This is a genomic window from Streptomyces sp. NPDC018964 (assembly GCF_044390325.1).
In the GTDB taxonomy this organism is placed as follows: domain Bacteria; phylum Actinomycetota; class Actinomycetes; order Streptomycetales; family Streptomycetaceae; genus Streptomyces.
Genome location: NZ_JBIRYZ010000019.1, coordinates 60,776 through 143,266 on the forward strand (window position 1 = coordinate 60,776; position 82,491 = coordinate 143,266).

The 82,491-nt window shown below is 73.4% G+C and carries 53 protein-coding genes and 1 pseudogene; 23 read left to right on the top strand and 31 right to left on the bottom strand.

The features are described 5' to 3' along the window. Window positions 1-161: 161 nt before the first annotated feature. The gene (locus tag ACH5AO_RS26820; RefSeq protein ID WP_398928926.1) at window positions 162-2,522 is read left to right on the top strand and encodes an AbfB domain-containing protein; all 2,361 of its coding nucleotides are present in this window, start codon (window positions 162-164) and stop codon (window positions 2,520-2,522) included. 87 nt (window positions 2,523-2,609) lie between these two features. Next, a complete protein-coding gene (locus ACH5AO_RS26825; protein WP_398928928.1) occupies window positions 2,610-4,112 on the top strand; it encodes a glycoside hydrolase family 43 protein in 1,503 nt (500 codons plus the stop codon). Between the two features lie 61 nt (window positions 4,113-4,173). Here ACH5AO_RS26825 and ACH5AO_RS26830 read toward each other — a convergent pair whose 3' ends face one another. Next, window positions 4,174-7,449: a LamG-like jellyroll fold domain-containing protein gene (locus ACH5AO_RS26830; protein WP_398928930.1), complete on the bottom strand. Its 3,276-nt coding sequence runs from the start codon at window positions 7,447-7,449 to the stop codon at window positions 4,174-4,176. Between the two features lie 304 nt (window positions 7,450-7,753). On the opposite strand from ACH5AO_RS26830, the gene ACH5AO_RS26835 reads away from it, so the two are divergent. Continuing rightward, a complete protein-coding gene (locus tag ACH5AO_RS26835; protein ID WP_398928932.1) occupies window positions 7,754-8,848 on the top strand; it encodes a glycoside hydrolase family 43 protein in 1,095 nt (364 codons plus the stop codon). A gap of 1 nt (window position 8,849) precedes the next feature. Here the strand turns inward: ACH5AO_RS26835 and ACH5AO_RS26840 are convergent, their stop codons facing one another. Together ACH5AO_RS26840 and ACH5AO_RS26845 are read right to left on the bottom strand one after the other, a co-directional pair. Next, complete coding sequence (locus ACH5AO_RS26840; protein WP_398928934.1) at window positions 8,850-10,040, bottom strand: GDSL-type esterase/lipase family protein; 1,191 nt, start codon at window positions 10,038-10,040, stop codon at window positions 8,850-8,852. A gap of 59 nt (window positions 10,041-10,099) precedes the next feature. Beyond that, the gene (locus tag ACH5AO_RS26845; protein ID WP_398928936.1) at window positions 10,100-10,672 is read right to left on the bottom strand and encodes a TetR/AcrR family transcriptional regulator; all 573 of its coding nucleotides are present in this window, start codon (window positions 10,670-10,672) and stop codon (window positions 10,100-10,102) included. A gap of 117 nt (window positions 10,673-10,789) precedes the next feature. Between ACH5AO_RS26845 and ligA the strand changes: the two genes are divergently transcribed. Beyond that, window positions 10,790-12,862: an NAD-dependent DNA ligase LigA gene (gene ligA / locus ACH5AO_RS26850; RefSeq protein ID WP_398928938.1), complete on the top strand. Its 2,073-nt coding sequence runs from the start codon at window positions 10,790-10,792 to the stop codon at window positions 12,860-12,862. Window positions 12,863-12,888: 26 nt separating this feature from the next. Here the strand turns inward: ligA and ACH5AO_RS26855 are convergent, their stop codons facing one another. Next, on the bottom strand, window positions 12,889-13,332 hold the full coding sequence (locus ACH5AO_RS26855; protein WP_398928940.1) for a nuclear transport factor 2 family protein: 444 nt from the start codon (window positions 13,330-13,332) through the stop codon (window positions 12,889-12,891). Window positions 13,333-13,636: 304 nt separating this feature from the next. Here ACH5AO_RS26855 and ACH5AO_RS26860 point away from each other — a divergent pair, with 304 nt between their 5' ends. Beyond that, window positions 13,637-14,545 carry an SMP-30/gluconolactonase/LRE family protein gene (locus ACH5AO_RS26860; RefSeq protein ID WP_398928941.1) on the top strand — a complete coding sequence of 303 codons (909 nt, stop codon included), beginning with the start codon at window positions 13,637-13,639 and terminating at the stop codon, window positions 14,543-14,545. Window positions 14,546-14,779: 234 nt separating this feature from the next. Continuing rightward, window positions 14,780-16,654 (top strand): ATP-binding cassette domain-containing protein, encoded by a 1,875-nt coding sequence (locus tag ACH5AO_RS26865; protein WP_398928943.1) that lies wholly within the window; start codon window positions 14,780-14,782, stop codon window positions 16,652-16,654. A 15-nt stretch (window positions 16,655-16,669) separates the two neighbouring features. On the opposite strand, the gene ACH5AO_RS26870 is transcribed toward ACH5AO_RS26865, so the two are convergent. Continuing rightward, the gene (locus ACH5AO_RS26870) at window positions 16,670-17,095 is read right to left on the bottom strand and encodes a VOC family protein (protein WP_398928945.1); all 426 of its coding nucleotides are present in this window, start codon (window positions 17,093-17,095) and stop codon (window positions 16,670-16,672) included. A gap of 139 nt (window positions 17,096-17,234) precedes the next feature. Here ACH5AO_RS26870 and ACH5AO_RS26875 point away from each other — a divergent pair, with 139 nt between their 5' ends. Continuing rightward, on the top strand, window positions 17,235-17,888 hold the full coding sequence (locus ACH5AO_RS26875) for a phosphoribosyltransferase (RefSeq protein ID WP_398928947.1): 654 nt from the start codon (window positions 17,235-17,237) through the stop codon (window positions 17,886-17,888). Here the strand turns inward: ACH5AO_RS26875 and ACH5AO_RS26880 are convergent. Both ACH5AO_RS26880 and ACH5AO_RS26885 read right to left on the bottom strand, forming a co-directional pair. Further along, on the bottom strand, window positions 17,885-18,118 hold the full coding sequence (locus ACH5AO_RS26880; protein ID WP_398928949.1) for a hypothetical protein: 234 nt from the start codon (window positions 18,116-18,118) through the stop codon (window positions 17,885-17,887). The genes ACH5AO_RS26875 and ACH5AO_RS26880 overlap by 4 nt on opposite strands. A gap of 70 nt (window positions 18,119-18,188) precedes the next feature. Next, window positions 18,189-18,461 (bottom strand): annotated as a pseudogene (locus ACH5AO_RS26885) (LysR substrate-binding domain-containing protein); the annotation flags it as partial. A 27-nt stretch (window positions 18,462-18,488) separates the two neighbouring features. Between ACH5AO_RS26885 and ACH5AO_RS26890 the strand changes: the two are divergent. Next, window positions 18,489-18,878: a RidA family protein gene (locus ACH5AO_RS26890; protein WP_398928951.1), complete on the top strand. Its 390-nt coding sequence runs from the start codon at window positions 18,489-18,491 to the stop codon at window positions 18,876-18,878. A 24-nt stretch (window positions 18,879-18,902) separates the two neighbouring features. Here the strand turns inward: ACH5AO_RS26890 and ACH5AO_RS26895 are convergent, their stop codons facing one another. The 8 genes from ACH5AO_RS26895 to ACH5AO_RS26930 all read right to left on the bottom strand — a co-directional run bounded on the left by ACH5AO_RS26895 (window position 18,903) and on the right by ACH5AO_RS26930 (window position 30,381). Then, entirely contained in the window at window positions 18,903-19,700 is a 798-nt protein-coding gene (locus tag ACH5AO_RS26895) for a VOC family protein (RefSeq protein ID WP_398928953.1), read from the bottom strand. 356 nt (window positions 19,701-20,056) lie between these two features. Further along, window positions 20,057-20,239, bottom strand: coding sequence for a hypothetical protein (locus ACH5AO_RS26900; protein WP_398928955.1), 183 nt, complete (start codon window positions 20,237-20,239; stop codon window positions 20,057-20,059). Window positions 20,240-20,346: 107 nt separating this feature from the next. Continuing rightward, window positions 20,347-23,358 (bottom strand): family 16 glycoside hydrolase, encoded by a 3,012-nt coding sequence (locus ACH5AO_RS26905; RefSeq protein WP_398928957.1) that lies wholly within the window; start codon window positions 23,356-23,358, stop codon window positions 20,347-20,349. Window positions 23,359-23,547: 189 nt separating this feature from the next. Further along, complete coding sequence (locus tag ACH5AO_RS26910; protein ID WP_398928959.1) at window positions 23,548-24,291, bottom strand: class I SAM-dependent methyltransferase; 744 nt, start codon at window positions 24,289-24,291, stop codon at window positions 23,548-23,550. 46 nt (window positions 24,292-24,337) lie between these two features. Continuing rightward, window positions 24,338-25,150 carry an SAM-dependent methyltransferase gene (locus ACH5AO_RS26915; protein WP_398928961.1) on the bottom strand — a complete coding sequence of 271 codons (813 nt, stop codon included), beginning with the start codon at window positions 25,148-25,150 and terminating at the stop codon, window positions 24,338-24,340. A 47-nt stretch (window positions 25,151-25,197) separates the two neighbouring features. Further along, complete coding sequence (locus ACH5AO_RS26920) at window positions 25,198-25,908, bottom strand: hypothetical protein (protein ID WP_398928963.1); 711 nt, start codon at window positions 25,906-25,908, stop codon at window positions 25,198-25,200. Window positions 25,909-25,977: 69 nt separating this feature from the next. Next, complete coding sequence (locus ACH5AO_RS26925; RefSeq protein ID WP_398928965.1) at window positions 25,978-29,352, bottom strand: pyruvate carboxylase; 3,375 nt, start codon at window positions 29,350-29,352, stop codon at window positions 25,978-25,980. Between the two features lie 183 nt (window positions 29,353-29,535). Next, window positions 29,536-30,381 carry an SDR family oxidoreductase gene (locus ACH5AO_RS26930; protein WP_398928967.1) on the bottom strand — a complete coding sequence of 282 codons (846 nt, stop codon included), beginning with the start codon at window positions 30,379-30,381 and terminating at the stop codon, window positions 29,536-29,538. 94 nt (window positions 30,382-30,475) lie between these two features. Here ACH5AO_RS26930 and ACH5AO_RS26935 point away from each other — a divergent pair, with 94 nt between their 5' ends. Then, complete coding sequence (locus ACH5AO_RS26935) at window positions 30,476-30,868, top strand: winged helix-turn-helix transcriptional regulator (RefSeq protein WP_398928969.1); 393 nt, start codon at window positions 30,476-30,478, stop codon at window positions 30,866-30,868. Window positions 30,869-30,878: 10 nt separating this feature from the next. Here the strand turns inward: ACH5AO_RS26935 and ACH5AO_RS26940 are convergent, their stop codons facing one another. Further along, window positions 30,879-31,205, bottom strand: coding sequence for a hypothetical protein (locus tag ACH5AO_RS26940; RefSeq protein ID WP_073934058.1), 327 nt, complete (start codon window positions 31,203-31,205; stop codon window positions 30,879-30,881). A gap of 127 nt (window positions 31,206-31,332) precedes the next feature. On the opposite strand from ACH5AO_RS26940, the gene ACH5AO_RS26945 reads away from it, so the two are divergent. After that, window positions 31,333-31,878, top strand: a complete 546-nt coding sequence (locus ACH5AO_RS26945) for a DoxX family protein (RefSeq protein WP_398928971.1) — start codon at window positions 31,333-31,335, stop codon at window positions 31,876-31,878. A gap of 18 nt (window positions 31,879-31,896) precedes the next feature. Here the strand turns inward: ACH5AO_RS26945 and ACH5AO_RS26950 are convergent, their stop codons facing one another. Continuing rightward, entirely contained in the window at window positions 31,897-32,268 is a 372-nt protein-coding gene (locus ACH5AO_RS26950; RefSeq protein WP_398928973.1) for a winged helix-turn-helix transcriptional regulator, read from the bottom strand. 131 nt (window positions 32,269-32,399) lie between these two features. Here ACH5AO_RS26950 and ACH5AO_RS26955 point away from each other — a divergent pair, with 131 nt between their 5' ends. Next, window positions 32,400-33,050 (top strand): FMN-dependent NADH-azoreductase, encoded by a 651-nt coding sequence (locus tag ACH5AO_RS26955; protein WP_398928975.1) that lies wholly within the window; start codon window positions 32,400-32,402, stop codon window positions 33,048-33,050. A 27-nt stretch (window positions 33,051-33,077) separates the two neighbouring features. Here the strand turns inward: ACH5AO_RS26955 and ACH5AO_RS26960 are convergent, their stop codons facing one another. From ACH5AO_RS26960 to ACH5AO_RS26975, 4 genes are all read right to left on the bottom strand, one after another. Beyond that, on the bottom strand, window positions 33,078-33,737 hold the full coding sequence (locus tag ACH5AO_RS26960) for a response regulator (RefSeq protein WP_398928977.1): 660 nt from the start codon (window positions 33,735-33,737) through the stop codon (window positions 33,078-33,080). Beyond that, window positions 33,725-34,981 (bottom strand): sensor histidine kinase, encoded by a 1,257-nt coding sequence (locus tag ACH5AO_RS26965; protein WP_398929032.1) that lies wholly within the window; start codon window positions 34,979-34,981, stop codon window positions 33,725-33,727. The genes ACH5AO_RS26960 and ACH5AO_RS26965 overlap by 13 nt, the downstream gene beginning before the upstream one ends. 146 nt (window positions 34,982-35,127) lie before the next feature. Next, on the bottom strand, window positions 35,128-37,647 hold the full coding sequence (locus tag ACH5AO_RS26970) for an FtsX-like permease family protein (RefSeq protein WP_398928979.1): 2,520 nt from the start codon (window positions 37,645-37,647) through the stop codon (window positions 35,128-35,130). 12 nt (window positions 37,648-37,659) lie between these two features. Then, window positions 37,660-38,424, bottom strand: coding sequence for an ABC transporter ATP-binding protein (locus ACH5AO_RS26975; RefSeq protein ID WP_398928981.1), 765 nt, complete (start codon window positions 38,422-38,424; stop codon window positions 37,660-37,662). Between the two features lie 334 nt (window positions 38,425-38,758). On the opposite strand from ACH5AO_RS26975, the gene ACH5AO_RS26980 reads away from it, so the two are divergent. Both ACH5AO_RS26980 and ACH5AO_RS26985 read left to right on the top strand, forming a co-directional pair. Continuing rightward, window positions 38,759-40,315, top strand: coding sequence for a von Willebrand factor type A domain-containing protein (locus ACH5AO_RS26980; RefSeq protein ID WP_398928983.1), 1,557 nt, complete (start codon window positions 38,759-38,761; stop codon window positions 40,313-40,315). Window positions 40,316-40,403: 88 nt separating this feature from the next. Continuing rightward, on the top strand, window positions 40,404-42,320 hold the full coding sequence (locus ACH5AO_RS26985) for an AMP-dependent synthetase/ligase (RefSeq protein WP_398928986.1): 1,917 nt from the start codon (window positions 40,404-40,406) through the stop codon (window positions 42,318-42,320). Here ACH5AO_RS26985 and ACH5AO_RS26990 read toward each other — a convergent pair. Genes ACH5AO_RS26990 through ACH5AO_RS27000 form a run of 3 tightly spaced genes read right to left on the bottom strand, consistent with a single transcriptional unit; the run spans window position 42,262 to window position 45,205 of the window. Further along, complete coding sequence (locus ACH5AO_RS26990; RefSeq protein WP_398928988.1) at window positions 42,262-42,861, bottom strand: DUF1990 family protein; 600 nt, start codon at window positions 42,859-42,861, stop codon at window positions 42,262-42,264. The two genes, ACH5AO_RS26985 and ACH5AO_RS26990, sit on opposite strands and share 59 nt — an antisense overlap. Then, window positions 42,848-44,071, bottom strand: coding sequence for a cysteine desulfurase-like protein (locus tag ACH5AO_RS26995; protein ID WP_398928990.1), 1,224 nt, complete (start codon window positions 44,069-44,071; stop codon window positions 42,848-42,850). Before ACH5AO_RS26995 ends, ACH5AO_RS26990 begins: the two co-directional genes overlap by 14 nt. 36 nt (window positions 44,072-44,107) lie before the next feature. Then, the gene (locus tag ACH5AO_RS27000; RefSeq protein WP_398928992.1) at window positions 44,108-45,205 is read right to left on the bottom strand and encodes an AI-2E family transporter; all 1,098 of its coding nucleotides are present in this window, start codon (window positions 45,203-45,205) and stop codon (window positions 44,108-44,110) included. Window positions 45,206-45,328: 123 nt separating this feature from the next. Here ACH5AO_RS27000 and ACH5AO_RS27005 point away from each other — a divergent pair, with 123 nt between their 5' ends. After that, window positions 45,329-47,953, top strand: coding sequence for a SpoIIE family protein phosphatase (locus ACH5AO_RS27005; RefSeq protein WP_398928994.1), 2,625 nt, complete (start codon window positions 45,329-45,331; stop codon window positions 47,951-47,953). 69 nt (window positions 47,954-48,022) lie between these two features. Here the strand turns inward: ACH5AO_RS27005 and ACH5AO_RS27010 are convergent, their stop codons facing one another. The 6 genes from ACH5AO_RS27010 to ACH5AO_RS27035 form a co-directional block, all read right to left on the bottom strand. Beyond that, window positions 48,023-49,228, bottom strand: coding sequence for a glycoside hydrolase family 64 protein (locus ACH5AO_RS27010; RefSeq protein ID WP_398928996.1), 1,206 nt, complete (start codon window positions 49,226-49,228; stop codon window positions 48,023-48,025). 124 nt (window positions 49,229-49,352) lie between these two features. Next, window positions 49,353-50,126: an aminotransferase class IV gene (locus ACH5AO_RS27015; RefSeq protein WP_398928999.1), complete on the bottom strand. Its 774-nt coding sequence runs from the start codon at window positions 50,124-50,126 to the stop codon at window positions 49,353-49,355. Window positions 50,127-50,212: 86 nt separating this feature from the next. Continuing rightward, entirely contained in the window at window positions 50,213-50,869 is a 657-nt protein-coding gene (locus tag ACH5AO_RS27020; protein ID WP_398929001.1) for a PAS domain-containing protein, read from the bottom strand. A 533-nt stretch (window positions 50,870-51,402) separates the two neighbouring features. Next, window positions 51,403-54,207 (bottom strand): ATP-binding protein, encoded by a 2,805-nt coding sequence (locus ACH5AO_RS27025; protein WP_398929003.1) that lies wholly within the window; start codon window positions 54,205-54,207, stop codon window positions 51,403-51,405. Window positions 54,208-54,211: 4 nt separating this feature from the next. Continuing rightward, complete coding sequence (locus ACH5AO_RS27030) at window positions 54,212-57,067, bottom strand: AAA family ATPase (RefSeq protein WP_398929005.1); 2,856 nt, start codon at window positions 57,065-57,067, stop codon at window positions 54,212-54,214. Between the two features lie 25 nt (window positions 57,068-57,092). Then, window positions 57,093-60,005: an ATP-binding protein gene (locus ACH5AO_RS27035; protein ID WP_398929007.1), complete on the bottom strand. Its 2,913-nt coding sequence runs from the start codon at window positions 60,003-60,005 to the stop codon at window positions 57,093-57,095. Window positions 60,006-60,349: 344 nt separating this feature from the next. On the opposite strand from ACH5AO_RS27035, the gene ACH5AO_RS27040 reads away from it, so the two are divergent. From ACH5AO_RS27040 to ACH5AO_RS27080, 9 genes are all read left to right on the top strand, one after another. Then, on the top strand, window positions 60,350-61,726 hold the full coding sequence (locus tag ACH5AO_RS27040) for a glycosyltransferase (RefSeq protein ID WP_398929009.1): 1,377 nt from the start codon (window positions 60,350-60,352) through the stop codon (window positions 61,724-61,726). 80 nt (window positions 61,727-61,806) lie between these two features. Beyond that, window positions 61,807-62,865 (top strand): DegT/DnrJ/EryC1/StrS family aminotransferase, encoded by a 1,059-nt coding sequence (locus tag ACH5AO_RS27045; protein WP_398929012.1) that lies wholly within the window; start codon window positions 61,807-61,809, stop codon window positions 62,863-62,865. A gap of 103 nt (window positions 62,866-62,968) precedes the next feature. After that, window positions 62,969-64,150, top strand: a complete 1,182-nt coding sequence (locus ACH5AO_RS27050; RefSeq protein WP_398929014.1) for a cytochrome P450 — start codon at window positions 62,969-62,971, stop codon at window positions 64,148-64,150. 89 nt (window positions 64,151-64,239) lie between these two features. After that, window positions 64,240-64,434: a ferredoxin gene (locus tag ACH5AO_RS27055; protein WP_398929016.1), complete on the top strand. Its 195-nt coding sequence runs from the start codon at window positions 64,240-64,242 to the stop codon at window positions 64,432-64,434. Window positions 64,435-64,796: 362 nt separating this feature from the next. Beyond that, on the top strand, window positions 64,797-65,567 hold the full coding sequence (locus tag ACH5AO_RS27060; RefSeq protein WP_398929018.1) for a thioesterase II family protein: 771 nt from the start codon (window positions 64,797-64,799) through the stop codon (window positions 65,565-65,567). A gap of 157 nt (window positions 65,568-65,724) precedes the next feature. Beyond that, window positions 65,725-68,013, top strand: a complete 2,289-nt coding sequence (gene pabB / locus ACH5AO_RS27065) for an aminodeoxychorismate synthase component I (RefSeq protein WP_398929020.1) — start codon at window positions 65,725-65,727, stop codon at window positions 68,011-68,013. 200 nt (window positions 68,014-68,213) lie between these two features. Beyond that, window positions 68,214-73,466, top strand: coding sequence for a beta-ketoacyl synthase N-terminal-like domain-containing protein (locus tag ACH5AO_RS27070; protein ID WP_398929022.1), 5,253 nt, complete (start codon window positions 68,214-68,216; stop codon window positions 73,464-73,466). A gap of 124 nt (window positions 73,467-73,590) precedes the next feature. After that, window positions 73,591-74,610, top strand: coding sequence for an ATP-binding cassette domain-containing protein (locus ACH5AO_RS27075; protein ID WP_398929024.1), 1,020 nt, complete (start codon window positions 73,591-73,593; stop codon window positions 74,608-74,610). Between the two features lie 31 nt (window positions 74,611-74,641). Beyond that, on the top strand, window positions 74,642-75,493 hold the full coding sequence (locus ACH5AO_RS27080) for an ABC transporter permease (protein WP_398929026.1): 852 nt from the start codon (window positions 74,642-74,644) through the stop codon (window positions 75,491-75,493). 660 nt (window positions 75,494-76,153) lie between these two features. On the opposite strand, the gene ACH5AO_RS27085 is transcribed toward ACH5AO_RS27080, so the two are convergent. Further along, window positions 76,154-82,414, bottom strand: coding sequence for an SDR family NAD(P)-dependent oxidoreductase (locus ACH5AO_RS27085; RefSeq protein WP_398929034.1), 6,261 nt, complete (start codon window positions 82,412-82,414; stop codon window positions 76,154-76,156). Window positions 82,415-82,491 lie beyond the last annotated feature (77 nt).

Genomic DNA, 82,491 nt, shown 5'->3' on the forward strand with positions numbered 1-82,491 from the left:
GGGCCCCCGCGTCTCTTTTCTTGCCCCCCCCGCCGGGGGGGGGGGGCCGCGTGGGGGCCCCCCCCCGGGGGCGGGCGCCGGGCGGCGGGACCCGCCCCCCCGCGCGCCCGCCCGCTTCCGCACGCGCACGTCCCCCACCCCCATCTTCCCGAGGAGTGACGATGCGTCGAACATCCGCACCACCGTTACCCGTCCCCCGGTCCGGACGGCGGGCGCGGTGGGTCACCACCGTCCTGGCCGTGCTGGCCCTCCTCGCCGGGACGGTCCTCACCGTCTCCGGCACCGCGGCGGCGGCGCCGCGGGCGTGGGCCCCGAAACCCGCGCCCATGACCACCCCGTGGACCGGTCAGGTCCCGGTCGACAGCCCGCTGCCCGAGTACCCCCGCCCGCAGCTCACCCGCCCCGACTGGGCGAACCTCAACGGCGTCTGGGACTTCGCCGTCACCTCGGCGGACGCCGGCCGGCCCGCCTCGTTCACCGAGCGGATCCGGGTGCCCTTCGTCGCCGAGTCCGCGCTCTCCGGCATCCAGCGCAGGATCACCCGGAACGACAAGCTCTGGTACAAGCGCACCTTCACCGTCCCCTCGAACTGGAACGGCCGCCGCGTCCAGCTCAACTTCGGCGCCAGTGACTGGCGTACGACCGTGTGGGTCAACGACCGGCAGGCCGGTGCCCCCCACAGCGGGGGTTACGACTCCTTCTCGTACGACATCACCGACCTGCTGAACGGGGGCACGAACACCGTCGTCGTCTCCGTGTGGGACCCCACCCAGACCGGTGGTCAGGCGGTCGGCAAACAGCGGCTCAACGAGGTGACACCCCATCCGGGTGGTGGCATCTTCTACACCGCCGCGTCCGGCATCTGGCAGACGGTGTGGCTGGAGCCCACGGCGGCAGCCCACATCACCCGCCTCGACATGGTGCCGGACCTCACCGGCAACCGTCTCGAGGTCACCGTGCGTGGCGTCGGAACCGGCGGCCACCAGGCCCGCGTCACCGTCTCCAGCGGCGGTGCCACGGTCGGCACCGCCACCGGTCCGGTGGGCGGTGAGTTCACCGTCCCGGTCCCGGACGCGCACCGGTGGACGCCGGACGACCCGTTCCTCTACGACGTGAAGGCGGAGCTGCTGTCCGGTGGCACGGCGGTCGACTCCGTCGGCAGCTACACCGGCATGCGCTCCATCGGCCTCGCCCGCGTCGACGGCCTCCTGCGCCCGGTCCTCAACGGCGAGTTCGTCTTCCAGACGGGCACCCTGGACCAGGGCTACTGGCCGGACGGCGTCTACACCGCCCCGACCGACGCCGCCCTCCGGTACGACCTGCAGAAGCACAAGGACCTCGGCTTCAACATGGTGCGCAAGCACATCAAGGTCGAGCCGCAGCGCTGGTTCTACTGGGCCGACCGGCTCGGTCTGCTGGTGTGGCAGGACATGCCGTCCATGGAGCGCACCCCCGACGCCGCGGCGCGCACCCAGTGGGAGGCCGAGTACCACCGGATCATCGACCAGCACCGCAGCTCACCGTCCCTGGTGATGTGGGTGAACCAGAACGAGGGCTGGGGCCAGTACGACCAGGCGCGCATCGCCGACGAGGTCAAGGCGTACGACCCGTCCCGGCTGGTGGACAACATGAGCGGGGTCAACTGCTGCGGGGCCGTGGACGGCGGCAACGGTGACGTGGTCGACCACCATGTGTACGTCGGCCCCGGCACCACGGTGCCCAGCGCCACCCGCGCCGCCGTTCTCGGCGAGTTCGGCGGGCTGGGCTTCAAGGTGGCCGGCCACGAGTGGTACCCCGGCGGCGGCTTCAGCTACGAGGACCAGCCCGACCTCGCGCACCTGAACAGCCGGTTCGTCGGCCTGCTGGACGGCATCCGTGAGGTCCGCATGCCCCGGGGGCTGTCCGCCTCGGTCTACACGGAGATCACCGACGTGGAGAACGAGGCCAACGGGCTGCTCACCTACGACCGTCAGGTGGTCAAGGTCGACGAGGCCCGGGTCCGGGCCGCCAACCGGGCCTTGATCGACGCCTCGCGCGCGTCGGCAGCACCCGTCACCCTGCCCACCGGCCCGTACAGGTCGCTGCGGGTGACGACCCCCGGCCACACCGACCGCTATGTGCGGCACCAGGACGGCGCCGCGTTCACCGCGGTCGTCACCGGCGGCAGTGACGCGCTGCTGAAGAACGACGCCACCTGGCGGATCGTGCCCGGTCTGGCCGACAGCGGCTGCTACTCGTTCGAGTCGCGGAACTACCCGGGCGAGTACCTGCGCCACCGCGCGTACCGCGTGTACAAGGAGGGCGGCAGCGGCGACCTGTTCCGCGCCGACGCCACCTTCTGCCCCGTCCGGGGCGCGAACGGCGGGGTGAGGCTGTCCGCCTACAACTTCCCCGGGCAGTACCTGCGCCACTACGACGCCGAGTTGTGGCTCGCCACACCGGGCGGAACGCACACCTGGGACAGCCCGGCCCTGTTCACGGAGGACACCACCTGGGCCGTGGAGGCCCCCTGGGCCCCGTGACCGCGGCGAAGCGGCACATGTGAGAAGCGGTGGCGGCCGTCCGGTCGCCACCGCCCCCGTCTCCTCCCCCACTGGAGTTCCCCAGCCATGACTGCCCGAACGACCGGACCCGCCGCCAGATTCTGCGCCTCCCTGCTCGCCGGCGGCCTCCTGACGGTGCTCTCGCCCTCCCCCGCCGTCGCCGTGCCCGTGTACACGACCGCCGAGGCGGGCAACCCCTTCGTGGACGGCTGGTACGCCGACCCGGACATCGCGTTGTACGAAGGCGCCTACTGGGTGTTCCCGACCACCTCCAGGCCCTACGACGAGCAGACGCACCTCGACGCCTTCTCCTCCACCGACCTGGTGCACTGGACCAAGCACAGCGACGTCCTGACCACGGCGGACGTCTCCTGGGCCGAGCGGGCCATGTGGGCGCCCGCGCCGATCGAACGCGACGGCAGGTACTACCTGTACTTCGCCGCCAACGACATCCAGAACGACTCCCAGCCCGGCGGGATCGGGGTGGCCGTCGCCGACCGGCCCGAGGGCCCGTACGAGGACGCCATCGGACAGCCGCTGATCCCGGCGTTCCACAACGGCGCCCAGCCCATCGACCAGGACGTCTTCATCGACGACGACGGTCAGGCGTACATGTACTACGGCGGCTGGGGCCACGCCAACGTCGTCAAGCTCAACCCGGACATGACCAGCCTCGGCACCTTCGCCGACGGATCGACGTACAAGGAGATCACCCCGGCGGGTTACGTCGAGGGGGCGCAGATGTTCAAACGGGACGGGAAGTACTACCTGATGTGGTCCGAGGGAGGCTGGACGGGACCCGACTACTCGGTGTCGTACGCCATCGCCGACTCGCCTACCGGTCCCTTCGTCAAGCTCGACAAGGTACTCGCCCAGGACCCGGCGGTCGCCAAGGGCTCCGGTCACAACTCGGTCGTCCGTGTGCCCGGCACCGACATCTGGTACATCTTCTACCACCGGCGCCCGCTCAGCGAGACGGACGGCAACCACCGCCAACTGGCTTATGACCGCATGCACTTCCGTGCCGACGGCACCATCGAGCGCATCGAGATGAAGGTGCGGGACAACTTCGCCGACGGCAACGCGCTGGGCTGGAAGACGTACGGCGGGTCCTGGACGGTGGCCGGCGGACGCTACCGGGCGGGCCGCTCACCCGGCGGCAAGGCACTGCTGGACACGGATTTCGCCGACTTCACCCAGGAGGCCGACGTCACGGTGGCCTCGCGCGGCGGTGACGCGGGGCTCGTCTTCCGGGTGACCCGGCCGACCGTCGGTACCGACGGCTACAGCGGCTACTACGCGGGCATCGGTCCGGACGGCAAGGTGGCGCTCGGGAGGGTGAACGACTCCTGGACCCCGCTGCGGACCGCCCGTCTGCGGATCACCCCCGGCTCGACGCACAAGCTGCGGGTCACTGCCGTCGGCTCCTCCCTCAAGGTGTACGTCGACGACATGACGAAACCCAGGATCTCGGTCACCGACGCCACCTACCCCAGCGGTGCGAACGGTGTGCGGGTCTTCGGCACCGCGGCCACGTTCGACGACGTGGCGGTGAGCCCCGCGCGGTGACCCGTCCCACGGCGAAGGGGGCGGACGCCGTCGGCGTCCGCCCCCTTCGCCGTCGTGGCGGTTACGGCTTCTCCGCCCCGTACAGCGCGCTCACCTCCTGTGCGGTGAGCGCCCTGTCGTAGGCGTGGACCTCGTCCACCGCTCCGTCCCAGAAGTCGGTGTTCTGGCCGTTCCACTGGGCGCGGCCCACCGTGAAGGGGCCGGAGGCGACGTAGTTCGGGCCGCCCTTGACGGTCGCCGCCCGCTCGCCGTCGACGTAGAGCGTGATCTCGCCCGTCGCGTCGTCACGCACACCGACCAGGTGGTACCAGCGGCCGGTCTCGGGCGTGGTCTCCAGGCGGGCGCGCTGTCCGTCGGGGGTGCTGAAGGCGAAGGCGCCCTGGCCGTACTGCAGGTAGAAGGGGCTCGTCTGGCGCGGCGCGTCCTGGCTGACGGCGGTGGCGTAGTTGCCCGGCAGCGAGTCGAGGCTGACCCACGCGGACACCGTGTAGCTGCCGGTGGTGTCGAGCACCGGGCCGTCGGTCCGGGCGTACTGTCCCTGGCCGTCGAACTTCAGCGCGCTGCCGCCGACTCCGGTGGTCCAGGTGGTGCCCTCGCTGAGGGTCAGCGGCTTGTCGTTCGGGCCGTCGTCCTTCGCGGTGGTGCCGGTGCCCTCGTCGAGGGACCAGGAGCCGCCGCCCTTGAGGGGCTCGCGGTCGCCGGCCGCGGCGCCGGCCGCGATCACCTTGCGGTTGATCTCGCGGACCCGGACCGGGTCGACCTTGAGCTCCCGGCGGTCGTAGGTGTACAGGCCGTTGAGTTCGTTCTCCAGGTCGGTGATCTGCGTGTACACCGAGCCGGAGAGCTCGGCGCCGGCCTGGTCGAGATAGAACTTCTCGGTGTTCTCGACGTACTTGCGGGTCAGCGCCTCCTTGTCGGCGACGCCGCTGTAGATCACGGTCGGCGTGCCCGGCCACATGTGGCCCGGGGTGCGCAGCGTGAAGCCGCCGTGCTCGCCGTCCATGGCCGCCCGGTGGTCCGGGAAGGGCGCGTCGTCGTTGTTGTAGTCGTGGTGGTCGATGATGTCGCCCTTGCCCGAGTCGCCCTTGGAGTTGCAGCAGTTGACACCGCTGTGGGCGTTGACGATCCGGGACGGGTCGGCGGCCTTCACCGACTCGGCGATGCGACCGCTCTCCTCGCGGTTCCACTCGCCCCAGCCCTCGTTGAAGACGATCCAGCCGATGACGGAGGGCGAGTTGTGGTGCTGGCGCATCATCTCGCGGCCCTGGTCGACGAAGGCCTTCTGTCCGGTCTCGTCGGTGAGGTTCCCGGAGACGAAGTCCTGCCAGACGAGCAGGCCGAGCTTGTCCGCGTGGTAGAACCAGCGCGGGGACTCCACCTTGATGTGCTTGCGGACGGCGTTGAAGCCGAGCTTCTTGTGCGCCTTCAGGTCGAAGGCGAGCGCGTCGTCGCTGGGCGCGGTGTAGAGGCCGTCGGGCCAGAAGCCCTGGTCGAGGGTGGCCAGGGAGAAGATCGGCTTGCCGTTGAGGACCAGCTTCCGGTAGCCGCCGACCTCCTCGATGCCGATCTCACGCATGCCGAAGTAGCTGCCGACCTTGTCGGTGGACCGGCCGTCCTTCAGCTTGACGTCGAGGTCGTAGAGGTAGGGGTCGTCCGGGCTCCACAGGTGCTGCTTGGCCACGCGCAGGTTCAGCTTGCTGTTGGCCGGTCCGCTGACCCGGCCGACGACCTTGCCGCGGGCGTCGCGGGCGACGGCCTCGACACGGGCGTGCTTCGAGGCGTCCTCGGACTCGACGGTCACGGCGAGGGTGCCGGTGTCGATGTCGGGCGTGGTGACGACGTCGTCGATCGCGGCGTCGGCGACGGGTTCCATCCAGACGGTCTGCCAGATGCCGGACGACTGGGTGTAGAAGATGCCGCCGGGGTTGGTGGACTGCTTGCCCATCGGCTGGTTGGCGCCGCCGGTGTCGGTGACCGCGACGACGATCTCCTGCTTGCCCCGGCCCTTGAGGGCGTCGGTGATGTCGGCGCTGAAGGCGTTGTAGCCGCCGGTGTGCTCGGCGACCTTCGTGCCGTTGACGTAGACGGTGGCCCGGTAGTCGACGGCGCCGAAGTTGAGCCTGAGCCGGTTGTCCTTGCCGCTCTTGCCGACCTTCCAGCTCTTCGGCACGTCCACGAGCTTGCGGTAGAACATGTGGTCCTCGTGCCGCTCGAGCCCGGAGAGCTGCGACTCGACCGGGAACGGCACGATGATCTTCTCGTCCAGGTCCTTGCCGAAGACCGGCTGCTCACCGGCCTTCGCGCCGCTGAACTGCCAGGGCCCGTTGAGGTTCTTCCACTTCGAGCGGACCTGCTGCGGGCGGGGGTACTCCGGCAGCGGGTTCTTCGTGTCGACCTTGTCGCCCCACGGGGTGGTGATGCGGTGGGTGGAGGTGTTCACGGCGTAGCGGACGATGCGGGGCACGGCCTTGCCGCCGGCCGTGAGGCCGCCCTCGCCGTCGTAGGTGAAACGGACCTGCTGGTTCTTCTGGATCGGCTCGGAGAGCGTGATCAGGAGGGAGTCGGGGTCGCCGGGGTCGGCCGCCACCGACTTGACCGGCATGGCGGTCGTGTCGGCCTCGATCTTGAGGTGGCCGGCCACCTCGGCGAGGTCGCCCACCGGGTCCTCGAACCGGGCGCGCAGTCCGCGGCCGTCCTCGGTGACGGTCGGCTCCACGGGGAAGACCTCGAAGCCGGCGGGCGGGGTGAACGCCGTCGTCGGCACGAGCTGCTTGGGCATCGTCGGTGTCGACCAGCGCAGGAACATGTTGGCGCCGCCGACGTCCTGGAACATCTCCATGCGGAAGTCGTGCTTCTCGCCCGCGGTCAGCTTGATCGCCGCGCTGGTCTGTTCCTTGTCCCAGTCGCCCACCCAGTGGTCGATGACGGGTTCGTCGTCGATGAACAGCCGGAAGCCGTTGTCGCCGATGGCGTGGAAGGTGTATTCACCGGTTTCCGGTGCTTCGATCTGCCCGGTCCAGCGGGCGGTCGTGTGCTCCGTCCGCCCGGTCAGCTCCTCGAAGGTGCCGGTCAGTCCGGAGAAGTTGATCTGCGGTTCCAGCAGGGTGCCGCCGAGTTCGGCGAAGTCCCGGGCGCCCGGCGCCGACATGCTGAAGTACTCGCCCTTCAGGCCGTGCACCACGACATCGGCGTCGGCGGCGGTCGCGCCGGCGGACACCGCGGCCATCGGCACGGCCACCGACGCGGCGGGCGCCAGGGCGCCCGTGGACAGGGCCAGGGCGGTCACGGTCAGCAGCGCCCACGATCTGGATCCCGGGCGGGTGAGTTGTCTTGTCATCGAACCTTTCCTCGCGCAGAGGGCATGGGGCCAGGACGAAACAGGGGTGGCCGTCGGCTCGGCCGACCTTTCATTCCAACGTTGGAAATCCGGTGTGCAGCGGAATGACAACACGCCGCCCGACGGCTGTCCAGGCTTCGCACACAGCTGATGTTCCGTCAGCGCTCCGACCTTCACGGCGCGATGGCGGTTCACCCGGCAGCAACCGGACCCGACGACTCTATTGACATGCTCGCCACTGGTCACCATCCTGTGGAAGCGGATTTCATCGATGTAAACCTCGGCGTGGAGGTGACGGGACACGATGGCCAGGCTTCCTCACGGGCCGAAGAGACTCTCCCGCCGTCTGGCCGGAGCCCTCGGCTTCGTCCTGTCCGGCGTCCTCGCCGCCGCCCTGACCCTGACGTCCGCCGAGCCCGCCCGGGCGGACCAGACCGGTCTGCGCGCCGCGGACCCCAGCGTGCTCCGGGTCGGTGGCACGTACATCTCCGTGCAGTCCACCGGAGGAGGCATCGCCGTACGGCAGGCCCCGTCGACGGACGCCCTGGACTCGGCGGCCCCGCGGCAGGTCTGGTCGGACACGCGCGGTCGCGGTGAGGTCTGGGCCCCGGAGATCGTGCGGGACGGCGGCCGCTACTACATCTACTTCACGGCCGGGCGCGGAGCGGCCCACCGGATGTACGTGATCAGCTCGGCGAGTCCCGACAGCGGCTACTCCGCCGAGACGAAGCTGGCCCTGCCGGACGACAAGTGGGCCATCGACGGAACCCTGTTCACCTTCAACGGGCAGCGCTGGTTCGTCTGGTCCGGCTGGGCCGGGGACACCGACGTCGAGCAGAACCTGTACATCGCCCGGATGAGCAGCCCGACCACGCCGACCGGTGCGCGGCACATCATCTCGCAGCCCCGGGAGAGCTGGGAGCGCGTGGTCGGCAACCCGTTCATCAACGAGGGCCCGGAGCCCATCAGGGACCCGAACGGGCAGCTGCACATCGTGTACTCCGCCAACGGCAGCTGGAGCGACCAGTACTGCCTGGCCGACCTGCGGCTGCGGGCCGGCGGCGACCCGACGTACGTGTGGGACTGGTACAAGTCCAACGGCTGCCTGTTCGGCTCCCACAGGGCCACGATGATGGCCGGCTGGGATCCGACGCTGCACGTCGACGGACCCGGCCACCACAGCTTCGTCCTGCTCGACGGCGACATCGGCACCAGCCCGCCCGCCGGGCCGAGGTTCCCGCTGATGTTCCACGCGGTGCCGAAGGGCACGCCGTACACCTGGGAGAACCGCTACTGGTACACGGGCACGTTCTGCTGGTGGGGGAACACCACCTACAGCCGCGCCAACGTCCCCGGGCCGAACACCGACACCGGCTGGAGTCTCAAGTTCTTCGAGTAGGTCACTCCCCGGCCCGCGTGAACGGGCCGCCGTCGGCCGCGAAGGCGTGGGCGGCGAAGCGCTCGCCGATGCGGCGGTGCGCGGCCGCGTCGGGGTGGAGCCGGTCGGGCAGCGGCAGTTCGGCGTGGTCAGCCTCGCCGTAGAGGTCACGGCCGTCGAGGTAGTGCACGTTCGGGTCCTCGGCCGCGCGTTGCGTCACGATGCGCTTCAGCTCGTCGCGGATGACGTTGAGCGTCAGCTTGCCCGCGGCCCGCTCCCCGGGATCACCCGTGGCGGTGAACAGGAGCCGGCCCTCACCGAGCCGGCTGAAGTCGTAGGCGGTGGGGCCGGGTGTGTCCTCGTGGATGGGGCACAGGATCGGCGAGACGACCAGCAGCGGTGTGGTGGGGTGGCCCTCGCGGACGGTGTCGAGGAAGCCGTGCACGGCGGGCGTGAAGGCGCGCAGCCGCATCAGGTCGGCGTTGACCAGGTTGATGCCGATCTTGACGCTGATCAGGTCGGCGGGCGTGTCGCGCAGGGTGCGGGCGACGAACGGGTCGAGCAGGGCGCTGCCGCCGAAGCCCAGGTTGACCAGTTCCACACCGCCCCGTGCGGCGGCGAGCGCGGGCCACGTGGTGGTGGGGCTCGCGGCGTCGGAGCCGTGGCTGATGGAACTGCCGTGGTGCAGCCAGGTGCGGCGTCCGCGGGCGGGCGCGGGCTCGACGGGGGCGTCGGTGCGCAGGGCGACGAGTTCGGTGGTCTCGTTGTGCGGCAGCCAGACCTCGACGGTCTTGTCGCGCCCGGGCAGGCCGGTGAAGCGGAGGGTGCCGGCGGGGCCGGTGCCGTGTTCGGCGATTCCGGTGCTCATGTCGATGGTCAGGGTGTCGCCGCCGGTCACGGTCGCCTGACCGGCCGGACGTCCGTCGACGAGCAGGTCGTAGCGGCCGTCCGGGCGGGGCGGGGCACCGGTGTAGACCCGTTTGGTGGGCAGGGTGTCGAGTTCGATCGCGGTCGCCCGGGTGCGGAAGACCAGGCGTACGCCGGAGGGCTGGGACTCGGCCATGGCGAGCTGTCCGTCGGTGTTCCGGGCGCGGGCCCAGGAGGGCAGGCGGTGGGGCAGCACCCCCCTCGGGGTGTGCTCCAGGTCGAGGGCGCCGCGCACGAGGTCCGCGGTGATGGGTGTGGTGGTCCAGGTGGGCGGGGTGGGGGGCATCGCTTCGTTCCGTCTGTCGGGGCGGGTGGATGAACGGGGGGACGGCGCCGGGGTCGCCGTCAGGGCGCGGGCCAGTTGCGCAGCAGGGCGTCCAGCGCGTCGAGGACGCGGGTCCACGTCTCCTGCGTGTCGGGGGCGCTGTGGCTGAACCCGCCGCCCATCTCCAGGCTGACGTAGCCGTGGAAGACGCTGCCCAGCAGGCGGACCGCGTGGGTCTGGTCCGGTTCCGTCAGGTCGTAGCCGCGCAGGAGGGCCCGGGTCATCCGCGCGTGCCGCACCCCCGCGCTGCCCGCGGCCTCCTGGGGGTCCAGCCGGAACTGGGCGGCCGCGTAACGGCCGGGGTGCTCCCGCGCGTAGTCGCGGTAGACGTTCGCCAGCGCGGTCAGGGCGTCCTTGCCGGCCCGCCCGGCCAGGGCCTCGGCGGCACGGTCGGCGAGCTCCTCCAGCGCGAGCAGGGCGATCCGCGTCCTGAGGTCGTGGGAGTTCTTCACGTGGGAGTACAGGCTCGCCACCTTGACGTCGAAGCGCCGGGCGAGCTCCGAGACGGTCACCCGGTCGAAGCCGACCTCGTCGGCGAGTTCGGCCCCCGCTCTGGTCAGGCGTTCCGCCGTCAGCCCTACGCGTGCTGCCATAGCCATCCTCTCCATAAACTAAATCAATTGTGCATCTACCTAATACCTTTAGGCAAACGGGCCGAGTGTGATGTCCGTCGGACCCCGTTGTCAGTGGGGGGAGGCAAGATGCGACGCATGACAACACCTGCAGCAGTGATCGTGGATGCCGCCGCCTACGCGCAGGCGGTCGAGGACGCCGTACGCGCGGCCGCCGCCTACTACGAGGGCGGCACCTCGGCGCTGGACGACGACACCTACGACCGGCTGGTACGAGGGATCGCCGACTGGGAGGCGGAGCATCCCGACGGGATACTCCCCGACTCCCCCACCGGGAAGGTCGCCGGCGGGGCGGTGGAGGGCGACGTGCCGCACACGGTGCCGATGCTCAGCCTCGACAACGTGTTCTCCGCGGAGGAGTTCACCGCCTGGACGGCCTCCCTGTCCCGCCGTACCGGACGTGAGGCGACGCGCTTCAGCGTGGGTCCGAAGCTGGACGGGCTCGCGATCGCCGCCCGCTACCGCGACGGCCGCCTCACCCGCCTGATCACCCGCGGGGACGGGACGGCCGGGGAGGACGTCTCGCACGCGATCGGCACCGTCGAGGGGCTGCCCGAGAAGCTGGACGAGCCGGTCACCGTGGAGGTGCGCGGCGAAGTCCTCATGACGACGGCCCAGTTCGAGTACGCCAACGAGGTGCGCACCTCGCACGGCGGACAGCCGTTCGCCAACCCGCGCAACGCGGCGGCGGGCACCCTGCGGGCGAAGGAGCGGCTCTACACGGTGCCGATGACGTTCTTCGGCTACGGACTGCTGCCACTGCCCGACACCGACTCCGTCCTCGCCGAGAAGCTGAACGAGCTCGCGCACAGCGAACTGATGGCGCTGGCGGGCGACCTCGGGGTGCACACCAGCGCCCGTACGGCGGTCCCGGACGTCGTCGCCGAGACGCCCGAGGAGGTCCTGGTCCGGGTGAAGGAGATCGCCGCGCTCCGCGCCGAGCTGCCGTTCGGCATCGACGGGATCGTCGTCAAGGCCGACCTCGCCGCCGACCGGCGGGCCGCCGGGAACGGCTCGCGCGCGCCCCGCTGGGCGATCGCCTACAAGCTGCCGGCCGTGGAGAAGATCACCCGGCTGCTGGAGGTGGAGTGGAACGTCGGCCGCACCGGGATCATCGCGCCGCGCGGTGTCCTCGAACCGGTCGTCATCGACGGCTCCACCATCACCTACGCCACCCTGCACAACCCGGCCGACATCACCCGCCGCGACCTGCGCCTGGGCGACCACGTCATGGTCCACCGCGCGGGTGACGTCATCCCGCGCATCGAGGCGCCGGTCGCCCACCTGCGCACGGGTGAGGAGCGGCCGATCGAGTTCCCGGCGCAGTGTCCGCGCTGCGGGTCGGACATCGACACCGGCGAGGAACGCTGGCGGTGCGCCCAGGGCCGCAACTGCCACCTCGTCGCGTCCCTCGCCTACGCCGCCGGCCGCGACCAGCTCGACATCGAGGGCCTCGGCGCCACCCGTGTGGTGCAGCTGGTCGAGGCGGGCCTGGTGGCCGATCTCGCCGATCTGTTCACCCTGCGGCGCGAGCAGTTGCTCGCCCTGGAGCGGATGGGCGAGACCAGCACCGACAATCTGCTCGCCGCGCTCGCCAAGGCCAAGGAGCAGCCGCTGTCACGGGTGCTGTGCGCGCTGGGCGTGCGGGGCACCGGAAGATCCATGTCACGGCGCATCGCCCGCCACTTCGCCACCATGGACCACATCCGCGCGGCCGACGCCGAGTCGATGCAGCGGGTCGAGGGCATCGGAGCGGAGAAGGCGCCCTCGATCGTCGTGGAGCTGGCCGAACTCGCGCCGCTCATCGACAAGCTCGTCGCCGTCGGCGTCAACATGACGGAGCCCGGGGCCACTCCGCCACCGCCCGCGGGTGCCGAGGCCGACGCCCCGGCCGAAGGCGGCCCGCTGGCCGGGATGACGGTGGTGGTCACCGGCGCGATGACCGGGAAGCTGGAGAAGCTCTCCCGCAACGAGATGAACGAACTCGTCGAACGGGCCGGCGGCCGTTCCTCCTCCAGCGTCTCCAAGAAGACCGCCCTCGTGGTCGCGGGCGAGGGCGCCGGTTCCAAGCGGGCGAAGGCCGAACAGCTCGGCGTCCGCATCGCCACCCCGGAGGAGTTCGCCGCCCTGGTCGCCGAACTCCTCGACTGAGCCGGGCGCCGGCCCGCGCCCGGCCGTCAGGGCGCGGCGCAGGCCTCGGCGATGGACAGGCTGTTCTCGTAGAGGTGGTGACGGGTGATCCGGCCGCCCTCCACGGTGAGGCGCAGGGCGAACGGGCCCTGGAAGGACCGTCCCGTCGCCCGCACCCTCCCCGACAGATGCCCCGTCAGGACCGCGTCCTTCCCGTCGACGAGGAAGGCGTCGACGCGGACACGCGCGTCCTCGGGCACGGTGTGCTCCATCAACTCCGTGAACTGGGCCGCGCATTCGACGGCGGTGGAGCGGGGGCGGATCCACGGGACGGCGGGGTTGTCGGCGAGCAGCCAGTCGACCTCGTCGGCGAAGAGCGCGACGAGCCGTCCGGTGTCCCCGGCCGACCGGGCGGCGAGGAACTCCCGCACGACGGTCCGGGTGGCCTCCGCGTCGGCCTGCGCGGTGGTGGCGGGGAAACGGGTGGGCATGACGCTCTCCTCGCGGCTGCGGCCGGATTCCGGCTCGGGGTCTCGGTGGATGTGCCTGATCCTGCCGGAGGGGGAAGGAGCGGGTCGATTACCTCGGACGTCATGCCCGGGCCGAGGCGGGGCGGGGCGGCCGGACGCGGCCGTCGCCGGTGAGGCGGCCTCCTCCGTGCCCGGCCCGTGCTCTGTGCGAGGCCGGGCCGCGCCCGCCGCCGTGGACGCGTCCGTGTGCTCCGCGGTGTCGACGACCGTGCGGCCGGCCGACGGTCGACAATTCAGTTCCGATCACTCCCAGCGAGGGGACGCCATGCCGAGCAGCAGCCTGTACGACATCCTGGACGACCGCTTCCGCACCGGACGCTGCGCGAACGGCGACAGCAGGCTGGAGGTCCTGTACGACGGCTGCCGCTGGGCGGAGGGGCCGCTGTATCTGCCCGCCTGGCGCCAGCTGGTCTGGAGCGACATCCCGAACGACCGCATCCTGCGCTGGGACGAGGCCACCGGCACCGTCGGCGTCTTCCGCACCCCGGCCGGTCACAGCAACGGCAACACCGTCGACCGGCAGGGCCGCCTGGTCACCTGCGAGCAGGGCAACCGCCGCGTCACCCGCACCGAACCGGACGGGACCGTGACCGTCCTCGCCGACCGGTACGCCGGCAAGCGGCTGAACAGCCCGAACGACTCCGTCGTGCGCTCCGACGGCACGATCTGGTTCTCCGACCCGGACTTCGGCATCACCAGCGACTACGAGGGCCATCGCGCCGAGTCGGAGATCGGCGCGTGCAACGTGTACCGGATCGACCCGCTGTCGGGGGAGGTCCACCTCGCCGCGGACGGGTTCGAGGGGCCCAACGGGGTCGTCCTGTCCCCCGACGAGAGCCGGCTGTACGTCTCCGACTCGCGGGCCGCCCGGATCCACGTGTACGGCATCCGCGAGGACGGCACCCTGTCCGACGGCGAGGTCTTCGCCGAGGGCCGGGGCGGTATCCGCTTCGACAACATCCGCTTCGACGACGAGGGCCGCCTGTGGGCCGCCGCCCTCGACGACGGCGTGCACTGCTACGACCCCGACGGCACCCTCCTCGGGAGGCTGCGCGTGCCCGAGCCCGTCTCCAACATCGCCTTCGGCGGCCCGAAGAACAACCGCCTGTTCCTCACGGCCACCACCTCCCTGTACTCCCTGGTGATGTCGGTGACCGGGGCGCCGCGCCTCTGAACGGGCCGCTCGGGAACCCCACCCGTCGCACGGGCATCGGCGGTCGGCGTTTCGGCCACGAGGGTCCGCACACGAACCCCCGCCGCTCAAGGGCCGGTGCTCCTCACGCCCCCGGACACCGCGCCCCACGCGGAATCCGCTTCGTCCGAAACACCTGTGTTCGATATCGCTCCCTGTCTCGTTGAGTCTCGTGCCGTCGTCTTCACGCCATCGACCAGGCAGGGAGAAGTGCCGTTGACCCCCAAGAACACCCGCGCCGTCCCGCCCCCGCCGCCCGCCGAGATCACGTACTCCGGCCACTACTCCGTCAACCCGCTCGGCCAGGTCGGCTTCCGCTCCCTGTGCTCCCAGCTCCCCTCCGTCCTGCGCCGGATCACCGCCATGGCGTGGCGGACCGACCGTCGGGCCGTAGTCCTGCTCCTCACCTGCCAGCTGGTCACCGGCGTGTCCGCGGCGGTGCTGCTGGCGGCCACGGCGAGGGCCATGGGCCCGATCCTCGGGGCGGGCACGGTCGCGGACCGTCTGCACCGGGCGCTCCCCGCGCTCGTCGTCGTCGCGGCGGCGAGCGCCGTCACCCGCGCGGCGGCGGCCCTGGCCATGTACGCCGAGCGGCGGATCACGCCCCGGCTGACGACGGAGACCGACTCGGCGCTGGTCGAGGCCGTCTGCCGGGTCGAGGCCGCGGCGTACGCCACGGACGGCTTCTCCGACCGCCAGGAGGCGGCCGAGATGGGCGTGATGCGCACGCACGTGATGGTCATGGACGCCCAGCGCTTCATGGCCGCGCTGATCAGGATGGTCACGGCCGGCGGTGTCCTGTCCGTGCTCAATCCCCTCATGCTGCCGCTGCTCCTGCTGGCCGTGGCCCCGGCCGGCGTGGGAGCCGTCCTCACCGCGCGCGTCGACTACGAGATCCACTACGCGAACGTCGCCGACCGCAACGTGCGCGGGATGACCCGCTGGTGGGCGACCACGCCGAAGTACGCGGACGAGGTCCGCGCCAACGGCATGACCGACTACCTCCTGTACTGGTACCGCGCCCTGTCGGAGCGGGTCGACCGGCGGTCCCTGGCCGCCGCTCCCCGGACCCTGCGCATCGCCTTGCTGTCCTCCGTCGCCGGTGGGGCGTTCCTGGCCGCCACCTGGGGGATGCTCGCCTGGCTGGCCGTCACCGGGCGGATCGCGCCGGCCGTCGCGGCCACGGCCGTCGTCGCGGTCCAGACGACCCTGGCGGCGCTGTCCCAGGTCGTCGTCAACGGAGCGGCGGTGTTCCACACCAGTCTGTACCTCAGCGACATGCAGGCGTTCTTCGACGACGCCGCCGCGCGGGCGCCCCAGCGGGGCCCGGAGGCCGTCCGGGCCCCGGTGGAGGAGATCCGGCTGGACGAGGTCACGTACCGGTACCCCGGCAAGGACAGGCCCGCCGTCGACGGTGTCTCGCTGACCCTGCGGCGGGGGGAGATCCTCGCCGTGGTCGGCGTGAACGGCTCCGGCAAGAGCACCTTGACCCGGCTGATCACCGGCATCTACCTCGCGGACAAGGGCCGGGTCACCTGGGACGGCGTCGACATCGCCCACGTCGATCCGGCCACGGTGTGGGAGTGCACCGGCCTGGTGCCGCAGATCTTCGCCCAGTGGCCGCTGCGGGTGCGGGAGAACGTGACGCTGGGGCAGCCGAGGAGCCTCGACGACGGGGAGGTGTGGGAGGCGGTCGACGCGGTCGGTATGCGCGACGCCGTCGAGGACCTGCCCGCCGGACTCGACACCCTCCTGGCCCGCGAGGTCTTCGGCGGTGCCGAACTCTCCGGCGGCCAGTGGCAGCGCCTGGCCTGCTCCAGGGCCCTGTACCGCCGCCCGCCCCTGCTGATCCTCGACGAGCCCACCTCGCAGATGGACCCGCGCGGCGAACACGGCATCTTCGAGAGGATCAAGGCGATCTCCGGCAACCGCATCACCATCGTCGTCACGCACCGCCTGGAGAACACCAGGATCGCCGATCACATCGTCGTCATGGAGAAGGGGCGGATCACCGAACACGGCACCTACGACGACCTCGTCCACGCCGCCGGCACCTTCGCCGACCTCCTGCGCCTGTCCCAGGACCGCTGAAGGCACCGGCGTTCCTCACACGACCGGCTCACCGACACCCAGCAGGTTGCCCTCGCTGTCGCGGAACCAGGCTCCGCGTTCGGCGCGGGCACCCTTGCTCGGGTAGTTGCCCTCGATGTCGGCGATGCCGTCGGTGGTGCGGAGCCCGGGCACGTCGACGTCCTCGAACACCACGCCGCGCCGTTCGAGTTCCGCCACCACGCCTTCGATGTCGTCGACCTCGAACGCCATCTGGGTGAAGGTCCCCGAGGAGGCTCCCGTCGACCGGAAGAGCACGAAATCCGCGCCCGCGCACCGGTGGAGGAGTCCGCCGGGCCGTTCGTCGACGGGTTCCAGGCCGAGCCGTTCGGCGTAGGAGCGCCGGGCCCGGTCGAGGTCCTGGGCCGGCAGCCTGGTCGCCACGCGGGCCCGGGCCAGGGTGTTCTCGTCGTGTGCGTTCACCTCTCCACTGTGCCGCGGGCGGCGGGCACGTTCCACGGCGCGCGGCGCAGCGGTACGCGGCTCGTCGCCGTGGCATCCCCAGGTGAGTGGGGGCCGATGCCGGTTACCCGGCATCCGTGGCCGAGGAAGGGAGCGAGCCGTGCGATTCCAGAGCCGTGCGCATGCCGGGCAGGAGCTGGCCGTCAGGATGCTGGAGTGGGCGAGCAGCGGCGATCTCGCGAATGTGACCGTGCTGGCGCTGCCGCGCGGTGGCGTCCCGGTCGGGGCGGAGATCGCCCGGGCGATGCAGGTTCCGCTGGATGTGCTCGTGGTCCGCAGGATCGGGGTTCCCGGGTCCCCCGAGGTGGGCATCGGGGCGATCGCCGGGGACGACCCCCCGGTGTTCGACCGTACGGGGATGCGGGCCATGGACCTCTCGGAGGACAAACTCGGCCCGGAGGTGGCCCGGGCACGGGTCGAGCTGCACCGGCGGGAGCGGGTCTACCGCGGCGGGCGCCCCGCACCGGAGGTCGGCGGTCACAGCATCGTGGTCGTGGACGACGGGCTGGCCACGGGCATCACCGCCCGCGCTGCCCTGCGGCACCTCCGGCGCGGCGATCCCCTGCGTCTGATCCTGGCGGTGCCGGTGTGCGGCCACGCCACCGCCGCGGCGCTGCGGGACGAGGCCGACGACGTGGTCTCCCTGTACCAGCCGCGGCAGGTGCGGTCGGTCGGCGAGTGGTACGACGACTTCCACCAGGTCACCGACCAGGAAGTGCTGGACGCGCTGAGGGAGCTGCACCCGGCCGGCTAGACGTCGCCCCGCGGCTCCCGGCCGACCGTGGCCAGGAGGTCGGCGACCAGGGGGCCGGGGCCGTCCGTCCGCCCGCCCGCCCGCCAGGCGACGGCGACCCGGGTGCGGGCGGTGCCGGGCGCCACGGCGCGGAAGGCGACGCCCTGGAGGCGGATGCGCCGGATGCTCGCCGGGGCCGGGGAGGCACCGAGGCCGGTTTCCACCAGGGCGCGGACGGTCTGCCATTCCACCGCGTGCTGGACGGTCCGGGGGGAAATCCTCCCGGACGCACCGGCCGGTGATCCGGTCGTGGAGCCGTGGACTCGCGGCGCGGGGCAGGGGCACGAACGGCGAGTCCGCCGGCCGGACCACGTCCACGGTCCGCCGGGCGGCGAGCGGGTGGGCCGCGGGCAGGACGGCCACGAACGGCTCGGTCAGGACGGTCTCGAAGCCGAGTCCGGTCTCGTCCGTGGGCGGCTCGCGCGGCAGGCCGATGTCGATCGCCTTCTCGTGCAGGGCGGTGATCCGCGGTGCGGTGGTCGTCTCGCGGATGTCCAGCTCCGCGTCGAGGTACCGCTGCCGTATTGGACGTATCGGGGCTGGTCACCTAGCGTGCGGCGCATGACGGAACGACGTACGGTCCTCAGCGGCTCGACGTTCGAGGAGCAGATCGGTTATGCCCGCGCCGTGGTCCACGGCGACGAGGTGCATGTGTCCGGGACGACCGGGTTCGACTACGCCACCATGACCATCTCCGACGACGTGGTGGAGCAGGCCGAGCAGTGCCTGCGCAACATCGGGGCCGCGCTGACCGAGGCGGGGTGCACCTTCGCCGATGTGGTGCGGGTGCGTTATCTGCTGCCCGACCGGGCCGACTTCGAGCCCTGCTGGCCGGTTCTGCGCCGCTGTTTCGGCGACGTCCGGCCGGCCGCCACCATGCTCGTGTGCGGTCTCGCCGACCCCCGGATGAAGATCGAGATCGAGGTGTACGCGCGGCGGCCGGCCCGGTGACGGCCGGCCCGGCGTCCCCGGCGTTCAGCTCTCGGCCGGGGTGAGCACCACGAAGTCCGCGTCGAAGGGGTCGAGGCAGACGGCCAGGCGGCCGACGCCCTCCGCGTCGACCGGCCCCGTCCGCACGCTTCCGCCGTTCGCGGTGACCTCGGCCACCGCGGCGTCGCAGTCGGTGACGTGGAAGACCGGGTGCCAGTACGGCCGTCCGCCCGCCAGGGCGAGATCCTCCTCGCCGACCTCCATGAGACCGCCGTGCATCCGTTCCTCGGGCAGTCCGGCCGGGGTGATCAGGGTGTAGGTGCCCTCGCCGCCCGGCATCTCCATGTCGCTGAACCGCCAGCCGAGGACACCGCCGTAGAACTCCTTCGCGGCCGCCGCGTCGCTCGTGTACAGCTCGGTCCAGGACAGCGAGCCCGGCTGGTCCACCAGGTCGACGCCCTTGCTCTCCCCCGGCTGCCAGACGGCGAACTGGCCGCCCAGGGGGTCGCTGTACTGTGCCATCCGGCCCCATTGCTCGAGGTCCATCGGCGCCACCCGCACGGTGCCGCCCGCGCGCTCCACCGCCTGGGTCGTGGCGTCCGCGTCGGCGACGGTGTAGTAGATCATCCAGGCCGGACGGGCGCCCTCCTCGGTGAGCCTGCCCAGCCCGGCGACCATCTTGCCGTCCTTGCGGAGCATCCCGCCTTCCATGTCCTCCCCGTCCCCCATGGGCTCGTAGTCCCAGCCGAGGACCGCGCCGTAGAAGGCCGCGGCGGCCCGGACGTCGGGGGAGCCGAGGTCGAGCATGCAGGGGGAGCCGGGGGCGAAGTCAGTGGTGATCACCGCGATGTCCTTTCGCAGATTCCCTTTGACCTCAGCGTGCCACCGGGCACTGACACTCGCCCTCCGGGCGTTCGGGGGCTGTTCCTCGTCCGCCGCTCCACGTGCGGTGCGGCGTGCACGGTGAGCCGACGGTCCTCGGCCCCTACCGGGCGGTCGACGGGGATACTCAGGGGGACGACGGTCTCCGGGGCGGGCCGCCCGACGGGGCACGGGGCATGCTCTCCTTCGCCCTCGGCGCATGCTTCCTCGCCGGGTGCGTCCCGACGGTGACCGGCTGTCCGCCGTTCTCCCGGACGGCCGTCACCGACCCAGGACCGGGCTCGTTCGCCGTCCCTCCCCCGCTGAACGCACCGGTTTCACCCCGGCCGCATCGGCTCGGTGACGGCCGGGGCGCTGGACAGCGTGCCCCGCGCCCTCGACTTCGCGCTCGGCCCCGTCGTCGGCGCGGTCACCCCCAGCGGCTCGGGGCCGGCGTTCACGGCGAGCCCGTCGGGTGCGGGCCTGACGCCCGGACGGGCGTACGCGGCGGGCGAGAGCACCCGGACGGGCGGGCCGGGCTCCGTGCCCGGCGCGCCTCGGCGGACGAGGCGTCCGGTGTCCTGCCGTCCGCGCCGGACGACAGGACACCGGACCCGGCCGCCGTGCGCTAACTCAGCGGTTCGATGCGGATGTTGCGGTAACGGACCTTGTTGCCGTGGTCCTGCAGCCGGACGGCTCCGGCCGCGGGACCCTCGGCGATCCCGCCGCCCGTCGGACTGTCGATGGTCACGTCGTCGTGGATCTTCTTGCCGTTCCACACCACGGTGACCCGCGCGTCCGACGTCTTGTTCCCCTCGGGGTCGTAGCGCGCCGCGTGGAAGACGATGTCGTACGACTGCCAGGTCTCGGGCGCTCTGGCGGCGTTCACGTCAGGGGCCTTCTTCAGATAGATCGCTCCCGCTTCGTTGGTGTCGAGCGTGGTGTCGCCGTAGGAGTCCAGGATCTGGAGTTCATAGCGGTCCTGGAGGTAGACCCCGCTGTTGGCGCGGTCCTGACCGGTCACGTCCGGGGGCAGTTGAGGCAGCCAGTACTCCACGTGCAGCTTGAAGTCGTCGTAGCTGTTCTTGGTGCGGATGTCCCCGCAGCAGACCTCCATGGCGCCGTCGGTGACCGGCCACTCGACCGGGCGTCCGTCGGTGTGCTGCCACCGGTCAAGGCCGTCACCGTCGAACAGGTCGACCGCCCTGCCGTGCCGGTCGACGCTGAGGAGATCGAGGTTGACGTGGCCGGTGTCGCCCTCGTCATAGCGGTAGGCGATGCTGTTGTGCCCGGCCTTCAGCCTCAGTTCCTCGGTCTGCGTCGACCAGGTGTCCCAGTCGCCGGTGCTGCGGAACTCGGTCTGCTTCACCTTCTTGCCGTTGACGTACAGGGAGAGGGACTTGGTGCCCCGGAAGGGGTCCGGGCCGTTGGAGTAGCGCAGCCCCACGTCATACGTCCCGCTCTTGCGCACCTCGACGTCGAAGGTCGTCGTGGCGCCCTGGGTGCCGTACCGGTCGACGAAGCCGCTGCCGGAGTAGCCCCGGTGGTCGGTGTTGATGCCGGCCGCGCCGGTGAGGGACGCCTCCTCGGCCTCGTACAGCGGGCCCTGTTCGGGCTGCTTGCCCGGCATGGCGTTGAGCGTGTACCAGGCTTCCGTGCTCCACAGGGTCTCGCCGGACGCCGAGCTGAACGGGCGCGGGGAGCGGAGGTGGACGACGCGGCCCGGCTTGAGCCCCTCGATGCCCAGGGTCACCTTCTTGCGGTCGCGCGACAGCTCGGCCGACGTCACCTTCAGGGTCTCCTCGGCGATCTTGGGACCGCCGTAGTCGCGCGTCGGGGTGTAGCGCCACTGCTGGGCCTCGTAGTGGCTGACAAGGTTGTCAGCGGTCTCCTCGGAGAGCGGCTGGGTGTACTCCAGCTCGAAGCCGCCCTTCTTCACCCGCATGGCCTGGATGTCGAAGGTGTTGCCGCCGTTCGGCGTCAGTTTCTGGAGGCCGTACCTGAGCTTGCCCTCCTGGCCCCAGTTGCCGTCCGCGCCCAGACCGCCGGCGTAGATCGCGCCGTCGGGGCCCATGGTGATCCGGTTGACGCCGGCTTCGAGGCCCTGGGTGAAGCGGAAGACCGCGCCCTGGTACTGGCCCTTGACCTTCTCCAGGTAGCCACGCTGGAGACCGCCGTAGGTGACGTCGCCGAACAGCATCTGCCCCTTGAACCTGCCCTTGGTCAGGTAGATCGGGTTGCTGGGCGAGTTGGCGATCTCGTTCTGCGGGAGCCAGAGCACCGGCTGGGTCACCGGCTCGGAGTCGAAGGGACCCGCGGGGTTGGTGTAGTGGTTGAAGAAGCGGTCCTGCTTGATGTGGACCAGCTTCGACGAGGGGAGCCAGCCGCCCTGGTTGTCGGTGGCGAAGATGCCGCCGCCGGGGCCCCAGCCGATGCCGTTCGGGGTGCGCAGGCCGCCGGCGATGTAACTCACCTTGCCGGTCTTCCTGTTGACCTTGATGGTCGCGCCGCGGCCCGGTGCGGGCTGCGGGTCCGTGGTGGCGCCGCCGTAGTTGATGGCGACGGACAGGTTCAGGTAGAAGTAGCCCTTGCTGTACAGCAGTCCGAAGGCGAACTCGTGGAAGTTGCCGCCGTAGGGCCAGGTGGCGATCGTCCTGGACTCGTCCATGAAGCCGTCGCCGTCGCTGTCGCCCAGCTCCGTCAACTCGTGCTTCTGGGAGACGAAGATGGTGCCGTCGACGACCTTGAGGCCCATCGGCTCCTTGAGGCCCTCGGCGATCTTCGTGGCCTTCACCTTGTCCGGGCCCGTGGTGCCGGTGACCTCGTCCATGACGTAGACCTCACCGGCGGTGTTGTCGGTGCCGCCCCAGGTGCTCACCACCAGACGGCCGTCGGGCAGCCAGTCCATGCCGGTGACCTGCGGCTGGAAGCCCTCGGGGCGCAGGTCGGTGAGGGTGTGGTCGGGGCGCACCGAGTTGAGCGGGAGGCCGTCGCCCGGCGAGTCCCGGAAGCCCTCGCACTCCTTGCGGCCCGGGGCGGTGACGCGGACCACGCCGGCGTCGGTGCTCAGCGCCGAGTTCGGCACCGTCGCGAATCCCTCGGCGCCCGGCGGCTGCCAGGCGAGGTTGAGCACCTGGTCGCCGCCGCGCTCGAAGTGGTCGATGCGCAACGAGTGCATACCCTCGGTGAGCTGGACCGTGCCGTCCTTGGGTTCGGCACCGTGCAGCCCGTCGTGGTCGATGACCAGCTGGTCGTCGATCAGCAGGCGTGAGCCGTCGTCGCTGGAGAGCCGGAAGGTGTACGAACCGTCGGCCGGCGCATGGACGTTGCCGGTGACCTGGGTGACGAAGTTGTCGTTGAACCCGCCGAAGTCGCCGGTCGTGCTCCAGTCGACGGTCGGCATCAACTTGTCGACGTTGGGGGTCTGTCCGGGCTTGAGCGTGCAGATCTTCTCGAGCGGGACCTGCACGTCGAAGACGCGCAGGGTGACGCCGGGCTCCTGGGGCGGCACGTCCGCCTGTGCCGCGGAGCCCGGCCGGGCCGTCGCCAGGGGGGCTCCCCAGAGTCCGCCCGCGACGAACGCGCCGACGACCAGTCCTGTCAGGGATCTTCGGGCGCGCCGGTACAGCCGTGCGTCCATGCTTCCTCCTGCTGTGTCGACCGGAGGGCCGGATGACTCCGGTGCCGAGTGGCGAAACGCCAGCGGTTGCGGCGACACGCTAGGAGACTTCTGCTCAACCCGTCCAGACTTTGTACTCGATGAGTTCAAAGTCCTTCCGGTGGGCAGTATTCATCGATGTAATGGGTGAGTTGGGGAACCGGTGCGCGGTTACGGGGAGGGCGGGAGGCGGTAGACGGACACGTGGGAGCGCGACTCGGCGGTGAACGCGGTGCCGTCCCAGTCCGCGTGCCTGGACTCCAGCTCGAAACCGGCCAGTTGTGCCATGAGGTCGAGCTCGGCCGGCCAGATGTAGCGGTGCGGGGTGCGGAACAGCTCGGCCTGCCTGGTGCCGTCGAAGTGGAAGTGATGGGACACGACGTGCTGGCGGAGGGTGTCGTAGGTGTCCAGGAGGATGTACCCGGGATCGGACCGGCAGACCACGGCCGGCTGACCCGGCGGCAGCTTGCGCAGCTCGGGAACCCAGAGTTCGACCACGAACCGTCCGCCGGGGCCGAGGTGACGGGCGGCGTTGCGGAAGCACGCGACCTGCTCGGCCTGGGTGAGCAGATTGGCGATGGTGTTGTAGACGAGGTAGACCAGGGTGTACTCCCCCGGCGCGGTGGTGGTCGCCATGTCGCCGATGATCACGGGGATGGTGTCCTCGTCGGCCTTGGTCCGCAGCCGCTCGGCCATCGACGGGGACAACTCGATCCCGGTGACGGGCACTCCCCGCCTGGCGAGCGGAACGGCCACCCGGCCCGTCCCGATGGCGAACTCGAGGGCCGCCCCGCCCTCGGCGAGCCGGGCGAGGCGGTCCACGGTCGGTCCCAGCACCTCGGGCGCGAACATTCCGGTACCGGGCGTGTCATAGCGCAGGGCGACGTCGGCGTCCCAGATGTCTCCTTGTTCCATTCCGTCAACGCTCGCCGTCGGAACCGGCGTTGTCCAGCGAATTACGTCAGGGCTTGCGGGCGAGACCGCCGTGCTCGCCGATGGGTTCCGGGGCGGGGGTGTCGCTGTCCGGGCGCCACAGCGGGACGGAGACGACACCGGGCTCGACGAGGTCGAGACCCTCGAAGTACGCCGTGATCTGGTCGACGGTGCGCAGGTTGTAGGGCACGGCGCCGCTCTCGTTGTAGGCGTCCTGGGCCCGCTCGAAGACGGGGTCGACGCCGCGCGAGCCGTCGTTGACGGAGAGGTAGCTCCCGGACGGCAGCGCGGCCATCAGCCGGGTGACGACGGAACGCGCCTGGTCGTAGTCGGCGATGTGGCCCAGGATGTTGCTGAGGATGAGGGCGGTGGGACGCTTGAGGTCCAGCGTCCGCGCGGCGGCCTCCAGGATGCGGTCGGGGTCCAGGACGTCGGCGTCCACGTACGCGGTCGCCCCCTGGGGGGTGGAGTAGAGCAGGGCGCGGGCGTGGGCCAGGACCATCGGGTCGTTGTCGACGTAGACGATCCGCGACTCGGGGGCGATCCGCTGGGCGACCTGATGGGTGTTGTCGGCCGTCGGCAGCCCGGTCCCGATGTCCAGGAACTGCCGGACGCCCACCTCGCCCGCCAGGTAGGTGATGGTGCGGCGCAGGAAGGCGCGGCTGCTGCGGGCGATGGTGACGATCCCGGGGAAGACGGCGGTGTAGGCGTCGCCGGCCTCCTCGTCGACGGGGTAGTTGTCCTTCCCGCCCAGCCAGTAGTTCCAGATCCGGGCCGAGTGCGGCACCGAGGTGTCGATCTTCTGCTGCGCTGATCCGGGCGCCGTCGCCGGGTCGGTCATGGGTACCGTCCGTCATCCGTCAGGGAATGCTTTGGCCAACGCACAATCTACGTGTCCCGCGCCGAGCGGGCAGCCGCTGCCGGAGAACGCCGGCCCGGTGGTCTCCAGCCGTGCCGTCGCACCGCCCGCGCCGGTCCGAGGAGGGCGATCGTCACGGCGGCCGGCACGCCCCAGGTCGTCGTCCCCCACCACGCGGGAACCAGGTCGTGGGTGACGCCGCTCGGACAGACGCACGTCGTCTGCGGAGGGAACACCGACCGCCGTACCTCGAAGGCGCGCTCGTGGACGCCCGTGGTGAGCGCCGAACAGACGGACAGCGGATCGCGGCCGGGCGGGGCCAGGACGGCCGGCACGACCACGCACAGGAGCGCCAGCACCGTCAGGCAGACGACGGTGAGAATCCCGAACCGGACCACGGCCCGCTCCTGGCGCAGCCCGGCGAACTCGCGGACCGGCGCCAGGACGGCGCAGGCCGCGGCGACCACGACGCACACCCACAGCACCCAGCCGAAGAAGTCACCCGCGGAGACCGTGGAGCCGTCGGCGAACACACAGCGGACCTCCGGCGGAAAGCTGCTCCGCTCCACCCGGAAGTCGCCCCCGGGGCCCACCGTTCCGTGGGCGCAGCGCTCGTCCGGCTCCGACACCCCGGCCGTCAGCCACCCGAGCAGCCAGGTGAACACCCCCGCGCACGCGGCCAGTGCGGAGGCGGCCCACAGCCCGTTCGCGGAGCCACGTGATTTCTGTGTTCCCGGCATGGAGCCGGACTCCATCCGCCGCGCCGCCGACGGGGCGGTCCGGGTCCGGCCCCACCGGCCCGCGCGGGCTCAGGCGAGTTCCACGATGAGGTCGCCGCCCTCCACCTGCTGAATGCGGTTGATGGCCAACCGGGTGACGGTGCCGGACCTCGGGGCGGTGATCGAAGCCTCCATCTTCATCGCCTCGATGGTGGCCACCGTGGCGCCGGCCGCCACCTCGTCGCCCTCGGTGACCGCGAGGGTCACCACACCGGCGAACGGGGCCGCGACATGGCCGGGGTCGGAGCGGTCGGCCTTCTCGGTGGCCGGGACGTCGGAGGCCGCCGACCGGTCGCGGACCTGGATCGGCCGCAACTGGCCGTTCAGGGTGGACATCACGGTGCGCATGCCCCGCTCGTCGGCGTCGCCCACCGCCTGCAGTTCGATGAGCAGCCGCACACCGGGGTCGAGGTCGACGCTGTACTCCGTGCCGGGGCGCAGCCCGTAGAAGAAGTCCTTGCTGTCCAGGACGCTGGTGTCGCCGAAGGTCTGGCGGTGCGTCTCGAACTCCCGGGTGGGGCCGGGGAAGAGGAGGCGGTTGAGGGTCGGCCGGCGGTCCTTCGCCAGGCCCGCGCGGTCGTCGGCGGTCAGCTCCCGGACGGGTTTGGGTTCGGCGCGGCCCCGCAGGGCCCTGCTGCGGAACGGCTCGGGCCAGCCGCCGGGCGGGGTGCCCAGCTCGCCGCGCAGGAAGCCGATGACGGAGTCCGGAATGTCGAACCGGTCCGGCTCCTCCTCGAAGTCCTCCGGGGAGACGCCCGCGCCCACCAGGTGCAGGGCCAGGTCACCGACCACCTTCGACGAGGGGGTGACCTTCACCAGGCGGCCGAGCATCCGGTCGGCGGCGGCGTACATCGCCTCGATGTCCTCGAAGCGGTCGCCGAGGCCCAGCGCGATCGCCTGGGTGCGCAGGTTGGAGAGCTGCCCGCCGGGGATCTCGTGGTGGTAGACGCGGCCGGTCGGCGAGGCGAGGCCCGCCTCGAAGGGGGCGTAGACCTTGCGGACGCTCTCCCAGTAGGGCTCCAGGTCGCCGACGGCCGTCAGGTCCAGTCCGGTGGGGCGCTCGGAGTGGTCGGTCGCGGCGACGATCGCCGACAGGGAGGGCTGGGAGGTGGTGCCCGCCATCGAGGCCACGGCTCCGTCGACCGCGTCCGCGCCGGCCTGGATCGCGGCGAGGTAGGTGGCGAGCTGGCCGCCGGCGGTGTCGTGGGTGTGCAGGTGGACCGGCAGGTCGAACTCCCGGCGCAGGGCCGACACGAGGGTCGCCGCGGCGGGGGCCCGCAGCAGTCCGGCCATGTCCTTGACGGCCAGGACGTGCGCGCCCGCCTCGACGATCCGCTCGGCCAGGCGCAGGTAGTAGTCGAGGGTGTAGAGCCGCTCGGACGGGTCGGACAGGTCGGCGGTGTAGCACAGGGCCACCTCGGCGACGGCCGTGCCGGTCTCGCGTACGGCGTCGATGGCGGGCCGCATCCGCGAGACGTCGTTGAGCGCGTCGAAGACGCGGAAGATGTCGATGCCGGTGGCCGCCGCCTCCTGCACGAAGGCGTCGGTCACCTCGGTCGGGTACGGGGTGTAGCCGACGGTGTTGCGGCCGCGCAGCAGCATCTGGAGGCAGATGTTGGGCACGGCCTCCCGCAGGGCGGCCAGCCGCTCCCAGGGGTCCTCGGCGAGGAAGCGCAGGGCGACGTCGTACGTGGCGCCGCCCCAGCACTCCAGGGAGAGCAGCTGGGGCAGGGTGTGCGCCACCACGGGGGCAACGGCGAGGAGGTCCTTGGTGCGAACCCGGGTGGCGAGCAGCGACTGGTGGGCGTCGCGGAACGTGGTGTCGGTGACGCCGATGGCCGGTGCGTCGCGCAGCCGGCGGGCGAAGCCGTCGGGGCCGAGTTCGGCGAGCCGCTGCCGGGAGCCGGCCGGCGGTTCGCCGGCGGGCAGCGGCGGCAGCTTGGTGAGCGGGTCGATCAGCCGGGGCCGTTCGCCGTGCGGCTTGTTCACCGTGACGTCGGCGAGGTAGGTGAGCAGTTTGGTGCCGCGGTCGGCGGAGTGGCGGGAGGTGAGCAGTTCCGGGCGCCGCTCGATGAAGGACGTGGTGACGTGTCCGGCCTGGAAGTCCGGATCGTCCAGGACCGCCTGGAGGAAGGGGATGTTGGTGGCGACGCCGCGGATGCGGAACTCGGCCACCGCGCGCCGGGCCCGGCCGACCGCGGCGCCGAAGTCCCGGCCCCGGCAGGTGAGCTTCACCAGCATCGAGTCGAAGTGGGCGCTGATCTCCGTACCGGCGTGGGTGGTTCCGCCGTCCAGGCGGATACCGGAGCCGCCGGGTGAGCGGTAGGCGCTGATGCGGCCGGTGTCGGGGCGGAAGCCGTTGGCGGGGTCCTCGGTGGTGATGCGGCACTGCAGCGCGGCGCCGCGCAGGGTGACGGTCTCCTGGGACAGGCCGAGGTCGGCGAGGGTCTCGCCGGTGGCGATACGCAACTGCGCCTGCACCAGGTCGACGTCGGTGACCTCCTCGGTGACCGTGTGTTCGACCTGGATGCGCGGGTTCATCTCGATGAAGACGTGGTTGCCGTCCCGGTCGAGGAGGAACTCCACCGTGCCGGCGTTGCGGTAGCCGATCCGGCGGGCGAAGTTCACCGCGTCGGCGCAGATGCGGTCGCGCAGCGCGGGGTCGAGGTTCGGGGCGGGTGCGAGTTCGATCACCTTCTGGTGGCGGCGCTGCACCGAGCAGTCCCGCTCGAACAGGTGGATGACGTCGCCCTGCCCGTCGGCGAGGATCTGCACCTCGATGTGACGGGGTTCGACGACGGCCTTCTCCAGGAACACCGTGGGGTCGCCGAACGCGGACGCCGCCTCCCGGGAGGCCGCCTCGACGGCCTCCCTGAGCCGGTCGGGGTCCTCGACGCGGCGCATGCCGCGTCCGCCGCCGCCGGCGACCGCCTTGACGAACACGGGGAAGCCGATGCCGTCGGCGGCGCGGACGAGTTCGTCGACGTCGGTGGAGGGCGCCGAGGAGCCGAGCACCGGTACGCCGGCCTCGCGGGCGGCGGCCACGGCGCGGGCCTTGTTGCCGGTCAGCTCCAGGGTGTCGGCGCCGGGTCCTACGAAGGTGATGCCGGCCTCTTCGCAGGCCCTGGCCAGTTCGGGGTTCTCGGACAGGAATCCGTAGCCCGGGTAGACGGCGTCGGCGTCCGCGCGGCGCGCGGCGCGGACGATCTCCTCGACGGAGAGGTAGGCCCGCACCGGATGTCCCGGCTCGCCGATCTCGTACGCCTCGTCGGCCTTCAGGCGGTGCAGCGAGTTGCGGTCCTCGTGCGGGAAGACGGCGACGGTTCGGGCGCCCAGTTCGTAGCCCGCGCGGAACGCCCGGATCGCGATCTCGCCGCGGTTGGCGACCAGCACCTTGCGGAACATGCTCGATCCCTTCGGCCTGCCGGTGACAAGGACCATCGTGTCGGTGGTGGGTCCGGTACGCCATGTGAACCAGGCCACTCGCTTCCGGACCGCCGGCGGTGTGGGGGACCCGGAGGGAACGTTTTCCCTCCGGGTCCCCCGTCACTCTCCGTGGCTCCTCACCGCGCGGGCGTCCGCCGGTTCCTACCGGAACAGCGCGGCGTGACGGCGCGCCCAGTCGGCGAAGGGGCGCGGCGGACGGCCGGTGACGTCCTCGACGCCGAGGCCGGCCCGGAGCTCCCCGGGGGTGGGGGCGCCCAGGATGTCGAGCGTGGTGTCGACCACCTCCTCGGGCATGAACTGCCGCATCTGCGCGCGGGCTTCGTCCCGGGTCTGCCCCACGAAGCGCACCGGTTCGCCGACCGCCTCGCCGATCGCCTCGGCCCGCTGCCGGGGCGTGGTGAGGGCGGGTCCGGTCAACTCGTAGGCGCGGCCGTGGTGTTCCGCCCCGCGCAGGGTCACCGCGGCCACGTCGGCGATGTCGGCCGGGTCGATCGTGGGCAGGCCCACGTCGCCGAACGGCGCGGCGACGGTCCGCCGGGTGCGCACCGCTTCGGCCCAGGCGAGGGCGTTGGAGTGGAAGCCGCCGGGGCGCAGGACCGTCCAGTCCAGGCCCGACTGCCGTACGGCGTCCTCGATGGCCCGCGCCACCCGGCCGTGCGAGGCCGACTCCGGCCGGGTGACGACTCCCTGCGAGGACAGCAGGACGACGCGTCCGATCCCGGCGGTCTTGGCGGCGTCGAGGATGCCGTGCGGGTCCAGCAGGCGCGCACTGGCTCCCCCGCTCTGCAGGAACAGCGCGTCGGCGCCGGCGAAGACCTCGCGCAGGCTGTCGGCGTCGGTGAGGTCCGCGCGCAGGTGTCGCACGCCCTCCGGTACGTCGGCGGCCGAGACCGCCCTGGAGGTGGCGGTCACCCGCTCGCCGTCCGCCGCGAGGGCGCGGACGAGTTCCCGGCCGACGTTTCCGGTTGCCCCGGTCACCACGAACATGAACAACTCCCCTGTTGTCTCGGTGTGGTGAGGACGCTAACAGCGTCGGTATAGTAGGTACCTAGGAGATAGTGACTACCCTGGAGGAGTGCGCATGGCGGGGAGCGCGATGCGGACGGCGGCAGCCGGGACCGACCCGGAACTCGCCTGTCCCGTCAGCCCGGTCGTGGACATCGTGTTCAGCCGGTGGACCACCCCGGTCCTGTGGACGCTGCACACGTACGGCCGACAGCGCTTCGTCGAGCTGCAACGGCGGATCGGCGGGGTCACCCCGAAGGTGCTGACGCAGCGGCTGCGGCAGTTGGAGCGCGACGGCCTGGTCGTGCGCACGTACCACCCGGAGGTTCCGCCCCGGGTCGAGTACGAGATCAGCGAGCTGGGCCTCAGCCTCGCGCCGCTCTTCGCGCACCTCTCCGAGTGGGCCTCGGCCCACCTGGGCGAGGTCGAGCGGGCCCGGCGGGCCTACGACGAGGACCCCGCCCGGTAGCCCCGGACGGTCAGGCCTGGCCGGTCTCGAAGCGGGAGATGCGGCCGTCGTCGTCGACGGTGAAGGACCACCGGGTGCGCATCTCGCCCCAGGTGTCGTTGCTGTAGCGGGCGAGGAGGCGGCGGCCGCCGCCGGACTCGTTGTCGACCTCTAGGTGCCCGTGGGAGGAGAAGATCTCCCGGTCGATCCACTCGGTGAGATCGCGCTCGGAGCCGTCGTCCGCCATGGTCGCACCGGGTGCCAGCAGGGACAGGAAACCGTCCCGGTCGTGGTTGTTGACGGCCGTGACGAAGGCGCGGACGGCGGGGTCGCTGAGACGGGTGCTCTGAATCGTCATGCCTGCCAGCGTCGTACCGGCCGCCGGAGCCCGCCACCCGCGTCACCCGAACGGCGACCGGTGGCGCGCCGGGCCGGCGGTGGGGGTGCGACGGTGGTCGGGCCGAGCCACTGCCCCGGGAGACGATGTGACCTGTTACGACCGACGTGATCTGGGCCTGCTGCTGCTCCGGCTGGGAACGGGCGGGGTGCTCGCGGCGCACGGCGCGCAGAAGCTGTTCGGCTGGTTCGGCGGGGGCGGCCTCGAGGGCACCGGTCAGTTCATGGAGTCCATCGGCTACGTGCCCGGCAGGGCGAGCGCCATGGCGGCGGGCCTCGCCGAGGCCGGCGGGGGCGTGCTGCTCGCGCTCGGTCTGGCCACCCCTGCGGCGGGCGCCGCGGCGGCCGGCGCGATGGCGGGCGCGTCCGCCGTGCACGCGCCCAACGGCTTCTTCAACCAGGAGGGCGGCTTCGAGTACGCCGCGTCCCTGGGGCTGACGGCCGCCGGCCTCGCCGTCACGGGTCCCGGCCGGCTCTCCCTGGACCACGCCCTCGGCCACGCGGTCAATCGGAGCTGGATGATCCCGGCGGCCTTCGCGGTGACCGCGGCGGCCACGACGATGACGGTGGGTGCGCGCGTCCGGCGGCTGCGGAAGGCCAAGGAGGGCGAGCAGGAGGCGCTGTTCGAGGAGTAGTCCGACGCGCCGGCGGTCTCAGCAGCCCGTCGGCTCCGTACAGGGCCCGCCCTCGGGCAGATGCGTCTCGGCCCACTTGCCGAGCTCCTTGAGCGCGGGTCCCAGCGCGGCGCCCGACTCCGTCAGACGGTAGGTGACCCGCAGCGGGGGCCCCTCGTCGACCTCACGGACCAGGAGTCCCGCGGCGCCCAGTTCGGTCAGCCGGTCGGAGAGCATGCGCTCGCTGATGCCGGGAATCGCCCGGCGCAGATCGGCGAAGTACGTCGGCTGTTCCACCAGCACGGCCACGATCGGGCCGGTCCAGCGCTTCCCGAGCAACTGGAAGACGCGAGTGATCCCGCCGTCCACCTTCTTGCACGCCTCTGGCTCATGCGCCTGCTCGACCGCCATGCCCCCAGGGTACTACCCCTCCGCAAGGGGATGAAAAAAAGTAAGTGACTGTGTTATTCATAGTCGAGTACGAATTCTCAGCGAGGGTGTTCCGGCGCCCCCGCCCCCTCACCCCTGGGAGAAACACCCCGATGGCCACCCTTCTGCACATCGACTCCTCCGTGCTCCCTGCGTCCGCCTCCGCGTCCCGTGCCGTGGCGGAGACCTTCCGCAGGACCTGGGAGGAGCAGCACCCCGAGGGCACCGTGATCTACCGCGACCTCGCCACGGACCCCGTTCCGCACCTCACCGCCGACGCCCACACGGCGGGCTTCGCGGACCCCGCCGCGCACACTCCCGGGCAGGCCGCCGCCTTCGCCGGGCGCCTGAAGCTGATCGAGGAGTTCGAGCGCGCGGACGCGCTGCTGATCGGCGCCCCGATGTACAACTTCACGATCCCCTCCACGCTCAAGGCGTGGCTGGACAACGTGATCCTGATGGGCCGCACCGCCGGTGAGAACCCCTCCGCCAAGGGCACCCCGGTCACCGTGATCGCCAGCCGCGGCGGCTCCTACGCGCCGGGCACCCCGCGCGAGGGCTACGAGTACGTGCAGAACTACCTGCGGGCGGTACTGGTCGACTTCCTCGGCCTCGACCTCGACTTCATCGTCCCGGAGCTGACCATGGCCGCGCAGAACCCGGCGATGGCCGAGCTGGTCCCGCTCTTCGAGAGTTCCCGGGAGCGCGCCCACGAGGACGCGGCCCTCAGGGCCAAGTCCCTCGCCGAGCGGCTGGCTGCCTGAGGCCGGTCACGGGTGCCGGGCGCCGGGTCAGCCCCGGCGCCTGGCGTCCTCCAGGTAGTGCAGCACGGCGGCGACCCGGCGGTCCGCGCGGTCGGTCGGCGCCAGGTCGAGCTTGGCGAAGATGCTGCGGATGTGCTTGTGGACGGCCCCGTCGGTGACGACGAGCCGCTCGGCGATGGCCGCGTTGCCGAGCCCTTCGGCCATCAGGGCCAGCACGTCGCGTTCGCGGGGACTGAGCCGCCGCAGCCGGGCGTCGGGCCGGGAGCGGCTGAGCAGCTGGGCGACGACCTCGGGATCGATGGCGGTGCCGCCCCCCGCCACCCGGTGCAGCGCGTCGAGGAACTCCTCGACCCGGCCGACCCGTTCCTTCAGCAGGTAGCCGAGCCGGGCACTGCCCTGGGCGAGCAGATCGGTGGCGAAGGCCTGCTCGACGTAGGCGGACAGGACGAGGACGGCGAGCCCGGGCCGGCGCCGCCGGGCCTCCACGGCCGCGGTGATCCCCTCGTCGGTGTGGGTGGGCGGCATCCGGACGTCGACGATGGCGACGTCCGGATGCTCCGCGTCCACGGCGGCCAGGAAGGCGTCGGGGTCCTCGGCCGTGGCCACCACGTCCAGTGACTCGGCGCGCAGCAGCAGCGCCAGCCCCTCGCGCAGCAGGGCGTCGTCCTCGGCGATCACGATCCGCATGGCAGGGTCACCTTCAGGGTGGTGGGGCCGCCGGGAGGGCTGGCCAGTTCCAGTGTTCCGTCGTGCGCCTCGGCGCGTCGGCGGATGCCGGTGAGCCCGGATCCGTTCCGCTCGTCCGCTCCGCCGCGGCCGTCGTCGTGGACCTCCACGTACAGCCGGTCGTCCAGGCGGCGCACGACGACACCGGCCTCGCGGGCGCCGCTGTGCTTGGCGATGTTGCTGAGGGCCTCGGCGACCACGAAGTACGCCGTCGCCTCGACGGACGCCGCGCACCGCCCCGCCACGTCGGCGTCGACGCGGCAGGGCACCGGACAGCCGGCCGCCAGGGCGGTGAGGGCGTCGGGCAGACTGCGGTCGGCCAGGACCGGCGGGAGGATGGAGCGGACGACCGCCCGCAGTTCGGCCAGCGCCTGTTCGGCGGCCTCCTGGGCCCGTTCGAGGACGGCGTCCGCCGCACCGGGGTCGCGGGTCAGGGCGCGGCGGGCCGCGCCGAGCAGCACGGTGACCGCGACGATCCGGTTCTGCGTGCCGTCGTGCAACGCCCGCTCCACGCGGCGCAGTTCGGTGGCGTGGGCGTCGAGTGCGGCGGCCCTGGTGGCGGTGAGTTCGGCGACCCGCAGGACGAGGTCGGTCCCGGGGTCCGGGCCGAGCAGCCGCCGTCCGGGCCAGGCCTGGAGCCGGGCGAGCACGGGGGTGCACAGCACGATGCCGGCGACGCCCAGTACGCCGAGGAGGGTGACGAAGAGGGCGCCGGGCCAGTCGCGCACGGTCCACCAGCCCAGGGCCGCGGTCGCCTCGCTCTCCGGCAGGAGGCGCCAGTACAGCGGGAAGGTGGTGTCGTGGGCCGCGTTCAGCGGCAGCGTCGCCCCGATCAGGCCGAGGAGCAGGCCGAGGGTCGCGTGCGTGCACACCCAGCGCACCTCACGGCGGACGGCACGGTCCGCGACCGCCGCCCGCAGCCCGGCCGGCGGCTCCGGCGGGCCGATGACCTCGGGGCCCCACCGGGACAGCCTGGCCCGTTCCCGGTCGGCGACGGCCCGCACCGCGTGCAGCGCGGACGGCAGCAGCACCAGGCCCACACCGATCAGGCAGGTCACCGCCGTCAGGAACAGCCACAGCATCGCGAGCAGCGCCAGCAGGCCGGTGCCCATGCCGCCGATGAGGTGTTCCAGGGCGTCCAGGGCGGCCCGGGCACGGGCCGGCACGGCCCGTGGACGCGTCGGCGTCGCCTCGTCGGTCACCAGTGTTCGCACCTCCCAGGCGCGGAGGATAGAACACCCGGTCCCCGGCCCGCCGGGCCATCCGACCGGTGGTACGCCGCCGGCGGCGCCGCGGGCCGCGTGCGGTACCCGGCCGGGCGCGCTCCGGGCCCGGGACCGGCGCGGCGTGCTCACTCGCGGACGCCGATGCCCTCGACCGGAGGGGTGCGCAGGAGCCGGCCGACGGGAAGCACCGTGGCGAGGAGCGCCAGGACGACGGTGCCGCCGACCACGGCGGCCCACCCGGCGGCCGGAACGTGGGGCACGCGCTGCCCGGCCACGGCGTCGAGGACCGACGTGAGGGTGACGGCCGCGATCGTGCCGCCGATGACGAGCGCCACGCCCAGCAGTCCGGCCTGTTCGGCGTGGACCATCCGCTTCACCTGACGGCGGGTGACGCCGGCCAGGCGCAGCAGGGCGAGTTCCCGGCTCCGGGCCAGGGCGGCCATGGCGAGCGTGTTGGCGGCGGCCAGGACCGCGTACCCGACCAGGACGGCGATGAGCAGCTTGTTCAGCCAGCCGCTGACGGCCAGGTCCCGGGCGGTCTCGCCGGTCAGCCGGTCGGTGTCCACCAGCGCGGCGGCCGGGTAACGGCGGGCGAGGCCGGCCAGGGCGGTCCCGGCGTCGGCGTCCGGCGCGGTACGGACGAGCACCTGGTCGTCGAGTCCGGTGACGGTGTGCCCGGCGAGGGTCCTCGTGTGGAGGGTGACGTCGCCGAAGCCCCAGCCGCGTTCGTACAGCGCGACGACGCGCAGCGTGACGGGCGTGCCGTCGCCGAGCCACAGTGCGGCCCTGTCCCCGAGGTGCCAGCCGGCGGCGTCCGCCTGTGCGGTGGACACGGCCACGGTCCCCGCGCGCAGCTCGGCGAGGCTGCCCGACCGGACCTCGAGGTCCATCGTCCGTTCCACTCCCTCGGGGTCGATGCCCTGGGCGGTCACGGTCTGTGCCTCGAGCCGGCCCGGTACGACGACCGAGGTGCGGCGCACGCCGGTCGCGGCGAGCACGCCGGGGATGCGGCGGGCCTCCGCCGCGGCGGAGGCGGGCAGACCGGCGGCACCGGTCAGGGCGTACTGGGCGAGGATGCCGTCGCGGCTCTGGACGGCCGTCTGCCGCCGGAGGTTGTCCTGCAGGAACCAGACGGTGCCGCCGAAGCCGACGGCGAGCACCAGCGCGGTGAGGACGGCGACGGTGCCCCGTGCGCCGGCCCGCAGGTTCGCCGCGGCGAGGTAGCCGCTGTCGCCCCACACGGCCCGCAGCACGGGCCCGAGGAGCCGGGCCGCGCCCTGGTTGATCCAGGGGGCCAGCACAGCGACCGCCGACACGAACGCGTAGAGCATGCCGGTGGCGGCGCCCAGCGCGGTCTGGCCGGAGGCGGCGCCGGTGAGTCCGGTCAGGGACACCGCCGCCGCGAGGAGCACCAGGCCGGTGACCGCCCGTGCCCTGCTGCCGGGGCCACGCTCGACGGCCGCCTCCCCGAGCGCCTCGGTGGGCTTGATCCGGGTGACGCGCAGCGCGGCGATCCAGGCGGCCAGGAGTGCCACGGCGGCGACGGCCACGGTCACGGCCACCGCGGACAGCGGTCCGCCCCGGACGGTGAGACCGTCGGGCACGAACTCCCGGGAGACCAGTTCGTCGTGGACGTACCGCGTGGCGAGCAGTCCGGCCGGGACGCCCACGACGGCGGCGGCCGAAGCGAGCAGGCCCACCTCCGCGAGGAGCATCCGCCGCACCTGGCCCGGGGTCGCCGCGACGGCGCGCAGCAGGGCGAGGTCGCGGCGCCGGTGCCGTACCGACAGGCCGACGGTCCCGGCGACGGTGAAGACGACGATCATCGCGGCGTACCCGCCGAACGCGCCGCCGGCCTGGAGGACGAAGGCCCGTGCGGCCGCGGCCTCGGGCTCCGCGGCCAGTCCGCGCCCGTCACCGGTGTACGTCGTCGCGCCGGCGCCGTCCGCCACCCGGCGCACCGCGGCGAGCACGGCCGGGCGGTCGGCGCCCGGTTCGGTGAGGACGCCGATGGCGTCGAAGCGGTCCGGGTGCGGATCGAGGCGGGCCGCTCGCGCGTCGGTGAAGAACAGCGCCGCCCGCTCCCCGGGCGCCCCGTCGGACTCGACCACGCCGCTCACCCGGTACGGCCGGCTCTCTCCCCCGGCGATGACGTGGGTGGTGTCGCCGGGGCCGAGCCCGCGGCCGTCGGCGAGCCGGGCGTCGACGGCGATCTCCCCGTCGGAGCGCGGTGGCGTACCGGCCACCAGCCGGTACGGGGCCAGGGCGGCGCTCGCCCAGCCGTGCCCCGTGACCGGCAGGTCCGGGGCCACGGGCGTGGTGACCGCGAGCGCGCGGTCGCCCACGGCGCGCTCCACCCCGGGCACCGCGGCCAGTTCGCCGGTCAGCGCGGCGCTCACCCCGCCGCGTTCGGGGAGCGTCACGGTGGTGTACTCGGTCTCGCCGAACACCGTCGGCCCGGCCACCCGCAGGTCCCGGTCGGCGACGACGGCGGCCGTGGCGCCGTAGCGCTGCGGCTCGCCCCGGTAGCGCCATCCGGACTCCACGAGCAGGGCGCAGGTCATCAGGACGGCGACGCCGGCGGCGAGCGCGACGAACGTGGCGGCGAAGCCGCCCTTGTGGAAGCGCACCATCCGCGCGGCCATGTGGAGCACGGTTCAGCCCTCCCGGCTCGCGACGGGCTGCCGGCGGCCGAGCAGCGCCAGGTGTTCGGCGATCCGCTCGGCGCCGGGCTGCGGCACGTCCCGCACGATCCGCCCGTCGGCGAGGACCAGCACGCGGTCGGCCCAGGACGCGGCGACCGGGTCGTGGGTCACCATGACGACGGTCTGCCCGCCCTGGTCGACCGCCGACCGCAGCAGGGCGAGGACCTCGGCGGCGGTCCGGGTGTCCAGGGCTCCGGTGGGTTCGTCGCAGAAGATCACCTCGGGGCGGGTGACGAGTGCCCGGGCGAGGGCGACGCGCTGCTGCTGGCCGCCGGAGAGCTGCGCGGGCCGGTGCCGCAGCCGGTCGCCGAGTCCCATCCGTCCGATCACCTCGGCCACCCGAGCCGGATCCGGCCGGTGGCCCGACAGCCGGGAGGGCAGCAGGATGTTCTGCTCCACGGTCAGCGCGCCCACCAGGTTGAACGCCTGGAAGACGAAACCGACCCGGTCGCGGCGCAGTTCGGTCAGCCGGCTCTCCGACATCGACGACAGGTCGGTGGCACCGATGCGTACCGTCCCCGAGTCCGGCCGGTCCAGGCCGGCCGCGCAGTGCAGCAGGGTGCTCTTGCCCGATCCGGACGGTCCCATCACGGCGGTCATCGTGCCGCGTGTGAACACGGCGCTCACGTCGTCCAGCGCCACGACCGGCTGTTCACCGCCGTACGTCTTGTGCACACGCTCGAGGCCGACGGCGACGTCGGCCGGGGTCAGTGACATGGTGGGGCGCCTTCCGGGCGTGGTTCGTCGTGGGACCCGAACGACGGTAGGAGGTGCGGGGGCCGCCGCCCATGCAGCCAGTGACCGAACGATGGTGGTGCAGGCACCACCACCCGGCATAACGTCCGTGGTCACGCCGTTCGCCCCGGCCAGGAGCGGTTCCGGCGGCGAGGACGGGGGACCGCAGGTCAACGGAGGATCACCTACCGGTCTCGGCGGGCCCTCTCCGTGTCGTCATCGAGACTCATCCGCAACACTCCGTACCGCACGTTCCGGCCCGCCGCGCCGTCACAGTCACCGAAGTCGACGTCAACCGACCGAGGGGGCACGGACGATGAAGTGGCACGGGACACGACGGCCGGCCGGAGCGCTGCTCGCGCTCGCGGCGGCGAGCTGCCTGCTGGCCGGCGGGTGCAGCGCGGGGAGCGACGACGGCTCCAAGGCGAGCGACGCCTCCTACGACCGCGGAGGCGACGGCCCGGCGCCGCTGCCCGCCCCCGACCGGGGCCCGGGAGAGCGGTACGACGGCGAACGGGACGAGGGCGATCAGGACTCCCGCGAGACCGCCCCCGATCCCGACCACCTGTCGACCTTCGCGCTGGACGTCGACACCGCCTCGTACGGCTATGCCCGCCGCACCCTCGCCGAGGGACGGCTGCCCGATCCGTCGACCGTCCGTCCCGAGGAGTTCGTCAACAGCTTCCGGCAGGACTACGAGCGTCCCGGCGGCGACGGCTTCACGGTCACTGTGGACGGCGCCCGCACGGAGGAGGAGGACTGGTCGCTGGTCCGGGTGGGCCTGGCCACCCGGGCCGCCGAGCCGGACGGTGAACGCCCGCCCGCCGCCCTGACGTTCGTCATCGACGTCTCGGGGTCGATGGCGGAACCGGGCCGCCTCGACCTCGCGCGGGAGTCCCTCGCGACCATGACGGACCGGCTGCGCGACGACGACTCGGTGGCCGTCGTCACCTTCAGCGACGAGGCCGAGACCGTCCTGCCGATGACCCGGCTCGGCGGCAACCGGGGCGAGGTCCACGACGCCGTCGACAGCCTGGAACCGACCGACTCCACCAACCTCGGGGCGGGTGTGGAGACCGGGTACGAGACCGCCGTCGAGGGGCTGCGCGAGGGCGCGACCAACCGGGTCGTGCTCGTCTCCGACGCGCTCGCGAACACCGGTGACACGGACGCCGACGCGATCCTCGAACGCATCGCGGAGTCCCGCCGCGAGCACGGCATCACCCTGTTCGGTGTCGGTGTCGGCAGCGACTACGGCGACGAACTCATGGAACGGCTCGCCGACGAGGGCGACGGCCACACCGTGTACGTGTCCGGCGAGGAGGACGCCCGCGAGGTGTTCTGCGAGCAGCTGCCCCGCAACATCGGGCTGACGGCCCGTGACGCCAAGGCGCAGGTCGCCTTCGACCCGGAGACGGTCGCCGAGTTCCGGCTCGTCGGCTACGACAACCGGCGGGTCGCCGACGAGGACTTCCGTGACGACCGCGTGGACGGCGGCGAGGTCGGACCCGGCCACACCGTGACCGCCCTGTACGCCGTACGCACCCGGCCCGGGGCGGAGGGCCACCTCGCGACGGCCACCGTGCGCTGGCTCGACCCCGACAGCCGCGCCCCGCACGAGGAGACGGGCGACCTGGAGGCCGACGGTCTCGCCGGCTCCGTGTGGAGCGCGCGGCGCGGTCTGACGGTCACCGCGACCGCGGCCTACTTCGCCGACGCCCTGCGCTCGTACGACCACCGCTACGGCACGCTGCCGGGCGCCCCCGGCCTCGGTGAACTCTCCGAGCACGCTGACGACTTGGCGGACCGCACGGAGGACGAGGACATCCGCGGGCTGGCGGAGGCGATCCGCACGGCGAACCGGCTGGGCTGACCCCCGCCCGTTGACTGATTTCTACGCGCGGGTAAGTTGACTCCGGAGTAAGTAAGTACGGCAGCACCAGCCGCGACCGGGAGCCGTCATGGGCGTACGCAGGGATCTGAAACGGGCGGTACGACGCACGGGTCCGGCCGGCCGGGCCGGGGCCGAGACCGTCAGGGACGAGCACGGCGTCGTGCGTGAGGCCCGTACGGCGGCCCTGGCCCCGCGGCGGACCACCGGCAGCACGGCCGACATCCCGTTCGCCAACGCGGCCGAGGCCCCGGACGCGGTGGTGCTGCGGCGCGAGGAGCACGGCGCCTGGCGCCCGGTGACGGCGGCGGCCTTCGCCGACGAGGTCACCGCCGTGGCCAAGGGGCTGATCGCCGCCGGCCTCGAACCGGGCGACCGGGTCGCCGTGATGTCCCGTACGCGCTACGAGTGGACGGTCCTGGACTTCGCGGTCTGGTCCGCCGGCGGCCGGGTCGTACCGGTCTACCCCACCTCCTCGGCGGAGCAGGTGGAGTGGATCGTCCGTGACTCCGGCGCCCGGTACGTCGTCACGGAGACCGCGCGCAACACGGCCGCCGTCGTCGCCGGTACCGCCGCCCACCCGGAGCCCCCACGCGTGTGGGAACTGGACACGGACGCCCTCGCCGACCTCACCGCGCTCGGCCGGGACGTCCCCGACGAGGAGGTCACCGGGCGCCGTACCGCCCTGACCCCCGACAGCGTCGCGACCGTCTGCTACACCTCCGGCACCACCGGACGTCCCAAGGGCTGCGTCCTCACCCACGCCAACCTGTACGCCGAGGCCGCCAACACGGTCGAACTGCTGCACCCCGTCTTCGAGGAGGTCACCGGCCAGGCCGCCTCGACCCTGCTCTTCCTGCCGCTCGCCCACGTCCTCGGCCGCACCATCCAGATCGCCTGCCTGCTCGCCCGCATCGAGATCGGCCACTTCCCGAGCATCAGGCCGGACGAACTCCGGCCCGCCCTCAAGTCGTTCCGCCCGACGTTCCTGGTGGGCGTGCCCTACCTCTTCGAGAAGATCCACGACACCGGCCGGGCCACCGCCGAGAAGATGGGCCGCGGCGCCTCCTTCGAACGCGCCCACCGTGTCGCCGTCCGCTTCGGCGAGGCCCACCTCGACAGGTTCCTGGGCCGCGGCAAGGGCCCCGGCCCCGGGCTGTACGCCGCCTGGGCCCTGTACGACCTGCTGGTCTACCGCCGGGTCCGCAAGGAACTCGGCGGCCGGACGCGCTACGCCATCAGTGGCGGCTCCCCGCTGGAGCGCGACCTCAACCTCTTCTTCTACGCGGCCGGGATCATGATCTACGAGGGCTACGGCCTGACCGAGACCACCGCCGCCGCCACCGTCGTCCCGCCGCTGGGTCCCCGCCCCGGCACGGTCGGGCTCCCGGTCCCCGGCACCGCGGTCCGCATCGCCGACGACGGTGAGGTGCGGATCAAGGGCGGCATCGTCTTCGGGTCGTACTGGAACGACCCGGCCGCCACCGACGAGGCGCTCGACGACGGTTGGTTCACCACCGGCGACCTCGGCTCCCTCGACGAGGACGGCTATCTGACCATCACCGGCCGCAAGAAGGACATCCTCGTCACCTCCGGCGGAAAGAACGTCTCCCCGGCCGTCCTGGAGGACCGGCTGCGCAGCCGTCCGCCCGTCGGCCAGTGCCTCGTCGTCGGCGACAACCGCCCCTTCGTGGCCGCGCTGATCACCCTCGACCCCGAGACGGTCGCCCACTGGCTGGCGGTGCGCAGACTGCCCGCCGGCACGCCGATGTCCGAGGTCGTCCGTGATCCCCGGATGCGCGCCGACGTGCAGAGGGCCGTCGACTACGCCAACGAGGCCGTCTCCCGCGCGGAGTCCATCCGCGCCTTCGCCCTGATCGAGGGCGAGTTCACCGAGGAGAACGGGCTCCTGACGCCGTCCCTCAAGGTCAGGCGGCAGGCGGCGCAGGAGGCCTACGCGGACGAGATCGCGGCCCTGTACTCCTGACCCCCGTGTCCCGCAGGGCACGGAGGTAGCGCCCGCGGACGTGGAGCTGCGCCAGCAGGAGAACGGGGAAGAGCGGGCGCCAGGGGCCCGCCGGAGCCGCCCGGGTCAGGGAGCGCAGGGTCAGCAGGACCCGGCCGTCGCCGTCCCGGTGCACGATGAAGGCCTCCTCCCCGCTGACCGGGTGGCCCCGGCGGGTGCCGTAGGCGAAACCGCACCGGTCCCCGGTCTCCACCACGGCGACGACCTCGACCGGTTCCCGTACGACGCACCGGCCGAGGCCCGCCGTGACGGTGTACCGTCCGCGCTCGCGCACGCCGAGGCCGCCCCCGTCGGCCGGGGCGACGGCGAAACCGCTGCGCCGTTTGACCTCCCACCGCAGCACCGCCTCCCTGGCGGCGGTCCAGACGTCCTCTCCCCGTCCGATCGTCACGGTCCTCTCGAACCGGCGGAACCCGGGCGGGGACTCCGACCAGAGCCGGACCCGCGGGGCGGTGGCACCGCGGGGGCCGTAGGTGAGACCGCCGTCGTCACCCCTGTGCATCCGTCCCCCGCCCCAGGAAGGCGGACAGGCCCGTCAGCAGCCGGTCGACGTCCTCGTCGCTGGTGTAGGGGGCCAGTCCGACGCGGAGGCCGCCGGTGTCGCCGAGGCCGAGGCGGCGGGACGCCTCCAGCGCGTAGAAGCTGCCGGAGGGCGCGTGGACGCCGCGCCCGGCGAGGAAGCGGTAGGCGTCCTCGGTGCGGTGGCCGTCGAGGGTGAGCAGCAGGGTCGGGGTGCGCCGGGCCGCACGGGAGTGGACGGTGACCTGGGGCAGGGCCGCCAGCCCCTTCTCCAGCCGGTCGCGCAGGGCTCCCTCGTGTTCCTCGATCCCCTCGAACGCCGCGGTGAGCCGTTCCCGGCGGCTGCCGCCCGGCCCGGCGCCCAGCCCGGCCAGGAAGTCGACCGCCGCACGGGTGCCCGCGAGGAACTCGTAGGGCAGCGTGCCCAGTTCGAAGCGCTCGGGGACCGCGTCCGTGGAGGGCAGCAGTTTGTCCGGGCGCAGTGTCTCCAGAAGTTCGGGGCGGGCGGCCAGGACGCCGTGGTGGGGGCCGAGGAACTTGTACGGGGAGCAGACGAAGAAGTCCGCACCGAGCGCCTCGACGTCGACCGGGGCGTGTGCGGCGTAGTGCACGCCGTCGACGTACAGCAGGGCGCCCGCCTCGTGCGTGATCCGCGCGATCTCGGCGATCGGCGGCATCGTGCCGATCAGGTTGGAGGCCGCGGTGACCGCGACCAGCCGGGTGCGGCCGGAGAGTCGGGCGCGGATGTCGTCGGCGGTCAGTTCACCGGTGGCCGGGTCGAAGTCCGCCCACCGGACGGTGCAGCCGGCCCGTTCGGCCGCCTGCGTCCAGGGGCGGATGTTGGCGTCGTGGTCCAGCCGGGTGACGACCACCTCGTCGCCCGGTGACCAGGTCGCGGCGAGGGTGCGGGAGAAGTCGTAGGTGAGCTGGGTGGCGCTGCGGCCGAAGACGATGCCCGCCGGGTCGGCGCCCAGCAGGTCGGCCATGGCGCGCCGGGCCTCGACGACGGCGGTCTCGGCGTTGCGCTCGCCGGGCAGTCCGTCGCCGCGGATCGAGAGCGGCCGGGACAGCGCGGCGGCGATCGCCTCGATGACGGGCAGCGGCGTCTGGGTGCCGCCGGGGCCGTCGAAGTGCGCGGTGCCGGCGGCCAGCGCGGGCACCTGGGCGCGCAGTGCGGTGAGGTCGTACGTCATGTGAGGCCTTCTGTCGATGCGGTGCGGGGATGCCGGTCAGGTGGACGGGTCGTCGGCCCGCGGCGCGAGCGGCGGATCGGAGAGCTGCTCGCGCAGATAGTTCCAGACGACCGCGATCAGGGCGGCGACCGGTACGGCGAGCAGGCTGCCGACGATGCCGGTCAGACTGCCGCCGAGCGTCACCGCCAGCAGGACGACCGCCGCGTGCAGTCCGAGACCGCGGCTCTGGATCATGGGCTGGAACACGTTGCCCTCGAGCTGCTGCACCACGACGATGACGGCCAGCACGAGCAGCGCGTCCGTCAGGCCGTTGGACACCAGCGCGATCAGCACCGCGACGAAGCCGGCGAACAGGGCACCCACGATGGGCACGAACGCGGACACGAAGGTCAGCACCGACAGCGGCAGCACCAGGGGGACGTCCAGGATCCACAGGCCCAGGCCGATCAGTACGGCGTCGATCAGGCCGACGAGCGCCTGGGAACGCACGAACGAGCCCAGGGTGAGCCAGCACCGCTCGGCGACGGCGGGCACGTCCGTGGCGAGCCGGCCGGGGAGCTGCCGGCCGAGCCAGGGCAGGAAGCGCGGTCCGTCCTTGAGGAAGAAGAACATCAGGAAGAGCGCGAGGACGGCCGTGACCACACCGCTGAAGAGGGTGCTCACGCCGGTGACGGCGGTGGTGGCGATGGCTCCGGCGCTGTCCCGGATGCGGGCGGTCGCGGTGTCGAAGGCACCGGCGATCTGGGCGTCGTCGATGTTCAGCGGCGGCCCGGCGGCCCATTCGCGCAGCCTCTCGACGCCCTCGACGACACCGTCGGCCAGTTCGCCGGACTCCGACGCCACGGGCACCGCGATCAGGGCCGCGGTGCCCGCGGCCACCGCCAGGAACAGCACGGTCACCAGGGAGGCGGCGAGCGCCGGGGGCAGACCGTGACGGCGCAGGAAACGGGTCGGGGGCCAGGTGAGCGTGGTGAGGAGGAGTGCGACTATCAGCGGCCAGACCACCGACCACATCCGGCCCAGCATCCACAGCACCACCGCCGCCGCCACCAGGACCAGCAGCAGCTCACCGGAGACACGCGCCGAGGTGCGCAGCGCGGCGCGGGTTCTCCCCGCGTTCAACGTGGCAGACATGGAGGCACCTTATGGGGCCCGCCGTTCGCGGTGATCGTCAGGTACCCGCCCGGGAGGGACGTCCGGCGGGGGCGCACCGTGTCGGCCAGGGAACGACCGGGTCCGGTGAGGCAGACTGAGGTCATGGGCGACCACCTCGAGGCCCTCGGGACGTCATCGCGCCGCTTCCCCCAGGCTCCGGAGAGTGTGGCGGAGGCCCGGCGGTTCGTGCGGGCCGTCCTCGGCGACGCCGAGCCGGACCTGGTGGACACGGCCCAACTCCTGGTCAGTGAGCTGGTGACCAACGCCGTCCTGCACGCCCGCACCGAGGTCGAGGTGGCCGCCCGCGTCGACGGCGGGACGGTCCGTGTGCGGGTCCGCGACCGCCGGCCGGACCGCGGGCTCGTACCGCACGGATGCCCGCCGTACGCCGGTTCGGGACAAGGGCTGTCGCTGGTGGCGAAGCTGTCGTCGCGGCGGGGCGTCGAGACGGGTGCCGACGGCAAGACGGTGTGGTTCGAGCTGCGGCCCGGGGGACCGCCCCGGCATCCGGAGGAGTGGGACCCCGTCGTGGCACCCCCCGGCCCGGGCGTCACGGTGACGCTGCTCGACGTGCCGGCGGCGCTCCACACCGCGGCCCAGCAGCACCGGCACGCCCTGCTGCGCGAGGTCGCCCTGGCCGTGCGCACCGGTCACGGTCCCGGCGTCCCCCCGGGGGACCTCGCCGTCGCCCTGGACATGAGCCAGCTGATCACCGCGGCCGTGACGGCCGCGCTGCGGCGGCAGCCCCGCGAGCAGGCCATCCGCTCGCTGCCCCTGACGGTGCCGCCGGACGCCGAGCCGTCGGTGCAGACCCTGCGCGCGGTGCTCGACCTGGCCGAGGAGAGCGCCCGGGAGGAGCGCCTGCTGACCCTCCCGGCGCTGCCGCGCCAGCGCCTCTTCCACCAGTGGCTGTTCGACCAGATCGTCGGCCAGCTGGCCGGGGCGCTCCCCACGGCGTGGACGGTGGTGCCCGGGGAGCCCGGCACCAGTCCCTCGGAACTGGTGGCGTGGGACGCCGGGCAGGTGCGGGCCGCCACGGTTCCGACGATCGCCGCCGACGAGCGGAACCTGATCATCGCGGTGAACGGGCCGGCGGCGGACCTGCTCGGCTGGCACGCGGACGATCTCGTCGGGCGGCCGCTCACCACGCTGGTCCCGGAGCACCTGCGGAGGCGGCACGTCGCGGCGTTCACGTCCCTGCTGCTCAGCGGGCAGCCCAGGATCCTGGGCCGCTCGGTGCCGCTCCCCGCGCTGCACCGCGACGGCCGGCTGGTTCCCGTACGGCTGTTCATCCAGCCGCAGGAGACGGCCGACGGCCGCACCGTCTTCGTCGCCCAGCTCGCCCCGCGGGCGGCGGTCCCCGGTTCCTCGGCGCACCCGCCCGGCCGCGTCCGGGCCACGGCGCAGCGGGAACCGGAGCGGCCGCCCGCCCCGGCCGCCGGAGCTCCCGGCGGGGGCGCGGACCGGTCCGCGCTGGAGCGGTTGTCGCTGCTGGCCGACACCGCGGCCGCGCTGAGCAACGCGCCGAACCTGGACGAGGGCCTGGAGCAGGTGGGCCGGATCCTCACCCAGCGGCTCGCCGACTGGTGCGCGGTGGACCTGTTCATGGAGAACGCCCAGGTGGAGCGGGTGTCGATCGCCCACCGGTCCTCCCGTGGCCCCTGGCCCGAGGAGTACGGGGGCCGGCTTCCGCCGGTGTCCGACGCCGCCCGGGGGCCCCTGGCCCGTGCGCTGCGCGGGGCGGGCCCGCTGCTGCTCACCGAGCCGCTGTCGCCCGGTCAGGTCGCGAGTCCGCTGGACGCCCACTACCTGGGGCTGTTCCGGACCATGGGAGCGGACAGCGCGGTCGTCGCCCCGCTCCGGGCCCGCAGGCAGATCATCGGTGCCCTGACGGTGGCCCGCCGCGGACGGGGCACACCGTTCGCGGAAGGGGACCTGCCGCTGATCCACGACCTGGTGGGCAGTCTCGCCCTGGGCGTGGACAACCTCCGCCTCTACCAGGAGACGCGCAACATCGCCGAGCGTCTCCAGCGCTCGCTGCTGCCCAGGCTGCCGGAGGTCGGCCACCTGCGGCTGGCCGCCCGGTACGCGGCCTCCTCGACCACCGCGCAGGTCGGCGGCGACTGGTACGACAGCTTCGTCCTGCCGGACGGCCACACGGCGCTGGTCATCGGCGACGTCACCGGGCACAACCTGGACGCGGCCATCGCCATGAGCCAGCTGCGCAGCATGCTGCGGGGCATCGCCATGGACCGTCAGGAGCCGCCCGGGACCGTGCTGCGCCACCTGGACCTGGCGAACCACACCCTGTACCGCGAGTCCACCGCCACCTGCATCTACGCTCTGGTCAAGGGTCCCGAGGACGGGCCCTGGGAGCTGGTGCACTCCTCCGCCGGACATCTGCCGCCGCTACTCGTTCACCCGGACGGCCGTACCCGCTACCTGGAGGACGGGGCGGGGCTGCTGCTCGGGGTGGACCCCGGCACGGTCCGCCCCCACGGCCACAACGCCGTCCCGGCGCACTCGACGGTGCTGCTGTACACCGACGGCCTCATCGAGCGCCGCGCGGAGCACCTGGACGACTCCATGGAGCGGCTTCGCCGGCACGCCTCCGCGCTGGCCCGGGAGCCGCTCGAGGTGTTCTGCGACGAGCTGCTGATCGGGCTGGGCGCCGACAGCGACGACGACATCGCCGTCCTGGCCGTGCGGCCCGTACCGCCGCGCTGACCTCCGTCCTGCCTCCGGGCCGGCGGCGTCGCCCGTCGGCGCGCCGCCACCGGTCCGGTGTCCCCGCGGTCAGCTGAAGGGGTCGAGGGTGAGGGAGGCCTGGCTCGGGTTGCCGTCGTGGACGAGCGACTCGTGGTGGCCCACGTCGTCGAAGGCGAAGGCGTACGCCTTGCCGTCGGCCATCTGCGCGTGGACGGCGCGGGCGTAGTGGTTGGTGACGGAGTCCCGGTAGAAGCCGCCGGAGCCGGAGTCGGGCTGGCTGGGGTTGGTCAGGAGCGTGGAGCGGTTGAATCCGGCGCACAGGGTGCGGGAGATCGGGCCGCGCACCTGGTCGTTGGGGGCGTCGAGCCTCCTGTGGCAGCCGAAGACGGAGGAGGCGTCCGGCTTCTGGAAGCTGGTGACGACGGCTCCCGCGCTGTTGGTGAAGTTCATGACGTCACCCGAGACCCGGCCGTAGTACTTGACGCCCGGCTGGTCGGCGAAGGGCGTGACGGTCAGGGTGGAGCCGGCGTACTTCTGCCAGACCCGGTTGATGTAGTCGTCCATGACCGATGCCGGCAGGGCGCCCGTCTCCAGTCCGTACAGGGGGGACAGGGCGCGCAGTACGGTGCCGTCGGAGCGGGTCTGGATCAGGTTGCCCCAGCCTCCGGACTGTCCCCTGAGGGTGTTGAGGACGGCGTTGTAACCGCCGGGCTTGAGCCTGCCGGTGCTGGTCGTGCTGCCGTCGGCGCGCCGCACGCCCACCGAGTAGGGCGCGGAGAACATGTCGACCTGGGTGCTGTTGAGCCACAGGCCGGAGTCGTTGAGGGTGTACTCGGACCAGTTGAAGAGGATGTTCCGGTTGGGGTCCGACGGGTTCTGCACGGCGGGCTGCACCAGTCCGCCGGTGGTCAGCTTGAACACGAGTTTCTGACCGTAGGAGAAGTAGATGCGGCCGGAGAACTTGGGGACGCGGATGGTCGTGGACCCTCCCGCCGCCGGGCCGGTGATCGAGGCGTCGGGCGCGGGGGTGGGCGGGTTGCCGCCGGCCGGCCAGGGGTGGAAGGTGCCGCTCGCGTCGGCCCAGCCCTGTCTGCCGGTCGAGAGCTGGGTGCCGAGGTTGTAGATGTACACCTGGTCGCCGCGGCCCGAGTTGTTGGTGATGGTCAGGGGGATGGTGTCCGGGACTGCGGCGTGGGCGGGGGCGGCCGTCCCCGCGGTGAGCAGTGAGCCGGCGATCACCGAGGCGATGGCCGTCCCCACGGTCAGGACGCGGCGTCCGAGCAGTCGGAGCATGCTCTGCCTCCGTTCGACTTCGTCGGTGGGGGGAAGGGAACGAGAGCGCTCTCAAGCGTTCCGCTTTGATGTACACATGTCAACCATGTGGTGCGCACGCGCCCCGGACCGGGGCGCGTGCGGACTACAGCCTCTCGGCCGGGAGGGACGCGTAGTGTTCGGCGAGGCCGGTCACCACCGGGTGGTCGGCGGGGAACACGAGGTCGTCCACCCTGGTGACGGGGACCACCCCGACGGCGGCGTTGGTCGCGAACACGGCCTCGCACGCGGCGAGTTCGGGCAAGGTGAGGCGGGCGGTCGTCCCGGCCCCGGCGCGACGCAGGAGCTCACGCGCGGTGCCCGCCAGGGCCGGGCCGTCGGGCCAGACCACTCGGCCCTCGCGGACGACGCCGACGTTCCAGGTGCTGCCCTCCAGCACCGTCGAGTCGCCGTCCGTGAACAGGACGTCATCGAAGCCGGCCCGCCGCGCCTCGCGCCGCAGCCGCAGCACGCCGAACAGTCCGACGCCCTTCACCTCCGGCAGGTCCCGGAGGTGGACCGCGGACCGCACCCGCAGCGGTTCCGCACCGGCGGCGGGCGCGGGCCTGGCCGTCACCAGCACCCGCGGGTCCGCGTCCTGTGCGATGTTGCCGAGGTGGAGGGCCGGATCGAAGACGGTGATCCGTACGGTGCACCGGCCCGTCGCCGGCACCGCCCGGCGCACCCAGGCCCGCACCCGTGCGAGGTCGAGCGGCGCGTCGAAGAGGACACGGCAGTCGCGGGCCAGACGGTCGAGGTGCAGTTCCGGTCCGCGGACCCGGCCGTCCTCGACCACCATGGTGGTGAAGTGGCCGTAGTTGGTCAGGGCCAGGGCCCGCAGCGCCTCCGGGTCGGCGGGCGAGCCGTTCAGTTCGGTCATGGAGTCCACCGTGCCACCCGCCGGGGAGGAAGGGGGCACCCGTCGGCCGCCCCGGCGGAGCACGCGCCGGCCGACGGGTACCGGAGTCACTTGATGAAGTCCTCGACGACCTTCGGCGGCCAGGTGCCGACCTTGAGCACGCCCATGGAGTAGGCCCGGGACACCAGGGCGGCCCGGTTCGGCACCTTGAGCTTCCGGAGCAGACCGGAGACGTGGTACTCGACTCCCTGGCGGCTGAGGTAGAGGCGGGAGGCGAGCGGCACGGTGGAGACACCGGCGGCTATGCCTTCGAGGATACGGGCGTCCACCTCGCTGAGGAGCTTCTTCCGGGGCACCACGACCCCGGAGTCCGCGCCCTCGTCGTCCGCCGCGGGCATCATCACCAGGATCGCGGCGACGTCCGGGACGTGGCTGCCGCGCACCGCCATCGCGGTCATCGGGAGCGTGTGCGCGGTGTCCTGGCCCACGGTGATGACCTCGGTGGCGAACCGGTGCCCCTTGCCCTCCAGCACGCGCGAGAACTGCCGCATCAGGGGCTGACGGACGCTGGGGTGCACCAGGTCGCAGAAGGGCCGGCCGCAGAGCTCCTCCGCGGGACCGCCGAACCGGCGGTCGAACTCCTGATTGACCTGCTGGATGGTCAGGGTGGGGTCCAGACAGGCCACCGAGGTGGGGGAACCGTGGACGTCGGCGGCCGCCGCGTCCAGCGCCCCGGGCCCGTCGGCGACGAGCGGACGATCCATGACGAGGTCGTGGGGGGAGAGCGTCAAGGGACTCAGACCCTTCTGCGTGGTGCGGCGAGGGAACCAGGAACACGGACGTCTTTCGGAGAGGACTCGGAAGTACCCGATCCCTCTGAAACGCCGTGCCGGTGAGTGAATGATGCGGAGATTACGGAGACGGGTATCCGCGGGTCAATGTGGAGCGGGGCCGGCCCGCCAATACTGTGGTCGACCCTTCGGCAGGTACGGTCCCGCACCGAAGGGGTCCGGCGTCCGGGGGTTCGGTGCGCCCGTGGCGCCCGCGAGCGGGCAGGCTGCTCATACACGACAAAATCCCTGGTGGGAACACGCAGAGGAATGCGTCCGGCACGCTGGGTCGACGGGAGCGGCCCGACGGGGCGGCCGGGCCCGCAGCGGGCGGGCGGGCGGTCCGCGGGCGGGGACGGCGCCACACCGCGGGCCCGGCACACGGAAACGCCCGGGCACGGTGAGGTAATTCCACACACCGTTTCCGGGCGTTCGGAAAGGGCTTTCCCTCTGGATCCGGATACCTTTTACGTGCCGGAAATCAGGGCGATCAGTTCCCGTCGGCCGGCGATGCCGAGTTTCCGGTAGGAATGGGTGAGGTGCTTCTCCACCGCCCGGGAGCTGACTCCCATGGTCTCGGCGATCTCCTGGTTCGTCAGACCCCTGCACGCGAAGGCGGCGACCCGGCGTTCGGTGCGGGTGAGGACGGCCTGCGGGGCGGGGACGGCGGAGAGCGGCGGCCCGCCGACGGCGGCGCGCTCCACCAGCCACGGCGCACCGCACGCGGTGGCCAGCGTGGCGGCCTCCCGGGCCAGGGCCTCCGACTCCACTCCCCCGCCCAGGCGTTCGGCGAGCGCGAGCAGGGCGCGGGCCAGTTCCAGCTGATGGGCGGAGCCGCGCAGTACGGTGACCGCCTGACGCAGCAGGGCCGTCCCCCGGCCGCCCTCCTCCAGCCGGCCCCGCAGGCGCAGCGCCCGGCCCAGACCCACCGGTGCCCCCCACCGTTCGGCCCGGGCGTGCTCCTCCTCCGCGAGGGAACGCGCGGCACGGAGGTCTCCGAGGCGGCGATGGACCCCGATGGCCCAGGGCCGCCAGGGGAACAGCACCGGGTTCTGCCAGCCGGCGGCGTCCAGGCGGCGGCCGCAGGACCGGAGGGAGTCCAGCGCTCCGGTGAGGTCGCCGGCCGCCACCTCACCGGCGGCCTGCAGCAGACGCAGCATCGCGGTGACGGTCAGCTCCTCGCCGCGGATCCGTTCGGCGCGCCGGACCACGCGCCGTGCCAGTGCGGGGTCCCGGGTCTCCAGCGCCACCATGGCGTGCGCGAGGGTGGCGACCGTACCGAGACCATGCCGGTCCGCCTCGGTCATGCGCAGGGCGGTCTCGGACTGTTCGCGGGCCTGGTCGAGCCGGCCCCGGGCGATGTGGATCAGGGCCCTTTCGATGTGCACCAGCGCGTCGGTCGGCGTGGTGTGCCGTTCCCGGGCCCGGTACTCGACGGCGAGCCAGGAGTCGAGCGCCTCCACGGAGTCGGCGGCGACCATGGTGATGACCACCAGGGGAAGGGTGGACTGGACGCGGGCGGAGGTCGCCGGCTCCCGGTCCAGGACGTGTTCCGCCCGGCGGACCACGTCCGCGGCCGGCAGGCCGGCGCCGAAGGTGGCGGCGAGGAGCAGGGCGATCGTCAGCTCCCGCTCGCCGCCGGTGTCCAGCGGCGGTGCGGAGCCGAGCCGCCTCAGGCGCTCGGTGGCGTCGGCGAGTTCGTAGGGGTTCTCGTAGGCGCAGTGGCGCAGCCGGGCCTCCAGGCGCAGGGCCAGGTCGCGATCGGTTCCGGTGAGCGCGGCGGCCGGCCCGAGCCCTTCCGCGGCCTGGCGCAGCAGCTCCACCACGCCGGACGGGGCGGGGCCGAGGGGGGTGGGGGCGATGCGCAGCACCGCCGCGGCACGGTCCCGCGCCTCGGGCAACAGGCCGATCGCCTGAGCGATGTGCCGTTCACAGGCCGACGGGTCGAAGACGCGTTCGGCGGTGCCGAGTTCGACGAGCAGGCGGGCCCGGTCGACGCCCTGCGCGGCGCTGTCGAGGAGGGCGCGCCGCAGGTAGCGGACCGCGGCGTCGGGGGCGCCCCGGCGCAGGGCGGTGTCCGCGGCGGACCGCAGGACGTCCACGGTCCACGGCTGGTGACGGGTGACGACGGCCATGAGCTGTGCGGCGACCTGCTCGGCGGGGCGGCCCGAGGCGTAGAGCAGCGCGGCCGCCTCGTCGTGGAGCTGCTCGCGCCGGACCATGGTCAGGGTCGACTCCACGGCGTCCCGGACGACCCGGTGGACGAAGCGCGGCTCGCCGGGCGCGACGACGAGCCCGAGGGCCGCCAGGGCGCGCAGCGCCGCCGTGTAGCCCACGGGATCGAGGCCCGCCAGACGGGCAACGTTGTCAGGGTCGACGTGGTCGCCGAGCACCGCGATGGCGGCCGCGAGGTCGCGGACCGGCTGGTCCTGGGTGCGCAGGATCCCGGCGAGGCGATTGCGCAGCTGCGAGGGGCGCAGTGAGCGTGCCCGGTCGGCGTGTTCGGCGAGCGGCCGCAGGCCGGCGTGTTCCATGCCGAGCAGGATGGACATCAGGAACAGCGGGTTGCCCGCGGCCGTCTCGTGACAGGCGTGGACGAAGGTGTCGTCGCCGGGCTCGCCGAAGCGTTCGCGCACCAGCTCACGGGTGGCGGCGAGGCTGAGCGACGCGGGCCGCAGGGACTGGGTGGCGGCCTCCCTGACCTCCCGCACCAGGGTGTGGTGGGTGCGGGGGTCCCCGTCGCGCAGGGTGCACACGACGACGGCCCGCAGGCCGTGCAGCCGTTTGGCCAGGTAGGTGAGCCAGCGCAGGGAGGGCACGTCTGACCACTGGAGGTCGTCGACGAGGACGAGGAGCCTGCCGTCGGCGCTGACGTTGGCCAGGAGGGACAGCAGGCCGTGCAGGACCGCCTCGGTGGCCGCGGCGGCCTGGTCCGCTCCGGGGGAGGCGCTGTCGTCGGCGAAGACGTGCCGGGCGAAGGAGGCGTGGGCGTCCATCCAGCGGGCGCGGGTGTCCTCGGACGAGTCGGACAGCAGGCTCTCGAAGAGCTGTCGTACGACTCCGAAGGCGAAGTCCTGTTCCATGGGCGCCGCGTTGGCCCGCAGCACCCGGATGTCGTCGTGGCCGTCGGCCAGGGCGGGCAGGGACCGCAGCAGGGCTGACCGCCCGATGCCGAGCGGGCCGGTGACCAGGATCAGGGAGGACCTGCCCCGGCCGGCCGCGGCCAGCGCCGCGTCGACCAGGGACGTTTCGGTGGTGCGCTCCAGCAGCATGCGGTCAGTCCTCTTCCGTGCCTTGGACCAGGGCGCGCAGTTCGTCGCGCCCCCGGATGCGAAGCTTGCGGTAGACACCGCTGAGGCGCAGTTCCACGGTGCGGGTGGTCACCGACAGCGCGGCGGCTATCTCCCGGTTGACGAGACCCCGGGCGGCGAGCGAGGCGGCGGCCCGCTCCCCCGGCGAGAGGGTCCGCCACGCGGACGGCGGTGCGTCGGCGAGGGCCCCCGCGGGCGTGGGCGCGAGGATGCCGGGACGCCGTGCCACGACGCCGTACGGTCCGGCGACTCCTGTGCCGGCCCCGCCGGCCGCCGGTGCGGCGGCGGCCGTCACGCGGTCGGGCTCGCCGCTCTCGGCGGAGGCCAGTGCCACGACCGCGCGCGTGTAGGCGGCCCGGGAGGGGGCCCGGCCGAGGCTGTCGACGGCCCACCGGAGTCGTTGGACGCGGTCCTCCCCGCTCATCGTGGCGAGGCAGAGCTGGGCCGCGCCGATGGAGCCGGGTGTGCCCCAGCGCTCGGCGAGTTCGAGTTCCTCCCGCGCGAGCCTCAGGGCCTGTGCGGTGTCGCCGAGGGCGTGGGCCGCCTCGGCGGCCCCGGAACGCCAGGGAAGGAGCGCCGGGTTGGTCCAGCCGTACTGCAGGAGCCAGCGCCCGCAGGCCCGGAAGAGCGACCGGGCCCGGTAGGGGTCGTCGTCGGCCTGGGCCAGCAGGCCGCGGGCGAACAGCAGTCGGGCACCGCTCACGGCCTCCTCGGCGGGGGGCGGCACGGGGCGCCCGGCGGCGGCACGCGCCCGGTCCGGACGGCCGTTGGCGAGGTCGGTGAGGATGCCGAGCGCCGTCCAGTAGGGGTAGGACAGCGGGTGCCTGCTGTCCGGGGGCAGTTCGCGGTCGGCGGCGGCCAGGTCGCGGGCGGCGGAGTCGGGACGGCCGTGCCTCAGGTGGAGTTCGGCGCGCAGGGAGAGCACCCGGGCGACGGACACCGAGCAGTGTGCGCGGTGGGCCTCGGCCAGCAGGGCGCACAGGTGCGTCTCGGCCTCCTCCCCGTCCTCGGTGAGCAGGAGCGTGCGGCAGGCCAGCAGTCTGGGCACGGTGAGCGGGGGCCGGCCGGAGGGATCGGGGGCCAGGGCCGTGCGGGCCTGCCGTCGGGCCTCCTCGCGGTCGGCGCCCCGTACGGCGGTCTCCCACGCCCGCACGCCGTTCACGGCCGGGTTCCGCGAGGCACGGGGCAGCTCCGGTGCGGGCGGGAAGGCGACCTCGCCGGGCATCCGGCACAACGGCTGCGCCACCCGGAACAGGGCGGTGAGTTCCTCGTGCCGGTCGGTGGCCCCCTCCGCCTCCCCCGGACCGGGCGGTGTCCCCCGCGCCTCGTCCGGCCGGCGGCCGGCGAGGAACTCGGCGAGGGCGCGCCGGACGGTGTCCGTGTCCCCGCCGAGGAGACACAGGTCGCCGGCCCGCGCCCGGAAGTCCGCGGCCGCCTCTCCCGGTTCGCGGATGATGCCGCCCATGCGGCGCCCGGCGGCGACGGGCGCGATCACCAGTTCCACGCGGGCCAGTCGGAGCAGGACACGGATGCGGGTCTCCTCGGACAGTGGTTCGGCCAGGGCGCGGGAGATGTAGGCGGCGGCACGGTCGCGTCGGCCACCGCGGAGCGCGGCGGCCGATGCCCGGCACAGCGTGTCCACCGCCCACGGGGCGCCGACCGGGCGGGCCGACAGCAGCAGGTCGCCGATGCCCTGGTCGTCAGCGGCCGCCCGGTGGGCCAGTTCGGCGGCGCGTGCGTGCAGGTCGGCGCGCTCTCCGGTGGGCATCTCCTCGATGACGCGGGCGCGCACGACCGGACCGCGCACCCGGAACCGGCCGTCGCGTACGACGACCAGACCGCTGTCCAGCAGGGCGGCGCGGAGCCGGGTCTCGGACAGGGCACCCGGCTCGCTCAGGGTCAGTACCAGCGGGAAGTCGAGGAGGTCGTCACAGACCGCGAGGGCGCGCAGGACGTCGAGGGCGACGGGGTCCCGCACCCCGTCGAGCGCCGCGGCGGCGTGCTCGCCGGTCACGTCGGCCGCGAGGGCACGGACGTGCTCCACGTGGCCGGCGTCCGGTGGGTGCCCGGCCCGGGCGAAGCGGCGCAGGGTGTCCCGTACGACGGCGGGGTTGCCCCCGGTCGCGTCGGCGACGGCGGCGACGAAGGAACGGTCGCCGAAGGTGCCGCAGAAGGCCCGTACGGCGTCGGCCGTCCCGGTCCGGGTGAGGCCGGGCAGCGCCAGTTCGACGATGGTGGCCGAGCCGGTGAGCGGGGTGCCCGCGCACCAGTCGAGACCGATGTCCGCCGTGCGGATGCTGCCGGTGAGCACGGCCAGCGGCGCGCGGGGCAGCCGGCGTATCAGAGCCTCCAGCCAGCGCAGCGAATCGGGGTCGAGCTGGTGGATGTCCTCCACCACCAGGAGGGTGGGCCGCTCACGGGCCATGGTGAGCAGACGGGTGAGCCCGGGGAACCGGCCGGGTCCCCCCTGGTCGAGGAGGAGATGCGGCAGTTGGTCGGCGAACCTCTGGTGTCCCGACAGCAGTTGGCCGACCACGCCGTAGCGCAGGTCCCGTTCCGCGGGTGTCGCGCGAGCCGTGAGGACGCACAGTCCCCGCTCGGCGGCGTGCCGGGCCGCCCAGCGCAGCAACTCGCCCTGTCCCGAGCCGGGTTCGCCCGTCACCGTGACCAGGGCCGGGCGGCCCGACCGCAGCTCCCCGATCACGGCGGACAGCACGGCCTGTTCACGGTCGCGTTCCAGGAGGAGGGCATCGGCGAGCGCCACCTCGTCGCCGTGGGGACGCCCGTGTCCTTCCTCGCCCGCCCGGCCCGGGACGTTCATCGGATCGCCTTGTGCCGGCGTGGCCTCACCGGGTCGCATCGGGTCCGGTGTGCCCCTCGCGGAGGCCGGGAGGGAGCAGGGTGTCCTCGTGCAGGGCGCCCGCGAGTTCGGCACGGCGGGTGATGCCGAGTTTGCGGTAGATGCTCGTGAGGTGGAGCTCCACCGTGCGCACCGTCACGAACAAGGACTCCGCGGCCTCCCGGTTGGTCACTCCCGAGGCGACCAGCGCGGCCACCGTGCGTTCCGTGCCGGTCAGCATGTCCAGCGGTGACACCGTGACCTCCCGCATCCTGCCGCCGGCCCCGACCAGTTCCTCGCGGGCCCGCCGGGCGAGCGCCACGCAGCCGCAGCGGCGGGCGAGCGCGACCGCGTCCCGCAGGTGTTCGCGTGCCTCACCCGGTGCGCCGTCCGCCAGCAGGGCCCGCCCCAGCAGCAGCAGCGCGCGGGCGTGGTCGGCGCGGGCCGGCGAGTCCGCCAGCCGCCGTACCGCCTCCCGGAGCCCGGCGATTCCTTCCGGGCCGGGTGTGGCGACGCCGCGGGCCAGGGCGGCGTAGCCCAGGGCACGCGGGGTTCCCCAGCGTTCGGCGGGTCCGGCACCGTGGTCGGCCGCCGCCCTGGCCTCCTCGAAGCGGCCCGACTCGGCCAGCAGACAGGCGGCGTCCAGCCACCAGGGGGCCAGGACCGGATTGGCGAGTCCCGTCCGGGCCAGGGAGTCCCCGCAGGCACGCAGCAGTTCGAGAGCGCTCTCCGAGTCACCGTGCGCGTACCGTGCGCGCGCCCGCGCCATGAGGTACCAGTGGTACTCCCACGCGAAGTCCTCGATGCGCGGGCGTTTGATGGTGCCGAGCATCTCCTCGGCCCAGCCGGGCTCACCGCGTTCGACGAGGGCGAGCGCGCAGGCGATCTGCGGCTGGACGGCGCCCTCGCCCCAGTTCCTCTCCTCCTCCAGCAGGTCGAGGGCGGTCTGGGCGTCCGCCAGGGCCTGGAGGACGCCGCCCCGGTCCAGGTGGACGAAGGCGCGGGTGGAGAGCGCGAGGACGTACGTCCACACCGCCGCGGTCCGCCGGCTGTCGCGCAGCACCGTCTCCAGCGCGTCGAGCGCCTCGCCGGTCTCGTCGGCGAGGGAGAGCGCGAGGGAGGCGGGCAGCAGCGACCACGCGCCGGGGGCCGTGCCCGGGGAGCGCAGGGCACGCCGGGCCTGGCGGACCGACTCGGCGGCGGAACGGCCGTCCATCGCGGTGAGTACGGTGAGCATGGCGAGCTGCTGGCGCTGGGCTGGCGTGTCCCCCGGCGGCGGGGTCAGCAGGGCGGCCCGTTCGCGCACCGCGGGCAGGGTGCTCTTCTCGTCGGCACCGACGATCAGCAGGGTGGCTTCGGCCGTGGTGAGGAGTTCGCGGTCGGCGGGTTCGGGGTCGGTGCCGAGTGCGGTGTGGAGGGCGTCCAGGGCCTCGGTCAGTACGCGGGCGCCTTCGGGTGACCGCTGGACGCGCAGGCAGATCAGGGCGAGCCGGACGGCGACCGTCGCGCGGGTGCGGACGTCGTCGGCGAGGGCCAGTGCCTCGTGCAGCAGTGCCAGGGAGCGGGCCGGGTCCGTCTCGGAGAGGACTCCGGCGAGCCGCATCCGGATCTCCGGAGTGTCGGGCCCGGCCTCCAGGACGCGCTCCAGGTAGCGCGCGGCGGCCTCCGGGGCTCCCCGCTGCTCCGCCTGCGCGGCGGCGTCCAGGAAGACGGCGGTCATCCACGGCTGGTCGGCCCTCGGGAGGAGCAGCAGCTGGCCGGCGATCTGCTCGGGGGAGCGTCCGACGTCGCTGAGCAGTTGCGCGGCCCGGGTGCGCAGATCGGCCAGGGCCGTGGGACCGAGCGTGGAGAGGATCGCCGCACGCACCATGTCGTGCACCAGTTCGCTCCGGTCGGACTGGACGAGGGCGAAGCGGCGCAGGAGGTCCACGGCCTCCTCGGCCTGCACGGCGGACACCCCGGCGAGGGCGGCGAGGTGTTCGGTCCGTTCGGGACCGAGCACGGCCAGGGCCCGGGCCACCTCGCGCACTCCGGCCGGCTGACCGTGCAGTGCCTCGTGCACGGAGCCGGCGACGACCCGTCCGCCCAGCTCGGTGATCCGCCGGACGCCCGTGTCGTCGGGACTCACCCCGCCGGTGCGCAACTTGTGCAGGATCCGCTGGAGTTCCAGCGGGCTGCCGCCGGTCACGGCGGTGAGGGTGTCCACGAAGGACGGCTGCGGCGGGGCCTCGGGGAAGGTCCGGCGGACGAGTGTCTCGACGTCGCGGGCCGACAGTGCCGGCACGTGCAGCGCCAGGTGCCGGTGGTGGGCCACCAGGTCGGTCAGGGCGGGGCCAGCCGTACGCTCGGACGCGGTGCGCTGGGCGAGCGCGACGAGCAGCGGCATTCCGTCGGCGCGGCGCAGGAGGAAGTCGAGCCAGCGCAGGGACCGTTCGTCGCACCAGTGGACGTCGTCGAGGGCCAGCACCAGGGGGCGGTCCGCCATGAGGTTGGCGGCGAGCCAGTACAGGCCGTTCAGCGCGGGGTAGGTGGCGCCGGGTGCGGTGTCCCCGTCGACGCGGTCGGGGGCGAGGGCGGGCAGGGCGTGGCGGGCGCTTCCCTCGAGCAGCGCCGGGGCACGGCCGCGGCGGGTGGTGGTGAGGCCGAGCGGTCCGAACAGGGCGCGTACACCGCTGTATCCGTTGCCGGAGTCGATCGCCCTGCAGGACCCGTACAGCACGGTCATGCCGTCACAGGGCCCGCCGGCGTCGAGGGCGGCCCTCAGCAGCGAGGTCTTGCCGACCCCCGCCGGCCCGTCGAGGACGATCAGCCGGGGCTGCCCGGTACGGACGGCGTCGGCTTCGGCGGCGAGCGTCCGCAGGAGGGCCTCACGGCCGACCAGGGGAAGGGACGGGCCGGTGCCCCGTTCCCGGTTCGTCACGTGGTCTCCCTTGCGTCGTGCTGAGGCCGGGGCAACGCTCCGCTGGACAGCCCTCCGTCGTCGGCACATACGGAACGCTCGGTGCGCCCACCGTACAGGTAACGCCGGTTGCCTCGGCGCGAGCCGGCCCCGTGCCCCGCGCCGGATGTTCCGTCCGGCGCGGGGCAAGTCTAAGGATTTCCTGGTTACGGCCGTGAGATCAAGATGGGGTGCGGTCGGCGCCGCCCGACTCGGGCCCCGGCCGACGGGCCGCACACGGACAACTCCGTCCTGCCTGTCCGCCTGCCGGCCGTGCCCGCGCGGCCGGCCGGCGACTTCGGCAGTCACCTCGTGAAAGGGCCCTCATGGACTCCGCCGCACGGCCGATCTTCTTCGTCGGTCTCCCCGAGAGCGGACTGCTCAACCCGTTGCTGGTGCTGGCCGGGGAACTGGCCCGGCGTGGTGTGCCCGACCTGTGGTTCGCCACCGATGAGCACCGGCGGGACGACGTGGCGGCGCTGGCCGCCGACTCCGCGGTGTCGTTCGCCTCGCTGGGCGAGGTGGTGTCCGAGCTGTCGGCGGTGACCTGGGACGACGCCGTGTACCGGGAGGTCACGCAGTCCTCGCGGTTCAAGGCGCACCGCGCCGTGGTCCGGCAGTCGTACCGGCCTGCGCTCCAGGCGCGCAAGTACCGCGCCCTGGAGAAGGTGGTCGAGGAGGTGCGGCCGGCGCTGATGGTGATCGACTGCGTGAGCGGTTTCGGTGTCGACCTGGCGCTCGCCCACCGCATTCCGTACGTGCTGTCGGTGCCGTTCGTCCCGAGCAACGTGCTGACCTCGCACAACCCGTTCGGCGCGTCCTACACCCCGAAGAACTTCCCGGTCCCCAACTCCGGTCTGCCGCTGGAGATGACCCCCCGGCAGAAGCTGGCGAACACCCTGTTCAAGTGGCGGACGCTCCTGATGTTCCTGCACCCGTCGATGGGCAAGGTACTCAAGGAGGACGCCGCGATCCGCAAGGAGCTCGGCATCGCCCCGCCCAACTCCATGACCCGGGTGGACGCGGCCGAGATGGTGCTGTGCTCCTCCATCCCGGAGCTGGACTACCCCTTCGACGTCCCGGAGAAGCTCCGGCTGGTGGGCGCCCTGCTGCCGCCACTGCCGGAGTGCCCGGACGACGAGGACCTCAGCGGCTGGCTGGACCGGCAGTCGTCGGTGGTCTACATGGGCTTCGGCACCATCACCCGGCTGACCCGCGAGGAGGTCGCGGCGCTGGTGGAGGTGGCCCGCCGGATGTCGGACCGCCACCAGTTCCTGTGGAAGCTGCCGAAGGAGCAGCAGCACCTGCTGCCGCCGGCCGCCTCACTGCCCGGCAACCTGCGGGTGGAGAGCTGGGTGCCGTCCCAACTGGACGTGCTGGCCCACCCGAAGGTGTCGGTGTTCTTCTCGCACGGCGGCGGCAACGCCTACCACGAGGGCGTCTACTTCGGTAAGCCGCAGGTGGTGCGGCCGCTGTGGGTGGACTGCTTCGACCAGGCGGTGCGCGGCCGCGACTTCGGCATCAGCCTCACCCTGGACCGGCCGGGGACCGTCGACCCGGACGACGTCGTCGACAAGCTGACCCGGGTCGTCGAGGACCCGTCCTTCCGTGAGCGGGCGGAGCGGCTGGGCGCTCTCCAGCGGGCGGCCGGCGGGCGCAAGGCCGCGGCCGACCTGATCCTGGGCCTGCTGCCGAGACCATGACACCAGGCCGCCCGCCGGCCGGTGCCGGACCGTCCGCCCCCTTCTTCCAGCCATCGCACGCACCACCGCAGCGAGGACGCATGTCTTTCACCCACCCCGTCTCCCGGCCCACTCTGGGCGGGCGCGAACTGGAGTACGTCACCGACGCCGTCACCGGCGGCTGGATCTCCTCGCAGGGCCCCTACGTACGGCGCTTCGAGGAGGCGTTCGCCGAGTGGAACGGCGTGGCGCACGGCGTCGCCTGTTCCTCCGGCACGGCCGCGCTGACCCTGGCGCTGCGCGCCCTGGGCATCGGTCCCGGCGACGAGGTGATCGTGCCGGAGTTCACCATGGTGGCCTCCGCCTGGGCGGTGACGTACACCGGGGCGACGCCCGTCTTCGTGGACTGCGGCGACGACCTGAACATCGACGTCTCCCTGATCGAGGAGAAGATCACCCCGCGCACCAAGGCGCTGATGCCGGTGCACGTCTACGGGCGCCGCTGCGACATGGACGCGGTGATGGACATCGCGCACCAGTACAACCTGCGGGTGGTCGAGGACTCGGCGGAGGCGCACGGGGTGCGGCCGGTCGGGGACATCGCGTGCTTCTCGCTCTTCGCCAACAAGATCATCACGGCGGGCGAGGGCGGGATCTGCCTCACCGACGACCCGCGGCTGGCCGGACAGCTCGCGCACCTGCGGGCCATGGCGTTCACCCGCGACCACAGCTTCCTGCACAAGAAGCTGGCCTACAACTTCCGCATGACGGCCATGCAGGCCGCCGTGGCGCTGGCCCAGGTGGAGCGGCTGGACGAGATCCTGGCCGCCCGCCGGGAGATCGAGGCCCGCTACGACGCGGGGCTCAAGGACGTTCCGGGGATCACGTTGATGCCGCCGCGGGACGTGCTGTGGATGTACGACCTGCGTGCCGAGCGCCGCGAGGAGCTCCGGGCCCATCTGGCCGGACGGGGCATCGAGACCCGGCTGTTCTTCAAGCCCATGAGCAGGCAGCCCGGTTACCTCGATCCGGTGTGGCCGTCCCTGAACGCGCACCGCTTCAGCGAGGACGGCCTGTACCTGCCCACCCACACCGGACTGACCGCCGCCGACCAGGAGTACGTGATCGGTGCCGTCCGGGAGTTCTGCTCCGCGGACTGACCGCCCGTACGCGTCCGCCGACCGGCCGCCCGTACGCGCCGCGGCATCGCGCGGCACCCCTGGACACACCTGGACACCTCAGGAAGAGGAAGAAGGAACGGACATGACGACCAGCACCGGCCCCACGGTGGTCGGCTTCCCCCGGCGCACACCGGAGGAACCGCTGCCCCTGTCCCAGTACGCGAGCCACCGCGAGCAGAACGGTCTGGTCCTGTCCCACCTGCCGAACGGGGTACCGGTCTGGCTGGTGACGCGGCACGAGGACGTGCGCGCGGTGCTGACCCACCCGAAGATCAGCGCCAACCCGGAGAACGAGGGCTTCCCCAACGTCGGCGAGACGATGGGGGTGCCCAAGCAGGACCAGATCCCGGGCTGGTTCGTCGGGCTGGACTCCCCCGAGCACGACCGGTTCCGCAAGGTCCTCATCCCGGAGTTCACCGTGCGGCGCGTCCGCGAGCTGCGCCCGGCGATCGAGCGCACCGTGGACGAGCGCATCGACGCGATGCTCGCCGCGGGCGACCACGCCGACCTGATCGCCGACTTCGCGCTGCCGGTGCCGTCCCTGGTGATCTCCTCGCTGCTCGGGGTGCCGCCGGCGGACCGTGACTTCTTCGAGTCCCGCACCCGCACCCTGGTCGCCATCCGCACCTCCACCGACGAGGAGCGGGCCACCGCCACCCGGGAACTGCTGCGCTACATCAACCGGTTGATCGCCATCAAGGAGAAGTGGCCCGGCGACGACCTGATCAGCCGGCTGCTGGCCACCGGGCAGCTCACCAGCGTGGAGCTGTCGGGCGTGCTGCTGCTCCTGCTGATCGCGGGGCACGAGACCACCGCCAACAACATCGGCCTCGGTGTGGTCACCCTGCTCACGAACCCGCAGTGGATCGGCAACGAGCGGCTGGTGGAGGAGCTGCTGCGGCTGCACTCGGTGGCCGACATGGTGGCGCTGCGGGTCGCCGTCGACGACGTGGAGATCGCCGGGCAGCTCATCCGCAAGGGCGAGGGCATCGTCCCGCTGCTGGCGGCCGCCAACCACGACACCGAGGTGTTCGGCTGCCCGCACGCCTTCGACCCGGACCGCTCCGAGCGCCGGCACGTGGCGTTCGGCTACGGCGTCCACCAGTGCCTCGGCCAGAACCTGGTCCGGGTCGAGATGGAGATCGCCTACCGCAAGCTGTTCGAACGCATCCCGACGCTTGAACTCGCCGTTCCGCAGGAGGAGCTGGCCTTCAAGTACGACGGGATCCTGTTCGGACTCCACGAGCTGCCGGTGCGCTGGTAGGCCACCGGCTCCCGGGTGCCGCCGGACGGTCCCGGCGGCACCCGGTCCCACCGTCGCCCGAGTACCCACCCCCACGAGGAGCAACGAGCATGCGCGTCACCGTCGACAGCGAGCGGTGCGTCGGAGCGGGCCAGTGCGCGCTGAACGCGCCGGAGGTCTTCGACCAGGACGAGGACGGGATCGTCACCCTGCTGGTGAAGGAGCCCGGGGAGGTGGACGCGGACGGGGTCCGTGCCGCGGGCGACCTGTGTCCGTCCGGCTCGATCACCGTCCATGAGGACTGACCGCCCCCGGACGGGCACGCGCGGCCCGGCGGGACACGCGGTGTCCGTGGTCCGATCCGTGCGGACGGCACGGCGTGCGTCCGCCGCATGTGTATCCGTCGCACGTGTGACAGACGCACATGTGGCAGACGCACATGTGGCGGTGGCGGACGGAAGGACTTCCGTGCCGGGACGGGCCCTCGGGGCCGGCCCCCGCACGGGGCTCCCGTGCGGGAGGTCCGGGGCCAGAGGCCCGGGTCTCCCGCCGGGGCGCAGCGGGCCGCGGCGGTCCGCGAACGGGAGGTGCGCCCGTGCGGACCGCCGCGGACCCGCCCGGCCGGCGGAACACCGCCGGCCACGGCATCACCGAAGGGACTCACACCGTGACCACCGCTGACGACACCGGGGCCCTGTGGCTGCGGCGCTACCACCCGGCCGACGCCGACGCGGTACGGCTGGTCTGCTTCCCGCACGCGGGCGGTTCGGCCAGCTTCTACCACCCGGTCTCGGCTCGGTTCGCCCCGGCCGCCGAGGTCCTGTCGCTGCAGTACCCCGGCCGTCAGGACCGGCGCAAGGAGCCCTGCGTGGAGGACCTCGGCCGGCTGGCCGACCTGATCGCCGAGCGGTTGCTGACGCTGGACGACCGGCCGTGCGTGTTCTTCGGGCACAGCATGGGCGCGGCGCTGGCGTTCGAGACGGCGTGGCGGCTGGAGCAGAAGGACGCCGGGCCGCGCACCGTCATCGCCTCCGGCCGGCGCGGCCCGTCGACCACGCGCGCCGAGGAGGTGCACCTGCGGGACGACGACGGGATCGTCGCCGAGATGAAGCGGCTGAACGGCACCGCGGCGGGTGTCCTCGGCGACGAGGAGATCCTGCGCATGGCCCTGCCGGCGCTGCGCGGCGACTACCGCGCCATCGAGACGTACTCCTGCCCGCCGGAGCGCACGGTGCGCTGCGGGATCACCGTGCTCACCGGCGACGGCGACCCGCTCACCACCGTCGAGGAGGCCGAGCGGTGGCGGGACCACACCGAAGGTCCGTTCCGGCTGCGGGTGTTCACCGGCGGCCACTTCTTCCTCACCCAGCACCTGACCGCGGTCAACGGCGAGATCGCCGACGCCCTCGGCCTGGCGCGGTCCGCCCCGGCGTCCTGACGTCCGCCCGGGTGCCGCCGGACGGCGCCACCCGGGCCGGCGCAGGAGTCGTGGTCGACCCACCACCGGAGAGCCCGCACACGGCCGGACCGTCACCCGCGTCCGTCACGTTCCCCGTCACTTTCCGCTCACGCGCCTCCTGGACAAGGAAACGCTCATGCGCACACTGCTCGTCGACAACTACGACTCGTTCACCTACAACCTGTTCCACTACTTGTCCCGGGTCAACGGGCGGGAGCCCGAGGTGATCCGCAACGACGACCCGGCGTGGCGGCCAGGACTCCTCGACTCCTTCGACAACGTGGTGCTCTCCCCCGGCCCCGGCACACCGCACCGGCCGGCCGACTTCGGGCTGTGCGCGGGCATCGCCGAGGAGGGCCGGCTGCCCGTGCTCGGGGTGTGCCTGGGCCACCAGGGCATGGCGCTGGCCCACGGCGCCTCGGTGGGGCGCGCGCCCGAGCCGCGTCACGGCAGGACCTGCGCCGTGCGGCACGACGGCACCGGGCTGTTCGAGGGGCTGCCGCAGCCGCTGGAGGTGGTCCGCTACCACTCCCTCGCCGTGACGGAGCTGCCGCCGGAGCTCGAGGCCACGGCGTGGTCGCCGGACGGGGTGCTGATGGCGTTGCGCCACCGGAGTCTGCCGCTGTGGGGCGTTCAGTTCCATCCGGAGTCCATCGGCACCCAGGAGGGCCACCGGCTGCTGGAGAACTTCCGCCGGCTGACCGAGCGGCACGGCCGCTCCCGCCCCGGCGAGAACGGGCCGGCCGGCCCGCGGAGCGTTCCGGAACAACGGCGCTCCCCCGACGCCACGGGTGCGGCCGGAGGCACGACGACGGGCGCGGGCGGCGGGCGGGCGGCGGTGACGGCCGGGGCCGGTGACCGGGCCACGGAGGGCGGTTCGCCCCGGCGGCTGCGGGTCCTCGTCGAGCGGCTGCGCACCCGCTGGGACGCGGAGGTCGCCTTCGACTGGCTGTTCCGCACCGGCGACCACCCGTTCTGGCTGGACAGCAGCCGCCCGGGCGGACGCCTCGGACAGCTGTCCGTGATGGGGGACGCCTCCGGTCCGCTGGCCCGGGTCGCCACGGCGGACGTGGAGGCCGGCACCGTGACCGTCACCGGGGGCGGCACCACCCGCGTCGAACGGTCGGCCTTCCTGTCCTGGCTGGAGCGGGACCTCGCCGGACTGAGCACCGACGTGCCCGAGCTGCCCTTCGACTTCGCCCTCGGCTGGGTCGGCTGCCTCGGCTACGAGCTGAAGGCGGAGTGCGACGGGGAGGCGGCGCACCGTTCCCCCGATCCCGACGCCGTCCTCGTCTTCGCCGACCGCGCCCTGGTGCTCGACCACCGTACCGACACGACCTATCTGCTGGCCCTGGCCGAGGACGGCGACGAGGAGGCCGCGCGGTCCTGGCTCGCCTCGTCCGCCGCCGCCCTGGAGACGGTCGCGGGCTGGGAACCGGAGCCCTACGAGCCCCCCGCGGCCGGCGGCACCGGGCCGGTGGTGCTGCGCCACGACCGTGACGCCTACCTCAAGCTGATCGACGCCTGCCAGCAGGAGATCGCGGCCGGTGAGACGTACGAGGTGTGCCTGACCAACATGGCCGAGGCGGACACCGACCTGGACCCGTGGCAGGCGTACCGCTGTCTGCGCCGGGTGAGCCGGGCGCCGTTCGCCGCGTTCCTGCACTTCGGACCCATGGCGGTGCTCAGCACGTCGCCCGAGCGGTTCCTGCGCATCGACCGGCACGGCGTGATGGAGTCCAAACCCATCAAGGGCACCCGGCCGCGCGGCGCCACCCCGCAGGAGGACGCGTGGTTCGCGCAGGACCTGGCGGCCTGCGAGAAGGACCGCGCCGAGAACCTGATGATCGTCGACCTGGTCCGGCACGACCTCGGCCGGTGCGCGGAGGTCGGCTCGGTCGTCGCGGACCCGGTGTTCCAGGTGGAGACGTACGAGACGGTGCACCAGCTGGTGAGCACGGTGCGGGCACGGCTGCGCCCGCACCTGAGCCCGGTCGCCGCCGTGCGCGCCGCGTTCCCCGGCGGTTCGATGACGGGGGCGCCGAAGATCCGCACCATGCAGATCATCGACCGGCTGGAGGGCGGTCCGCGCGGCGTGTACTCGGGGGCCATCGGCTACTTCTCGCTCACCGGGGCGGTGGACCTGAGCATCGTCATCCGCACGGTGGTGCTCAGCGGGAACCGGCTGCGCTACGGCGTCGGCGGCGCCGTCATCGCGCTGTCGGACCCCGCGGCGGAGTTCGAGGAGACGGCGGTGAAGGCGGCGCCGCTGCTGCGGCTGCTCGGCACCGCGTTCCCCGGACGCGTGGACCTCGCGGACGACGACGCGGACGGCGCGGACGGCGCGGCGGCCGGGGCCGGTACGACGGCCCCCGCCGCCCCGGGGACGTCGCGGGACGGACGGATGGCCCCCCGGACCGGCTGACCCGTGACAAAGCGTCCCGGCGGAGCCACGTGGCTCCGCCGGGACGTTGCTGTGCCTGCGGACCTGCGGGTCGGCGGGCTGTCCCCCTCTCCCGGCTCCCGTATGCGCGCGGCCGGCCATGTCTAGGGAAAATCCGGGGTGCCGGGCAGCAGCCTGGACGGGTTCCCCTACGCCGGAAACGCTCGACACCCCCGGGAGTGATGGTGCCCGTCCACGCTGACGACTACGTGATCCAGCCGCCCGGTGCCGCCGACGGCGGGCTGGACGGCCTCACCCTGCCCGACGTGTTCGCCGCGGCCGTGCGCGACGGGGGTGACGCGGTGGCGCTGGTGGACGGCGAACGCACCCGGACCTGGCCGCAGTGGCGGGCCGAGGTGGACGCGCTGGCCCACGGTCTCCAGGAGGCCGGTGTCGGCCCCGGCGACGTGGTCGCCCTGCACCTGCCCAACTGCTGGGAGTACGTCACGCTGCACCTGGCGGCCGCGTCGGTGGGCGCCGTCACCCTGCCCGTCCACCGGGGCAACACCCCCGCCGACGTACGGGCCCTGCTGGAGCGGGTCGGCCCGACGGTGCTCGTGCTGCCGCCGGGCGTCCAGGACGCCGACGGCCCGCTCGGCACGGCGGTGCTGCGGGAGGCGTTGCCGTCGCTGCGCGCCGTCCTGGTCGCCGGCGGCGACGCGGCGGACGGGGCGGAGACGGTCGAGGGCCTGCTGGCGCGCTGCGCGGGTGAGCGGCCCCGGCCGGTTCAGGTGCGGCCCGACGCGCCGTTCCTGCTGTTCCCCTCCTCCGGCACCACCTCCGCGCGGCCCAAGATCTGTCTGCACACCCACGACTCGCTGCTCACCAACTCCCGCGCGGCGACCGAGGACAGCGCCGGGCCGTTCGGCGGCACCCTGATCACGGCGTGCCCGCTGACCCACTGCTTCGGGCTGCAGTCGATGTACTCGGCGCTGTTCCGTTCCGGCCGTCAGGTGCTGCTGGGTTCGTGGGACGTGGACCGCTTCCTGGAGCTGGCGCGGTCGGAGCGGCCGAGCGTGGTGGTCGCCGTACCGGCGCAGCTGCACGACGTGGTGGCGCGGGCCCGGGAGTCGGAGTCGGGGGCGGGGTTCCGCCCGGAGCGGGTGCTGACCGCCGGCGCCGCCCTGCCCGCCGCCCTGGTGCGCGAGGTGCGGGAGACCCTGGACACCGCGCTGGTCGTGGTGTGGGGCATGTCGGAGGCCGGGAACGGCACCAGCAGCCTGGCCGGGGACCCGCCGGAGGTCGCCGCGCGCAGTGTGGGACGGCCGGTGCGGGGCGCGCAGCTGCGCGTCCTCGGCGAGGACGGACGACCGTGTGCCCCCGGTGAGGCCGGGGAGCTGTACTACCGCAGTCCCAGCATGTTCCGCGGTTACCACGGCGAGCCGGAGCTGACCCGGTCGGTGGTGTCCGAGGACGGCTGGCTGCGCACCGGTGACCTCGCCTCGATCGGCGCGGACGGTCTCGTGACGTTCCACGGCCGCTCCGCCGAACTGATCAACGTGGGCGGGCGGAAGTTCAACGCCGTGGAGATCCAGGGCCTGCTGGCGGACCTGCCCGGCATCGGTCCGCTGGCGGTGGTCGCCAAACCCGATCCGCGGCTCGGGGAGTACCCCTGCCTGGTGGTGACCGCGTCGCCGGACGCATCGTCGGACGCCTCGCCGGACGCCGGGAACGTCCCCGTGAGCCCGGTCGGTCTCCGTGAGGTGACGGCGTTCCTGCGGGAACGCGGCGTCGCCGAGTACAAGATCCCGCTCGAGCTCGTCGTCCTGCCGGCCCTGCCGCGCACACCCGCCGGGAAGATCAACCGGCTGGCGCTGGAGCGGATCCTGGCCGACGACGCGGCGCACCCCGTACCGGTTCCCGCCGACGCGCCCCGCCCGGACCTGCGCACGGCCCTCGACCTGGTCGTCGCCGCGGTCGCCGAGGTGCTCGGCGCGGGGGACGCGGACGGCACGGAACCCATCGGACCGGACGTCACGTTCCGCGCGCACGGCCTCGATTCGGTGGCCTCGGTGCGGCTGCGCAACGCGCTCGCCGAGACCACGGGGCTCCGGCTGCCCGCCGCGGTGGCCTTCGACTTCCCGACCCCGGCCGCCCTCGCCCGGGAACTGGCCGGTTTGAACGGCCGGGAGGAGGAACCGCCGCCCGGCCCGGTGACCGGTGACGAGCCCGTGGCGATCGTGGGCATGGCCTGCCGGCTGCCCGGGGACATCGCCTCCCCCGAGGCGCTGTGGGAGCTGCTGGCCGACGGCGTGGACGCCGTGTCCGGGTTCCCCACCGACCGCGGGTGGCCTCTGGACACCCTCTTCGACGACGACCCGGAGCGCCCGGGCACCTCCTACGCCCGCGAGGGCGGGTTCCTGCGCGACGCCGCCCACTTCGACGCCGGTTTCTTCGGCATGTCGGCACGGGAGGCGCTCGCCACCGACCCGCAGCAGCGACTGCTGCTGGAGCTCGCCTGGGAGGCCGTGGAGCGGGCCCGGATCGATCCGCTGACGCTGCGCGGCAGCCGTACCGGTGTGTTCGCCGGCGCCATGTACCACGACTACGCGACGGGCGCGACCGACCCCTCCGGCGAACTGGAGGGGCTTCTCCCGGTGGGCACCTCCGCCGGTGCGCTGTCCGGGCGGATCTCGTACACCCTGGGCCTCGACGGTCCCGCCCTGACGGTGGACACGGCCTGCTCCTCGTCGCTGGTCGCGCTGCACCTGGCGTGCCGGTCGCTGCGGTCCGGGGAGTCGGAGCTGGCGCTCGCCGGGGGCGTGGCGGTGATGGCGACACCGGCGCCGTTCGTGGGCTTCTCCCGGCTGCGGGGCTTGTCCCCGGACGGCCGCTGCAAGTCCTTCGGCGAGGGCGCCGACGGGGCCGCCTGGTCGGAGGGCGCCGGTCTGCTGCTCCTGGAGCGGCTGTCCGACGCCCGGCGCAACGGTCATCCCGTGCTCGCGGTGATCCGCGGCTCGGCGGTCAACCAGGACGGCGCCTCCAACGGCCTGACCGCGCCCAACGGTCCCGCCCAGCGCCGGGTCATCCGGAGGGCGCTGGCCGACGCGGGGCTGACCGCGGCGGACGTGGACGTGGTGGAGGCGCACGGCACCGGTACGTCGCTCGGCGACCCGATCGAGGCGCAGGCGCTGCTCGACACCTACGGGCGGGAGCGTCCCGAGGGGCGGCCGCTGTGGCTGGGCTCGGTCAAGTCGAACCTGGGCCACACCCAGGCGGCGGCCGGCGTGGCCGGGGTGATGAAGATGGTCCTCGCGCTGGAGCACGGAGTGCTGCCGCGCACCCTGCACGCGGACACCCCCAGCTCCCGGGTGGACTGGTCCTCCGGCGCCGTCCGGCTGCTGAACGAGGCACGGGAGTGGCCGGCCGGGGCGGGCAGGACCCGCCGGGCGGCCGTCTCGTCGTTCGGCATCAGCGGCACCAACGCCCACCTCGTCCTGGAGGAGGCCGGGGCCGGGCGGGACGGCGGGCCGGCGGACGCGGGTGAGGCCGGGCGGGACGTCCCCAGGGCCGGTGGGGCCGTCGTGCCGTGGCTGGTGTCGGCGCGGGACACCGCGGCCCTGCGGGGCCAGGCCCGGCGGCTGGCCGGGTACGCCGAGGCGCATCCGGAGGTGTCGGCCCGCGACATCGCCTACTCCCTCCTCACCACCCGCTCCCTGCACGGCCGTACGGCGGTGCTCACCGGAGCCGACCGGGCCGCGCTCACGGCGGCCGCCGCCGGGTTCGCACGGGACGGGGCCGCCGGGGCGGCAGGCCGGGGCGCGGGCGGTTCCCCGGAGCCCGAGCCCGCGTTCGTGTTCACCGGGCAGGGCAGTCAGCGGCCCGGCATGGGCCGCGCGCTCGCCGTCGCGTTCCCGGTGTTCGACGCCGCGCTGCGGGAGGTGTGCGCGGAGCTCGATCCCCTGCTGGAGCGCCCCCTGACCTCGGTGATGTGGGCCGGACCGGACAGCGAGGAGGCCGCGCTGCTGCACGGCACCGGTTGTGCGCAGCCCGCCCTGTTCGCCTTCCAGGTCGCCCTGTACCGGCTGCTGGCCTCCTGGGGGGTGACGCCCGCGCGGGTGGTGGGCCACTCGGTGGGCGAGATCGCCGCCGCACACGTGGCGGGCGTGCTGGACCTGCCGGACGCCTGCGCCCTGGTCGCCGCGCGCGGCCGGCTGATGGGGTCGCTGCCGCCGGGCGGCGCGATGGTGGCCGTCCGCTGCTCCGAGGACGACGTGCTGCCGTGGCTGGAGGGCCGTTCCGAGGACATCGCCGTCGCCGCGGTGAACGGCCCGCGGTCGGTGGTGCTGTCGGGCGCGGAGGATCCGCTGAACGAGCTGGCCGCCGAGCTGGCCGCCGCCGGGCACAAGACGCGCCGGCTGATGGTCAGCCACGCCTTCCACTCGCCGCTGATGGACCCGGTGCTCGCCGAGTTCCGGGAGACCGTGGCGGGCCTGTCCTTCGCCGGCCCCCGCCTGCCGCTGATCTCCGGCGTCACCGGCCGCCCGCTGACCGCCGAGGAGGCCCGCGACCCCGGCCACTGGGTGCGGCACGCCCGGGAGGCGGTCCGGTTCGCGGACGCGGTCGGGGTGCTCGCCGACGCACGCACCGGCGTCTACGTGGAGCTGGGCCCGGAGGCCGCGCTCACCCCCATGGTCGACGAGTGCCTCGAGGCGCGGCCCGGACAGCGGGAGCCGGGCGTCCGGCCGGTGGTGGAGCCGCTGCTGCGGGGCGGGGAGGACGAGGAGGGGTCCCTGCTCGCCGCCGCCGTACGGCTGCACGCGCACGGGCTGCCGGTCGACTGGCGGGCGGTGCTGCCCGGCGCCCGGGCGGTGCCGCTGCCCACGTACGCCTTCCAGCACGAGTCGTACTGGCTGACCCCGGTGCCCGCCGGGACGGTGACCGTGGCGAGCCCCGAGGCCGTGCCGGCGGCGGACGCGGCGCCGGCGCTGGCCGAACGGCTGGCGGGTCTGACCGAGGCGGAGGGCGAGGCCCTGGTGACGGACCTGGTGCGCGGCGAGCTGGCGGCCGTGATCGGCGGGGAGCTGCCGCCGGACGCCGGTCCCGGGCTGGCCTTCACCGCACTGGGCGTCACCTCCGTGACCGCCGTCGAACTGCGCAACCGGCTCACCGCCGTCACCGGGGTCCGGCTGCCGCCGACCCTGGTCTTCGACCATCCCTCCCCCGCCGCGGTGGCCCGGCTGGTGTGCGACACGCTCCGGCGCTCCGGGCCGGCCGGCGTCCGTGACGTGGGCGCCCTGGTCGACGCGCTGGAGGCGCTGCTCACGTCGGGTGCCGGCCTCGACTCCGGGACGGCGGCCCGGCTGAGGACGCTGGCCGCGCGCCGGCCCCCGGCCCGCGCCGGCGCCACGGAACCGGCCGGCGGACCGCTGGACCTGGAGGACGCCTCGGACGAGGACCTGTTCCGTCTCATGGACGGGGGCGACGACCGGTAGGCGGGGTACGGCTCGCGTCCGCGCCGCGCCGCCCGCACCGGCGGGCGGCGGCACCCGCGGACGGGCCGGAGGCCGGTCCTCCACTTCGCGCGCATCCACACATCCACCAGCGGGAGATCACCTCATGAGCGGGCTCGTCATGCCCCCCGTCACCCAGCCCGGCTCCGGCTCCGGCTCCGGCTCCGGCTCCGGCTCCGGCGATCTGATGATCGAGGCGGACGCCGTCAGCAAGTCGTACGGCACGGTCCACGCACTGGACTCGGTCAGCGTCAGTGCCCGCCGGGGCACCGTCCTGGCCCTCCTCGGCCACAACGGAGCCGGCAAGACCACTCTGGTCAACATCCTCACCACCGCCCAGCCGCTCTCCTCCGGCCGGGCGTCGGTCGCCGGGTACGACGTGGCCCGGGACCCCTTCGAGATCCGCCGCCGCATCGGCCTCACGGGCCAGTTCGCGTCCGTGGACGGCCGGCTCAGCGGACGGGACAACCTCGTCCTGATCGCCCGGCTGCTCGGGGCGGGTCGCCGGGCCGCGCGCTCCCGCGCCGACGAGCTCCTGCAGCTGTTCGAGCTGACGACGGTCGCCGACCGGCGCGCCGACGGCTACTCGGGCGGTCTGCGGCGCCGGCTGGACCTCGCGGTGTCCCTGGTCGGCGGCCCTCAGGTGATCTTCCTCGACGAACCCACGACCGGTCTGGACCCGTCGAGCCGGCTGAAGCTGTGGGAGATCGTCGAGGGCCTGGTGCGGCAGGGCGCCACCGTCCTGCTGACGACGCAGTACCTGGAGGAGGCGGACCGCCTCGCCGACACGATCGCGGTGCTCTCCGCCGGCCGGGTCGTCGCCTCCGGCGCGCCCGAGGAGCTCAAGGCCACCGTCGGCCGCCGTACCGTGACCCTGACACTGGACGGCGACGACGCCCCCGGGAGAGCGGGGGCCTCGCTGCGCGGCGCCGGGTTCGCCCCGGTCGGCGGCGAGGAGGGCACCCGCAGCCTCGTCGTCCCCATCGACACCACCCGGGAGATCGCCGACGTCGTCCGCGCGCTGGACCACGCGGGTGTCGAGGCCACGGAGCTGACGTTCGGCGAGCCGAGCCTGGACGACGTGTATCTGACCCTCGCCGAGCAGCACGCCAGGACCCCGGCGTGACCGCCGCCCGACGCCCTTCGTGGAGGACCTCTTGACCACGCACCTCACTCCCGCCGCGCGCCCGGACGCTCCTCCCCCGGCCGTCGTCCTCCGGGCGCCCGACTTCGGCGGGAGTTCGTTCGCCGCTCAGGTGTGGGTGCTGACCGGACGGTCGCTGCGGGCGATGGTGACCGACCCGGGCATCGTCCTCTTCGGTCTCATCCAGCCGGTGGTCATCCTGTTCGTGCTGACCCAGGTGTTCAGCAAGATGGGCATGCCCCCGCACTTCCCGGACGGCGTCAGCTACCTCGACTTCGTGCTGCCGGCCGTCCTGGTGGACAACGCCGCCCAGTCGGCGATGCAGTCCGGGGTGGGGCTGGTGGAGGACCTCCGCAACGGCGTGGTCGCCCGGCTGCGTTCGCTGCCGGTGCACCCCGGGGCCCTGCTGGTCGCGCGCAGCCTCGTGGGGCTCGTGCGCAGCGCCGTGCAGATCCTCGTGATCATGGTGTTGGCGATGACGGTCATGGGTTACTCCCCCAACGGGGGCGTCGCCGAGATCGCCCTGTCCGCCGGGCTCACGCTCTTCATCAGTTTCTCGCTGGGCTGGGCCTTCATCGCGGCCGGTGCCTGGCTGCGGCGGGCCGAGCCGCTGCAGAACCTCGCCCTGATCGTGATCTTCCCGCTGATGTTCGCGTCCAGCGCGTACGTGCCGGTCGCCGACCTGCCGGGCTGGCTGGCGGCCGTCGCCCACGTGAACCCCCTGACCTACGCCATCGACGCCACCCGCGCCCTCGCACTGGACGTGCCGGGCCTCGACCACGCGATTCCCGCACTGGTCATCGGCGCGGTGATCAGCGCGGCGGGCGCGTTCGCCGCGCTGGCCGGTTTCCGCCGGCCCCTCTGACCCCCGCACCACTCCCCCGGGTGCGGGGAACCGGCCCGTGGGCGCCTTCCGGCGCTCACGGGCCTTTCGCGTGCGGTGCTGCGGGGTTCCGGGGTGGCCGAGGTGCCGGGGTGTCCCGCGGACACCGGGGGGTGTGCGAAGCGCCGGGGCCTCGGTCCGGTGTGAGCCGATGAGCTGCGGACATGTGGGAGCGGGCAGAGCACGGCGCCCGAACGGGCACGTCCGGAGCGTTCCTTGGCGGCGCGGAGCGGTCGGAGGCGGTACGGGGCGGTTCGAGGTGCCGGACGAGGCCGGCGGTGACCGTCAGGGACCCTGGGCATGTCCGCTTCCGTCCGGGAATCCGCCGGGCATTCGGCCCGTACGGCACCGGGTCGGCGTCTCCGGGACGCGTGTCCGCCCGCCGCCCGCCCCGGTGCCCGCTTCGGTCATCCGGCAGGGCGAAACAGGCCAGGCGGGAGGTCGCCGTGGCCGGAAAACCGCTGAACAGCGGGTGAGGCGGCTGCCCGTACCGCCTCCGGACGGGCATCCGTCGAGGGGGAAACGGGCCGGATCCCCGGCAGGACCGGTGAACGGGACGGCGCCGGACGCGCCGGACGGCCTCCCTGAACGACACCGCCCGCCCGGCCGAGGGCCGGGCGGGTGGAACCGGGCGGGGCGGCGTTACGACAGCCCGAGTTCGTTGTCGAGCATGTCGAACACCTCCTCGTCCGTGGCCGATTCGAAGTCGAACCCGTCGTCCTCCTCACCGGACGCCGCGGACGACTCCGTGCGCAGGGACTGCCACTTGCTGCGGAGCACCTCCAGCCGGCCCGCGACCTGTTCGAACAGTTCGGCGCCGACTTCGACACCCGCGATGCTCTTCTCCAGCCTGTCCAGCTCCGCCAGGACCGCCTCCGGTCCGCCGGCCGGGGCCGGGGCGATGCGTGCGTACAGGTGGGTGACGAGTTCGCCGGGCGTCGGGTGGTCGAACAGGAGGGTGGCCGGGAGGCGGGTGCCGGTGAGCGCGCCGAGCCGGTTGCGCAGCTCGACGGAGGTCAGCGAGTCGAAGCCGAGGTCCTGGAAGGGCCGGTCCGGTTCGACGTCGGCCGGGTCCACGTGTCCGAGGACCGTGGCGATCTGGCCGCGCACCAGCTCCAGGAGCGCCTCCCGGCCCTCCGCCGGGGTGAGTCCGGACAGCCTCCGGGTGAGGTCCGCGGCCTGCGCTCCCGCTGCCGGGGCGGCGCGGCGGGACGTCGGCCTGATCAGCGACCGGAACAGCGGCGGGACCTCGCCGAGGGCCCGCAGGGCCCCCAGGTCCAGCCGTACGGGCAGGACCGCCGCTCCCGTGTCCGCGGCGCGGAGGGCGTCGAACAGGGCCAGGCCCTGCTCCGGGGACATGGGCGGCATGCCCGCGCCGGTCATGCGCGCGATGTCGGCCTCGCTGAGTTCGCCGGTCATGCCGCTGCCCCGGGTCCAGGGGCCCCAGCCGAGGGAGAGGGCGGGCAGTCCGAGGTCGCGGCGGTACCGGGCGAGGGAGTCCAGGAAGGCGTTGCCCGCCGCGTAGTTGGCCTGTCCGGCGTTGCCGAGCGTGCCGGCCACCGACGAGAACAGCACGAAGGTGTCGAGCGGGAGCCCCGCGGTGGCCTCGTGGAGGTGCCAGGCGGCGTCCGCCTTGGGGCGCAGGACGGTGGCGAGCCGCTCGGGGGTGAGGGAGCCGACCACTCCGTCGTCCAGCACGCCCGCCGCGTGGATCACGGCGCGCAGCGGCCGGTCGGCGGGGATCCCGGCCAGCAGCCGGTCGAGTGCGGCGCGGTCCGTCACGTCGCAGGCGGCGACGGTGACATGGGCGCCCGACGCCTCGAGGTCGGCGGCGAGTTCGCCGGCGCCGTCGGCGGCCGGGCCGCGCCGGCTCACCAGGAGCAGGCTCCGCGCGCCGTGTTCGGCCACCAGGTGGCGGGCGACGGCGGCACCGAGACCGCCGGTGCCCCCGGTGACGAGGATCGTGCCGTCGGTGTCCCGGTCGTCCGTTTCCCGTGGTTCGGGTGCCGGGACCCGGACCAGCCGGGGCACGAGCACGCGGCCTTCGCGCACCGCGAGTTGCGGCTCGTCGGAGGTGGGGTCGAGCACGGCGGGCGGAAGGGCCGCACCCGTGTGGTCCGCGTCACCGGTGCCGGTGGTGCCGGCGTCCAGGTCCAGCAGTGTGAAGCGGCCGGGGTGTTCCGCCTGGGCCGCGCGCATCAGGCCCCATACGGCGGCCGCGGCCGGGTCGGCTCCGTCGGTGGCACCTCGGGTGAGGACGACCAGGCGGGAGGCGGCGAACCGGTCGTCGTCGAGCCAGGTCCGCACCGTGGTGAGCACCTGGGCCGTCGCGGTGTGCGCGGCGCGCGCCGGGTCGGCCGTTCCCGCGGTCCGTCCGTCGCCGGTGCCGCCGTGACCGCCACTGCCGCTGCCGGTACGGACGGGCAGGAGGACGACCGGCGGTACCGGCCCGTCGGCGCCCGCGGCGAGGTCCGCCAGGTCGGCGTACCGGTCGGCGGTGAGGTCCCTGAGTACCGGGTCCGAGGTGCCGTCCGGGGTGCCGTCCGGAGTGCCGTCGGGGTCGATCACTGCGATCCGCGCGGTCCGCGCCTCGGGCGCGGCGGACGGCGTGCCCGGGGCGTGTTCCGGCGCCGGGATCCAGTCCAGGGCGAACAGGGAGTCCCGGTCGGGGCCCGTCGTGGTGCCGAGCTGTGCGGCGGAGATCGGGCGGGTCACCAGGGAGCCGACGGTGGCCACCGGTGCGCCGGTGGTGTCGGCGACGGCGACGGCGAGGGTGCCGTCGCCGGCCCGGGAGAGCCGGATGCGGACGGCGGACGCGCCGACGGCGTGCAGGGACACGCCGTTCCAGGCGAACGGCACCCCTCCGCCCTGCGGCTCGTCGCCGTCCCGCGTCGCGTCGCCGTCGGCGGCCTGGCCGGCCAGCGCGGTGGCGTGCAGGGCGGCGTCGAAGAGCGCCGGGTGCAGACCGTACGCGCCGCCGTCGGCGCCGTCGGGCAGGGCGACCTCGGCGAACACCTCGCCGTCGCGCCGCCAGGCGGCCCGCAGGCCCCGGAACACCGGTCCGTAGACGAATCCGGCGTCCTCGAAGCGCTCGTACAGGCCGTCCGTGTCGAGCGGTTCGGCCTTCTCGGGCGGCCAGACGGAGGCGTCGAAGTCCGGGGCGGCCGAGGCCGCGGGGCCGGTCGCGAGGACGCCCTCGGCGTGGGTCGTCCAGGTGGCGGCGGGGTCGTCGGCGGGCCGGGAGTGGATGCCGAGCGTGCGGCGGCCCGTGTCGTCGGGGGCGCCGACGCCGACCTGGAGCCGGACCGTGCCGCGGGCGGGCAGGACCAGCGGTGCGGCGAGGGTGAGTTCCTCCACCAGCTCGCAGCCCAGGGAGGTACCGGCGTGCACCGCCAGCTCCAGCAGGGCGGTGCCGGGGACGAGGACGGCGCCCATGACGACGTGGTCGGCGAGCCAGCCGTGGGTGGCGACCGAGAGCCGTCCGGTGAACAGGTGGCCGTCGGATCCGGCGAGTTCCACGGCCCCGCCGAGCAGCGGGTGGTCCGCGGGCGTCAGTCCGGCGGCTTCCGCCCCGGCGCCCTGGCGCATCTCCGCGGGCCAGAAGCGGCGCCGCTGGAAGGCGTAGGTGGGCAGGGCGGTCCGGCGGGCGCCCAGGCCGGCGAAGAACCGGGCCCAGTCGACGGTCACGCCGTGTCCGTGGAGCCGGGCGAGGGCGTCGACCAGGGCGGTCTCGCCGGGGGTGGTGCGCCGCTGGGCGGCGACGGTCACGGCGGTGTCGGGCAGGGTCTCGCGGGCCATGGCGCAGGCGACGCCGTCGGGTCCGAGTTCGAGGAACCTGGTGACGCCCTGCTCGTGGAGGGTGTTCACCCCGTCGGAGAAGCGTACGGCCTCACGGACGTGCCGTACCCAGTAGTCGGCGGAGCACAGTTCCTCCGCGGTGGCGAGGGCCCCGGTGAGGTTGGAGACCACGGGCAGGGCGGGCGGCCGGGGCGACAGCCGCTCCAGCACGGCGCGGAAGTCGTCCAGCATCGGTTCCATCAGCGGGGAGTGGAAGGCGTGCGAGACCCGCAGGGCGGTGGTGCGGCGGCCCTGTTCGCGGAAGACCGCGGTCACCTTCTCGACGTCCGGTCCGGAACCCGACACCACGACGGAGGCCGGGCCGTTGACGGCCGCGATGCCGACGCCGTCGGTGAGGTGGGGCAGCACCTCGGCCTCGGTGGCCTGGATCGCCGCCATGGCGCCGCCGGCGGGCAGCGCCTGCATCAGGCTGCCGCGGGCGGCGACCAGCGCGCAGGCCTCCTCCAGGGTGAAGACCCCGGCGACGTGGGCCGCGGTGATCTCTCCGATGGAGTGTCCCGCCACGTACTCGGGGACGACGCCGAACGACTCGGCGAGCCGGTACAGCGCCGTTCCGAGGGCGAAGAGGGCGGCCTGGGCGTAGGCGGTGGCGTTCAGGGCGTCCTCGTCGTCGCCCCAGACGACCTCGCGCAGGGGCCGTTCCAGGTGCTCGTCCAGCCCGGCGCAGACCGCGTCGAAGGCCTCGGCGAAGACCGGGAACCGCTCGTACAGGTCGCGTCCCATGCCGGGCCGCTGCGATCCCTGGCCCGGGAAGAGGACGGCGAGCAGTCCCTCGCGGGCCGTGGTGGCCGGTTCCTCTCCGCGTGCGACCGCGCCCAGGGCGGCCAGCAGCCCGTCGCGGTCCGCTCCGACGACCGCGACGCGGTGTTCGAACGCCGTGCGGGTGGTCGCCAGCGAGTAGGCGACGTCGAGCGGGCGCGGCGCGTCCGCGCCGGCCTCCTCGACGTGCGCCAGCAGGCGTCCGGCCTGGGCGCGCAGGGCGTCCTGGTCGCGCGCCGACAGCAGCCACGGTACGACCGGGGCGGGCGCCGGGTCCGTGTCGTCCGCCTCGTCGGGGGCGGCGGGGGCCGTGGGCGCGGTGGCGGGTGCCTGCTCGACGATGACGTGGGCGTTGGTGCCGCTGATGCCGAAGGAGGAGACGCCGGCGCGGCGCGGGCGGCCGGTGGCGGTCCATTCCCGCTGTTCGGTCAGGAGCGCGACGGAGCCGGCGGTCCAGTCGACCTGGTCGCTGGGCGCGTCCACGTTGAGGGTGGCGGGCAGTACGCCGTGCCGCATCGCCATCACCATTTTGATGACGCCCGCGACGCCGGCGGCGGCCTGCGTGTGGCCGATGTTGGACTTCACCGAGCCGAGCCACAGGGGGCGTTCCCCGGGCCGGTCCTGGCCGTAGGTGGCGAGCAGGGCCTGGGCCTCGATCGGGTCGCCGAGGGTGGTGCCCGTGCCGTGCGCCTCGACCGCGTCGATCTGGTCGGCGGCGAGTCGTGCGTTGGCGAGGGCCTGCCGGATCACTCGGCGCTGGGAGGGGCCGTTGGGGGCGGTGAGCCCGTTGCTCGCGCCGTCCTGGTTGACGGCGGAGCCCCGGACCACGGCCAGCACCTCGTGCCCGTTGCGCAGCGCGTCGGACAGCCGCTCGACCACGAGGAAGCCGGCGCCCTCGGAGAAGCCTGTGCCGTCGGCCGCCGCGGCGAACGACTTGCACCGTCCGTCGGGCGCGAGCCCGCCCTGCCGGCCGAACTCGACGAACACACCGGGCGTGGCGAGCACGGTGACACCGCCGGTGACGGCGAGCGAGCAGTCGCCCTGCCGCAGCGCCTGGACCGCGAGGTGCAGGGCGACGAGGGAGGACGAGCAGGCGGTGTCGACGGAGACCGCCGGGCCCTCCAGGCCGAGCTTGTAGGAGATGCGGCCGGTGACGACGCTGCCGTTGCCGTCGCTGCCGGGGTAGTCGTGGTACATCACGCCGGCGAAGACGCCGGTGCGGCTGCCCTTGAGCGAGCCGGGGTCGATGCCCGCGCGCTCCAGCGCCTCCCAGGACAGTTCCAGCGCGAGCCGCTGCTGCGGGTCCATCGCGAGGGCCTCGCGGGGCGAGATGCCGAAGAACCCGGGGTCGAAGTCGGCCGCCCCGTCGAGGAAGCCTCCCTCGCGTGCGTAGTAGCCGTCGGGGTGCTCGGACTCCGGGTCGCGCAGCATCGACAGGTCCCATCCCCGGTCCTCGGGGAACGGGGTGATGGCGTCCGCGCCGTCCGTGACCAGCCGCCACAGGTCTTCGGGCGAGGTCACTCCGCCCGGGTAGCGGCAGGCCATGCCGACGATCGCGATCGGTTCGTGCCGGGCGGCGGTGAGCCGCCGGTTGTCCCGGCGCAGCCGCACGGTCTCCGCGCGTGCGGCGCGCAGGGCGTCGGGGGCCGTGGCGTTTCCGGGGCTCTCGGACGCCTCGGTGAGTGGGACGTCCTGGGTGCGCTGACCGGTGTCGACGGGGCCGTCCGGTGCGTCGTACGGGTCGGTGTCCTGCTCCTCCGGGTCCGCGAGGGCCTCCGTGTGCGCGGGCACCGCGCCGTCGTCGTCGGCGAGTTCGAGGAGGACGTCCATCAGGCCCGCGTCCCGCAGACGCCGGGTCGGGATCGACCGGAGCGCGCGGCGGATCCCGTCCTCTCCGGCGTCACCGTCCGCGTCGTCGCCCGCCGCCGGGTACGCGGCGGCCAGTTCGGCCTCCACGAACTCGGTGACGGCGAGGGCGTTGGGGTGGTCGAAGACCAGGGTGGCGGGGAGCCTGAGGCCGGTGAGGGTGTTGAGCTGGTTGCGCAGTTCGGTGGCGGCGAGCGAGTCAAAGCCCAGTTCCTGGAAGGCACGGTCGGGTCCGATCGCCTCGGCCGAACCGTGTCCCAGCACCGCCGCCACCTGCGAGCGCACCAGCCGCAGGACGGTGCGGTGCCGCTCGGCGGCCGGGAGGGCGGCCAGCCGCCGGGCGGGGGCCTCCTCCTCCGCCGGGCCGGCGGTCACCGCGGTGGCCGCCTGCCGTCGTGTCGCCGGGGTGAGGGCGCGCAGGAGGGCGGGCACCTCGTCGGTACGGGTGCGCAGGGCGGCGGTGTCGACCCGCAGCGGGACGACCGTGGCCTCCGGCC

Bases quoted from the DNA above. Each gene is read 5' to 3' on its own strand.
- ACH5AO_RS27070 (WP_398929022.1), top strand. From the start codon at position 68,214: ATGGTGCCCGTCCACGCTGACGACTACGTGATCCAGCCGCCCGGTGCC.
- ACH5AO_RS26970 (WP_398928979.1), bottom strand. From the start codon at position 37,647: ATGGCCGCGCGGATGGTGCGCTTCCACAAGGGCGGCTTCGCCGCCACG.
- ACH5AO_RS27000 (WP_398928992.1), bottom strand. From the start codon at position 45,205: ATGTCTGCCACGTTGAACGCGGGGAGAACCCGCGCCGCGCTGCGCACC.
- ACH5AO_RS26955 (WP_398928975.1), top strand. From the start codon at position 32,400: ATGGCCACCCTTCTGCACATCGACTCCTCCGTGCTCCCTGCGTCCGCC.
- ACH5AO_RS26845 (WP_398928936.1), bottom strand. From the start codon at position 10,672: ATGGCAGCACGCGTAGGGCTGACGGCGGAACGCCTGACCAGAGCGGGG.
- ACH5AO_RS26940 (WP_073934058.1), bottom strand. From the start codon at position 31,205: ATGACGATTCAGAGCACCCGTCTCAGCGACCCCGCCGTCCGCGCCTTC.
- ACH5AO_RS26990 (WP_398928988.1), bottom strand. From the start codon at position 42,861: ATGCACAGGGGTGACGACGGCGGTCTCACCTACGGCCCCCGCGGTGCC.
- ACH5AO_RS26975 (WP_398928981.1), bottom strand. From the start codon at position 38,424: ATGTCACTGACCCCGGCCGACGTCGCCGTCGGCCTCGAGCGTGTGCAC.
- ACH5AO_RS27045 (WP_398929012.1), top strand. From the start codon at position 61,807: ATGTCTTTCACCCACCCCGTCTCCCGGCCCACTCTGGGCGGGCGCGAA.
- ACH5AO_RS26915 (WP_398928961.1), bottom strand. From the start codon at position 25,150: ATGACCGACCCGGCGACGGCGCCCGGATCAGCGCAGCAGAAGATCGAC.
- ACH5AO_RS26960 (WP_398928977.1), bottom strand. From the start codon at position 33,737: ATGCGGATCGTGATCGCCGAGGACGACGCCCTGCTGCGCGAGGGGCTG.
- ACH5AO_RS26860 (WP_398928941.1), top strand. From the start codon at position 13,637: ATGCCGAGCAGCAGCCTGTACGACATCCTGGACGACCGCTTCCGCACC.
- ACH5AO_RS26985 (WP_398928986.1), top strand. From the start codon at position 40,404: ATGGGCGTACGCAGGGATCTGAAACGGGCGGTACGACGCACGGGTCCG.
- ACH5AO_RS27015 (WP_398928999.1), bottom strand. From the start codon at position 50,126: ATGACCGAACTGAACGGCTCGCCCGCCGACCCGGAGGCGCTGCGGGCC.
- ACH5AO_RS27025 (WP_398929003.1), bottom strand. From the start codon at position 54,207: ATGCTGCTGGAGCGCACCACCGAAACGTCCCTGGTCGACGCGGCGCTG.
- ACH5AO_RS26925 (WP_398928965.1), bottom strand. From the start codon at position 29,352: ATGTTCCGCAAGGTGCTGGTCGCCAACCGCGGCGAGATCGCGATCCGG.
- ACH5AO_RS27030 (WP_398929005.1), bottom strand. From the start codon at position 57,067: ATGAACGTCCCGGGCCGGGCGGGCGAGGAAGGACACGGGCGTCCCCAC.
- ACH5AO_RS26825 (WP_398928928.1), top strand. From the start codon at position 2,610: ATGACTGCCCGAACGACCGGACCCGCCGCCAGATTCTGCGCCTCCCTG.
- ACH5AO_RS27010 (WP_398928996.1), bottom strand. From the start codon at position 49,228: ATGCTCCGACTGCTCGGACGCCGCGTCCTGACCGTGGGGACGGCCATC.
- ACH5AO_RS26905 (WP_398928957.1), bottom strand. From the start codon at position 23,358: ATGGACGCACGGCTGTACCGGCGCGCCCGAAGATCCCTGACAGGACTG.
- ACH5AO_RS26830 (WP_398928930.1), bottom strand. From the start codon at position 7,449: ATGACAAGACAACTCACCCGCCCGGGATCCAGATCGTGGGCGCTGCTG.
- ACH5AO_RS26995 (WP_398928990.1), bottom strand. From the start codon at position 44,071: ATGACGTACGACCTCACCGCACTGCGCGCCCAGGTGCCCGCGCTGGCC.
- ACH5AO_RS26855 (WP_398928940.1), bottom strand. From the start codon at position 13,332: ATGCCCACCCGTTTCCCCGCCACCACCGCGCAGGCCGACGCGGAGGCC.
- ACH5AO_RS26820 (WP_398928926.1), top strand. From the start codon at position 162: ATGCGTCGAACATCCGCACCACCGTTACCCGTCCCCCGGTCCGGACGG.
- ACH5AO_RS26980 (WP_398928983.1), top strand. From the start codon at position 38,759: ATGAAGTGGCACGGGACACGACGGCCGGCCGGAGCGCTGCTCGCGCTC.
- ACH5AO_RS26950 (WP_398928973.1), bottom strand. From the start codon at position 32,268: ATGGCGGTCGAGCAGGCGCATGAGCCAGAGGCGTGCAAGAAGGTGGAC.
- ACH5AO_RS26935 (WP_398928969.1), top strand. From the start codon at position 30,476: ATGGCGGGGAGCGCGATGCGGACGGCGGCAGCCGGGACCGACCCGGAA.
- ACH5AO_RS26930 (WP_398928967.1), bottom strand. From the start codon at position 30,381: ATGTTCGTGGTGACCGGGGCAACCGGAAACGTCGGCCGGGAACTCGTC.
- ACH5AO_RS27020 (WP_398929001.1), bottom strand. From the start codon at position 50,869: ATGGATCGTCCGCTCGTCGCCGACGGGCCCGGGGCGCTGGACGCGGCG.
- ACH5AO_RS27055 (WP_398929016.1), top strand. From the start codon at position 64,240: ATGCGCGTCACCGTCGACAGCGAGCGGTGCGTCGGAGCGGGCCAGTGC.
- ACH5AO_RS27075 (WP_398929024.1), top strand. From the start codon at position 73,591: ATGAGCGGGCTCGTCATGCCCCCCGTCACCCAGCCCGGCTCCGGCTCC.
- ACH5AO_RS26890 (WP_398928951.1), top strand. From the start codon at position 18,489: ATGACGGAACGACGTACGGTCCTCAGCGGCTCGACGTTCGAGGAGCAG.
- ACH5AO_RS26910 (WP_398928959.1), bottom strand. From the start codon at position 24,291: ATGGAACAAGGAGACATCTGGGACGCCGACGTCGCCCTGCGCTATGAC.
- pabB (WP_398929020.1), top strand. From the start codon at position 65,725: ATGCGCACACTGCTCGTCGACAACTACGACTCGTTCACCTACAACCTG.
- ACH5AO_RS26835 (WP_398928932.1), top strand. From the start codon at position 7,754: ATGGCCAGGCTTCCTCACGGGCCGAAGAGACTCTCCCGCCGTCTGGCC.
- ligA (WP_398928938.1), top strand. From the start codon at position 10,790: ATGACAACACCTGCAGCAGTGATCGTGGATGCCGCCGCCTACGCGCAG.
- ACH5AO_RS26840 (WP_398928934.1), bottom strand. From the start codon at position 10,040: ATGCCCCCCACCCCGCCCACCTGGACCACCACACCCATCACCGCGGAC.
- ACH5AO_RS27005 (WP_398928994.1), top strand. From the start codon at position 45,329: ATGGGCGACCACCTCGAGGCCCTCGGGACGTCATCGCGCCGCTTCCCC.
- ACH5AO_RS27050 (WP_398929014.1), top strand. From the start codon at position 62,969: ATGACGACCAGCACCGGCCCCACGGTGGTCGGCTTCCCCCGGCGCACA.
- ACH5AO_RS26920 (WP_398928963.1), bottom strand. From the start codon at position 25,908: ATGCCGGGAACACAGAAATCACGTGGCTCCGCGAACGGGCTGTGGGCC.
- ACH5AO_RS27040 (WP_398929009.1), top strand. From the start codon at position 60,350: ATGGACTCCGCCGCACGGCCGATCTTCTTCGTCGGTCTCCCCGAGAGC.